This window comes from Streptomyces sp. NPDC046759, assembly GCF_040645475.1.
Classification (GTDB): Bacteria; Actinomycetota; Actinomycetes; order Streptomycetales; family Streptomycetaceae; genus Streptomyces.
Genome location: NZ_JBEYYJ010000009.1, coordinates 1 through 111,833 on the forward strand (window position 1 = coordinate 1; position 111,833 = coordinate 111,833).

A 111,833-nucleotide genomic window follows, 5' to 3' on the forward strand; every position below is an offset into this window, starting at 1 on the left:
TCGTCCGCCCGCTCCAGCAGGGCGCGGGCGTCAGGGAGCAGGGCGGCGCCGGCCGGGGTGAGGGAGACCGAGCGGCGGTCCCGGTCGAAGAGCCGCACGCCCAGGTCTCGCTCGAGCGCCTTGATCTGCTGGCTGAGCGAGGGCCCCGCGATGAGCAGCCGCTCGGCGGCCCGGCCGAAGTTCAGTTCCTCGGCGACGGCGACGAAGTACCGCAGCTGACGCAGTTCCACGCGCGCCATGCTACGCGCGCCGGGAGGCCGCGCCTGTCGGCGGCGAGGCAGCCGCTCGTGGCACGGAGGCCGCGTCTGCCGGCGGCGGGGCAGCCGGTCCTGGCACGGCACCGGCGGGCGCGCCTGTCGGCGGCGACGCGGTCCTGGCACGGCGGCCGCGGCTGTCGGCGGCGGGGCAGCCGGTCCTGGTACGACGCAGCCGCTCGTGTCACGGCGCCGGCGGGCGCGACACGAGCTCACCGGCGGCGGAGGGAGCACATCGTGCGAGGGCGTCCCGGCCGAGATCACCGCCCTGGTCTCCGAGGGCACCGCCCGGGACGAGGGCGACGGACGACCGGCGACGGACAGCGGACGGCGGGCGACGGACAGCGGACGGCGGGCGATGGGCGACGGGCCCCCGACGCCGCCTCGGCGCCCAGGTGACCACGGTGAGGGTGGTGCCGCCGCCCCCTTCCCGCCGAGCGGTCAGAGCGCCGTTTTCCGAGGCGGCCCTTTGGGGGATGAGGATCCCGCTCACTGGTTCAGAGTGCGCGTCGATCTGTGCGGCGGCGTGCTCCCCGCCCGCGAACGGTTGGATTTCGCGGGTGCCCGCACTCGGCCTGGTCGTGGCAGCGGGAGGTCGGGAGGTTCCGGTGACTCCATGAGCCCGACCGGCCCCGGCGCTGTGAAGGACAACGCCGGCCGTCCCGGCCGGCCACGAGCCCCCGGCGACGCAGCCGCCGGAGGGGCGCTTCCCGTGCAGGTCTCGACCATGGGTCGCTCGCCGTTTGCGACCGGGCCGCTCTGGACGGCCGGGTAAGGCGCCTTGACGATCTCGGGGGCCACCAAGCCAGGGCACTGAGGTCTTCTCGGAGCTACTGAAATTGAATTCGTGATGTCGGCCTTGCCCGGCCAAGCGGCGTCACTCACCTCTGGGGGTGGGATGCCCTTCGCGGGTCATGTGCCCTCATCCCGGCCGGCCGTGGGACCCTCCTCGAGGCTTGCGCGAAGGATGCCCAGGGTTGAGGCGATGCGGGCCAGGTCCTCGGGGGGAATCGCCGCGGTCAGTGAGATGAGCTCGCTTTCGACAATGGGGCGGGAAGCGGACAACTGCTCCTCACCCGCGGATGTGAGGCGGAGGACGGACGAGCGGCGGTCCTGGGGGTGCGCGACCCGCACGCACCAGCCCGCAGCCACCAAACGGTCGACCGCCTTGCTGACGGCCCCCACGGTGATCGCCAGTTCGCCGACGATGTCGAGCACGCGGCACCCCGGCACGCGGTCGATGATCTCCAACAACTCGAACTGCCCTAGCCCCAGCCCTCGTTCGACGCGCAAACGGGCACTCACCGCGTTGTAGAGCCGGGTCTCTACGCGGACCAGATCGGTGAAGATCGGGGTGATGTGGCTCACACTAGCTCCTATAGATTCCGGGGAATCATCTTCCTTGGAATCCGGTTGGGGTTCAGGCAGGTGGATTCCCAGGAATCCATCCTCTCACCCCGCCCCATGGAGGCCCCGCATGTCCCGACAGCAGCGCGACACCCTGGACGCCATACTCCGTTCCGCCCCTCGCAGCGAGACGCGGCCCACTCCCGAGCAGCAGCGCAGCGGTTTCGCCGCGGCTGTCACCCGCCCCGCGCCGGAGGGCGTGGTCACCCGCAGGACCGTCCTGGGCGGGCGGCCGATCCTGGAGCTGGAGCCGGCCGAAGCCTCCGGCCGCGGCCGGCTGCTCTACCTGCACGGCGGCGGCTACGTCATCGGCTCACCGGACACCCACGCAGGGCTGGTCGGTGAACTGGCCCGCCGCGCCGGGCTGCGCGCGACCTCGGTGGATTACCGGCTGGCGCCCGAGCACCCTTTCCCCTCGGCCGTCGACGACGGGCTCGCGGCCTACCGCGAGCTGCTGGCGTCGGGCACCGACCCACGGGACCTCGTCATGGCCGGTGACTCCGCCGGTGGCGGATTGAGCATCGCCACGCTGCTCGCCGCCCGGGAGGCCGGGCTTCCGCAACCAGCCGCCGTGGTCGTCTTCTCCCCCTGGGTCGACCTCACCCTCGCTGGAGGAAGCATCCGATCCAAGGAGAGCGCCGACCCCATTTTCACAGAGGCCGACGTGCGTGCCTACGCCGATCTCTACGTCGGCGCAGGCGACAGGGCGCATCCCCTGGCCAGTCCGGTGTTCGCCGACCTCACCGGACTGCCCCCACTCCTCGTGCAGGTCGGGGCGAACGAGGTGCTCCTCGACGACGCGGTCCGGCTGGCCGGCCGCGCGGGCGCCGACGGCGTCGAGGTCACGCTCGAAGTCGGCCCCGGGCTCCCGCACGTCTTCCAACACCACTACGGCCGCCTCGACGAGGCGGACGCCGCACTCGACCGCGCCGCCCGCTTCCTCACCGCCCACCTGAGCGCCGGGCGCCCGGGCACCGACCATCTCGAACCGGTCCACTGACACCGGTCCCGGCGGCCTCCACGTGATGTCGGCGACGGCCGCAGGAGCACCATCGCCGACATCACGGGTGCAATTTCAGCAAGTTCAACCCTCTGCGGGATGAGGCGTGGACCACTTCGCGTATGCGCGTCCTTCGCCGGTAGGGAGTCACACCGGGGCCGGCAGGTCCATGAGCGCGAGTTCGGCCGGGTCGGCAGATCGGCGCGACCTCCATGGAGATCGCGCTGACCAGCTTCTTCAACCGGATCAGCCGCACCATCAAGGAACCGGCCGGCAAGACCTGGGCCTGAGCGCAGCGTGGCTCTCACCCACTGAGGCATCGCCAGCGAATCGATCTCCGGGTGAGCCACGAGACCGGGCAGGTGCGAATCCCCGGGTAGGACTGGTCTGCCAAGACCATGTCCGCTCGAATCAGCGGCTTCACGTCGGTCACCTGTGCTGCCGCGCTCGACGTCCCACGCCACATCGTTGAGTTCCTCGCCCGGTCGCTGGCCGCCCACCAGCGCGGCATCGGCACGTCGAAGGGCGGTGAGGCGGCCGGGCAGTAGCCGATGGCCCCACCAGCCGCAGCTTCGGCCGCATTGCCAGGAGAATCGCGACCGGCGTCGCGCAGAACCGCCTGGTCGGAGCGGCGGAAAAGCCATTGAAGTAGCGGCCGGCCGTCCGCAAGGCTGCCGCCATGGGTTCCCCGAACTTCACCGCGCCGCCGCCCGATCCTGAACCTGCCGCCGTCGACACCTTCCTCTCCGCCGTCGACCACACGATGAACAGCAACACCTTGCTGCTCACGGCGGATTGCGACGTGCCCCTCGCAGCCGGGAACCGCCAGGATGTCCTGCACGCTTTCCTGCGCAGCTCCCTGTTCGAGCGGCTGATGCGTGCCGCGGACGTGCGTCGCAACTGGTACAACCTGTCGGACGAGTACGACAGTGGGCCCTTCATGCGTCCGCTCCTTCGCGAGGGCTTCCGCGCCAGGGTCAGCCCACTCGACCATGCAGGCTTCCTGGCACGGCTGCGCTGGATGCTCTGCGGGGCGTTCAGCCCCTACGGGCACCACTACCCGGCGGCGGACGCCGAGCGGCTGGTGCGCAGCTTCGCCAGGGAACTGCTCGGCACAGACGGCCTGGCATGGTCTTTCGCCACTGTCAGCCCCGATTTCCTGCCGTCCACCGGCTACTACAGCGGCGAGGAGCCGCAGCCGCCGGCGTACTTCGACGGCAGCGGTTCCGACACCGCCACGTTCGTCCACCGGGACCACACCTTCCACCTGCTGCTGACGAACGGCTCGCCTTGAGGGGGCGCTGTTTGTGCCTTACAACGGCTGACACAATGAGGTGGATCGCCTCTGGTTGCCGTGTCCGGGGCGGTAGTTGAGCGTTCGGCTTGGTGTGGGGACATCGCCGTGGATCGTGTCGGATGAGCTGTGGGATCGCCTGGAGCCGCTGCTGCCGCAGCGCGAACGGCGCTTCCGATACCCGGGCCGCAAGGCGTTACCGGACCGGGAGGTACGGTGCGGGATCCTGCACTGGCCTTGGCTGGCATGGCATGGCATGGCCTGCCATGGCACTGAGAGCGTGTGGCTCGGAGGCCGATGGCACCTCCTCCACTTCGGCTTCTGCGGCCACAGCCGGCGGCTCCGACACCTCCTCGGGCGCCCCCTCGACGGCGGACCGTACCGGCGCCGGCGGTACGTCCTCCTCCTCGGCGAGCCGCTCCGCCGGCCAGAACCCGGGATCCGGCACGAGCGGTGGCCTACAGTCATGCCCCGCCACGCACCTGAAGGTCTCGGTTGAGAACTTCCAGAACACCGGCAGCAACCCGTGCACGCTCTCCGGCTTCCCCGGCGGCCACGCCGCCTCGGATGTCACGGCGCCTGATGGGCAGTCCGACTTCTCCGCCAGCTAGTGCCGCCTCAAGGACGTCTCCTTCGTCGGTGTCTTTCGAAGGCCCGTTCCCCGTGGATCTCCCCTTCATCCAAGGTCACGAGGTCACAGGTCGAGTAGCGGGTCTGGGCAGCGCCGTACCGAAATCGGTGGGCTACTCGGAAGGCGACATGGTTGTCGTGAACCCCAGTTGGGGAGACGGCACCTGTCGCCAGTGTCGCGAAGGCAACGAGCAGTTGTGCAGCGGCAACGGCAGGTGGGTGGGTTTCGGCCCTCCCGGAGGCTTTGCCGAGTACATGGCCGTGGAGTCCCGCCACGCCATTCCGGTCTCGGAAGACGCCGCAAAGGCGCCTGAGCTGCTCGCCCCGATGACCGACGCGGGCATGACCCCCTGCCGGGGGATGAAGAAGATCCGGGACACAGGGAAGCTCGGCCCCGGCCGCACCGTCGCCGTCACGGGCATCGGCGGCCTGGGCAGCTACGCGGTCCAGTACGCGAAGCTGCTCGGAAGCGGAGCGACCGTGGTGGCGCTCGCGCGCAAGAACAGCAAACTGGACGTCGCGAAGGAGAACGGCGCGGACCACGGGATCATTGTCCGCGACAAGTCCACCGAGGTCATCCAGGACGAACTGGAAAGTCTCACCGGCCGCAGGACGCTCGATGCCATGCTGGACTGCGTCGGCAGTAACGCGTCCATCTCGATGGGCTTCGACTTGCTTGGGCCGGAGGGGGTACTGGCGGCCGTTGGCCTCATGAGCCACCACGTCGAGCACAAACAGTTCCCCTTCGTGGGGATGGAACTGTCCTACCTCGGTGCCTTCTGGGGCAACCACCAGGATCTCGTCGAGGTGCTCTCCCTTGCCGAAGCCGGCCTCGTCAAGCACAACGTCACCAAGGTGAAGCTCGAAGACATCAACGAGAACCTAAATGCCCTCGGCCGTGGCGACGTCGTCGGACGCCGGGTCATCGTCTTTGAATGATGCTGGCCGAGCATGATCACGCCCCGGGCCGAGACAGCGCCACCCGCAGTTAGGAAAGAGCCCTGACAATCTCTTTGGCGAGCGGGCCCGAGGAAGCGGGATTCTGTCCTGTGAAGAGGTTGCGGTCGACGACCGTGTAGAACTCCCAGGCCGGACCCCGTGAAATGGATGTCGGCTCGGCGTTCCCATCGGATCCGTAGACGCCGGAAGCCGTGCAGCCACGCGAAGCTTCTTTCGATCACCCAGCGGTAGGTGCCCAGTCCGGTGCCGTCTCGTGTTCCGCGGCGGGCGATGGCCGGCACGATGCCGCGGGCGCGGACCTGGTCGCGGTAGAGGTCGTGGTCGTAGCCGCGGTCGGCGAAAGGCGCATCGGGCTTGCGGCGCGGTCGTCCGACGCGGCCGCGGACCGGCGGGATCGCATCGAGCAGGGGCAGGGGCAGGGGCAGGAACTGGGTGACATCGTTAAGGTTGCCGCCGGTCAGCAGGACGGCGAGCGGGGTGCCGTGTCCGTCGGTGATGAGGTGGTGTTTCGAGCCGGCCCGGCCCCGGTCGACCGGCGAGGGGCCCGTGTGGTTCCCCCTTTAGCGCTCTGACGTGGGAAGAGTCGACCACACAGCGGGACCGGTCCAGCCGCGAGGCTGCGTTCAGTTCGGCCAGCAGGACCTCATGGAGCCGTTGCCACACGCCGGCCTCGTTCCAGTCCCGCAAGCGTCGCCAGCAGGTCATGCCCGAGCCGAAGCCCAGTTCCTTCGGGAGGTACTCCCACTGGATGCCGGTGTGCAGCACGTACAGGATCCCGCACCTTACCTCCCGGTCCGGTAACGCCTTGCGGCCCGGGTAACGGAAGCGCCGTTCGCGCTGCGGCAGCAGCGGCTCCAGGCGATCCCACAGCTCATCCGACACGATCCACGGCGATGTCCCCACACCAAGCCGAACGCTCAACTACCGCCCCGGACACCGCAACCAGAGGCGATCCACCTCATTGTGTCAGCCGTTGTAAGGCGGCACTTTCATCGGCCTTCGAGTCGTCTGTGGTCACCTGATGGTGTGGGCAGTGGGCGGAATGCGCGGGGCCGTGGTGCGGAGTCTGCTGGGGTTGGGGGGTGAGCGAAAGCGAGCTGTATCCCAGCGACTTATCGGACCAGCAGTCGTCGTTGACGAGCCGGCGATCGCCACGTGGAAGGACGGCACCGCTCGGTCTACTACTTCGCCGTCTGGCGGACGACGGAACCGACAAGGTCATGGTCGGGCTGTGGCCGTTCGTCGGCGTGGCGGTGATCGTGAGCATGTATCGCGGGAAAGTCCGGTACGTCGACGAACTGCCCGCTCCTAGAATGCGTGGGTGAACCTTTCGCATCTCGGCGCGCCGATCGGGCCGATGATCCGCGTCCACGGCGGGTTCGCCAACCGGATGTACCGGCTCGACACCGACCAAGGGTCCTTCGCGGTGAAGGAGTTGAACCTCGTCGACCGCCGCTGGACCTATCGCGTCGAGGACGTGTTCAGGTTTGAGCGGGCGGCCTTCGCTGCCGGCATTCCGATGCCAGAGCCGATCTCGGCCGGCCACGACACGCTCGTTCACCGATGGGTCGAGGGCGAGAAGGTGCCGGAAGCCCCGGTGTCGGCGGCGTACGCGTTTGAGATCGGTGAGATCCTCGCGCGCATCCACGCGCTCGACGTCGCATGGGCCCGTGTGCCGACCGGGGACCCGACGTCACGGGACTGGCCCGAGCTCGCCGCGCGGGCGGCGGCGACCGGACAGCCGTGGGCCGACGAGCTCGCCTCTCACGTCGAGACGTTCCTCGCGATTGCCCACTTCGTCGACACCTGCGAACGGCCAGGCCCCGTCGTGCTGACGCACAGGGACATCCAACCGTGGAACCTGCTCGCTCGAGAGGGTCGGCCGGTGGTGCTCGACTGGGAGCTCTCGGGGATGCTCGACCTCTCCAGTGAGCTCGGCTCGACCGCGCTGAGCCTCGCGAAGGGACCTGGCTTCGACGACATCAAGCCCGGCGTCTTCCACTCGGTTCTCGACGGCTATGTCGCGGGGGGCGGAGCGCTGCCCCCGTCAGGTCCGAGCTGGTTTGTATTCATGATCGACGGCTGGCTGGGGCACACGAGGTGGAACATCCTCCGGTGCCTCGCCGGGGTCGAGGCGAGCACCGGCCCTGACCTCGCGTTGTCGCACGAGTCCGTGCGCAACGGGGTGCGCGGCCTCCCTGACCTGTTCGGCCGACTTCCGGAGCTCGAGGCGCTGCTCGTGTGACAGTGACCTGCGTCGCAGACGCCGACCGTGGCAAGCCTGCTCTCGATTGTCGCCCACCCCTCAGGTACAGGCGAGCGCGATCGCGCCGAGCGGGAGAGGGGGTGATGGCGGAGGCAGGCCCCGGCTCCCGCCCTTTCCCCGCGCTCTGATCCGGTCAGCGACCGGGTCGCTCCGGCACAGCCGACGGCGCCTGGGTGCCGGAGCGAAGCGGCCGCAGGGGCCCGGGGGCTGGTTCCCCCGGGCCACCCGTCCGTGCCGCTCACGGCCCCCGACGGCCTTCACTACCTCTGATCTTGAAGTCGCGGGAGCGTTGCGTCACCTGATGCCGTGAATGGCCTGGGGGTCTGTGGCCGGGAGGGCGGGGTCGGCTTTCACGGCGGCCGGAGGCGGCGTCACGTAGACCGGGGCGGGGTCGGGTTCGGGTGCGCACGTCTTGGCGATGACGCCCTTGCCGGTGGGGAGGCGGCCGTCCCGCAGGTAGGTGGCGAAGGTGTCGTCCAGGCAGGCGTTGCCGTGGAAGAGGATCTCGTGGAAGCTGCCGCCGTTCTGGACGACGAGTTCGGATCCGGGCAGTGCCTTGTGCATGGCGAGGGCACCCGGGTAGGGAGTGGCGGCGTCCTCGGTGGCCTGGAACAGCAGAACGGGCGGCAGGCCCTTGCCGGTGATCTTCAGTCGGCCGGCCGGGTTGCCCTGGTAGGGCCAGAACATGCAGGCGGCGTTGTACCACATGTTGTTGTAAGTGTAGAAGGGCGCGACCGCGTTGACCTTGGCCTGGTCCCTCTTCCAGAACTCCCAGTCGCGCGGCCAGTCGTTCTCGGTGCACTGGACCGCGTTGTACGCCGGGAAGGTGCCGTCGTCGGCCCCCGGCGCCGCATAGCGGTTGTAGGCCGATCGCAGCGGGCGGGTGTCGTCCTTGGTGAGGTAGGCCGACAGCACGGTTGCCATCTGCGGCCAGCGCAGGAAGTTGTAGCCGCCGCCGTAGAAGGTGTCTTCGAACTCTGCCGGGCCGATCTTGCCCGGGGCCGGGGCGGCGGCTACCGGGCTGGTCCGCAAGGCGGCCTCGACCTGGTAGTACTTCCGCTCCACGGTGGCCGCGTCAGTGCCCAGGTGGTAGACGGAGTCGGCCTTGGCGGTCCAGGCCGCGAAGGCGTCGAATCGGCGCTGGTGCTCCTTGTCCTGCAGGATGTTGTGGTCGTACCAGCTGATGGTGGGGCCGACGATGCTGTCCAGCACCATCCGGCGCACGTGCGAAGGGAAGAGCTGGCCGTACGTCGAGCCCAGTGAGGTGCCCCACGAGCCGCCGTAGAAGTTGATCTTCTGGACGCCGAGCGCCCGCCGGATGCTGTCCATGTCGCGCGCATTGTCGACGGTGGTCATGTGCGGCAGGAACCAGCTCCAGTTCGCGGCGCAGTCGGCCGCGTACCTGGCCGACTTCTCCAGCCACGCCTGTGACGTGCCCTGGCTGAGCTGGTAGTCCGGCCGCTCGGCGTCGAAGAAGTGCGCGTCGCATGTGACGTGGGGTTCGCTGGCGTTGGTTCCGCGTGGATCGAAGCCGATCCAGTCGTAGGTCGAGGCGACGTCCTGGGGGATCTTTCCGGAGACGTAGGCGGGCATCCACAGGCCCGAGTCGCCCGGCCCGCCGGGATTCAGAAGGATGGGACCCTGGCGTTCGCTCTTGGGCGCGGTGGCCGGGAGCCGGTTCAGCTTGATCTTGATCTTGGTGCCGTTCGGCTTCGCGTAGTCCAGCGGCACTTCGAGCATGGCGCACTGCAGCGCGGGAGTGGTCGCGTCGTGGCAGGAACTCCAGGCGAGCTTCGGCTGAGCGGTATCCGCTGGTGCGGGCCCGGATGCGGAAGCAGGCGCGATACCCGCCCAGACTCCACCGAGGGCGGCCACGGCCGATAACAGGGCTCTCACTCTTGTCATGGAGGCATCATGTGGCATGTGCAATATCACATACCACCTTCAGGCTCCGCTTTACTCAACTGTGACTGACCAGGCATGTGCGTGGGGGCGTGCCAGACATGCCGTCACGGAGCGGCCTGGACCGCTGCCCTGGGCCCCTTCGGCCGATCCGGCCGTGCAGCCCCTCTCCGGCCAGAGCGCGCGGCCTCGCCGAGTCGTGGCCGGCGTCGACGGGCAGGTGAACTCGTCGGGTGGGGACCCGTATCGCGTCGCGGTCCTACCGCCGCCTTCATCGCCGGCCCTGCTCGTGCGAGTGAGGTCGACCGGCATCTCGGTCGACCCGACCATCGTCCGCGCTCACCGGCATGCGGCCGGCGCCCGCACCGACCCGCCGCCGGCTTTCACCTTCCTCGGTCATCTGACTCCGGATCTGATCAGGGCACGTCCTCGGTGACGGGGTACATGCCGGCGTACGGATCGGGCTCGCTGGTGGAAGGGTCCAGTCCGGCCACGAGCCGTCGACGTTGCTCCCGCCAGCTGACGAAGGTGTCTGTCCGCTTCCAGAGCGACTCATCGCCGAGTGGGCAGGTGTCGAATTGGCCCAGCATCATGCGGGTGATGAATCGGACCATGCCGCAGTCGAGCAGGACCCAGGGCGACTCGCCCCACGCGTGGTGCCGACGCCAGGCTAGGACGGGCCACTTGTTGGGATCTGGATCGTTCATGAGCCAAGCCATCTCGTTGGCGTTCATTCCAGAGCCCCAGGGCAGGACGGCATCAGCACCCAGCGCCACATCCGGGAGGCCCCCGTCCGCCTCCCAGAGCCCGCGCAGGCCAGCCGTCATGCCACCGATGTGACACCCTTCCCACCCGCGCACGTCACTCGGAAGTGGAGGCAGAATGACGAGCTCTCCGAGATCGCCCACGCCGTACGTGTCCAGCAGAGCCTTGTAATCGCTCGGCAGCTTGGTACCGAGAGCAACTTCGGCCGCAGTCCAGTCGATCCGCTCGCCACCTGCGAAGTCCGCCGGCACAAGGTCGAGCAGTACGGCCACGTCAGGATGAATGCCCATGGTGAAGCCCCTTGAGGTCAGTGGTCAGCAACCTTAGTTGTGCGGGCTGACATCGTGACTCTGGGTAGCCCCGTGGCTCTGGGTAGCCCCGTGGCTCTGGGTAGCCGGGTCGCCGGAGAGCATCCGACCCCCACAGCGCGATCGGGCGGACAAGTCCTGGGCGACGCGCCCGGTGGACTCCTGCGGGCTTCCGGGCCGCTCCGGCGCGCGGCCCCAACACCGGGGTCGTCTCGCGCCGTTCAGCGCCGCCATGGTTCCCGGAGAGTTCGCGGACGTCCGTGCGGTGGTGAACGGCCGCTGCCGGGTGTCCGCCGTGACATCCTTTCGGGCTTGTGCCACGAGTGCTACCGCGACGGCCGCGGCGATCAGCAGGCCGGTCCGTGCAGGGACGGCGTTGATCCCACCGGCCCGTATGTCCACGCGCGGGGCGTAGGCGGCCGTTCCTGCCGCCTAGACTCGACAGCTGCAGTGCGGAGTGACTTCACCGACGGAAAGGTCTCGTGCCACATGTTCCAAGACGCCCCGATCTATCACAAGCTCGTCGCCGAGCGTGGGGACGTGCCTGCGCAAGTTCGCGACGCCGCTGAGGGCATACACCGCCGACTTGAAGGGGTGATGCGCACGGGGCAGCCCCTCGGTACCTACCGGCCCGCCCCGTTCTCCGCGGCAACGCCGATGCCGCACTCCGCGCCTCCCGCCGACTCGCAAGCGCAATGACACCGCGCAGTACCGGCACGGGGACAGGTCTGAGCAGGGCGCCGGGAGACCGACCGTCAGGATGGTGATGGTCGCAACCCTTTCCCGGACGGCATTCGTCGGGCGCCGTACCCGCTGCTCGGCGTGCAAGGGAACGCCCCCGCGTCGGAATGCTTCCGCGTACGGGACGACCACCCATCGCCGCGTCCCAGTGGACGACCGTCGGTGACCACCGGAGCGTTTCCGCGGGAAGGGCTTCGGGCTCGGCGATCGCCTGCACGGAGACTCAGGGCAAATGCAGCGATGCCTTGTCCCGTACGTGACGCTTGAACATCCCGCCGTACGCAACCCGACCCCGGTACATGGTGACCTGGGTGGCCCACGATGCCGATGTCTGTGCCGCGACGGACCAGCCGGCCACCGACATCCCGACGACCCTGGCGTCCTGGGTGACCCACTCCCTCGCGGCGGGCTGGACGTTGCCGCTGACCAGGACGGGCAGGGCCATCGCGGCGTTGCGGGCGCCGGGCAGCTCGCCCTGGAGTCCCTGCACGCAGCCCAAGGCCCACCTCGTGAACTCGACCATCGAGTCCTTGCCGACCTCCGGCACGCCGGCGGCCAGGACGAACAGTTCCACCTTGGTGCCGAACCAGCGATGGACCCGGCACCGACAACCTCGATGACCTTCCGGAGAGCGACTTCGCCGCCTTCGCCGAGGACGGCGTCGAGAACGACGCGGAGGACCCCAAGTGACCGCCACCATCGCTTATGACCGTACCGTCTCGAACCTCATCGACGAGCTGAGTGCGACGGGCCACGTCACCCACAGGTCCTACGAGAAGACGCCGGTCACGCTGCACCACAACGGCGGCCGGTATTCGCACCAGGGTGTGCTCAACCTCTGGAAGAAAGGATCTACGACAACGTCCTCGCGGCGGCACAGGAGGCGTACGACCACTTCAGGGATTCACACCCCGTCCCCGGGCCGGATATCGAGCCGTTCCCTGGTGCGTGGTTCTTCCCCATTGGACGGAGATCGCCGATCATCGCCGCGATGCACCAGCGGCTCGTCGCCGAAGGCTGCAACCGGTACCAGTCGAGCGCCAACGCCGGCGTATGGGGCCAGGGCGATGTGAAGTCCTACGCCGCCTGGCAGCGGAAGCTCGGCTTCGAAGGCGACGATGCCAACGGCATGCCCGGCAAGGCCAGTTGGGACGACCTGCAGGTCCCCAACGTCTGACCGTCCTCGCTGATGGCTTTGTCGAGCAGGAGTTTCGAGTTCAGCGATCACATCGGCCGACAGGCCCGTGATCCGCCGATCGCTGATGACTGCCGCACGGTTCGCGTTCCCCACTACGCCAAAGCTGTGCCTTCCGACCGGCGGCGCGCACCCGCAGGGCCCGCAGGAAGGCACTTGCAGGGCCGCACCGACGCTTGACCTCAACCAAACTTGAGCTTCTAGGTTCCTTCCAGAGCCGCAGGAACCGACCAGCGGTGCTTCAAGGAGTTCGACATGACCGAGCGCACAGCCCCCATCGAGATCCCCGATCGCTACCGCTATGCCGTGATCCCGCACATCATGGTCGACGACGCCGCGGCGGCGATCGATTTCTACCAGCGGGCGTTCGGCGCCCGTGAGGACTTCAGGATCGACGCTCCGGGTGGCGGGATTCTGCACGCCGAGATCACCATCGGACGGTCGGCACTGATGCTGGGCGACGCCATCGTGGCCGAGGCCGAGGCCGCCTCCTTCACCGCGCCGACCTCGCTCGGCGGAGGCACATCCGTCGCGCTGCATGTCTTCGTGCCGGACGTCGACAGCCTGGCGGAGCGCGCAGAAGCCGCCGGCGCCGAGGTCCTCCAGCCGCCGAAGGACATGTTCCACGGTGACCGCACCGTCATCCTCAAGGACCCTGCGGGTCACATGTGGGTATTTCTGACGCACGTGGAAGACGTCTCGCAGGAGGAGCTTCGGCGCCGCCTGGTCGCCGCGGGGTGACTGGACACCGTGTGCGCGGTGACCCGGACCGAATGCCGAGCGCCGTACCTGACGAAACTCGCCAGAAGGACCGGAGTTCGCCAGCCCACGTGGTGCCCTGCGTCCAGGAATCGTTCGATCATCGTGCGGGCCGGTCCCGGCTGGTCGCGAAGGCGGTGTCCTCGGCGAGTCCGGCTGCCGAGCTCACGATGGTCAACGGTGGCCGCACCCGTCTGCCCGCCGGCTCGACAGCAAGATCGCGCTCTGCAGGAGTACTGGGCGCCCACCATGCGCGAGCGCGGTACGTCGGTGTGCGTTCCGGCAGCCGGGCGGAAGCCGGCACGGTGAGTTTCGTAACGCGCCGGATTCACCGGTCATCCGATCGATCCCGCGGGCCGCCACGCGCGCCATTCTCACCGCATGACTGACACCTCCCACCCCCGTCCCGCGGAACGAGAGCGCGGCCCCCAGCCGGCCGACGGCTCGGTCGGCGCAACCCGGAGAACCGTCATAGCCGCTCTGGGCGGTGCGACCCTCGGAGCGGCCGCTCTGGGGCTCGCAGCCACGCAGGCGACCGCGGTCCCGGACCGGAACGAAACCGGTCGGCCCCGGAGCCGGTCGGCCGCCGACTGCGTCCTCACACCCGAGCAGACCGAGGGGCCTTACTACCTGGACCTGGAGACGGTCCGCAAGGACATCACCGAGGGCAAGCCCGGCGTACCACTCACCCTCCGCGTCAAGGTGATCGACACTGCGACGTGCTCTGCACTGCCTGGCACGGCGGTCGACATCTGGCACTGCGACGCGCTCGGTGTCTATTCGGGCTACGTGGCCGGCGGCTCCACGCCGGACACGACCTTCCTGCGCGGCGTGCAACTGACCGACTCCGCCGGCGTCGCGGAGTTCACCACCGTCTACCCCGGCTGGTACGTCGGCCGTGCCCTCCACATCCACGTCAAGACGCATGTCGGCGGCACGGTCACCGGCGGCAGATACCAGGGCGGTCACGTCTCCCACACCGGCCAGCTCTACTTCCCGGAAACGTACAACAGCAGGGTCGCCGCGCTGGCCCCCTACCGGAACAACACGGCCACTCGCACGCTCAACGCCAGGGACGGCATCTACCGCAACGGCGGGTCCGCCACCCTGCTGTCCCTCACGCAGGTCGGCAGTGACCTCGGCAAGGGGGTGACCGCCACCGTTGTGCTCGGCATCGATCCCAACGCCGTGCCCTGACGCTGCCGGCCGAGCGACAGCCGGTCCGCTGCAGCCATGCCGGCCACCGCCGCTGCGCGGCCGGCCGCCCACACCCGCCGCCCACACCCGCCACCCGGAGTCACGTGTCGGAGTGCGTGGGCGCAAGAACAGGGACAGCAGGAGACGTACGACCCTCCACCGGTGCCCGAGTGCAGCCAGGCCACACCGGGCGCGAACGGCCACGGTGACGGGCGCGAGGATCTCCTCCCGGGAATGGGCACGCGGGAATCGGGGATGACCGAAGCATGACATGCGAGTCGTGCGGTGCCCCTCTGACCGGTCGACCGCGCGGCGGTCGACCGGCTCGCTACTGCTCCGGCGCATGCAGACAACGGGCGTTCCGACAACGCTCGGCAAGCAAGGATGTCCGCGGGGCGCAGGCGGGCGCGTCACCGCCCCCACAGAACGCCGCCTCCCCGCCCGCCCAGGGCCACGGCCTGCCACGGGCCCTCGACTCCTTCGTGGGCCGACGGGCGGAGCTGTCGCGGCTGCGCACCCTGCTGAGGACGTCGCGGCTCCTGACCCTGACCGGTGCCGGCGGCGTCGGCAAGACGCGGTTGGCGCTGGAGTTCGCCATGGGCCTGGCCGGCCGCCACGGGCGGGTCGACCTGGTGGAACTCGACGCCCTGCATGACGGCGCCGCGCTCGCACAGTCCGTCGCCGCCGCGCTGGCGGTGGGGGAACGGGCGGGACAATCCGGTGCCGGCGTCCTGGTCCACGCGATCGGCGACGCCCGTCGGCTGTTGATCCTGGACAACTGCGAGCATCTGGCCGAGCCGTGCGCGGGGCTGATCGCGACCTTGCTGAGAGGCTGCCCTCGGCTACGGATCCTGGCCACCAGTCGGGAGGCCCTGCGGGTCCCCGGGGAGACCGTGCTGCGGGTCGGTGAGCTGTCGCTGCCGCCGGCCGACGCCGGAGACGACCCGCTGGTCCTCATGCGGGCGGACGCCGTCCGGCTGTTCGTGGAAAGAGCCTCGAGTTGCTCACCCGGATTCACGCTCCATCGTGGAAACGGCCGGACGGTTGCCGAGATCTGCCGCAGACTGGACGGTCTGACGCTCGCCGTCGAGCTGGCGGCGCGCCGGGCCGGCACTCTTTCGCCGAGTGACATCCTGGCAGGACTGGACGACCAGATGTCCCAGCTGTCCCTGCTGACAGGCGGACACAGGACCGGACCCGGGCGCCACAGCGAGCTGGCCGCCGCGATCGACTGGAGCCACCGACTGCTCGATCCGGCCGAACAGGCGGTCTTCCGGCGTCTTGCGGTCCTCGTCGGCGGTTTCGACATGGCTGCGGCGCGGGCGGTCTGCGCCGGTGGCGGTATCGCCCCGTCGCGGATGCTCGGCATCCTGTGTGCCCTCCAGGCCAAGTCCCTGATCGCACGTCTCTCAGGAGACGGGGAGACCACACGATTCAGACAGCTGAGCACCATCCGCGCCTACGCCCTGGAGCGCCTGCTCGCATCCGGCGAGCTGCACATCACCGTGCGCCGGGTCCTCGAGTGGCTGACCGGGCTGGCAGACCGGGCCGTCGACGAAGTGTTCCCCGACCAGGCCGGCAGCCCGCTGGCCGTGGAACGGGACAACCTCGCCGCGGCTCTGGCCGGCACCACCGTCCGCGCCGGTGCCTCGCACCCACGGCTGCTGCTGGAACTGGCTCGCGTGCACTACGAGCAGGAGCAGCCGTCAGCCGCCCACGCGCTGCTGACGGGTTTGCTGCGGGAAACGGGTAGCCGTAGCCGGGCACTCGGCGGGGCGTTACCGGCGCTCGCCGCGCGCGTGGCCTGCCAGCGGGCCGATCTGGCGCAGGCACTGCGCCTCGGCGAGCAGGCGGTGGCCATGGAGCGCACGCGTGATCACCCCGCCGGACTTGCCAACGCTCTGGACGCGCGGGCCGCGGCGCGGCTGTGCCGGGGGGAATTCGGCGCGGCCGTCGAAGATCTGCGCCGGTGTCTGGGGGTCGTCGCCACACTGGGCAAACCCCAGGACACCGCGTGGTGCACCCAACACCTGGCGTGGGCGCTGCTTCAAGCGGGCGGGGAACTGGAGGCCGACATACTCATGTCCCGTTGCCTGCCCGTTCTCAGGGAGCACGCCCCCTGGAGCCGGGTCGCGGCAGCTCTGCACACAGCGGGCGCCGTGCGGCTGGCCCTGGGGCATCTGGAAAGTGCCGAGGCGCTGTTCACCGAGGTACTGCGCATCGTCCCCGGGGCAGGTTTTCACGCGCTCTACCCGGTGGAGGGCCTGGCCCTGGTGGCGGCCGAAAACGGTGACATGCGGCGGGCCCTCCTGCTGTACGAGGCGAGCGCGCAGGCACGCCGCGGACTCGACACCGTGTCCGAGGCTCCGTGGCGACGCCAGGTGGAACGAACGGTGGCGCGTGCCAGAACAGGACTGCCGGCAGCCGCTCGGGAAGCGGCCGTGAGCGGCGGCCGCCGACTGCGCGGGGATCGGCTTGTCGCGTACGCATTGCGGACGAGGGGCGAGGGCCACCGGACGACGACCGACGCCGTGGAGGTGGTCGACGACCGGTGCAGGCTCACTGGAAGGGAGTTCATGGTGGCCGAGCTCGTCGCCGATGGGCTGACCAACCGGCAGATCGCTGAGCGGCTCGGTCTTTCGCCCCACACGGTCGCCACGCACCTGGACAAGGTACGCGACAAGCTGGGCCTGCGGTCACGCACGCAGATCGCCCTGTGGGTGGCCGCACGGACCAAGGCCGGGTAGGGCATGCGCCGCAGGTGGCGGGCGTCGCAGACGTCTCCGTCAGGTGGATGTGCATGGGCAGGATGCCGATGTGACCCCCCGCTGTCCGACACGAACGAGAGTTCGTCGACGGCACGCCGACCCCTGCATCGACCCACCTCGACATCAATCTCGGTGCCCACGACGCTCGAGCGGGCCTGCGTTCACCGCCCGCCTCGCCAGCACGGTGTGCGGCTGGACCACTGCCCTGGATCTGACTGAGGCGTGGGTTACATACCAGCCGGAGGATTAAGACAAAGCGGCGCGGCCTACGTATCGCCTCCCTGAGGAGAGGAAGGGAAGCCCGCCCGGGGCGCCCTGCCGGAGAGGCCGCCCTCGCAGTGATCGCCACCCGCCACCGCCACCCGACACCTGGCACCCGACACCTGGCACCCGACACCTGGCACCTGGCACCTGGCTTCTGGCACCTGGTCGCCGCAGACGAAAGAAATGGTCCGTCAGAATCAAGACTCAGGAGGACTCGGTGGGTCACAACGACGCCAACCCTGAGCGGTCTCCCGGCTCAGGCCCTGACATCGTGCAAGAGACCAGGGACTCTTTCCAAGCCCTGCTGGACGCGTTGGATGCCGCACGCGCCGATCTCCTGCGCGACGACAGCCAGGAACACGCCGAGGGGCCGCGTCGGTCCCGGAGCCGGTGCGGTCACCCGACCGGGGACGCCCGCTCGTCCCAGCCGGCCTCGTCCTCGTCCTCAACCCCGGCTTCCTCCGCATCCGGCCGGGCACTGCCGGTCAGACGTGTGTCATCAGGCACGCAACCAGAGCGTCCCGGGTCCCACCGCCCAGCTGCCCATGGACCGCTGCCGGCCGGCAGCCAGCGCCAGGACACTCCGCAGGCTGTCGTGGCGGAACCATCGGGGCTGCCCGACGAGCTGGAAGCCGTCCCGCCCTCGTCGGTGGGGAAGCGGCCGACGGCCGGTGGACCGGGTCCGGAGGTTGTCGCACCGGCCGTGGCACACCCAACTCCGGATCCCCGGCAGGAAAGCGCACCCCGCGGGAACCCCCCGCCGGGCATCGCCTGGCCGGACGTTCCCCACTGTCCTGCCGTCTCGTCCGACCAGCTCGGCACCGGCCCCGCACAGGGATCTGGGCCTTCCGCCCGCGCACACGGGCGGAAGACCGGTGACAGAGGGCGGCGATTCACCAGCCGCAGGCGCCTACGCATCGCCGGAACCTTAGGGATAGGCGCGGCGAGCGGACTGATCCTGGCTACTTGGCTGCTGACCTGCGACAACGCCGGCCCGGAGACCTCCTCTTCACCTTCGCGGCACATGGAACCCGCACTGCCGGCGACTCCCGCGCCGAAGGACCCCTCTCCCCCGACTGCAGGGCAGACGAACGGCCCTCAGCCCGGCACACCAGACGCGCCGCTTCCCGAAATCCCGGGCACGGGCGTCCTGCGCCAGGGCGACAGCGGCCATGGCGTCTACGAGTTGCAGGTACGTCTCCAGCAGATCCCCGGCATCTACGACGGTGGCCCGATCGACGGCCGATACGACGCGGAGGTCCGAGCGGCAGTGACCCTGTTTCAGAAGCGGTACGCGATCCACGACGACGAGACCGGGGTCTACGGCGACAACACACGTTTTGCCCTCATGCTCCGGACCAAGTAGCCGGCGGCCGAAGGCCGGGTCCCGGACCGAGGCCGGGGTGTGGCCCCGGCTGCACGAGACCCTTCTTGCCAAGCTTCGCGACGCGAACCCCCTGGACCTCTCCCGGGCGGCCGTCGACGGCTCGCACATCCGGGCGCCGAAGGGGGCCCCAAGACGGGACGAAACCCTGTCGACCGGGGCAGGGCGGGCAGTAGACATCACCTGATCACCGACGCCACCGGCATCCCGCTCGCCGTCACCCTAACCGGCGGCAACCGCAACGACGTCACCCAAGTGATCCCGTTCCTCCAAGCCGTACCGCCTGTGCGGGGCAAGCGCGGCCGGCCCTGGCGCCGCCCGGACGTGGTGCTGGGCGACCGCGGCTACGACCACGACAAGTACCGTCGTCTGGTCTGGGATCTCGGCGTGGAGCCGCTGATCGCCTGCCGCGGCACCGAGCAGGGATCCGGCCCGGGCACCCAACGCTGAGTCGTGGAGCGCGCGTTCGCCCGCCTGCACTGGTTCCGCCGCCTGCGGATCCGCTGGGAGATACGCGACGACATCCACGAAGCCTTCCTCAGCCTCGGATGCGCACTGATCCGCTGGAGAAGACTCCGCATTGCGATGGGCCTTTGAGACGGCGCTGCAGAAGTTCAAGGCCCAGTGGCCCCCTCCGCCAGATCCTTGATCGCGTCGAGGCGGTGTTCCCACTGGGTGGCGAGGGTGTCCATCCACCGCGTTGCCCGCCTCAGTGGTTGCAGGTCGGCTTCGTAGCGGACCTCGCGTCCGGCCCGGTGGGCGCGTACCAGTCCGGCGCGGTCGAGGACGGCCAGATGTTTGGCCACCGCCTGGCGGGTGATAGGGAGGCTTGCTGCCAGGGATGTCGAGGTCGCAGCGCCTTCGCTGGCCAGGACGGCCAGGACCTCTCGGCGGATCGGGTCGGCCAGGGCCACCAGCACATCATCGGGGGCCTGTACGCCCTCGGCAGTGCGGGTCATGGCGTGGTCTGTTCGCTGTCTGCGCGCAGTTGGTCGAGCTTGCCGGGCCAGTTCTGGCTGTTGGCGCGGTGCCGGTCGGTGGCCTCGTCGGTGGGCAGCCCGAGGTGCGCGAAGCCGCTTTCGATCATGGTGAGCCGGGTGCCTCCTGTGGAGTCGTCTTCGGTCAGGCTGAATTCGACCAGGGTGGCGTTGGAGTCGTCCGGTTCCTCGCCTGCGGCGCCTTGCGACCACCGCCAGGACAGGAGGCGCGGAGGCTCGACCGCGTGGATGCGGGCGGGAATCACGCCGTGGATGCCGTGGTCGAAGACCAGGAGGCCGCCTGGGCGCAGATCGATCTTGACCGGCTCTCCATTGCCGAACCAACGGCCGAGGAAAGCGGGCTCGCTCAGCACGGACCAGACCCGTTCCCTGGAAGCATTGATCAGGACGGCGCGTTCGATCGTGTCGGGGATCACCGCAACCTCATCTCATCCGGAATGCGCTACCCAAAGGTTGCACATCCGGAAGCCCATGCGCAACCGATCGGTTGCGCACGAGTGGAGTGGTCGCTCGGGTCCCTCCAGGCTTCGAGCGTCCTACGTACTCATTCCGTTAGGAGTTCTCACCAGACCCCGCACGAGGGAAGGCCCGACCCGACACCGATGAGACGACTCCGCCTCCTGGCGACATCGGCGGGCTTCACACGCGCTGCCGGCGCTGTGGCACCCGGACCGCCGGCGCGAGTGGCCCGCCTGAGGCAGACGTGGGGAGCGCGCCGACCGGTGGTGCGGCGACAGTGCAGTGGATCACGGGTGACAGCCGGCAACTCCCCGACGGCCGCGCCGCCGGCACTCTGCCTTTCCCCATGGCGGAGGGACATTTTCGCGACCCCGCCACTTGAAGCCGTCCGCAGGGTCAACGCTGAGAACAGAGCATCCACCAGTAGCCGATGTGGTTCCCTGCTACCCCCAGCGCAGGCCGAAGGAGCAGCCCAGCGCTGCCGCGGTGGCCGCGTTCAGCGCCACCGTACCGGCCGGCCTTGCGGACCGGGCACCCGAGGACCCGCGTCCCGACGGCGAGGACCTGGTCGCGGCCGTCTCCACACGGCGGCACCGGCGGCCGTCACGCCGGTCCTCTCCATCGCCGTCGCGATCTCCGTCTTCGCAGCGACCGGGAGCTCAGTTGCGACCCGCGCAACCCTGGCCGCGCCGTCACCCGCCCGTCCCTCCTCGGGTCCCGGCGCTGCGTCGGCAGTTTCTCCGCGGGGCCGAGAACCCCGCACCGCGCCGTTCTCTCGCAGACATTCGTGGTCACCGAGTAGGCGGCGCGCCAGGATTGCGACTCGACCGGTACGCCTTGCGGTGGCGCTCACGGCCTACCACTTCGGCTCCCTGCCGTGAAGGCCGCCGACACGGTTCCTGCATATTTCTACCGCACGTCGTCCCACCTCGCTAGGCTGACCAACAGGCCGGGCAGCGAGGGGAACAGCGTGCCGGAGCAGGAGCGCAACGAGAGGCCAGTGGGTTCGGCGGGCCCCAGCAGGGCGGGAACGCCCCTGTACGAGCGTGACGATGAGGTCGCCGCCGCGCGGAAGGCGGTGGAGGCACTCTGCACCGGGGCGGACAGCGGTGGTCGACGTGGCGGGCTGCTGTTCTTGAGCGGCGCCGCAGGACTGGGCAAGACGACTTTGCTGGCCGAGATCCGAGGCATGGCCGCTGCCCGCGGGTGCACCGTCCTGTCCGCACGCGGCAGCGAGCAGGAGCATACGGTTCCCTTCCATGTCGTCCGCCAGTTGTTGCAACCTGTCCTGGCATCCTGCACCGAGCCCGAGCGTCGCGACATCTTCGGGGGCTGGTACGAGATCGCGGGGCCGGCCGTCGGCCTCTTCGCTCAGCAGGCCGGTACCGCCGTACCGGATCCGCAGGGCGTCCGGGACGGTCTGGATTGGGTCCTCACCCAGCTCGCCGTGCGCAAGGCGCCGATCATCACGGTCGTCGACGATGCTCACTGGGGTGATGCGGAGTCCCTCACCTGGCTGGCCACGTTCGCCGTGCGAGTGCAGGAACTTCCCGTCCTGATCGTCCTGGGGTACCGTCCGGACGAACTGCCGGCCGAGGCAGCGGCGTTCCGCGAACTGGTCGGCGGCCGCGGGTCACACCCGATCACCCTGCGCGCTCTCAGCCCTGAGTCGGTCGCGAAACTCGTCCGCGGCGCACTCGGGCCGGACGCGGACGATCCCTTCTGCCGCGAGTGCTGGGCCGTCACCGGCGGTAATCCCTATGAGACCGTCGAACTCGTCGCCAAGGTCCAGGACCGAGGACTCACCCCCTCCGAGGAGTCGGCTCATCTGCTGCGAGACCTGGGTGCGTCGTCCCGCGGCAGCGGACTGGTCAAGCGACTGGAGAGGCTCGGCAACCGGGCCGTGCGGCTTGCCTGGTCGGCGGCCGTACTCGGTACCGAGATCTCCCCCGAACTGGCGGCTTCGGTGGCCGGGCTGCCACCGGCCGAGGCTCAGGACGCCACGGACACATTGCGAGTCGCTCGTATCCTGACCGGCACCAGGACCCTCGAGTTCGTCCACCCGCTCATCGCCACTGCCGTGTATCGGGCCATCCCCTCGGCGATGCGCACCGCCATACACGGGCAGGCCGCCAGTGCGGTGACCGACGCGGGCTTGAACATCACTGTCGCCGCCCGGCACCTGCTGGAGACCCATCCGGGCAACGACCCACACACCGTGGAGCAGCTGCGCGCGGCCGCGCGGGAGAACCTTCGCCAAGGTGCTCCGGACGCCGCCCACCGTTGCCTGGAGCGTGCGCTGCGCGAACCGCCTCCGGCCGAGGAGCGTGCGGCCGTGCTCTACGAGCTCGGCTGCTCTGCCCTGCTCACCTCCCCGGCCACCACGGTCAACCACCTCTCCGCGGCCCTGGAGCTTCCCGACCTCGACCCCACGCTGAGAGAGGACGCCACCTTCCGCTTGGCCCAGGCTCTCGCCCACAACGACCAGCTCGGTGAAGCAGCCGCTGTGGTCGGGGCCGAGGCCGCCACCGCACGGACGCACGGGGCGCGGCTGCGCCTGCAGGCCGCACACCACCTGTGGCAGGTCTTTGACACACAGGAGGAACAGGCGCCTGTCCGTTCGCGTCGGCTCGCGCGGCTCGCCGAGCATCTGCCCGGGCAGAACATGGGAGAGAAGGCCTTGTTGTGCCTGCGCACCTGGGATGCCACGCTGCGAGGTGAGCCGGCTGAACACGCCCTGGCCGTCGCCGCACGCGCCGTGGGGCTCAGCTATACCGACCCTGACTGGGGCTTCGAGCTGCCCAGCATTACCGCGCTCGGGTACATGTACGCCGACGAATGCGACCGCGCAGAGGAGCTGTTCAGCTCCGCCATCGCCGAGTGCCAGCAGGTCGGATGGAGCGGAGCCCACCTCTCCTTCGCCTTCAGCCTCCTCGGGCTGGTCCACTTCCGGCGCGGACTGCTCGTCGAGGCCGAGCGCTGCGCGCGTGAGGCAGTCCGGCTGGCCGACCGCGTCGGACCCAGGTTGCCCGCGAAGTGGTACGCCGTCGGTCTGCTGCTCGACGTCCTGCTGTCCCGCGGCCACTTCGAGGAGGCGCTGAACGTCGCCGAAATGCACGACTTCGCGCCCCCTTACCCCAACGCGGTGGTCTTCCCGGATCCCCAGACGCTGTACGGACGCCTGCTGCTCGTCCGCGGCCGGCGGAAGGAAGCCATCACCCAACTCACGGCCGCCGGGGAACGACTGGAGGCCAAAGGCATACTCAATCCGACCTGGTGCCCCTGGGCGGGACACCTCGCCGTCGCCCTCGCCCCGGAGGACCCCGCAAGCGCCCGCGCTCTCGCAGCGCAGACACTGCGCCGAGCGGAGCGTTACGACACGCCCACCGCCAAAGGTGAGGCGTTGCGCTTCAGCGCGGCGGTGTCCGAGGACGAGGACGCCTTGGCGCTGCTGGAGCGTGCGGTGGAGACGCTCACCAAGTCCCCGAATCAGTACCTGTACGCCGAGGCACTGGTCGACTTCGCCATCGGCCTCAGACGCTGCGGCCGTGCCGACCGGGCGGCGGAACTGGCACTCGAGGGTGCCGACTTGGCGAAGAGGTGCGGCGCGGAACATCTCGCTGCGCGGGCGCACGCGGAGATCGCCGCAGCGGGCTTCCGCCCGAGTGAACTGCGCACCTCGGTGCAGAGGGAAGAACGGACAGCGGAGCCGGGCCGTGCGGACGCTGAGGAACTACGGCGCTGACGCCGAACAGAGTTCTTCGACTGGGCAGCGACGGGCGTACAGGATCCGCCCCCATTGCCTCGTAGTGCGGTGATCAGCTTGCCGAACTGACGCAGGCTCAGCCCGCTGAACGGGGCTGTCCAGGACGACTCCGACGCCGTGATCACACCAGCCACAGCGAGATCTCTCAGAGATCGACGGCATGGCACGATGACGGCCATGTCAGGTCAGGTCAGGTCAGGGGTCACTAATATCGCTGGGCGGCGTTGTCCTCGCAGGACTCAAAGAGCGTTTTGTCCCAGCAGTGGTGTTTGATAAGGGAGCTGTCCCACCTGCGGGAATATTGTGAGACAGGCGGTGCTGCCGAGCGATTCAATGTGAGGATGAACGATTCTCTGTGGGGTCGGTTCTCGGCCGAGGACCAGCGGGATGTGGACCAACTGGTGGCTGCGAGACGCCACGTTCGGGCCATCGCACTGATGCGTGAGCGCGCTGGTCTGCCGCGGCCAGATCTCCGCGACTGCGTTGACCTCCTGGAAGAACGCGTCCAGGCCCTGCGGGGGGTAGGCGGGGACCGGGACGGTCCCGAGGCCGATTAGGTGTCGCACCAGTTCGGGGTGGTCTCGCGGGTGAGGCGTCCGCTTATGAGGTCGATCATTGCGACGTGGATCATGGCTTCGGAGCGGTGGGAGTGGGTTTCGTAGTCGCGGGCGAGACGTCGGTGGAGCACGAGCCATCCGTAGGTCCGCTCGGCTGCCCAGCGTTTCCTTTCTTGCGTTGACTGTTTTCCATGTCAATGCCGAGAGCGGCCGCGTGCTCGACGAGGTGCTGGCGGTAGCCGCCGTCGACCCACACCTTGCGGATGCCGTCCCCGCCTAAATCAACCCTTGATGGTGGGGAGTGCTGCGGCGGCACGGGCTCGTTGAGACGATTGTGCCGCCGCGTGCCTCCTGCGTCGAAAACGTCAGTGCTCGCACCGGTGAAACGTCTGTCCAGCAAGCCCTGCCACGGCAGCAGCCCGCCCGCAGAGCACCGCCTCGGCGGGCGCGGGTGACGCCCGCCGAGGGCGAGCATGTCCAGCGGTGGGGCTGGCCGCGGAGCACAAAAGCATGCGCCCGAATGCGAGGGGGTGGCGTCATCACACCCTGTCCCTACGACCACAGGCCGCCGATCAGGAGCTTCTTGCTGACCTCGGAGTCGGTGGCCAATGGTGAGCCGCTGGCCCTGGAGCAGGTGAGCGGCATTTTGGGAGCGGGCGGATCGGACATCTCACCGCAACTGAGCTGGTCCGGGTCTCCCGAGGAGACGCGCAGTTTCACGGTCGCGATGTTCGACCCCGACGTGCCCGCCGCCTCAGGCTTCTGGCATTGGGCCGTCGCCAACCTTCCCGTCGTGACCGACCTACCGGCCGGTGCAGGAGGCGTAGGCGACCTGGCTGGCAGCGCGGTGACGCTGCCCAACGACGCCGGCCGCAGAAGGTATCTCGGTCCGGCGCCTCCTCCAGGCAACGGGCCGGACCGCTACTTCCCTGTGGTGCACGCCGTCGATGTGGAAGAACTGGAGGTGTCCTAGCCGATTGTGTTGTGGAGTGCCTCGAGGCCATCTCGGTAGATCTCGGTGAAAAGAGCAATCACTTCGCCGTCGGTCGCTTTCCCTTCGGGGGTGAAACGGCCCGACCACTGCACTTCGGCGCTGTCAGGGGCACCGCTCACCCCGTGCACGCGCAGGGTGGACAGGTAGCCGACGACAGGGAAAGGTGCTTCCAAGATGGTGTAACTGTAGTGACGCTCCACGTCGTTGAACTCCACCAGGCGCTCGATGATGACGTCGTCGTCGGGGTTTTTCAGCCGTCGGACACGGCCGCCCTCCACGAGGTCACTGTCGGAGATGTAGGGCAGCCAGTCGGGCAGAGAGCCGAAGCCACCGATTAGTTGCCACACTCGTGCGGGTGAGGCGGAGACGGTCCGGCTGACGGATGTCGATGCCATGACGTTCTCCAGAGCTCGTTGGTTTCCGTTGCCGGACGAGAGGTATGCGCACGGGCTCAGACGCCGCCAGGCAGCGGCGCCTGCGGGCTGACCAGGTCGGCTTCCCGCAGTTCACGCCAGAAGTCAGCCGGGATCTGCTCATGCAGGGCGGCAAGGTCCTCGGCGATGCGACTGGGCTTGGTCGCACCGGGAATGACGGCAGCAGTCACGGGGTGAGCGAGGCTGAACTGCAGGGCCGCGGCTTTCATGCTCACCCCGTGTCGGTCCGCGAGATCCTTCAGACGCTGGACCTTTTCCACGATCTCGGTGGAAGCGTCAGCGTATTCGAAGTGGGAACCGCCGGCGAGTACACCGGAACTGTACGGACCACCGACGACCATGCTGACCTGCTGCTCGACGGCCATGGGCAGCAGTCTCTGCAGAGCATGAGCGTGATCCAGCAGCGTGTAGCGCCCGGCCAGCAGGAAGCCGTCCGGCCGGGGCTCTTCCAGGGCCAGGGCCAACTCGACGGGTTCTGTGCGATTGACCCCGAGACCCCACGCCTTGATGACGCCTTCGTCGCGCAGCCGGGAGAGGACCCGGAAGGCGCCGGTCCGGGCCTCCTCGAACTTCTGCAGCCACAGGTCGCCGTGGAAATCCTGGGAGATGTCGTGGACCCACACGATGTCGAGCCGGTCCACGCCCAGTCGTTTCAGGCTGCCTTCGAGCGAACGCTCGGTTGCCTCTGCCGTCCACTCGTGCACGATCTTGTTGGGACGGCCGAACTCGAACAGACTGCCCTTCTCCCCCAGATCATGGGAACCCTCTTCGATCTCGTCCAGGATGACCCGGCCCACCTTCGTCGACAGGACGAACTCGTTCCGGGGCTTGCTCGAAAGGAGCCCACCAAGGCGGATTTCGGCCAGACCTGCCCCATACAGCGGTGCGGTGTCGTAGAAGCGGATGCCCTGGTCCCAGGCGGCGTCGAGCGTCGCGTTCGCTTCGTCGTCCGGGACGGCGCGGAACATGTTGCCCAGTGGAGCCGTCCCGAACCCGATCCGATCGGGGAGGATCTTTTGCAGGTTCACGCTACTTCCCCTTCACGGTGCCTGTGCCTACGCCACCGAGGGTCCCGCCGTGGCGATCACCCGGCTGACGCTCTCGATCTCCTTCACCAGACGTTCGGCCACATGCTGCAGCCACCCCCGCCCGCTCCTCGACATTCGCCAACCGGTGCGGGGCGGTCGCGGCCACCGCCCGGGCAAGCTCGCACTCCGGTTCCTCAGGAAACAGTTCGTCGGAGTCGAGGACCTCACCTGCCCCGGGACGCGTCATCGCGACAGTCAATGTCCACCGTATGACCACGCGATATGGCTCGCAATTTCACCCGTTTGAACCATCACGCGGCCCACAGCGCGGCGCCCCCAGCGCTATGCGGCGCGGTGCATCCGGCTCGGCGAGAACGCGCGGTCCAACAGTGACGGCCTGTCGAGCGGCGACCACACCCACCACCGGTCCCCCTCCACGGCAACGAATGCGCGGCAAGCAGAGACGCGCGAACATGGTGATCCGGGACATGCGGCGGAGTCGGAGCATTACGACTTCCGCGAAGGAGGTCCGCGACTCAGCGCAGCCGACCGGACAGGGCGATCGGGGTGGCTGCGGCCGACGTCTTCCGCACGACCGTCACTGTTCTCAGTCGCCGAAAGGGCCAAGTCCAGCTGGCACGCCGAGGAAGTGGAAGCACATGACCGTCTCCGGAATCCTGACATCGGGCCAGTGCAGACTGGCCCTTGGAGTGGCGGTGCTCTCCGCCCTGACAGTGGTGCCGATGCCGACTCACGCCGCGGACGATATCGGTCGGGCCCCGACGGCCCAGAAGCCGACCGTGGTGCTCGTACACGGAGCATTCGCCGACGGGTCCAGCTGGAACGCAGTGGTACAGCGCCTGCAGCAGGACGGCTACCCGGTCATCGCCCCGCCGAACACACTGCGCGGCATACCCCAGGACTCGACGTACCTGAACAGCCTCCTCAAAACCATCAAGGGACCGATCGTCCTCGTCGGACACTCCTACGCCGGTGAGGTGATCTCACAGGCGGCCGCCGGCGTCGACAACGTCAAGGCACTGGTGTACATCAACGCCATCATGCCGGACAAGGGAGAGTCCTTCGCCAGCCTCTCCGGCAAATTCGCGGCAGCCCCGCTCACCAAGGCGCTGAAGCAAGTCCCCTTCCGCAACGGCGACGCCACCACGGGCACCGACGTGTACATCCAGCCCGCCAAACTCCACGCCGCCTTCGCCCAGGACCTCTCCCAGCAGCAGGCCTCCGTCATGGCATCGACACAGCGCCCGATCGCACAGTCGGCCTTCACCGACAAACTCACCGAAGCAGCCTGGCGGGACAAGCCCGTCTACGTGCTCGTCGGCACCCAGGACCGGGCCATCAACCCGAACCTCGAACGGTACGAGGCCAAACGCGCACACGCACGCAAGACAGTGGAGATCAACTCCTCGCACGTGTCCCTGATCTCCCACCCCCAAGCCGTCACGGATCTCATCCTCAGCGCGGCCCACGACTCCGGCTACCAGTAATGGCGGTGACGGCAAGTTCACCAAAAGCGGGGACCGGAAAGCTGCTGAGGTACTCGATCGAGGTCGGCCTGGCCAGTCTGCTGAGCTACTGGGCGGCCACCAGGTTCTGGTCGAACACTCATCGGCCGTACGAGGAGGGGCAACTCGGCGGCATGTGGGCTGCGATCTCCACGATTTTCGTGGTCCGGGAATGCAAAAGGGAGAGTGCAACAGCGGCGATCGCGCGCATGTCGGCGACGCTCGTCAGCTTCGTACTCTGCCTGATGTACCTCGCCTTCCTGCCCTTCCAAGCCTGGGGCCTCGCCCTGCTCGTGGGCTTGAGCGTCCTGGTACCCGGGCTGATCGGACGGCCCGGCGACGAAGCGACCGCAGCCATCACCACCACTGTCGTCATGGTCGTCGCAGGACTGAACCCGCACGGGGCCTGGAAACAGCCGCTGCTGCGTTTGGCGGACACGGCCATCGGTGTAGCCGCAGGCTTGGTCACGCTGGTCATCGTGAATCAGATCGGCAAGTGGACGGGCAAAGGCAGCAACTCTCCATCGGATCGATCACCTACGAATACGAAGGCCGGCTGACTCCTCACACTTTCGCGAAGTGAGCTGTCCGAGCGCTGATCGATGGCCGAGGCCGCGGGCTCCCACAGCACCCCCTGCTCATCGGGGCAGCTCCGATGAGCAGGGGCGTTTGTTCATCGCTCGATCCGCAGCCTCGTCGCACCCGGATTCACCCGTGTGGTCCCGCCGAGGACCAGGACACCTCGAGCCTCCACCGTGCCCGCTCGCGGTGCTCGGGCTCCGAGCCCGCGGCTCCGAAGTGCGCGACAGCAATGGCCCGCTTAGCGTGCGAAGGGCGTTGGGACTGCCCAACCGTGGTCGCGCGTGCGCGCGAAGGTCGGGACGAAGGAGCGTGGGGTATGGCGAAGGTACTGTTCATCGTCAGCGGTGCCAGCTACTGGGTGCTCAAGGACGGCACGAGGCATGCCACAGGTTACTGGGCGGAGGAGTTCGCGAGCCCGTACAAGATCCTCACGGATGCCGGTCACCAGGTGGTCATCGCCACTCCGGACGGCGTGATTCCCACCGTCGACATGATGAGCCTGCGCCCGTCCTTCAACGGTGGTGAGGACGGGGCCCTGGAGCAGGAGAACATCATTCGCGACGCCGAGGGCATGCGGCGGCCGCTCAAGCTCTCGGACGTGCGGCTCGAGGACTATGACGCCGTCTACCTGCCGGGCGGCCACGGGCCGATGCAGGACCTGGCGTTCGACCCCGACACTGGGCGCCTGCTGACCGAGCAACTGCAGTCGGGCAAGCCGCTGGCGATCGTGTGCCACGCCCCGGCCGCGATGCTGGCCACCCGGATCCACGGCGTCTCGCCGTTCAAGGGCTACAAGATCACGGCCTTCACCAACGACGAGGAGGAGGGCGTCGGGCTGGCCCCCCGAGCCCCGTGGCTGCTGGAGACCGACGTCAAGGAGAAGCTCGGGGTCGACTTCAGCCGGGGTCCGAAGTGGGAGCCGTACATGGTCGAGGACCGTAACCTCATCACCGGCCAGAACCCGCGCTCGGCCGGGGTCCTCGGCAAACGACTCCTCGAAGTCCTCGCCTGACGGGCCTGACGGCGTCGCAGCGGCTCAGCCCGCGGCCCGTGGTGCAACCACGGTTTCGGCACCACGGGGCGCGGCCAGGGTCGCGCCCCGCGTTCCATCTGAGCGACTGCGGCGTTTCGAGCGGTTGGTGCCATGGGCCGTTGCCGGGGGCGCCACGTCGCTGCGATGCCGGTTCAAGCCGAGACCGGCGTCTCCGGCTTCATCTTGTAGGCGTTCTCGATCGCCGGATGCCGGGTACCGAGGCCATCGGTGACTTTGCGCTCCCACGGAACCTGCTGCAGCTGCTTGGTCTCCTCGATCATCGACTTCGGCTCCAGGTTCCGGAAGTTGTCGACCTCGCCGGCCGCCACGGCCGTCAACGTGGCGAAGACCGGCTCAGGGTCGAACTGCGCGCGTGGGAAGGCGAGTTCGGAGTAGTCGAACAGCCGCTCCGAGGGGTCGTCCTCCCAGCTCTCCCACGTCTGGAACATCCGGTCGTTGAAGCCGGTCAGGAACGGCCCCGGATTCACCGTGGCGACCTCTATGTTGTACTCCTGCAGCTCGTACGCCATGGTCTCGGCGATCGCCTCGATCGCGTGCTTGGACGCCGAGTAGATACCCGTGAACGGATTGACGTTCAGGCCCTCCCGTGACGAGACCCAGACGATACGGCCTTCGCCGCGCTTGACCATCTGTTTGGCGATCCCCTGGGTGAGCAGAAGCGGCCCCGTGACGTTGACCTCGAACTGGTGCCGGATGTTCGCGCCGGGGATGTCGACCGTCGAACCTCCTTCTCCGACGCCCGCGTTGTTCACGAGGATCTCCACGCCCCAGTCGAGAGCCTTGCGCCGCTCGCCGTCGTTGGTGACGTCGAGCTTCTCCACGTGCAGGTCGACCTTCCGCTCGGCCGCCTGCCACTTCAAGGTCTGAACCTGGGCGTAGATCTCGACGCTGGCGATGACGTCGAATCCCTTCTGGGCCAGCCGCATGGCCGCCTCGAAACCGAAGCCGGAACCCGCTCCCGTAACGAGAACTTTCTTCAGCGACGAATTCGACATGGTGACACACTTCCTTTTCGCCTATCCGGTTCGCGTGATCATGAGATTACCAATGGTCTTATCGGATCTATTGTGCATTTCCATGGCGGGAACGGTGCTGCCGCTTACAACCACCTCTTCGAAGAACGGGATCGCGTGTCAGATGATGTCGAGTCGGTCCAGGAACGGCTCGGCGACAGCGGCGTCCCCGGTGATCTCGCAGTGGTCGCGCCACGGAGTGCGGGTGGTACCCCAGCAGATGAAGTCGGCCGCGCTGCTGTGGACCTGGGTCGAGCCGAGGGCGCCAGGCGCAACAGTCAGCCCGGCGTGCCCGCCCTCGGCGGGCAGTATCGTGACCGTCGTGGCGCCGGGGCCGGTCAGGTCCAGCACGAGCGGCTCGGTGACCGCGGCGTCCAGGTCGTGACCTTGCATCTGCGGCACCCCGGCGAGCATGAACTCCACGGCCGGAGCCACCAGTTCGTCTGTCGGCGCCGGAACCGTGAACGGCAGCGGCCCCCGGGGGGCGAGCAGGTCGTAACGCAGATGGCAGAGCACATTGAACGCCATGGTGTTGGCCAGCAGATGCCGCGGGTAGGTTCCCAAGCCCGGCACCGGTATCGGGTCGTCCGCTTGCGGTGTCGTCTGGCCCGCTTCCAGGAGCTCCAACTGCCGGGGGGTGTAGCGCCTCCACTCGTCGATCACCTCACGGTGGTTCCAGCCACGGCGCTCGTCGACCCGCATGTCGTGGTAGCGCTCGCGAACCTGCGGCCAGGACGGGTCCGGTGTGGGGGGTTCGACCGCTTCATGGGCGAGGGCCGCCAGGTGGGCGATCACATCGATGACCCGCCAGCCCTTGCAGGCGGAGGGCGACTCCCACTGCTCGTCATCCACCCGTGGAACGATGTCCGCGAGCTGCGCGCTGCTCGTTCGCGCCGACGCGACGCCTGCTCGTGTCATCAATGCCTCCCTTTGGCGGGCCCAAGCGCGGGCTGGTGTCCGAGGGACAGCTCGATCAGGCCGCCCGTCGCGACAGCCGGTACGTGGCCGCTACGTCCGCCCGCCCCTGACCGTGCGTGGCAGCCGACTGCAACCGGTCACGCACGACTTCCGCGATGCCCAGCCGCAGCCCGGCACCGTGAGCAGACTCGGTGATCAAAGCGGCGTCCTTCGCCGCCGCCTCCAGCGGGAAGGACGGTGTGTCGAGGTCGTCGCTGATCATCTTGGGGCCCTTGGACTGCACGTACTTGCTGTCCAGCGCACTGCCGCTGATGACGTTGATCAGCTGGTGGGGGTCGACACCCAGCGCGTCGGCCAGGGTGAGGGACTCGGCGATGCCCTCGACGGTCGTCAGCACCCACGCGTTGTAAGCGAGCTTGAGGCTGCTGGGCTGCCCGATGTGGTCCAGCCAGACGGTGCGCGTGCCCACCGCGTCCAGGACCGGCTGAACACGCTCGCCGGCACACATGTGGGACGCGGCGGCCAGAATGGTCAGGGTGCCGGCGACGGCCGGTTCCCGCGTGCCCAGCACCGGCGCCTCGACGAAGCCGACGCCGAGTCCATCGGCCTGCTCCCCCAGGCGCAGGCTGCCCTCGGGCGAGACGGTGCAGCACTGCAGCCACACAGCGTCCCGGTCCAGACCGTCACGGGCCTGGTCCATCACCTCGGACACCACCCGCTCGTTGGCGAGAATGGTCAGCACGACCTTGGCCCCGCGGCAGGCCTCAGCCGCCGTGTCGCACACCACCGCGCCGACCTCGGTCAGCGGCTCGGCCGCCGCCCGCCGGCGGTTCCACACCCGAAGCCCCAGCCCGGCCGCAGCGATGTTCCGCGCCATGGCGTCGCCCATGGTTCCGATCCCGAGGACCGCCACCTCCGGACGGCCCCGGGCGGTGTTGCTGCCGCTCATGCTCCCACCTCCGTGGTGACGGTCCCGCCCGCGCTCAGGCGGCGTCCTGCCCGATCCAGACGGTCTTGGCGTTCATGAACTCACGCATCCCGAGGTCGGACAGTTCGCGTCCGTAGCCGCTGCGCTTGACCCCGCCGAAGGGGATTTCGGGGTAGCTGGTGGTGTTGCCGTTGATGAAGGCCATACCGGACTGCACATCCCGGACGAACAGGTCCCGTTCCGCCTGGTCCTCGCTCCACAGGTTCGAACCCAGACCGTACGGGTGGCCGTTGGCGATCTCCAGTGCCTCCTCCAGGGACGCCACGGTCCACACCTGGGCGACCGGGCCGAAGACCTCCTCGTGGAACATCTTCATCTCGTCCGTGATGCCCGTCAGCACGGTCGGCGGGAAGAACCAGCCGGGCCGGTCCGGACGCTTCCCACCCGTCAACACCGTCGCGCCCTTGCCGACCGCGTCGTCCACGTACGCCTCGACGTCCGCCCGGCCGGACTCGGTCGCCAGCGGACCGACATCCGTGGCGTCCTCCATCGGGTCTCCCACCACCAGGGCCGCCATCTTCGCGGTGAACTCCTCCAGGAACGCCTCGGCGATGTCCTCATGGACGAAGAACCGCTTGCCGTTGATGCACGACTGCCCGTTGTTGAGCGTCCGCGCCCTGACCGCCACGTCGGTCGCCCGGTCCAGATCCGTGGACGGCATGACGATGAACGGGTCGGAGCCGCCGAGTTCGAGCACGACCTTCTTGATCACGTCACCGGCGATCCCGCCCACCGAACGTCCCGCCGGCTCACTGCCGGTGAGCGTCGCGGCCGCCACCCGGTCGTCGCGCAGGACCTCCTCGACCCGGCGCGCGGAGATCAGCAGCGTCTGGAACACGTCGTCCGGGAATCCTGCTTCACGGAAGAGCTGCTCCATGTACAGCGCGCACTGCGGCACGTTGGAGGCGTGCTTGAGCACCCCGACGTTCCCCGCCAGCAACGCGGGCGCGGCGAAGCGCATCGCCTGCCACAGCGGCAGGTTCCACGGCATCACCGCCAGCACCACGCCGATCGGCTGGTACGTCACGAAGGACTCCTTGGCGCCGACGTTCCCGGCGTCGGTCCGCAGATCCCGCAGGAATGCCGGGCCGTGGGCGGCGTAGAAGCGCAGTCCGTGGACGCACTTGGCCACCTCCTCGCGGGCGGCCCGGAGCGTCTTGCCCATCTCCGTGGTGATCATGCGGCTGACGTCGTCAGCGTCCTTCTCCAGCACCTCGGCTGCCCGGTTCAGCCATTGAGCGCGCTGCTCAACGCTCGTGAGGCGATAGGACCTTGCCGTGGCGGCGGCCCGCGCCAGCTTGTCGTCCAGCTGTTCGGCGGTGAGTTCGTCGAAGGTCCTGATGACCTCGCCCGTCACCGGATTCGTGGTAGCGATAGCCATAAAATGAGGCTAGATCCGTCGTTCATCTCTAGCAAAAGGTGTCATGTCGCTCTGCGTGAGACACCACGGCCCCTCTGTAGGCAAATATCGTTGGCGTCACGCCGCAGAGGGCGGGCCCGGATCGATCTCCCGCTCGTGGTGCTATTTGAAATCAGCCTTGCGGTTCTATTTGAAATTAGCGGCGCGGAAATGACAAGAGAGCCGCCGAACGCGGCGTGCTGAATGGGAGCTATTCGCGTTCTATTCGCGTTCGTGGTGTCGCTTATGCAGTGCAGTGGTGCGGTGCTCCGAGACGGCAGCCGTCCGTCGTGCGACCGGGACAGTCGGCTGGTGTACTTGGAGTGTGCTCCGGGGGGACACGGCGGCATTCTCGCCCGCTCGTCCGGAAGGTGAAGACTCGATGTCCACGCAGTCCACGCACGCCATCCAGCCGCTCCAGGGCCGCGTCGCGGTCGTCACCGGTGCCTCCAGCGGTATCGGGGAGGCGTCCGCAGAGAAGCTGGCCGCCCTCGGCGCCCACGTCGTCGTGCTGGCCCGGCGGGCCGACCGGCTGACCGACCTGGTCGGCCGCATCGAGAAGAACGGCGGCAGCGCCACGGCAGCCCCGGGGGACGTGACCGACCCCGCTGCCCTGCAGGCGGCCGCCGACCGGGTCGCGGCCGAGCACGGCGGCGCCGATCTGCTGGTGAACAACGCCGGCGTCATGCTGCCCGCGCCCATCGAGCAGCTAGCCGTCGACCAGTGGCGGCACCAGATCGACCTGAACGTCACCGGTCTGATGAACGCCATCGCGGCGTTCGTGCCGCAACTGGTGAAGACCGCCGGCGAGCGCGGCGTGGCCGACCTGATCAACATGTCGTCCATCGCCGCCCAGAACATCTTCCCGAACTTCGCCGTCTACTCCGGTACCAAGGCGTACGTCACCCACCTCTCCCGGCATCTGCGCGTGGAGCTGGGGCCGAAGAACGTCCGCGTCTCGGCGCTCGAGCCGGGCATCGTCGGCACCGAGCTGCAGGACCACGTCACCGACCAGGGCGCCCTGGACTGGCTGGCGGGTTCGAAGGACACCATCGAGTGGCTCACGCCCCAGGACATCGCCGAGACGGTCGGCTTCCTCGCCTCGCTCCCGCCGCGGGTGAACCTGCAGCAGGTCACCATCATGCCGACGGCCCAGCCGTCCTGAGGCGGACACGGAACGTCGAGCCCCTGCTGGGTATCACGCCCCCGTCCACCGCATCAGGGCTGCCGAACGATCGGCGGGCGGGCTGCCCCGGTGCGGTGTCACCCGCTTCCGCATGTGCGCATGACCTGCACCTTCCTACGGTGTGCCGCCACGCAAACGTCCCCACCGCACACGAGGAAGTGGCGCACATGGCCTCCGAAGCAGCATCCGCTCCCCCAGAACCCCGACATCGGCAGTTGCCGGGACGGCGGTGGACGTCACAGCCTCAGCCCCTCGTCACGCCGTGCTGCCGGACGGATGTGGCGGAGTCAGGGCCGCAGGCTACGCCTCGCCACTGCATTGCTCGCCATCCCGAGCACCCCAGCGGCCCGCCACTGTGCCCCATGCATCGTTCGCACACCATGACGTGGCCGTGACTGTTGCGATGCTCCGAGCGGGGCCGGAAGGACTTCCCACGACACCCGCTCATGGCCTACGTCACGAGCGAGCCGGGCGGAGAGCCTGTGCACCAGAGCGTGGTCGCCGGGCGCGCACGGTCCTGGGTGTGTGCAGGCCCGGAAGAGGCCGCCACGGAGTTCGGGCTTCTGATCGACTACCCGACGGGCACTCATACCCGACGGGCACTCATACCCGCCGGGTATGGCGCCGCTGAAGCACGGCACGGTTTCGGCGGCCGCCAACCGCCCGCGATGGCGCGCCGGTTGGGCGACCCTGGCGTCGCGTATCGACGCCGACGACCTCGCCCGCAGTGGGGAGCCCCGCAGGGTGCATGCGGCTCGCTCGGTCCCGCGATCACCTGGCTCACGCCGCCTTGCAGTGCTCATTGGCGCTCAGGACGGCCCGCAGTCGCTGGAAGCGGTCGAGATCTTCCCAGGTGTCGTGGTCGGGCGGGCTGGGGTTGCGGTGTCCGGTGCTCCAGGCCCAGACGCCGGCGGCGATGCCGACGGCGAGCGGGATGAGCAGCCACAGCAGGGCGCCCACGGATTCAGCCTCCTTCCGATGCGATGCGATGCGATGGGATGGGATGGGCGGGCCAGGGAGCTCTCAGGCGGTCAGCTGCTTGGGTGCGCCGCCGGAGACGGCGATCTTGCGGGGCTTGGCGTGTGCGGCCAGCGGGATGCGCAGGGTGAGGACGCCGTTGTCGTACGCGGCCTCGGCGGCAGCCGTGTCCAGGGCGTCGGACAGGGCGAGTCGACGGGTGAACCGGCCGGTGGGCCGCTCGGTCAGTACGGCACGGGCGTCGGCCGGGATCGGGGAAGGCCGCTCGGCGGTCAGGGTCAGCGCGTGCTGTTCCGTGGTCAGCTCGATGGTGGAGCGGTCCATGCCGGGCAGGTCGAACTGCAGGTAGAGCGCTTCGTCGTCGCGCCAGGCATCCGCCGGGATGACGGTGCCGGCCGGGGCGGCGGGATGCGCGAGCTGATGGGTGAGGCGTTCGAGATCGCCCAGACCGCCCGTACGCGCAAGCATGTCCAATTTCTCCCTCCCTGAAGGCAGGCCGCAGGGGCTACGGCCCGACGATCGAGTACCGGCTATCCGTATAACCGACAAGAGATTCACTGACAAGTGCCGACTGCACGAAGTTGACACAGGGAGACTCAATTCACTATCACATGCAGTGACTGTCCGGGTGCACCGACGGCTTTGGCTGCCGGGGGCGGCCTGGGCGGTCGGCGCACGGGAAGGCCGGAAGGGAGGAGCTGGTGACGGAAGAGATGAAAAGTGTCTGGCTGCTGGGGGCCCGCGGCGTTTCGGCGGTCGTTTTCGGCGTGCTGGCGCTGCTCTGGCCGCAGTTGACGGTGCTGGCCCTGGCCTGGGTATTCGGCGCGTACGCCCTGGTGGACGGCGCGATGCTCATCGCTACGGCGTGGCGCCACCGGCATGAACGCCGACCCACCGCGGCCTGTGCGGCGGCCGGCACCCTGGGGGTGGTGGCCGGACTGGTCGCGGCCCTGTGGCCGGGCCTGACGGCCTTGGCGCTGGTAGTCACAGCGGGCGCCCGGGCCATCGTGACGGGATGCCTGGAGTTGTGGGTCGCCACGCGGATGCGGCACGAGCTGCGGCATGCGTGGTGGTGGCGGGCCTCCGCCGTCGTGTCAGTGGCGGCGGGTGTGCTGCTCTGGCTGCGCCCGGATGCCGGCGCCGTGGCCATCGCCCTGGTGCTGGGCGTGTACGCGCTGATCGCGGGCGGCCTGTGGCTGATCGCGGGCTGGCGGGAGTACCGCACTCTTGCCGAGCACGGTTCGCGGTCGTGGACCAGGCCGACGTCCGGTGCCCGCGTGGCCCACTGACCACCGTGCTCCCCGCACCCCCAGGGCGCCGCACCGCAGGCCCGCAGGGGCCTGCGGTGCGGCACGTTTACCGAAAGGCAGGTGAGCATCGTGACGCGGCTGCACACCGACGGCGGCGATCTGGTGGTGCGTCTGCCGTGGCGGTGGGCGCTGGCGCCGCGGCGCCGCAGCGTGCGCCTGCCGCTTGAGTTCGTGGACGAGGTCCGCGTGGAGCCGCACTGGTGGCGCGCGGTCCGCCCGCATCCCGGGCCCTGCTACCGCTTCCGCCCGGGGCGCTGGTGCGTGGGCGAGCTGGAGCACAGTCGGGGCCGGACTTCGCCGCCCTGAGCGCCCAGGGCCCAGTGCGCGTCATGACGACCTTCGGCCACGACGCCCCCTACGCCCGTCTGGCTGTGTCCACCCCCGAGCCGGAGGCCGACGCAGCCTGGCTGCGGCAGACCACTACCAACAGTGCCGATAAAAGTTGAGCCCCCACTTGTCAACTTTCCGGCGCAGTGGACCTCAGAAGAGAGCGAAGGGCGCGAGATGGAGGACAAGGAGGGATGAAGATGCTGATGCGTACAGATCCCTTCCGCGAGCTCGACCGGCTCGTCGAGCGGGTCTGGGGCACGGCCGCGCACCCGGCGGGCATGCCGTTGGACGCCTGGCGTGAGGGCGAGACGTTCTTCGTGGAGCTGGACCTGCCGGGCGTGGACCCCGAGTCGATCGACCTCGATGTCGAGCGCAACGTCCTGACCGTGAAGGCCGAACGCAAGTCGGCGTACGGCGAGGACAGTGACACGGTGATCGCCGAGCGGCCCGCGGGGACGTTCAGCCGGCAGCTGTTCCTCGGCGAGACCCTCGACGCCGACAAGCTCGAAGCCTCCTACGAGGCCGGTGTGCTGAGGCTGCAGATCCCGGTCGCCGAGCAGGCCAAGCCCCGCAAGATCGCCATCAGCGGCGGCAGCGATCGCAAGGAACTGGGCAGCTGACGCCATAGCAACACCACTGCTTCAGGGCTTCGGGCACCAGTCCGGGGCCCTGACGCCGTCCCTGGCCTCTCGGGGCACACCGGCCGTCAGACAGGAGGGCGCAGGCGATCTGCTGGCCGACATCGGCCATCAGCCCGAGTTCGGCGCCCGCCCCTGCGCGCCGCACCATCCAACGCGAGCTCGACGACCGCCTCGCAGCCCTGCTGCCGTCCGGCACACTCAACCCGGGCAACCGCGTCCAGGATGCGGGCAGGGTGCCCTGTCCGGACGGGGAACGGGCCGTCCGCCTTGGGTGCGCCGCCCCTGTTCGGCTGCGTTCCTCGACGAGAGGCGGCCGCCGTGCCGCTGTTCGCACCGGAAACGCGGGAAGGAAGACGCGTGTGCAGCAGCCGCCCGCGATCGCCGATGACGCCGTGCGGCTGCGGGGGCCGTAGGGGGCATGACGCGCACCCCGCACGGCCGGGCGCGGACGGCGAGAGGGAGCACCTTGCTGACGCTCCTCTTCCTCCACCGCTGATCGCACCACACGTCACCCACCCCGACACCAATCCGAAGAGATCCTGCGCGCCCGCCGGGAGCATCGGCGCGGTGTGCCGCTCGGGGCCGCGAAGTCAGACGCCCTTCATCTCTGCTTCCACTCCTTCGCCGACAGCGCCACTCTGCGTCGCGCGCAGTCACGGGAGTACCGCGGGCACCCCCCTGCACCTCCCCCGGACTTGACAAGGCAAGACTCAAGTTTTATTTCAAGAAGGTAGGCAAGTGGACATGAAGCCGCAGCTCAGGATGGGCGAGGAGGTGGCCGGACGTGCGGGAGCAGGAATCGGACCTGTACGCGGTGCTGGGGGTGCAGCCGTCGGTGACGGCCGAGGCGATCACCTCGGCCTTCCGAGCCCGCGTGCGGGAACTGCGCCCCGATACCCGAGTGGACGCGGACACCGCCGCACGGTTCGGTGAAGTGCGGTCGGCGTACGAGACGCTGCGCGATCCCATCCTGCGGGCGGCCTACGACCAGCGCCTCGAGCGCACGCTGCCGGCGTCTGACCGAAGAGCTGTCCCCACCGTGCCGGCGCGGTCCGTGTGGCGGTACGCGGTGGTGCTCGCGGATGTGCGTCCCGAGCCGCCGCTGCGTGCGGGTCCGGTCCGGTGGATTCCCGGCGGGTGAGACGAAGAACGAGGTGAGGACGAGGAGGAGAGCACAGATGGCACGTGCGGTTGGTATCGACCTGGGAACGACGAACTCGGTGGTCTCGGTACTGGAGGGCGGCGAGCCCACCGTCATCACCAACACCGAAGGCGCACGGACGACCCCGTCGGTGGTGGCGTTCTCCAAGAACGGTGAGGTGCTGGTCGGCGAGGTGGCCAAACGGCAGGCCGTGACGAACGTCGAGCGCACCGCGCGCTCGGTCAAGCGGCACATGGGCGACCACGCCTGGCGCTTTCCCGAGCAGGGGGACGTCGACGGCAAGCGCTACACCGCGCAGGAGATCTCCGCGCGCGTGCTGCAGAAGCTGAAGAGGGACGCGGAGTCCTACCTGGGCGAGGACGTCACCGACGCGGTGATCACCGTGCCCGCGTACTTCGACGACGCCCAGCGGCAGGCGACCAAGGAGGCCGGTGAGATCGCGGGTCTGAACGTGCTGCGGATCATCAACGAGCCGACGGCCGCCGCGCTGGCGTACGGACTGGACAAGGAGAACGACCAGACGGTCCTCGTCTTCGATCTGGGCGGTGGCACCTTCGACGTGTCGCTGCTGGAGATGGGCGAGGGCGTCATCGAGGTGAAGGCCACCAACGGCGACACCCACCTGGGCGGTGACGACTGGGACCAGCGGATCGTCGACCACTTGGTGAAGCAGTTCAAGAACCACTACGGCGTAGACCTGTCCAAGGACAAGATGGCCGTGCAGCGCCTCAGGGAGGCGGCGGAGAAGGCGAAGGTCGAGCTGTCGTCGTCCACCGAGACGACCATCAACCTGCCCTACATCACCGCCTCGGCCGAGGGCCCGCTGCACCTGGACGAGAAGCTCACCCGCGCCCAGTTCCAGCAGCTCACTGCCGACCTGCTGGAGCGGTGCAAGGCGCCGTTCCACAACGCGATCAAGGACGCCGGGATCAAGGTGTCCGACATCGACCACGTCGTCCTGGTGGGCGGCTCGACCCGGATGCCGGCCGTGACCGAGCTGGTGAGGGAGCTGACCGGCAAGGATCCGCACAAGGGCGTGAACCCGGACGAGGTGGTGGCCGTCGGTGCCTCGCTGCAGGCCGGTGTCCTCAAGGGTGAGGTCAAGGACGTCCTGCTGCTCGACGTCACCCCGCTGTCCCTCGGCATCGAGACCAAGGGCGGCATCATGACCAAGCTGATCGAGCGCAACACCACCATCCCGACCAAGCGCTCGGAGATCTTCACCACCGCCGAGGACAACCAGCCCTCCGTGACGATCCAGGTCTTCCAGGGCGAGCGGGAGATCGCCGCGTACAACAAGAAGCTCGGCATGTTCGAGCTGACCGGTATCGCCCCGGCTCCGCGCGGAGTGCCGCAGGTCGAGGTGACCTTCGACATCGACGCCAACGGCATCATGCACGTCTCGGCCAAGGACCTGGGCACCGGCAAGGAGCAGAAGATGACGGTGACCGGCGGCTCGGCGCTGCCCAAGGACGACATCGACCGCATGGTCCGCGAAGCCGAGCAGCACGCCGAGGAGGACCGTCGGCGCCGGGAGGCGGCCGAGACCCGCAACCAGGGCGAGCAGCTCGTCTACTCGACCGAGAAGCTCCTGAAGGACAACGCCGAGCGGATCCCGGTGGACGCGAAGTCCGAGACGGAGACGGCGCTGGCCGAGCTGAAGGAGAAGCTGAAGGACGAGAACGCGGACACGGCCGCGATCCGGCAGGCCGTCGACCGCACCGCGCAGGCCGCACAGAAGATCGGCACCGCCCTGTATCAGCAGTCCCGGGCCGAGCAGCCGGCGGATACAGCCGGCGCGTCCGCGGGCGGTGGTACGAGCGGTGGTTCGTCCGATGAGGACGTGGTGGACGCCGAGATCGTGGACGATGACAAGCCGGAGGCTGGTTGACGATGACCAGGAGCGGTCCGCAGAGCACCGAGCTGGACAGGCTGCGGCGCCTGGTGGAGGAGCGGACCGCCGACCTGCAGCGGGTCAAGGCCGAGTACGACAACTACCGCAAGCGGGTGCGGCGGGACCGCCTGGCCGTGCGCGAGATCGCGGTGGCCAACGTGGTGCGGGGGCTGCTGCCCGTGCTGGACGCCGTCGACCGGGCGTTGGCGCACGAGCCGCTGACGCCCGGTCTGAAGGACATCGGCGACAGCCTGCAGGAACAGCTCGGCTCGCTGGGCGTCATGTCGTTCGGTGAGGTGGGCGATCTGTTCGACCCCGCGTGCCACGACGCTCTCACCCACCATGTCTGCGGCGCTGCGGACCGCCTGGTGTGCTCGGCGGTTCTGCGTCCCGGCTACCGTCTGGGCGAGAACCTGCTGCGCCCGGCGACTGTGGAGGTCACCGGGCCGGCCCCGCCGGCGAGGAGTGCACCGGGGCAGGAGTGTGGTGTCCGGGGGTCATCCGCCCCGGCAGACAAACCGCCCTGGCCTGTCGCGCGTAGCTGACAGGCTTGCCCCTGCTTGGGTACCGAGTGAAGGGGGCATCGCCGTCGATGCCCTGAGATCGCTGGTAAGCGGAGGTGACGAAACGATGCAGCACCATGAGTTCCTCGCGCGCGTGCGTGAGCTCGGCGAATACGACAGCCAGGAAGAAGCCGCGAAGGTCACCGACGAGGTGCTGAGCGTGCTGGCCCAGCGCATCAGCCCTGGTGAGGTCGATGACCTCGCCTCCCAGCTGCCCGGACCGCTCGGACAGGCGCTGGTCGCGGCCAAGCAGGCGCAGGCCGAGAGCTTCGGAATCGAGGAGTTCTACCGCAGGGTCGCCGAGCGCACCGGCGCCCGGCCGCGCACCGCGGAGTGGGACGCCGGCGCGGTCCTGACCACCCTGGCCGACGCCGTCTCCGGCGGTGAGCTGAACCAGATCATCAGCCAGCTCCCCTCCGGCTACGCCGTCCTGTTCGGCAAAGCCGATCTCGCCAGCTGAAACCAGGCCCCGGCGCGCCCCGAGTACGGCAACAGCGCTGGCGTGCCGACCACCACCGGTCCGCTCGGCCAGGGCATGACCCACACAGCCTGCGCTCCGAGCGCCAAACCCCGCAAGATCGCCATAAGCGGTCCCGCGGGGAGATCTCCGGCTGGTCGACGGCGGCCGGGGCCGACAAACCGGCGGAGGACGGGCATCTGATCTCCCCCTCACCCGTCCTCCGCCCCCACCGGAGCAAAGAAGCCGAAGAAGGGTGGCGGCCGACATGACCCTGCGACGCGAAGCCTTCCTCGACCAGGTGAAGGAACGCGGCGAGTACGCAACAGACCACGAAGCAGAACGCGCGGCCCGCGTGGTCCTCGCCCTGCTGGGTGCGCACCTGGTCGGCGAGGTGCGCGCCCAGCTGGCGGCGCGCCTGCCCGAAGAGTTCGCCCTGATCCTGCTCAACCCCATGCAGAGCGCCGAGCCGCTGCCGCCGGAGAGGTTCGTGCGGGCAACGGCAGCCTGGATCGAGGGGGCCACCGAGCAGACCGCGGCCTGGGACGTCAGCGCCGTCCTCAGCACCGTCGCCGACGCTGCGGGCCACGACCTCCTGGGCCAGGTCCTGCTCCAGCTCCCCGCAGGCTACGACCTGCTCTTCGGCCGCCCCCAGCCCACCTGACCGAACCCCGAACCCGGTGCCGCAACCCGCCGCTCACGGGATGCCGGCGACAGAAGGGCACACGTTCGAGTCCCGCAACGACCAAGCGGACGCGACGAGATCGCCGCCTCGGCGGTGAGAATGGCCGAAGGCTGCGAAGCCGGCAGGCACCCTGGCCGTGCGCAAGGGCCGTGTGGGGACGCCGGCCGCGTGCGGGGACATGGTGGAGGAGTGCGACCGCCTTTAGGGCGAGCTGGGTGAGGGCCCGCGCTTCGATGTCGCCCGCCAAGGCGGCGGCGAACGTCAGTACCGGATCGCGGACATGACCCAGCCCCAGCCGGCCGGGCTGCGTTTCGCCGCCGGCACCCGCGAGCGGGGAGTGGGCAGCATGACCGGAGTCCTGCTCTGCACCGACAGAGAAGACGTCGGCGCGCTGAATCTCTCCTCTCACCGACCTGGCACCTTCAGCAAGGAGTGCGAAACGCCGGCTGGCTGCTGGCCTCCCACGCCGCCCTGGCCGGCGCCCGCACCGTCTTCCCTGGCCATGAGCTGGCCGATGCAGCTGAAGCCCTCCACGTCGGCTTTCGTGCATGGCTGACGAGGCTGGTCCGCAGGGGCTGTTCACGGACGTGTGCAGACGCTCGCCCGTGCAAGGTTCGATGTCGCGTCCGCGAGTGCCGCAGGGGGGACGGGCCTGAAGGTCCGCCAGGGGCAGGATGCAGTGGTCGTCGGCTGGCTGCCGCCACCAGAGCTGGATCCGGTGGGGCGGCAGGTCGCGGAGTACGAGGGGATCCGTGCCGCACTGCGACAGGCGTTGCTGGAGATCCTCACGCAGGCCGGCTACGCGGTGCAGGCCGACCGGAACAGCGGAGAGGTGCGGATCAAGCCGGTGGAACGCTGAATCGGCCGGTGTGCAGATCTGGTGGGACATCCGGCCACCGGCACTGCGGGGGCGTGCTCGGGGCAGGAGTTGTGGCAGCACTTCCCCGCGGCCTCCGCGTCGCGGCGTGCATTGCGGGAGCGGCATCGCGTGCTCGCTGCTCCAGCCGCGTCGCGGAGGCGATGCCCTGCCGCCATTGAGGGAGAGCGCGCAGGGCGCCCCCTTGCGCCCGGGTGAGCGTGACGTTGGCGGCCAGGCTCGCGTGAAGCTGTTGGGCCTCTCGCACCGTGCGCAGAGCAACGTCGTCCGGCGGTGCGGCGGCACGTGGCGCGGTCGTGTGGGATGCGGTGTCACACTGTGGCGGTCGCACCGTGCAGGCGGCGCGCTCTCGACCCGTGTGATGCAGGACTGCTGCCCGGGCGATCAGGATCATGGCGATGACTGCTGCGGCTGTCAGCGTGGTCGCCGCGCACTGATCAGACATCTGTGACGGGCCTTCATGGGATTTCACGGGCGGGCGCGGGGCCGGTATCTCGTCACACCGGCCCCGCACTCCTACAGCGGATCAGCCGGGCCAGGTGCCGGTCAGGGTGCGGGTGGCGGCCGCGCCGGCACGGTCCACGATCGCCTTGGTCCGGGCGAAGATCGCGCCCAGCAGGACCGCGGCCGTCACCACTTCCCCCCAGCCGTCCTCTTCTGCCCACTTCGACCGGCCCGGCACGGCCGACGGACCGACCAGGGCCGTCAACGGCCGACTGGAGCACCTGCGCGGCTTCGCCCTCGTGTTCCGCGGCCTCGCCCATTGCGTCGCTGGAAGCCTGCTCGAAGCCGGTGGGTTCAGACCGCGACCACACCCTCAGCCGTGAAGAGCCACTTTCGTGGGCTGGAGGGAGGAACCGCCTGACCGCCGAGTCCTCGAGACCGTGTCTGCCGGTCGGGGCTGAGTGAGATGTTCGCGTCAGGCGATGGCGTAGTCGGCCAGCGCGGGCTCCAGCAGGCCGAATGCCTGGGCGGCTTCGGCAGCGATGATGCGGGCGATCTCGTCGTTGGCGTGGCCGGCGAGGGTGAGGGTCTGGATGCGGTGGAACAACACGCGGTGGACGGTACCCAGCAGGCCGGCGGCGGTCTGGACGGTGATGTCGTCGGGCTCGGCGCCGGTGACTTTGGCGAGCATCTGAGCGAGGTGGCGTTCGCGCTGCTCGTGCAGAGCCTGCAGGCAGGTGGTCAGGGTCGGGCTGTCAGCGATCATGCGGGCGAATTCCTGGCCGCAGAACCCCGCGACCGGGTCCTGGTCGGCCGCGGCGTCGGCGAACGCGCGGCGCAAGGCGGCCAGCGCCGACTCGCCCGGATGCCGGGCGGCGACGGCTCGGGCCAGGGAGGTAGCGAACTCCTCCTGGTGGTCCAGGGCGAGGTCTTCCTTGCGGGCGAAGTAGTTGGTGACCGTCTTTTTGGCGACGCGGGCGGCGGCGGCGATCTCGGCGATGGTCGTCCGCTCGAAGCCCTGGGAGATGAACAGCCTGGTGGCGTGGTCGGAGATGAGCTGCCGGGTCTCCTGCTTCTTCGCCTCGCGCAGTCCGGCGGCGGGGACGGACGTCTGGGTAGCCATGGCTCGATCTTACCCCCGTGGCAAATTTATGTTGATACTCCTTGGCGCCTCAGCCTAAAGTTACCCTCGGCGTAAATTTCAACCGGTAGAACGTCAGCCGAAGGGGACCACTTCATGCAGTTCACCGCCTCCACCGTCTCGCTGACCGTTGAAGACGTCGCCGCCTCCCAGGCGTTTTTCACCGATCACCTCGGCTACACCGTCCAGCAGGCTGCTGACGGTTTCGCGTCCCTGAAGCGGCCCGACGCGGTCGATGTCGTCCTGCTCGCCCGCGGCATCCAGGTACTGCCGCCCCAGCAGCGCGACCGGCATGCCGACGGCCTGATCCTGGCCTTCACTCTCGACGAGGGCCTGGAAGAGCAGGAAAGGCGACTGCGGGACGCCGGAATAGAGATCACCATGCCCTTGCGTCAGGAGCCATGGGGCGAACGGCTGTTCCAGGTTGCCGATCCCAACGGCGTGATCATCCAGTTCGTCCAATGGTCCACTCCCGAACACGGCTGACGCGTCGTGGCCGCTGCCCCCTCAGCGGCAGGGAGTTCGATCCCGGAGGCGATCATCACCGCACCTTCCTGCGAGGCCCTGTCGTATGCCCGTCTTGGTGAGCCCCCACCGGCGGAGGGCGGCAGCGGCCGTGCGGGACGTGGTGAAGCCCCGTTCCGGGGCTCGGCAAACTCATCCGATCAGAGCTACGAGCTGCGGTTTTTCCGACATTGACCCTCCGAAGTCAGCACCGAACCAGCACCGGAAATCTCGTGCTGGGTGGGGAGCGAGGACGTGACCAGTCCGGCGAGCTGCGAACCTGTCGACAGGCACCGCAGATCGTCACTCACGTAGTACGACCTGTGGGACCAACGCCGACCTCATGGCGGGTCCGGACCGAACGCACGGTCCCTCAGCCGTACGCCTGGCTGAGGCACCACGCGGTCGCAATCTTGCTTCAGTCCGCCTCAACCACCGCCTCGAACTTACGGGGCGGGTCAAGCTCGATCTGCATCGTGAAAACGGCATCCATCAGAGACCTCAAGCGCCCCGGAGCATCGGGCATCACGTGCGCGTAGGTCTGATGGGTGATCCCCGGGTCGCGATGCCCCAGCCACTCAGCCATGTTCGTCAACGGTTGAGCCGGCACCCCGACGCCTGCTGGCCGTCGCGCACGTGCGGCGGCCGGACGGGGAACGGTCTGGGGCTTCTCGGCGCTCGCAGCACCTGCGGTACTCGCTGTGGTCGTGGTGCTTGGAGGGCGTGGTCCGGGCACGTCGAAGCTGAGGGACATAGGCGGACCCCACGCTGTCTCGGCAGCGGACCGCGTCGAACGCCGTCACCGTGCAGGGAGGGCGGCGCCCGGCCGGTGTTGGGCAGTGAAGTTCCCCCGCCCTCGGCTGAGTTCGTCCGCCCCCTGAAACAGTCGGACCGAGGTGTGCCCTGGTTCCCGGATGCTTCCGGATTTCCGCTGCTCGCCCTGCACCGGGTGTCCGCAGCCTGCCTCCGACCGCGAGCACTCGCCGTGTTGTCCGGCGTCGTCCACCCGGTCACGACGTCACCGTCTCCCAGAGCCGTACCGCCTCGCCGCCTCCTGCGTACGACGAGCACTCCGACCGCCGCTGCCAGCAGTGCAGTTGTGGCCGAGGCCCCGACGACGACGGGAGTCAGTTCAGCGGCTGGGCCACGATCACCGGAGCCTGAGTATCAGCATCGGTGTCAGTGACGGATGGCAGCATCGGGCACATGACGGACACCACGGCATTCGACTGGCGGTCTTTCCTGGTCAGGTGGAGCGGGGAATGGGCGGATTCCCTGCGGGATGGCGAGACGCGGAGCGAGGACGACGAGGCCGCGTGGCGGGCGCGGTGGCTTGGGTTCCCGCCCGCGTCCGAGGAGCGGATCGCAGCCATGGAGGAGCGCCTCGGCCGACGGATGCCCCCGTCGTACAGGGAGTTCCTGAAGGTCAGCGACGGGTGGCGGCACGCGGGCGGGTTCGTGTGGCTGCTGGCAGGGACCGAGGACGCGCGCTGGCACAACGACGAGTCGGGACTCGCGGACATGTTCGAGGAGTATCTGGACGAGGACGCTGGGCCAGAAGAGCGGCGGGAAGCGGACGTCTGGCGGCGCGGGCTGCAGCTCGACGTCGAGTCCGACATCACTTACGTCCTCCTGGATCCCGAGGACGAGGATCAGGACGGTGAGTGGGCCGTGTACACATGGGCGAGCTGGCGAGCCGCGCCACCCGAGCGGCACGCGAACTTCCTGACTTTTATGCGGGAGATGTATCGGGAGTTCCACAGTCTGCAGGCGCATCGGAGCGACGGGGAGCCGGTGTTCGTCAACGAGCCCGCGCGACTCGTCACCGCCACCGACCCGACACCCGTCGAACTGGCCATCGTTGACGACATCGCCGACGAACACGGCCCGAGATGTTCCTGTGGATCGTCTTCCACCGGCCGGGCGGCGGCGCCTGCATCCGGTTCGCATGGACCGACCGGGGCCCCGCGCTCGGCGCGCATCGACCAGCTCGCCCTCGCCTCGGCTCCCTCGCCCCCGGCTCGCTTCCCGCAGCTTCACTCTGGCCGACACAGATGCTGCGTGGCTGCTCCATTCCTGAAAAACCTCAAGGCATGCGAGAGATCAGCGGGGTTGGTGCCGTCAGTATCGAGTACAGCCACTTCTCAGTAGGCGAGCATTGGGAGCGAGGCTTCGAGCGCAGGAAGAGCGAGCCGAATTTCCAGACCGACGAAGAGGTAATCGTCGTGCCCGGCCAGCTCGTCGTGACGTCGCGGGTTCAGGAGCATACTGCGCCGGTCGTTTTGGCTGTCAACGACCAACTGGACGAGGCACCGGGGCCGGCCTGGACGCTGGTTGCTTCTGTGGACTACCAGCCGGTCTACAAGGGCCGCATGGCAGCCTTTGACACGATGAACGGCCCGGCTCAGCCTGCCCGTGCATCGGTTGAGGTGTTCGGTCAGCGAGTCGAGCCGGGTGAGCCGTTCGTGGACTTGGACCCGACTCGTACCTATCGCACGCAGGTGTGGTCACGAGGTCGGAGCGACTCCCGCGAACGATTCAACGCTGCCATCGAGCGTACAGAATGGGGTGTTCATGAAGGTTTCGAGGCGTATGTGATTGTCTTCGTTCCCTCCGGAACGCAAGAACCGCCGGCTCCCTCCGAAGCCGGGAGCCGACGAGAGCGCATGGCGCGTACGAGCGGGAGGCCTCCCCTGAACATGCGCTGATCCATTTGGCAGGTCGGGGACGGCCCGAGGGCCGCCCCCGTTCCGGCGTGGGCCGGTTACTTCACGAAGATGCCGTATGCGTTGTTGTGCAGGATCCGGTCACTGCCGTACCAGTCGGACAGCTCCGTTCCCGCCTTGCTGTTCTCGGCGCCCGGCACGTAACGCACGGAGAAGTTCCCGTCACCCAGGCCGGCGCCTTCCATGGTCGAGGCGAAGGGGAATTCGTCGCACTGGTAGCTGTCATTGGGACGACTCAGGCCCCGGCACGCGGCGTCCTTTGCGTTCCGGTTCTTGCGGGCCGTTTCGGCTGCGGCAGCGTCGTAGTTAGCCCAGTTGCGGTGCAGGGGCGGTCGGCCGTTCCAGACGTCGCTCGGGGCGATTCCAGGAGGCACACCGCATCATCGCGGAACTCCGTCCCGGAGACCCCGTTATCAGTACGATCGTGGACTTCCTCGGCTCCCTCGCTCGCCGGGTGCAGGGCGAAATCAACGAAGATGTGGCGAATCCGAGACCCGGGCGTCCCGAATCTCGCTGTCGCCCTTGCTGAAGGCGTCACCGGCCAACCAGCCAACGACTACCAGGAGTTGGAATTCCTGATCACGGTCCCCCTGCAATGGGACATCTCCCCCGAACGCGCGGCACAACTCCTTGCCGCAGCCGGTGGTTGAAGCACCAGTGTCGAGCGGTGCGAACACACACTCTGCTCTGCTGCAGGGTCTGATCTTCATTGAGGCGAGGCGGTGAACAGTCCGGTACGGACGAACCAATACGCGGGCCGCTGTGCCCGGTGTGGAGCAGACGTCGCGACAGAGGCCAGCGTGCTGCTCCGCAGCGTGTGGGGTGGCTGGGTGACCTACCACCCGTCCCACGCCCCGACGCCCAACCCGGACGGCACCACGTCGGACACGTCCGCGATGCGCTCCAATCAGAGGGACGGGGAGTGCGGGACCTGTGGCTCGGTCGATCCGGCTGGCACTCACGCGCGCGCCTCGGCACCGTGGCCCTCACATGAAGAGCGCTCGGCCAGCACCGGAGCCCCGCGCCTGCTGGTTCTTGGGGCCGGGGAGTTGATCCGCTGTTGGCTCGGGCCGCAGCATGCTGACCGGCTTGTTGGGTCGCCCATGCTGCAAAGCGCCCGACGGAGGAAGGCGGGTGTGCCAAGATCCGGACCAGGTGCGGACCAACTCGGTTGCGCAGCAGAGGATTCCACCATCTGCCGCAGATCAGGGACGGATGGGGCTGTGTACCACCAGCAGACGAAGAATCTCCTGGGCCGAACGCGTATCACGCGCAGGCGCAACGCCTTGTCCTTGCCCGCAGAGCCGAGCGGCATAGCCGGATCGGCCTCTCTGTCAGGTCGCCCACCGCGCAACGGCCCTGAGCCGATCAGCCCCAAGATGTCTGAGTTCAACGGAGCGTAGTCAGCACGGGAGGGGTGAACACGGGTGATGACGTGCGCTTTTAGTCAGCACCAAACCAGCACGGGAGTCAGCACCGCACCATCAAATCACCCCGAACCGTGCGTCCCGGACAGCACTCGTTTCGACCATCTTCGAGCCCCTGAACCGCCCTTCCGTGAGCCGGCATGGTGGCCGCACGCATAGCCAACGCTCGAACTATGTTGCCCCACCACATGTGCGCCTGACCTGCAGGTTTCTACCGTGTGCCGACACGTACCCGTCCCCACCGCACACGAGGAAGTGGCGCACATGGCCTCCGGAACCACCGCTCCCCCACCACCCGTGAACCTCAAGCGCATCGTCGCCGCGTCCCTCATCGGCACCACCATCGAGTGGTACGACTTCTTCCTCTACGGCTCCGCAGCCGCGCTGGTGTTCAACAAGCTGTTCTTCCCCGACTCCGACCCGCTCGTCGGGACCCTGCTGTCGTTCCTCACGTATGCCGTCGGGTTCGCGGCGCGTCCGCTCGGGGCCCTGGTGTTCGGGCACTACGGGGACCGGCTGGGGCGGAAGAAGCTGCTGGTGCTGAGCCTCGTGATGATGGGCGGAGCGACCTTCGCCATCGGTCTGTTGCCCACGCATGCCACGGTCGGGGCCGCCGCGCCCGTGCTGCTCACGGCTCTGCGGCTCGTGCAGGGCTTCGCGCTCGGCGGCGAGTGGGGCGGGGCCGTCCTGCTGGTCTCGGAGCACGGGGACGCGCGGCGGCGCGGTTTCTGGGCCTCGTGGCCGCAGACCGGCGCGCCGGCCGGGCAGTTGCTCGCCACCGGTGTGCTCTCGCTGCTGACCGCCCTGCTCTCCGACGATGCCTTCGGGACGTGGGGCTGGCGCATTCCGTTCCTGCTGTCCGGCCTGCTCGTGCTCATCGGTCTGTGGATCCGGCTGTCCGTCGATGAATCGCCCGTGTTCAAGCAGGCGTTGGAACAGGCCGAGTCCCGGCGGTCCGAGGAGGCGGAGCCCTTGCCGCTCGTCTCCGTGCTGCGTCACCACTGGCGGGACGTACTCGTGGCGATGGGTGCCCGCATGGCGGAGAACATCGGCTACTACGTCATCACCGCCTTCATCCTCGTCTACGCCACCACCTCGGCGGGCGTCTCCAAGCAGACCGCGCTCAACGCCGTACTCATCGGCTCCGCCGTGCACTTCGCCGTCATCCCGGCCTGGGGCGCGCTGTCCGACCGGGTCGGGCGGCGGCCCGTCTACCTGTTCGGCGCGGCCGGTGTGGGCCTGTGGATGTTCCCGTTCTTCTCGCTCACGGACAAGGGGTCGTTCGGCTACCTGGTCCTCGCCGTGACCGTCGGGCTCGTGCTGCACGGGGCGATGTACGCGCCCCAAGCCGCCTTCTTCGCCGAGATGTTCGCCACCCGGATGCGCTACTCGGGCGCGTCCATCGGAGCCCAGTTCGCCTCCGTGGCGGCCGGCGCGCCGGCCCCGCTCATCGCCACCGCGCTGCTCGACGACTACGGCAGCTCCACCCCGATCGCCCTGTACGTGATCGCCGCAGCGGTGCTGACCCTGGTCGCGGTGGGGGTCGCCCGGGAGACACGGGACCGGGATCTCGCCCTCATCGAGGCCGAGGACGACGCATCCACCGGTGCCGGCACCGTCTCGGAGGCGCGGACGGTCTGACCGGCGCGGCGCCCCGCGCTCGCCGGCCCGCCCCCGTACGGCACGTCCGTACGGGGGTCAGCGTCTGTCCGGGGCCGCCAACCTGTGCAGCCGCAGAGCCAGTTGGATCTCCAGCGCACGGGCCGGGGTCTGCCAGTCGTCGCCCAGCAGCCGGCCCACCCGCTCCAGCCGCTGGGCGACCGTGTTCACATGGACGTGGAGCGCGTCCTTGGTGCGGGCGGGGCTCATCCCGGACGCGAAGTACGCGTCCAGGGTGTGCAGCAGTTCCGTGCCCCGTCGCTCGTCGTAGGACACGACCTGGCCGATGGTGCGGTCCACGAAGCCGGCGATGTCCCGTTCGCCCGCGAGGAGCAGACCGAGGAAGCCGAAGTCCTCGGCCGCCGCTCCGTCCCCGGCACGGCCCAGCAGGTGCAGCGCGTCCAGGCAGCGGCGGCCCTCCGCGTAGGCCGCCGCGACGCTTTCGGGGTGGGTGGTGAGGTCGGTGACCGGGGCCGAGGCGCCGACCGTGACGGGTTGGTGGACGGCCGTACCCAGCTGGCGGGCGGTGCGGCGGGCCAGGTCCGTGGTGGTGTCGCCGGCGCCGAGCGGCAGCAGCAGGACGGTGCCGCCGTCGCGTGCCGCGGCCAGGCCGTGCCGGGTGGCGGCGAGGTGGGAGGCGGCCGACCACAGGCGACGGCGGGCCGCCGCCTCCTCGTCGGCGTCGGCCGTGGGGCCGTCGAGGCGTGCGGCGAGTACGACGTGGGTGGCGTCCAGGTCGGCGTGCAGTCGGGCGGCGCGGTCGCGCAGCAGGCGCGGATCCCGGTCGCGCACGTCCAGCAGATCGTCGAGCAGCTCGCCCCGCACGCGCTGTTCGGCCTCGGCCGCCGAGCGGCGGGCGAGCAGCAGCAGTGAGGTGACCATCGCCGCCCGCTCCAGAGTGCGCTGGTCGACGGGGTCGAGGCCGGGGTGCCCGCGTAGGACCAGCGCGCCGAGGAGTTCGCCGCCCGCGGCGACCGCCGCGATCCAGTCGCTGCCGTGCCGGACGGCGTGTCCCTCGGCGCGGGACGCCTCCAGCGCCGCGGCCGGTGCCGCCTCGGCCTCGGTGAACTCGACGGCTCCGGCGAGGACTTCGGAGACGGCGGCGGCCACGTCGTGCACGCCCCCGCCGCGCAGCACGAGTTCGGCGAGGCGGTCGTGGACGTCGGAGGCGCGCTCGATGACGGCGCTGCGGTCCCGGATGATCTCGTTGGCGCGCTCCAGGCCGCACAGGGCCGCGCGGGTCTCGGTGAGCAGATTGGCCGTGTCGATCGCGGCCGCGGCAAGCGCGGCGAAGGAGCCGACGAGGGCGATCTGCTCGCGCTCGAAGACGCGTGCCCTGCGGTCGGCGGCGAAGAGCACGCCGATGACGTTCGGTCCGAGCATGAGGGGGACGCCGAGGATCGCGACCAGGCCCTCGTCACGGACGCCCGCGTCGATGGTGCGGGTGTGCTGGAAGCGGGCGTCCTTGAAATAGTCGTCCGTGACGTACGGCCGTGTCGTCTGGGCGACCAGTCCGCCGAGGCCCTCGCCCATGCCGAGACGCAGTTGCTGGAAGCGGGCGGAGACGGAGCCCTCCGTGACCCGCATGTAGGTGTCGCCGCGCGCCGGGTCGTTCAGGGTGAGGTAGGCGACGTCCGTGCCGAGCAGGGAGCGGGCGCGCTGCACGATGGCCTGCAGGACGGCGTCCAGGTCACGCAGGCCCGCGAGGTCGTGGGCGGTCTCGAAGAGCGCGGACAGCTCCGCCTCGCGGCGCCGGCGCTTCTCCAGCTCCGCCCGGACCCGCAGGGCGAGCAGCTTGGCCCTTTCCAGCGCGGTGATCCGGCCGGCCGGTCCGCCCTCGGCGCGGGCGAGCAGCACGGGCTGTTCGTACGCCTCCGCGGAGGCGTCACGGGCCAGCAGGTCGAGGTACGGGGCCTCGGCGCTGAGGCTGGGTGCCGGCTGAACGTGATCGCGAGACATGGTCACAGGATTCCGTATCGGCCGCCCGGCCCGTCGAGCCTGTGGAAAACTCCCGGGCCGGACGCCACCGGGCGGTTCAGTGGGCCGTCCACCCGCCGTCGAGCACCAGTGAGGTGCCGGTGACGAAGGACGCCTGGGAACTGCACAGGTAGGCCACGGCTTCGGCGACCTCCTCCGGCTCTATGAGCCGCTGGACGGCGCTGTCCTTGAGCAGAACCTCGGACAGCACGCGTTCCTCGGGGATGCCGTGCGCCTGCGCCTGGTCGGCTATCTGCTTCTCGACCAGGGGTGTGCGCACATAGGCCGGGTTCACACAGTTCGAGGTCACCCCATGGGCCGCGCCCTCGAGAGCGGCCGTCTTGGACAGGCCCTCGAGACCGTGTTTGGCGGCCACATACGCGGACTTGAAGGCCGAGGCGCGCAGACCATGGACAGAGGACACGTTGACGATCCGGCCCCATCCCTGCGCGTACATGTGCGGCAGGGCACCACGGATGAGCCGGAACGGCGCCTCCAGCATCACGGTCAGTACGGTGTGGAAGACCTCGGGCGGGAACTCCTCGAGGCGGCACACCAGTTGCAGACCGGCATTGTTGACCAGGACATCGATGCCCTCGGCGGCCTGTTCGGCGGCGTCGAGATCGGTGAGGTCCACGAGGTGCGGTACGACGGTTCCGGGCAGGTCACCGACCCGTTGCGCCTGCTGGGCCAGCTCTGCCAGGCCGGCCGCGTCCCGGTCGACGGCCCGCACCCGTGCACCGGCGGCCGCCAGCCGCAGCGCGCAGGCGCGGCCGATGCCGCTGGCGGCGCCGGTGACGAGCGCGGTACGGCCGCCGAGGTCGAGGGCGAGGGGCTGGGAGCGGAGGCCGGGCGGAAGGCTGGACGAGGTCATGTGGCGACCCTAAGGGGGAACTTACTGGTCACCACATGTGGTGGCCACCCACACTTCAGCCGACTCCAGTAGGGTCGAACCATGTGGGTTCCTCGCACATGGCTTGCTTGATCCGGAAGCGGCCGAACTCGTTGAGCTCGGGCAGCGCGTCCACCGCGAACCAGCCCACGTCCAGGGACTCGTCGTCGTTCACCCGGGCCTCGCCGCCCACGGCCCGGCAGCGGATGGTGATGTCCATGTACTGGCACCGGTCGCCATTGGGATAGGTGACCGGGTCCACGGCCTGCACGAGGACGACCCGCTCGGCCACGCAGTGCACCGCCGTCTCCTCGAAGACCTCCCGCACGGCACAGGCCGCGGGCTGCTCGCCGGGCTCCGGGATGCCCCCGATCACGGACCACCTGCGGGTGTCGGCCCGCCGCCCCAGCAGCACTCTGCCCTCGTCGTCGAAGACGATCGCGGTGATCCCGGGGAGCCACAGCAGCTGCTGACCGGCGGAGGCGCGGAGCGTGCGGATGAAGTCAGGAGTGGTCATGGGCCCGACCCTAACCGCCCGGGCCCGCGCTCTCCTGGCGGTTCAGACGGCGTACGCACCATTTCAGGGGGAGTACGCCGGTCGTACGGCTAGGCGCCACCGGTGCGCCGAGCGCGCAGTCCGGACCCGATCGCCCAGCCGACGCCACCCGCGGCGACCAGCACCAGCGCCATCTCCGGGAGGATGCCCAGGTCCGTCGCCGGGGTCCTGCTCGAGCGCAGCGGCACCTTCTGCACCAGGTAGCCCGGCACGAACATGCCGGTCTTCTGGGTGACCCTGCCGTCCGGCATGATGATCGCGCTGACGCCGCTGGTCACGGGCACGGTGACGGTGCGGCTGTGCTCGACGGCACGGATCCGGGACATCGCGAGCTGCTGGTAGGTCATCTCGCTGCGGTCGAACGTCGCGTTGTTGCTCGGCACGGAGATCATCTGCGCGCCATGGGTGACCGTGTCGCGTACGGCCCAGTCGAAGGCGGCCTCGTAACAGGTGGCGAGACCCACCTTGGCGCCGTCGATGTCGAACACACCCGGCGCGCTGCCGCGGCTGAAGTCCTGGCGGACCATGCTGGTCCAGTTCTTGTTGACGGCCCCGACGAGCCCGCGCAGCGGGAGGTACTCGCCGAACGGCTGGATCTGCCGCTTGTCGTAGGTCTGTGTCGGCCCCTTGGCGGGGTCCCACAGAATCTGCTCGTTGAGCAGCTTGCCGTCCTTCTCGACCACCGCGCCGACCGAGATCGGCACGCCGACCGCCTCGGCGGCGCCCTGGATGACGGCCGCCGCGTCCGGGTTGGTGAAGGGGTCGATGTCGGAGGAGTTCTCCGGCCACAGCACGTAGTCGGGTTTCGGGGCCTTTCCCGCCTTGATGGCGGCGGCGAGCTTGAGCGTCTCGCGCACGTGGTAGTCGAGCACGGCGCGCCGCTGGGCGCTGAACTCCAGCCCGGAGCGCGGCACGTTGCCCTGGATCAGGGCGACGGTTCTGGTGCCGTCCTCGGCCGTGTCGCTCACGAGCGGCCGGGCGGCGACCGCACCGGCCACGGGGACGGCGACGCTCAGCAGTGCGGCGGCCGCCGCCCCGCGCCGCACGGCGCGCGTGTGACGCCGTTCGGCGATCAGCCGGCCGGCCTCGTACAGACCGAAACCGCACAGCACCACCGCGAAGCCGAGCACGGGTGTGCCGCCCACCGCGGCGAGCGGCAGGAAGACGCCGTCCGCCTGCCCGAAGGCGACCTTGCCCCAGGGGAAGCCCCCGAAGGGCAGGCGCGCGCGTACCGCCTCGCCGGCGATCCAGACGGCGGCCGCCCACACCGGCCACGCCGGCAGCTTGGAGACGGCTGCGACGCCCACGCCGACCAGGGCGATGAAGATCGCCTCGATGGCGACGAGGGCCAGCCACGGACCCGGCCCGACCTCGACGCCGGTCCACACCAGCAGCGGCAGCAGGAAGCCGAGGCCGAAGAGATAGCCCAGGCCGAGCGCCGCCTTCCAGCCGCGGCCGCGCAGCAGCCAGCCGAAACCGGCGAAGGCGGGCAGCGCGAGCCACCACAGGGGGCGTGGCGGGAAGCTGACGTAGAGCAGCACTCCGCAGAGCGCGGAGGCGACGGCCGGGACCAGGCCCAGCAGCCGGCCGCCGCGCCCGCCGGAGGCGGGGGTCGGCCGGAGCTGGTCCGACTGGTCCACGGAAGTTGCGGTGACGGTCACCCGGGTGAGTGTACGGCCGCCGACCTGGCGGCCGACAGCGCGGTTCGAGGGCCGGCACCGGCTCCCGACGGCGCGGTTCACCGACCGGCACCGGCTCCCGGCAGCCGAGCGGAGGGCTCCGTTCCGCACCGCCCTCCCTGGCGCACGCGCCGCCGCACCCGCCCCGCCACCCGCCCTCGTCGCGGCGTTCCGCCGGCCACCACCGCCACTTTCATCGCATCTCGTGTCCAAACCGGTCATCAGCGGCTACGGTGTGCCCAGCCTCGGCAGTGCGGCCGAATCCGGTGTCGTGCCCGGCCGTGGCCTGGGGCAGGGGTCGGGGACGGGGACGAGGGGCAGCAGTGGGGTCGACGGGAACGAGGTCCGCGGCCGGGGTGGAGGCGGGCGCGGCCGACGTCAGGCGAAACGTTTCGGACGGGGCGGGCCTGATCCTTCTGGGCGCCTGTGCCGGCTGGTCGCTGATCACCGCGGCGGCGCACGACGGACGGCCCGAGGGCGTGCTGCTCGCGGTGCTCGCGGTGGCCGCCGGTCATGCCGTCGGCCGGGTCTCCGGCGCCCTGCTGCCGGTGGCCGCGCCGTGCGTCGGCGCGGCGGCCGGAGTCACGCTGGCCGTGGCCCTGCCCGCCCTCTCCGCCGGTCCCCGGTACGCCGCGCCGCTCGGCCATGCCGGTGGCACGGCCGCGGTGCTGACGCTCGCCACGGGAGCGGCGTGCTGTGCCGCCTGGGCGACGTCCGTGCCCGAGCTGCGCCTGGTGCTGCGGGCGCTGGCCGCCGGGATCGTGCTGACCGGGGCCGCGCTGGGGTCGTCGGCCGGTTGCGTGGCGAGTGCCGCCGTACTGCTGTGTTCGCTCGCCGCGGGCTCCGCCTCCCGCCGGGGGCCGTACCTGCTGGGCCTGCTCCTCCCCGCCGCCTTGGCGGCCGGAACGGCCTGGGCTCTCGCCGCGCGAGTGCTGCCGGGCGGCCTCGCCGGGGTGCTCGAAGGCCGGCTCACGGCGCACCGGGTCACGTTGTGGCAGGACGCCCTTCGCCTGGCGCGCCGCAACCGGGGGCTCGGGGTCGGTCCAGGACGGTTCGGCGAACTGGCTGGCTCGCAGCAGACGCTGTCCGCCGACGCCAGGCCGCACTCTGCCCTGCTCCAGGTCGGGGCGGAGCAGGGGCTCGTCGGGGTGTTCCTGTGTGCCGCCGCGTTCTGCTGGGTACTGCACGCGCTCTGGCGCTCTCCCCGTTCCACCCCGGTCGCCCTGACCGCCGGCGCCGCCCTGACGGCGCTGGCCGTGTTCGCCACGGTGAGCGACGCGCTCAGCTTCACCACGGTGACGGTGGGGGCGGCGCTGCTGGCCGGTTGGGCGACGGCGCGGCCGTGGGCGCGCGACGGCGCGGAGCCCCGGCTCTGAGCGGTGGTAGCGGCGTGCGCCGGGGCGCAGCGCCGACGGCGTGGCGTGCGCCGGCGCGCGGCGCGGGATTTCAGCGGGCCGGACCCGGCTTGATAGTCCGCAGGCGGGCCCGGATGACCCGTACCGCGGACTCCGCGTTGTCCACCGTGATCGTGAAGGTGTGTCCGTCCCACAGGCGCAGCACGATGCCCTCGCCCCGGCGTACGACGACGGCCGTGCCCTTCTCGGGACGCCAGCGGTAGCCCCAGCCGCCCCACTGCCGGGGCGTGACGAGGGCGGCGAACTCGGCGCCCGCCACGTGGGACAGCGGGATACGACGGCGTGGCAGCCCGATGTGGCCGCAGCGCACCTCGAGGCACTCCTCGTCGAGTTTGAGGTCGACGTGCACGAACGCGAGCGTGCCGAACAGGACCAGCAGACCGGCGGCGATGCAGCCCACGACGGACATCGCCAGCGGGGCGATGCCGGAGGTCCACGCCGAGTCCACGGCCAGCTCGATGCCGAGGGCCATGCAGGCGGCGCCGACCAGTGCAAGCAGCCACTGCATCCGGTTCCTCGCCCGCCCGGTCCAGACGTCGGGGTGCGCGCTGTCGTCGGCGTGGGGCTGGTCCCTCATATTTATGAGGTTACTCAGGTTTCGCTGCGCGGGCAGGGCGTCGCCCAGGGTGACTGCCCCGGGTGGGTCAGGCGGTCCGGTGTGCGGTCCGCGGTCGCCGAGCGGTCAGCGGACGGTGCTGACCGCCTGCAGGAAGCGGCCTTCCTGGTAGGACAGCGCCGTGTCCGGGAGGGTGGCCTCGCGACCGCTGAGCAACACCCTGAGCGTCGTGTCGGCGACGGCTGCCGGATCCGGCTCCGCGCCGATCCTGCGCAGGGCCTGGGCGGCCACCGCACCCGCGGAGCCGTGCAGGGCGAGCGGCGGACGGCCCGGCCGCTGGACGGCTGCCCGGATGGACTCGGCGACCAGCTCGTAGTTGGTGCAGCCCAGGACGACCGTGGTCACGTCCTCGGGGGTGCGCGCCGCGGCCGAGGCGATCGCGGCGTCGATCGCGCTCCGGTCGGCATGGTGCACCGCGTCCGCGAGGCCCGGGCAGGGCACCTCGGTGACGGCCACACCGGCGGCGAACTGCTCGATCAGGTTGCGCTGATAGGCGCTTCCGGTGGTGGCGGGGGTCGCCCAGATCGCGACGTGCCCGCCGCCCGCCGCGGCCGGCTTGATCGCCGGGACGGTACCGATGATCGGCAGATCGGGCTCGAAACGGGCCCGCATCACCGGCAGGGAGTGCACCGAGGCGGTGTTGCAGGCGACGATCAGGACGTCGGGCTCATGGGCGGCGGCCGCCTCGGCCACGGCGAGGGCCCGCTGGGTGATGTCCTCGGGCGTGCGCGGCCCCCAGGGCATCCCGTCGGGGTCCCAGGAGAGCACGAGATCCGCGTCGGGCCGCAGCCGCCGTACCGCGGCGGCGGCGGGGAGCAGGCCGATTCCGGAGTCCATGAGCGCGATCTTCACCCGGCCACGATAGACGATGGGGCCTTGGCGCCCGGCCGGGTGGGGCAGACTGCGGGCGTGGACGCCCTGATGTGGATCACCGTCGTATCGCTGGCCGCCTGGTGCTGGCTGCTGCTGTGCCAGGGCTTCTTCTGGCGCACGGACGTCCGGCTGCCGCCGAGCCGGGAACCGGACCCATGGCCGTCCGTCTGTGTGGTCGTACCGGCCCGCGACGAGGCCGCGGTGCTGCCCGCGAGTCTGCCGTCGCTGCTGGCCCAGGACTATCCGGGGCGGGCCGAGGTCTTCCTGGTGGACGACGGAAGCACCGACGGCACCGGCGAACTGGCCCGCGAGCTGTCCCGGCGGCACGGCGGGCTGCCGCTGACCGTGGCCTCACCGGGTGAGCCTGCCGCGGGCTGGACGGGCAAGCTGTGGGCGGTGCGGCACGGCATCGGCCTGGCACGCGCGCGTGCGCCCGAGTTCCTGCTGCTGACGGACGCGGACATCGCGCACGCACCGGACAGCCTGCGCACGCTGGTGGCGGCGGCCGGGGCCGGGGGCTTCGACGTCGTGTCGCAGATGGCGCGGCTGCGGGTCGAGAGCGTGTGGGAGCGCCTGGTGGTCCCGGCGTTCGTGTACTTCTTCGCTCAGTTGTATCCCTTCCGGTGGATCGGCCGCAGGGGTTCACGCACGGCCGCGGCGGCGGGCGGCTGCGTCCTGCTGCGCGCGGCGACGGCGGACACGGCGCGGATCCCGGACTGCATCCGCCACGCCGTCATCGACGACGTGGCGCTCGCGCGCGCGGTGAAGGGCTCCGGCGGACACGTCTGGCTGGGGCTGGCCGACCGGGTGGACAGCGTGCGGCCGTATCCGCGGCTGCACGACCTGTGGCGGATGGTCTCGCGCAGCGCCTATGCCCAGTTGCGGCACAACCCGCTGCTGCTCCTCGGTACCGTCGCGGGACTGGCGCTCGTGTACCTGGTGCCGCCCGCCGCGGTGGTCGCGGGAGCGGCGGGCGGTGGTACGGCGACGGCGACTGTCGGCGCGCTGGCGTGGGCGGTGATGGCGGGGACGTACGTGCCGATGCTGCGCTACTACCGGCAGCCGCTGTGGCTCGCTCCGCTGCTGCCGTTCACCGCGTCGCTGTACCTGCTGATGACGGTCGACTCGGCCGTGCAGCACTACCGGGGTCGCGGGGCGGCCTGGAAGGGCCGCACGTACGCGCGTCCCGGAGCCGTGACCGACGAGGGCTGAGCGCGGTCACTTGCGGCCAGGCGTCCAGTTCATCCCCCATCCGTAGGCGCGGTCTACGGTCCGCTGCGGACTGACTCCGCGCTCCGGCACCAGATACCGTGCCTCGCGCTGCACGACGAGGTCGCCGCCCGTGTTGGTGATCAGGGCCAGCGCGCACACCGTGGACGGCACGGTGCACTCGTCGAGCGAGAAGTCGACCGGGGCGCCGTGCTCCGGCTGGAGGGTGACGGTGGCGTGCAGGTCGGCGAAGGAGCTCGCGCCTTCGTAGATGGTGACGAAGACGAGGATGCGCCGGAAGTCCAGCCTGTGGTCGAGGTTGATGGTGAGGTTCTCACCGCTCGCCGTGGCACCGGTGCGGTCGTCGCCGTCGAGGTGGATGTACGGCGGCCGGTGCAGCGATCCGAAGGCGTTGCCGAGGGCCTGGACGACCCCTTTGCGGCCGTCGGCCAGTTCGTACAGGGCGCACAGGTCGAGGTCGAGCTCTCCCCGTCCGCCGCCCCATCGGCCGCCCCAGCCGGAAAGGTGTTTCATCGTCTGCCAGTTGAGGTTGACCCGCATGGCCCCGGAGGTGCCGCCCTGCTTGGCGAGCGAGACGGAGGGCGCCGCCTTCGTGAGGGTGACCTTGGACAGGCGCACCGGCTGGGGTGCCGGGGCGGGAGGGGCCGCGGCAGTGGACCCGGGCGCGGGCGGCATGGCCGGGGGCGGTGGTGCGGGTGCGGCCGCGGGCACGGACGGCACGGCCCGGGACGGTGGAGCGGGAGGGGGCGCGGGCACGGACGGCACGGCCCGGGACGGTGGAGCGGGAGGCGCCGCGGGAGGCGTCGGCGGTGTCAGCCGGGCCTGCGCGGCGGGCGGTGCGGAGTGCTGGGGTTCGTCGACGGTGATGCCGAAGTCCGTTGCCAGGCCCTCCAGTCCGCTGCTGTAGCCCTGGCCGACGGCACGGAACTTCCAGCCGCCCTGGCGGCGGTAGAACTCGCCGAGCACGAAGGCCGTCTCCACGGTGGCGCCGGTGCTGTCGAACCGGGCGACCACCTGGCCGCTCACGGCGTCGGTCACCTCGACGTACAGGCCGGGTACCTGTCCGAAGGCCCCGCCGTCGGCGGAGGCGGCGAGGACGATCCGCTCGATCGCGCCCTCCACGCGCGCGAGGTCGACGGCGAGGGTGTCGGTGATCTCAGCGCCGGTCGCCCGCTTGCCCTCGTGGCGCACCGCGCCGGAGGGATGGGCGGGCTGGTTGTAGAAGACGAAGTCGTCGTCGGAGCGGATCTTGCCCTCGGCGAGCAGGAGCGCCGAGGCGTCCGCGTCGGGGACGCCGGGTCCGCGGCGCCAGCCCAGTTCGACCCGCAGGGCCGTGGCCGGCACCGGTGTGTTCGACCCCTTCGGCATTGACATGTCCGCCCCCATCCGTGTCGGTTTCCGGGCACCCCCGGTCGTCCAGATCATCCCTGCCCGCACTCCGTGTTCGCGGGCACGGCGGACCCCTTTGCGTGGCGCCGGAAGATCGCCGGTCAACCGCCGGTAACCCCGCAGGAACTCGCCCTTTACACGATTAAAACGCGGACCGGCGTCCTTTTTTGCCATGTTCGCTCGGATTGGGGATCCAGGGTCACCGCCGACACAGAAAACAACCCTCTTATCGGTCTCCCCAACGAGCACATCGTGGGCTTAACTTATGTGCCATGACCTCCCCCCGCTCCACTTATGGTGGCGGCTACTACTCCGCCTCCTTCCCGGACACCCCGATCTACGACTCGCTCGTCGCCGAGCGGGGCACCCCGCAGATCGCCCCGATCCGGGTCCCCGCCGCCTACGACATGGGCAGCAGCCTTCCCGCCCTGCCGTCGGCACTGCCCGCCCTCCCGGCGGCCCCCGCCCCGCAGGCCCCCGCCTACGGCTACCCGCAGATGCAGCAGCCCGCGCCGCTGCAACAGGCGCCCGCGGCGTACATCCCGCAGCAGGCGACCGCCCCGCGGGGGTACCCCGGCCCGCAGGCACCGCAGCAGCAGCGCCCGATGGGCACGGGTTACGAGGCCATGCGCCCCGCCGCACCACGGCCCGCGCCGGCTCCGTACCAGGACCCGTACAACAACCAGCAGTACCGGGGCTACTGACCGGCGTCCCCTTGCTGTCACTGCCTGCTGGCACGATGACGGCATGGGAATCGCCGAGGTGGAGTCGATCCACGTTCATCCGGTCAAGGCGTTCCGGGGCCATGCGCCCCGGGAGGCCGAGGTGGAGCCCTGGGGCCTGGCCGGAGACCGCCGCTGGGCGCTGATCGACACCGGGGGAAAGGTCGTCACACAGCGCGAACAGCCGCGCCTCGCGCTGGCCGCCGCCGAGCCCTTGGCCGGCGGCGGCCTTCGTCTGTCCGCGCCCGGCCAGGGGCCGCTGGCGGTGTCCGTGCCCGAGCCGGCCGCGACCGTGCCGGTGAACATCTTCGGCACGAAGGTCGAGGCGGTCCCGGCAGCCCCGGCCGCGCACGCCTGGTGCAGCGCCTATCTGCGGGCGGACGTCCGCCTGGTCCACATGGACGATCCGGCCACCCGCCGCCCGGTCGATCCCGCCTACGCCCTGCCCGGCGAGACGGTGAGCTTCGCCGACGGCTATCCGCTGCTCGTCACCACGGCGGCCTCCCTCGACGCCCTGAACTCCCTGATCGCCGAGGGCACTCACGCCGACGAGGGCCCGCTGCCCATGAACCGCTTCCGGCCCAACGTGGTCGTCGCCGGCACCGAGGCCTGGGCGGAGGACCACTGGTCGCGGATCTCCATGGGAGAAGTGGTCTTCCGCGTGGCGAAGGCCAGCGGACGCTGCGTCGTCACCACCGTCGACCAGCACACCGCCCTGCCCGGCCGCGAGCCCCTGCTCACCCTGGCGCGCCACCGCAAGGCCGGCTCGAAGCTGCTCTTCGGCCAGAACCTCGTTCCCCTCTCCACCGGCACGATCAGAGTCGGGGACCCGGTCCGTGTAATGGAGTGACGCGCGCCGGCGGCTCGGCAGTCGGGGGGAACCGGTGGGGGGTCCCGGTCGTTGGGAGGACATGAGGGATCCGTGAGACGCCTCGCTCGTGGCCGACCGCGGTGGAAGTGATGTCGCTCTCTCTTGCGCGGGGTCGCGGATGTGCGCCCGCGCAGGTGGCTATGACGGAGCCGAAGGGGGGTGAGGGCATGCAGGCAGTCAGTGGCCTGTGGCGCTGGCGGCACAATCCGCTGCGCCGCGCGACCGATCTGGCCGAGGCTTGGGTGGCCCTCGTGGCGCTGGCGCTGATCGCCCTGGCCGCGCCCGTGGCCGGCTGCCTGGTCGGCGCCGCCGCCCAGGACTCACTGCAGCGGTCCGTGCGTGCACAGCACCACACGCGCCACCTCGTGACCGCGACGGTGGTGCGTGGCCTCGGCGAGGCCCCGCTGGAGACCGACCCCGACACCACGACGACGCGCGAGACCCGCAGCCGCGTCCTCGCGAACTGGGCGGCGCCGGACGGCACCCAGGAGCACGGCCCCGCCCTGACCGCCCTCAAGTCCCCGCACGCGGGCGACCACTTCAGGCTCTGGACGGACCCGCGCGGCCGAATAACGACCCGCCCGCTGGACTCCCCCACCGCCACGACACACGCGGTGCTCGCCGGGATCGGCGCCGCGCTGCTGGTGGCGGGCCTGGTCGAAGGCGGCAGACGGCTGACCGTGTGGCGCATGATCCGCAGACGGTACGCATGCTGGGACCGGGCCTGGGACCGTGCGGGCCCGGACTGGGGCAAGGCGGGCACCGGCAGCTGACGGCCTTCCGGCTCTGGTCAACCCACCGTGCACGCACACGCTACGGTGGACCGGCCGAAGCGATTTCGGCGACAACCCGCGGGTGATCGAACCGCAGGGGCGCGCGCAGGTTTCCGGAAGCGCGAACGCGCACCAGCCCCAGGGCTGAGCACGGTCGCGGTCGTGGCACCGGCGTGAAGTCCCCTGCGGGAGCGAACCATCAGTACGACGAGGTGGGGGCACGGCAACGCCATGGCACAGGGCACGGTCCAGGTGACGCACACCGGTACGTCGCGGTGGCGGCGCCGCACGGGCGAGTACGCATCGCTCGCCGCCGCCCTGGAGGCCGCCACCGACGGTGACGTCCTCACCATCGCCCCGGGCACCTACCGGGAAAACCTCGTGGTCCAGCGGGCGGTGACGCTCCGTGGCCCCGACGGGTCCCCCGGCTCCGTGCGGATCGCGCCCGTCGACGGTGTGCCCCTCACCGTGCGCGCCTCGGCCGTGGTGCAGGACCTGCATGTGGAGGGCCAGGACGTGGCGGCGCCCGCGCTGCTGATCGAGGAGGGCACTCCGGAGCTGATGGACGTGCGGATCGTGACCCGGTCCGCCGCGGGGATCGAGGTGCGCGGCGGTGCCCGGCCGACCGTGCGCCGCTGCACCGTCGACAACCCGGCCGGCATCGGCATCGCCGTACTCGACGGCGGGAGCGGCGTGTTCGAGGAGTGCGAGGTCGTCGCGGCCGGTCAGGCGGGTGTGGCCGTCCGCGGCGGTGCGCATCCGCGTCTGGAGCGCTGCCGGGTGCACCATGCCTCGGGCACCGGGATGACCGCGACCGGCGAGAACTCCGCGCTGGAGGCGGTGGGTTGCGAGATCTACGAGGTCCGCGGCTCCGGGGTGCAGGTCACCCAGCGGGCGACGGCACACCTGACCGACTGCGACGTGCACCGCACCACCGCCGACGGGGTCACCCTGGACACGGACGCCGTGCTCACGCTCGCCGACTGCCGCATCCACGACATCCCGGAGAACGCCGTCGACCTGCGCTCCCGTTCGGTACTGACGCTCACCCGGACGACGGTCCGTCAGTTCGGGCGCAACGGCCTGTCGGTGTGGGACCCGGGGACCCGGGTGGACGCCAACCAGTGCGAGATCTTCGACAGCACCGGTGACTATCCGGCGGTGTGGGTCAGCGACGGCGCCACCGCCGTCCTCGACTCCTGCCGGGTGCACGACGTGCCGGACGCCCTGTTCGTGCTGGACCGCGGTTCGCGCGCGGACGTCGTGGACAGCGATCTGTCCCAGGTGCGCAACACGGCGGTGTCGGTGAGCGACGGGGCGACCGCGCAGCTCGACGACTGCCGCATCCGGGAGGCGGCGACCGGCGCGTGGTTCCGCGACCACGGCAGCGGCGGCACATTGAACAACTGCACCCTGGACGGCACGCAGACCGGCGTCATCGTCACCAAAGGCGCCGATCCGACCATCGAACGCTGCACGGTCGACTCCCCCGCAGAGGCCGGTTTCTACGTCTCGGCCGGCGGCCGCGGCAGCTTTCTGGACTGCCGGGTCACCGGCAGCGGCGGCTACGGCTTCCATGTGATAGACGGCTGTCGTGCGACGCTGCGCAGGTGCCGTACGGAGCGCTGCGCGCGAGGCGGTTACGAGTTCGCCGACGCGGGCCCGGACGCCGCGTCCGGGACGGGTCCGGTCGTCGAGAACTGCACCAGCGACGAGAGCGGGGGCATGCGGCCGCCCGCGCTCCGCGAGACCGCCGTACAGACGACGACGCACTCCCCCGGCCTGCTCGGCTCGATCCCCGGGCAGCGCAGCACCGAGCAGGAGCCGCTGATCGCCGCCGCCGAGCCGGAGAAGCCGGTGCGGACGTCGAAGGACGTGCTCGGGGAACTCGACGCGCTGGTGGGCCTGGAGAGCGTCAAGCGGGAGGTGCGGGCGCTGACCGACATGATCGAGGTCGGGCGGCGCCGGCAGCGGGCCGGTCTGAAGGCGGCCTCGGTCAAGCGGCATCTGGTCTTCACCGGCTCCCCCGGCACCGGCAAGACGACGGTCGCCCGGCTCTACGGCGAGATCCTCGCCTCGCTCGGTGTGCTGGAGAAGGGACACCTGGTGGAGGTGTCCCGGGTCGACCTGGTGGGCGAACACATCGGTTCCACCGCGATCCGCACCCAGGAGGCCTTCGAGAAGGCGCGCGGCGGTGTGCTGTTCATCGACGAGGCCTACGCGCTGTCGCCGGAGGACGCCGGGCGTGACTTCGGCAAGGAGGCCATCGACACGCTGGTGAAGCTGATGGAGGACCACCGGGACGCGGTGGTGGTGATCGTCGCCGGTTACACGGCGGAGATGGAGCGCTTCCTCTCGGTCAACCCCGGAGTCGCCTCCCGTTTCTCCCGCACCATCACCTTCGGCGACTACGGCCCCGAGGAGCTGCTGAGGATCGTGGAGCAGCAGGCCGACGAGCACGAGTACCGGCTGGCGCCGGGCGCGTCCGAGGCGCTGCTGAAGTACTTCACGGCCATCCCGAAGGGCCCGGCGTTCGGCAACGGCCGCACCGCCCGGCAGACGTTCGAGGCGATGGTGGAACGGCACGCGAGCCGTGTCGCGCACCTGGCGGACCCCAGCACCGACGATCTGACCCTGCTGTTCGCTCAGGACCTGCCCGAGATGCCCTGAGCACCGGGCCGGACACGGGCCCGGCCCGCACTCGTCTCCGGCATACGACCTGGACGCGGCGCTGGCCTGGTGCTGCGCCGCCCCCCGCCCGGACGGTCGGGCTCCCGGTCGGGGTCCGGGCAGGGCCGGGCGCAGACGGCTGAGCAAGGCGGGCCCGTGCACGGGCGAAGGCTGGCTCCGCCTGGTAGTCGGAGTGGCCGAGGAGGGGCGCCCGAAGGGGATGCCCGGGCGTGCGGCCGTAAGCCGACGGGTCCGGCAAGGGCGTGGTCGACTTCCGGCGTGCCGTCGTCGGGGACGCGGACGGGGCCGCCGATGGGGTCCGTGCGGCGGTAGAGGTTGCTCCAGCAGACGACCTCGCGGTGCAGGTGCGGCGAGGGCGGGCGGTCCGAAGTGGGCCGGGAACCAGCGGCCGTACAGGCGTTCCAGCGGGGAGCCGTAGGTCAGCAGCGCGATCCTGCCCCGGACGGACGGGGGGAGCTGCCAGGCGACCGCCGCGGCCAGGACACTGCCCTGGGAATGGCCGGAGAGGACCAGCCGGCCTCCGGTGCGATGGGTCCAGGTGGCCATGCGCCAGGTCAGATCGGACACCGCGCGCTCGGCGTAGCACGGCGGTGCGAAGGGGTGGGCGGCGCGCGGCCACAAGGTGCCGACGTCCCCAGAGGATGCCGATCGTGCGCCGTGCCGAGGCGTCCTTGCAGGCGCGTCTGCCCCAGGTGACGAAGAGCACCGAGCCGAGGTCCACCAGCCAGGAGACCAGCGCCTGCGAGGTCGCGGCGACGGCCTGTACGGCGTCGTGGGTCCGGTGGGCGGCTCCGTCGGGCCTCCTGCCGGTGGCCAGCGCGCCGGCCGGCGCCACGGCACCGAGCACCAGGGTGGTGACAGTGAGGACGGCGACGACGAGGGGTGCCCGGTCGGTGAGGGTGGCCATCGCGCGGGCGTGGGCGATGGCGCTGGTACGGCCGGGGTGCTCGGGTTCGCCGGGATGCTCGTGGCGGATCCGGTCGCGTTCCGCGCGGGCCAGCTGGGCGGTGCCGGCTCCGAGCCGGGCGCCGAGGAGCAGCAGGACCGCGAGGACCGCCGGGATCGTGGACGCCTGCCAGGTCAGCAGGACCGGCGGCCCGGGCAGCATGGCCCGGGTGCCGTCCAGCCAGTCGGCGACGCGCTGCGCGACTCCGCCGCACATCAGCCCACTGCCGCCGTCCGACGGCCCGACAACCCCACCCCTCCCACCGCCCGACGGTTCGGTATCCCCGCCCCTGCGGCCCTCCGGTCGTCCGGCGGTCCCGGCCCTCTGAGCGTTCCGTGGTCCGGTGTGCCCGACCCCCGTAGGACTGGTCCGAGGTCCGGCGCCCCCGCTCTCGCGCCCGGTCTCCGGCCGAGCCGGTGGTCCCGGCGGCGGGAGGTCGGGGCCAGGGGCTGCGTCCGCCTGACCGGGCACCGGTGCGAGGTCGGCCGTCCGATCGCTCTCGGACCGGGTCGCCTCGCCCGCCGTGGCCTTCTCTGGGTCGGCCGGCCCCTTCGGCCCACCGGTCCGCGGTCCCACCACGACGTCTCGCTGTCGCCCGTCAGGGCGTTCCTGCGCGCGGTCCACTGTTCTCGCACCCCCGTGACGCGCCCGAGGACTGTGCCGATGCGGGCTTCAGGATCTCCGCTCGCGCAGGCGGCGCACACCTCCCGGTACGGAATCTCCCCGATCCGTGTGCCGGCGGCGGGCAGGACCGGGCCGGTGTGGCATGAGCGCGTCGTGACAGGTGGTGGCGCAACCGACGCCCACCCGTGAAAAGATGGGACGCCCGCGCATCTCCGGCCGGACGGAACCTCCTGGTCGGAGGCGCTGCGCCGGGCGTGTCGGACGGATGGCGGCGAAAGGACCGGAGCGTACGTGAGCGAGAATCAGAACCTCCTCGCGGAGCAGCGCCGCGCCCTGATCGTGGACGAGGTCCGGCGCCGGGGCGGTGTGCGGGTCAACGAACTGACCCGCAAGCTCGGCGTGTCGGACATGACCGTACGCCGCGACCTGGACGCCCTCGCCCGCCAGGGCGTGCTGGAGAAGGTGCACGGCGGTGCGGTGCCCGTGGTGGAGGCCAGCACCCACGAACCCGGTTTCGAGGCCAAGTCGGGGCTGGAGCTGACCGCCAAGGAGGACATCGCGCGTGCCGCCGCCAAGCTGGTGACCCCGGGCACGGCGATCGCGCTGTCCGGCGGTACGACGACCTACGCGCTCGCGCAACAGCTCCTGGAAGTGCCGGACCTGACCGTCGTGACGAACTCGGTGCGGGTGGCCGACGTCTTCCACGCGGCGCAGCGCACCTCGGGCCAGCGGCAGGGCGCGGCCACCGTGGTGCTGACCGGTGGTGTGCGCACCCCGTCGGACTCGCTGGTGGGACCGGTGGCCGACCAGGCGATCGCGGCCCTCCACTTCGACCTGCTCTTCCTCGGTGTGCACGGCATATCGGCGGAGGCCGGTCTGTCCACGCCGAACCTGGCGGAGGCGGAGACGAACCGGCGGCTGGTGCACTCCGCGCGCCGGGTCGTGGTGGTCGCCGACCACACCAAGTGGGGCACGGTGGGCCTGAGTTCCTTCGCCGCGCTGGAGCAGGTGGACACGCTGGTGACCGATGCGGGCCTGCCCGCCGAGGCGCGTGCGGAGATCTCCGAGCACCTGCGGGTCGTGGTGGCGGGCGAGCCCGGCGACGAAGACGGCGCAGACATCTGACGGTCCGTCAGCTATGGTGACCCCGCCCGCTCGACCGCACCGCGGGAGTGCCACAAGGGGGTAGAGGTCCATGGCTCGTCGTCTGCGTCCGGTGGACATCGGCTTCGTCGCGACCGCGCCCGTGCGCCTGGTCTTCGCGCGGGAGGTCTCAGCCTCCCCCGATCTGGTCTTCGGGGCGCTCGCCGAGGACGTGCCCAGCTGGACCCAGTGGTTCTCCGCGGTGACGCTCGCCCGGGCCACCGACGGTGGCGCCGGGCGTGAGATCCGGCTCAGGGGCGGGACGCGGTTCGAGGAGACGGTGCTCGTGGCGAAGGAGCCGGAGGTGTACGCCTACCGCGTCGACACCACCAACGCACCGGGCGCCCGTGCCCTGGTCGAGGAGTGGCGTCTCGCTCCTCGTGGCACGGGCACGCAGGTGCAGTGGACCTTCGCCGCGGACGGGACGGCGGCGTTCCGGTTCGTTCTCGGGCTGGCCCGGGCGGGAGTGGGGCGGGCCTTCCGCGACGCGGTGACGTCCTTGGACCGGCACCTGGGCGACGAAGGAGGGAAGTGAGGGCTCCCGGCGGTGGCGACACCGCGTATGCCCTTTCCCCTCCCTCGTCACGAGCCCGGTGGCGCCGCTCCCGTCATCTGCAGCGCATCACATGCATCGCGGGCATCACATGCATCACACCCGGAACAGGTCGAGGAAGGTGCTCCAGAAGCCCTTCTTCCTGGCCGGTTCCTGGCGGGTGGCGGTCGGCGCCGTCGGAAGCGGATGCTCCGCCGCCGCGGGAACGGTGCGGCTGGGCAGCGCGGAGGCCATGCGGGTGGCCGGTGTCGGACTGAAGGCCACGGGCAGGGCCACCAGGGCCCGGTGGAACGGGCCCGGCCGCCACTGAAGGTCCTTCTCGGGGGCGGCCAGAGTCAGATCGGGCAAGGCGTTGAGGATCTTCTCGATGGCCGTGACGGCGATGACCTGCGCCGGGTCCTTGGCCGGACACGCGTGCGGGCCGGCTCCCCAGGCCAGGTGGGCGCCCTTGCCGTGGTTCCGGCCGGCCTCGGCCAGCGCGGGATCGCTGTTGGCCGCGGCGAAGCTGATGACGACCGGCGTGTTGGCCTCCGCCACGACTCCCCCGAGGTCCACGTCCTGGACCGGGTAGTGGGTGGCGTAGTTGGCGATCGGGGTCTGGTTCCACAGCACGTGATCGATCGCCTCCTCGATCAGCAGCCCGGAGTCGCGTCCGCTGGTGCCGGGCGACAGCAGCAGGAGCAGGGCGTTGCAGATGAGGTTGCGCTCGGGTTCCACGCCGGCGCCCATCAGAATGATCAGCTGGTCCCTGAGCTCCTCGTCGGTCAGTCCCGCCGGGTGCTGGATCAGCCAGGAGGTGACGTCGTCGTCGGGCCGGCGCCGCTTGAGGGCGACCAGTTCCATGAGACAGGAGTTGATGTCCTCGCTGGCGCGCTGGGCGTCGTTGCCGTCGAACATCGCCGACATGGCGCTGGTGAGGCTGTCCCCGATGTCCGCGGGGCAGCCGAAGAGCTTGTTGAACAGCAGCAGCGGGAGCAGCTTGGCGTAGTCGTTGAGGAGGTCGGCGCGGCCCCGCTCGCTGAACTGGTCGATGAGGTAGTCGGCGATGGGCTCGACGTCGCGGCGGACCCGGGTGATGTTGAGCCGGGCGAGGCTGTCCGTGACGGCCTTGCGCAGCCTCAGGTGCACGGCGCCGTCGGTGAACAGGCAGTTGGGCCGGTACGCCATCATCGGCAGCACCGGGTTGTCCAGCGCGATCCGCCCTTCGTTCAGCGCCTTCCAGCGGCGCGAGTCGCGGGCGAAGAGCGTGGTGTTCTGCAGGACGCGCAGCGCCATCTCGTGGCCGACGACCAGGGTGGCGTCGACGCCGGGGGCGAGTTCGACCGGTCCGGCCGGACCGTGGGCGCGCAGCCGGTCGTAGAGATGGTGGGGGTCCGCGGCGAACGCCGCGTCGTGCATGGGGCATCTGGCCCCGGCGGGGGCGGGGGCTGACTGACGGTCCATGGGGTTCCTTCTGCTGGCTCCGGGCCGGAGGTCCGGGGGAATGGGGGTGTCAGGCGGCTCGGGCGAGCAGGTGACGCACGAGCGCGATCAGCGCGTGGGCGGAGGACTGCCGGTCGCGGGCGTCGCAGTAGACGACGGGGGTGTCCGGGAGCAGGTCCAGCGCCTCGCGCACCTCCGCCTCCTCGTACGCCCGGCCCGCGTCGAAGCCGTTGACCGCGATGGCGTACTCGAGGCCGTACCCCTCGACGAGGTCGATGACGGGGAAGGTCTCCTCCAGCCGGGCGGGGTCGACCAGGAGGAGGGCCCCCAGCGCACCGCGGGCCATGTCCTCCCACAGCTGCATGAAGCGCTGCTGTCCGGGGGTGCCGAACAGGTACAGCACGAGCTCGTCGCTGAGGGTCAGCCGGCCGAAGTCCAGGGCCACGGTGGTGGTGCGCTTGTCCGCCACGCCCCTGAGGTCGTCCACGTGGAGCGACGCCTGCGTCATCTTCTCCTCGGTCCGCAGCGGGGTGATCTCGGACAGCGAGCCGATGAAGGTCGTCTTGCCCACCGCGAAGTGCCCGACGACGAGGATCTTGGCAGCGTTGGTCACCGCGCTGGAGACGTAGATGGATCCAGGGGCGGTCTCAGCCGATGAGGGATTGGAGTCCATGCAGAACCTTCTCGAGGGTCGCTCTGTCAACGTTCTGAGCCCGGGGCGGCTCTGCGCGGCGCAGCAGGTGGCCCTGCTCGAATAAATCGCTCAGCAGCAGCCGCGCCACCCCCACCGGCAGTCCCACGTGACCGGCCACTTCGGCGACCGACAGGTAGCCGCCCGCGCACAGCGTCCAGATCGCCATCACCTCGGGGCCGGCCCCCAGCGGAGGGGTCCGCTCGGGGGCCAGGGTGACCAGGGTGTGCAGCGCGAGGTCGCCCGAGGCGGGCAGGCTGCGGCCGCCGGTGATGACGTAGGAGCGGACGAAGTCGCTGGTGACGGACGCTTCCTCACCGGGCGTCGTCATACGCCGGCACCGTTGTCCGACCGGGGCGCCACGCTCATCGCCTTGCTCAGGCCCGCCACCGTCTTCTGCATGCGGAACGACATGGCCTCCATGTCGACGTCCAGCGCGGCCGAGACGGCGAGATACGAACCCTGGCCGGCGGCGATCAGGAAGATCCAGCCGTCGTCGTACTCGAGCAGCGTCTGCTTCCAGATTCCGTGTCCCGCTCCCACGAACCCTGCGACGGCGCGGCTCAGCGACTGCATCGAGCTCATCGCGGCGGCGTTCGTCTCGGCATCGTCGCGTCCGATGTCGTCCGAGCGCTGCAGCAGCAGGCCGTCTCCCGAGACGAGGATCGCATGCCGGGCTCCGCGTACCTCGAGCACGTCGTTCAGCACCCAGGACAGGTCGATCTTCACTGCTTGTCAGGTCCTTCCGTGGTGTTCGTGGTCCGCCCGAGGTGGGTTCCGCGCGCGAAAGCCCCGAGCCGCGACGCCGTCACCTCGCTGACCGGCTCGGGCTTTCCCTCCCGGTCTGCGGTGTCGGGGGCCGGGACCACTGTGACGGGGCCGCTGCGCCGGCGGCGTTTGGGCAGACCTCCCGAGGTCGTCCCCACCACGTGCGAGGGGCCCACGACCGGGACCGGCGCCAGTCGCTGGGGGGCCGCCTCCGCCACCGCGTCGTCCGGCGCACCGGCCGCGGGGGGAGGGGCGTCGGCCGCGAGAAGACTTTCGGGCACACGAATCACTGCACGCACTCCGCCGTAGGGGGACACGGAGCCGACGGACACGGCGAAGCCGTAGCGGGCGGCGAGCATGCCGCACACGGCGAAGCCGAACCGCGGCGGATCGCCGAGACCGGTGATGTCGACGGGACCGTCGACGGACAGCAGCGCCGCCGCCCGGTCCTTGGTCTCCTGGTCCATGCCCAGGCCGGCATCGTCCACGATGAAGCACACACCGGTCGGTACGGTCTGGATGTTGACCTCGACCGGCGTCCCGGGCGCGCTGTAGTTCGTCGCGTTGTCCAGCAGTTCGGCCAGCACCACGGCCACCGGCTCGACGGCCTTGCCGACCAGCGAGACGTTGACCTGGGAGTGGACGCCGACCCGCTTGAAGTCCTTGATCCTGCCCTGGGCGCTGCGGGCGACGTCGTAGACGGTGGCGGCGCCCTCGCGCCTGCCCAGCCATCCGCCGCACAGTACGGAGATGCCCTTGGCGCGGCGTCCGAACTGGCTGCCGGTGTGGTCGACCGTCATCAGGTCGGCCAGCACGTCCGTGGTGTCGCCGTACTTCTTCAGCAGGTCGTCCAGGAGGACCTGCTGTTCCTCGGCGAGCGACTGGAGCGTGCCCATCGCGGACTTCAGCACCGCCTTGGTCGCCGCCTCCGCGTCCCCCCGTACGTCGGCGAGGTCGCGCTGATGCTGTGCGCTCAGCCCGGCGACGTGCGTGTGAAGCCGGCCGATCTCGCCGCGCGCCTCACCGAGTGCTGTCTCCAGATCCTTTCTCGTTCTTCGGAGCGCCATGTTGGTTCTCCGGGCCCGCATCACCGCGGCGACCGCAGCGATGAGCACCACCAGCAAGATCCACAGCAGTGGATCCTGGGTCAATGACGTCATGAGACTCTCTTCAAGTCGCATCGCGCCAAGAGCGTGCGAGCGCGATGGTGCCTGTGAGACTGTCCCCCCGGACGCGTTCTTGACACGCCATCAGCCCACTGAAAAGTAGGATGATCTTACCAGTCACACAGACCCAACCAGCTTGTGCACAGCTGCAATTGAGACGTCACCAAACCCTCACAAGCCCGTCACCCACGCGTCGGGCACCGGCTGCCGCGCAGCCCGCAACGGCTCAGTCCGGCCACACGCCCGTCGCCAGGAGCGAGTCGATCGCCGTCGCGTACGGCGCGATGTCCAGACCCTGCTCGGCGAGCCAGGCGTCGGAGTAGTACTTGTCGAGGTAACGGTCTCCCGGGTCGCACAGCAGTGTGACGACGCTGCCCCGGCGGCCCTGGGCCACCATCTCGGAGACGATCTTCAGCGCGCTCCACAGCCCGGTGCCCGTGGAGCCGCCCGCCTTGCGGCCGATGGCCCGCTCCAGGGCGCGCACGGCGGCGACGCTGGCCGCGTCCGGGACCTTCATCATCCGGTCGATCGCGCCGGGCACGAAGCTCGGCTCCATGCGCGGCCGGCCGATGCCCTCGATCCGGGAGCCGCACTCGCACGTGACGTCCGGATCGCCGGTGGTCCAGCCCTCGAAGAAGCAGGAGTTCTCCGGGTCGGCCACGCAGATGCGGGTGTCGTACTGCATGTAGTGGACGTAGCGCGCGAGCGTCGCGGACGTGCCGCCGGTGCCGGCGGTCGCGACGATCCAGGCCGGCTCCGGGAACCGCTCCAACTCCAGCTGGCGGAAGATCGATTCGGCGATGTTGTTGTTGCCGCGCCAGTCGGTGGCGCGCTCGGCGTAGGTGAACTGGTCCATGTAGTGTCCACCGGTCTCCACCGCCAGACGGGCGGACTCCTGGTACATCTTCCGGGAGTCGTCCACGAAGTGACACCGGCCGCCGTGGAACTCGATGAGACGGCACTTCTCGGCGCTGGTCGTGCGCGGCATGACCGCGATGAAGGGCACGCCGATCAGCTTGGCGAAATAGGCCTCGGAGACGGCGGTCGAGCCGCTGGACGCCTCGATGACCGGACGGCCGGGACGGATCCAGCCATTGCAGAGGCCGTAGAGGAAGAGGGAGCGGGCGAGGCGGTGCTTGAGGCTGCCGGTGGGGTGCGTCGACTCGTCCTTCAGGTAGAGGTCGATGCCCCACTGCTCGGGAAGGGGGAAGCGCAGCAGATGCGTGTCCGCCGAGCGGTTGGCGTCGGCCTGGACCTTGCGGACGGCCTCTTTCAGCCAGTCGCGGTAGGCGGCGTCACTGCGGTCGACATCGAGGGTCGCGCCGGTCCGGGTCGGATGGGTGGTGCTCACGGCGGTGCTCCTTACGCTGGGCTCCGGCGACGCCTCGCGCGTCCGGCACTTCGAGCATAGGCATCTTTCGCACCGCTTCCCACCTGCATAAACGCATCTTTCAGCCACCCAAAGCCCCCCTGGGGCACAGGCGTGCGAGGCGGCCGGGGGCGCATTGGCGGGAGTGCTCCGGGCGGCTTCCGCACACGCCTCGCGCGTACTGGTGCTCCCGGCCGCATGGGGGCAGACTGCACGCGACGGGACGATCGTCCCCAGGTCCTGTCCGACGATTCCCGTCGTCCGCCCGGAGGGCGGGCCCCACAGCGTCCCGTGCGTGCGGTCGCAAGGCGCCGGAGCGTCCTCGATGGGGGTGCCCCCGCTCGAGCGAGGTCGAGCGGGGGAGGAGCCACGCGGGCGGTTCGGCAACGCGGCGAGCGTGCGTACCAGGTGCCGCGGGGCGGACGGGAATCGTCGGACGGGCCCTGAGGGGGCGCACACTGGATCGCGGAAACACACGCGCAAGGGGGCGGCGAAGGATGGCGGAGCCGGAGTTCACGGCCACGGGCGTGCGGATCGGCAAGCGGCTGCGTTCGCTCACCCGCGCCGGGCAGGTGCGGATCAACGACGGCAGGCTCGAGTTGCTCACCAGCTACGGCAGCGAGATCGACAGCGCCCCGGTCCAGGCGGTGCGCGCGTCCAGGCCGCTGTTCGGGCCGCACGACAAGGCGTTGGCCGACCTGAACGGCAAGCGGTACCTGCTGACGCTGGGCGAGCAGGACCCCGCTCCGGGCGAGCCCGGGCCGCCCGCGGCACGCCGGTTCATCGAGGCGGTGCGCCGGGCCGCCGGCCGCGGCGACTGACCGGACCGGGGCCACCGGCCGCGGCGACCGACCGGCGCGGGGCCGCCGGCATCGGAACGCACCGGTCGATACTCCGAGCAGCGGTACGTCGCGGCGAGTTGCGGTACCGCCTCCGCTGCGTCACGCTGGTCTCACGTCACTCTGGGTTTACCGGCGATAACGCTGCGAACCAGCCCGCCGGCCATGACAGCAGGCGGACGTTTGGACGCAAGCACCCTGCTGGATCCGTTGTTCTCCGTGTTCTTCCGGTCCCTTCGGACCTCTACATCGGGGAGTCGCAGCCGTGATCAGTCACCCAAGCAGGCACTGCACGGTGGAGCTCCAAGCCCTGCCGTCGCGGATCGGCCAGGTCCGCAGAATCGTATCTGCACAGTTGCGCTACTGGCACATGGACGCGTTGATAGACCGGGCCGCGCTCGGTGTGACGGAGCTGCTCAGCAACGTCCACCGGCATGCCAGGCCCGACAAGTCGTGCAAGGTCGAGCTGGAGCTGGAGCCGGACCGGCTCACGGTCTCGGTGCGCGACAACGATCCACGCCTTCCGGTGCTGCACGACGCCGCGCACTCGCCCGACGCCACGCCGCTCGCCACCTGCGGGCGGGGGCTGGCGATGGTGGCGGCGGTCAGCGAGAGCTGGGGCGCCCGGCCGGACGGCGAGAACGGCAAGGTCGTCTGGTTCACTCTGACGGCCCCTGCGGTGGTACGGCCCCATCCGGCCACTGCGCCGCGCCGCGTGGCGGAGGTACGGCCGGCACCGGAGCCCGTCCGCGTCGGCACGCCGGCCCAGGTGCCCGTGGTGCCCGTGGTGCCCGTGGTGCCCGTCGGCAGCGGGGTCGCGCGCGGTGCCGAAGTCCCCGTCGGGGTGGCCCCGGTGGCAAGCGCGGCACCCATGACCACCGGCCCCGGTCTCCAGGCTCCCGCCCGGTCGGCCGTTCCCGGCTGACCGGGCGGTGACATCGCCTCCGGCGCGGGCGGGAATTCCTCCCGGTCGCGCCGGGTCGGCATGCGGGTGTGTGGGCTGGTCGCGCAATTCCCCGCGCCCGTCGGGGAGCTGCGGTGCCGCCGGATGCGCAGTGGCGCCCTGCCGGCACCGGCGAGCCGCATCCCGCCCACACCGGGAACCCCCTCGATGGTCCTCACCAACGAGGGGTCGACCGGCTGTCGTACGCCCTGGGCCTGGCCCGGTGTGGTGAGGGCGTCGGCGCCGCGTGCGACGGCATCGGTGCCGCTGGTGGCCTCGTTGAACAGGGTGTCGAAGCTCGCGCGCAGCGTGTCGCCCATGACGAGGGTGCCGGTCAGGAAGGCGACACCGAGGAACACAGCGAAGAAGGTGCCCGCGAACCGGCGCCGGTGCGCGCGCGGGGAGGTGAGGCCGAGCCGGAGCGACGCGTTCACGACCGCACCTCGAAGGCCTTCATGCGGTCCAGGACCCGGTGATGTTCTCCGCGACGGTCAGCGTCGGTACCAGGTTGAACGCCTGGAAGACGAAGCCGATCCGGTCGCGGCGCAGCAGCGTCAGGACCCGGTCGTCCAGCGCGCCCAGTTCGGTGTCGCCGATGTGGGCGGCGCCGGAGGTGAGCGTGTCGAGGCCGGCCGCGCAGTGCATGAGGGTGGACTTGCCGGAGCCCGAGGGGCCCATGATCGCGGTGAAGCGTCCGGCGGGGAAGGAGACGTCGACGCCGTCCAGGGCTCGTACGGCGGTGTCGCCACCGCCGTAGACCTTCACCGCGCCCACTACGCGGGCCGCGGCTCGCGGTGCGGTCGCCGAGGTCATGCCACGCCCCTCTTGCCGGTGCGGCCGAAGTGCTCCTCCAGAACGCTGAGCCGCCGCCAGTACTCCTCTTCGTCGATCTCGCCGGAGGCGAAGCGGCGGCCGAGCACCGCGAGCGGCGAGTCAGCCGCCGTGCGCCCGGCGTCCACGGGCCGCCACGGTCCGCCAGGGCCGCGCCACGCGGTGCGGCGCAGGAGGGTGACGGCGCCGATCACCGCGGCGGCCCAGATCAGCGGGAAGAGCAGGATCCAGGGGCCGGGTCCGCCGCCGCCCCAGTCGGCCGGTGTCTGCATGTCGGGTCATCTCCCTCGTCGTGCGATTCGGTGTCGTGGTCGTCGGTCTTCGGGGACGTCACGAGACTCCCGTCGGCAGGGGGTCCGGGTCGTCGTGCGGCCGGCGGCGGTGCGGGTACCTCCCGGGGAGTACGGCACGGGCGGCGGACTGCTCCGCGCGGAGCTCCCGAGGTGCCCGCGGAGCCCTACGGGGACTGGCGCTCTGTACCTACTGGTAGGTACAGTGCTGGGGTGAGCACACCGGAGCGACTGATCGAGTCCACCCGTGAGCTGCTGTGGGAGCGCGGGTACGTGGGCACCAGCCCCAAGGCGATCCTGGAGCGCGCGGGCGCGGGCCAGGGCAGCATGTACCACCACTTCAAGGGCAAGCCGGACCTCGCGCTGGCGGCGATCCGGCGGACCGCCGAGGAGCTGCGCGCCGACGCCGAACGGGTCCTCGGCGGGCCCGGCACGCCGTACCGGCGCATCGAGGCGTATCTGCTGCGTGAGCGTGATGTGCTGCGCGGATGCCCGCTGGGCCGGCTGACCATGGACCCGGACGTGATCGCCGATGACGAGTTGCGCGCGCCGGTGGACGAGACGATCGCGTGGATCCGGGAGCGCATCGCCGGAATCGTCGAAGAGGGAAAGCAGCAGGGGCAGTTCGCGCCCTCACTGGACGGTGAGGAGATCGCCGCGGCCGTCCTCGCGACCGTGCAGGGCGGGTATGTCCTCGCCCGGGCCGCCGGCTCCCCCGCCGCCTTCGACACCGGGGTCCGCGGCCTGCTCTCCCTGCTCGCTCCGCGAACTGCCGTACAGGACGACTGAGTCACCGGCGCCGCACCCGGGGGTGCGGGAAAGGATCCGGCCATGCACGCCATGCAGTACGAGTTCTCCCTGCCCGCGGATTACGACATGGGTGTCATCCGCTCCCGCGTGGCCCGTGTCGGCCATCTGCTGGACGACTGGGAGGGTCTCGGCATCAAGACGTACCTGCTGCGCGAGCGCGGGGTGCACGGCTCGCCGGTGAACCAGTACGGGCCGTTCTACCTCTGGAACACCATGGAGGGCATGAACGGCTTCCTGTGGGGCGGAGCCTTCCAGGGACCCGTCGACGACTTCGGGCGGCCGGTGGTCCGGCAGTGGACCGGCCTGGCGTTCGAGGAGGGCACCGCCACCGGTGCCGCGCCCGCGTTCGCCGTGCGCCGGCGTCAACCCGTTCCGGAGGGCGTGGAGTTGGCCGCGTTCATGGCGGACGCGGCGGCCGGGACCGGGCGGCTGGCGGCGCAGGACGGTGCGGTGCTCGCGGCGGCGGCTGTGGACACGCGCGCATGGGAGCTGGTCCACTTCTCGCTCTGGGAACACGACACGCCCAAGGCCGACGGGGACCTGTTCCAGGTGCTGCACCTGTCCGCACCCGGCCTGGACCGGCTCCCGCGGGGGCCACAGTGGTAGCCCCCTGGGAGCCGGTGCGCGCCAGGCGCACTCCGGCCGGGTCCGCCACCCGCGACTCCGTCACCATGGACTCCTGGGCCCGCGGGCGGGCAGCGTGGACCCGGTTCCGTTACCCTCGGTTGTGACGCCGCTACGACGTTCCTTCGCGCGGTTCCTGCCGTGGCCAGTGTTGCGGACCCTGTTCGATGGGTACCTGCCACCGAACGGGCGTTCTCAATCGTGGCGATGATCATGCTGTGAACGGCGGACCATCTGCAATACGGTGCCGATGTGATCGCCTTTCAACTTCCCGAGACGCGTGGACCGTTGGTCGACCTCCGGCGTGACCTCCAGCTTGCCCTCTTCGGCGCCGATGCTGCCGAGATCCATGGGCCGTGGGGGCGCCTGTTCAGTTCGGAGACGTTCTCGTTCCGGGAAGGGCTGACCCACCGGGAGCGCACGGAACTGTCCTACGAGCGGCTTCGCCTGGTCAACGCGGCGGTGCCCGATCCCTGTGCCCTGGCCGTCGATCCCGTGGCTCTGACCGCCCTGCACGAGCACGCCGGCGTCGCGGACGCCGGAACGGCCACCATTCTCTCCATCCACTTCAACCTCTTCCTGGGCAGCCTCCTCGATCACGACCACGCGGGCCGAGACCTGGCCCCGTACACCCGCATGGACCGCATCGGTACATTCCTGTGCACCGAGCGGGGGCACGGCAACGACGCCGCGCAACTGGAGACGACCGCCGTCCTCGACCGGACATCGGGCGGGTTCGTGCTGCACACCCCGACCCCGGACGCCTGCAAGTTCATGCCCAACACCTCCTCGATCGGCGGCGCGAAGGATGCCCTGGTGGCCGCCCGCCTGGTCGTCGACGGCGAGGACCACGGAATCTTCCTGTTCCTGACCCCGCTCAGCGACGAGGGCGGACGGCATCTGCCGGGTGTGCACGTGAGCCGACTGCCTCAGACGGCCAGCAGCCCACTGGATCACTGTGAAACGCGATTCGACCATGTCCGTCTGCCGTTCACTGCGCTTCTCCAGGGGGAGCACGGACGCCTGACCCCGCAGGGGGAGTTCAGCAGCACTCTGCGCAGCCTGAGGGCCCGGTTCCTGCGGTCGATCGGCCGGGTCACCATGGGCAAGCTGTGCATGAGTGCCTACAGCGTCGGGACGATGCGGCACGCGGTGACGGTCGCGACGCGGCACGCCCACAGCCGGGTCACCTCCGCCGGTACGAGCCGGCAGCGCGTGCCCCTGTTCCACCACCGCAGCCATCACGCCCCGCTCCTGGACGCCCTCTCGACCACCTACGCCGCCACCCTTCTGCAGCGGTTGGCCGTGCGGAGATGGGCCGAGGCCTCGGGCGCCGAGCGCGCGGACGCCGAACGGCTGACGGCCATCGCGAAGGGCTGGATCACGTGGGCGGCGCGGGAGGTGATGACCGAGTGCCGGGAGCGTTGCGGCGCGCACGGACTGCTGCTGTCCACCGGGATCGCCTATCAACTCGCCGCCAACGAAGGCACGATCACCGCCGAGGGCGACAACGTGGTGATCTGGGTCAAGGCGGCGGCGGAGATGCTGTCGAGCGGGTTCACTCCCCACACGGTCGACGAGCTGCCCCCCGAGAGCCGTACGCTGCACCATCCGCTGCACCTGCAGAATCTCCTGGCGGACCTGGAGCGCATACCACGCGAACGAGCTCGGGCACGGCTGCGGTCCCCGAACGCCGGCCGGGGACTGGACCGCTGGAACGGGGCCGTGGAGTCCGCTCTCGAGTTCGTCGGCGCGCACGCCCACCGCCTCGCGGGTCAGGAACTGCTGTCGGTGGCCCGGCAGGCCCGTTCTCCCCAGGCCCGACAGCTGCTCACCGACCTGCACCGGCTGTTCGCCCTGCGCCAGGTGGCCGCACACAGCGGGGAGCTCATGGCTGATGGACGGCTCACCGCCGAGCAGGTTCGGCGGCTGCCCGACGCACGTGAGGCGGTCGTCGTCGCCCTCCGGCCCCATGCCCTCGTGCTGGCCGACGCGTTCGCCGCATTCGGGGAAGGGGAACCGGCGCAGGGTCAGCCCCGGCTCCGGGAGGTGGCAGGCGAAGCGGTGCCGACCTGACCGCTGGGTCAGGCGTGGAGCAGGAGCGCGCTGTGAGTGGCGTAGGTGAACCGGTCACCCGCGCTGAGTCGGTAGACGACCTCGCGGCACAGGGCGTGGTGCTCCGCGGTCCGGTCTGCGTCGAGGGTGATGGTGCTGGCGGGGCCGGCCGGTGCCTCGCGGCGGAGGGACTCCAGCAGCTTGGGCGCCGCGGGGATCCGCAGCACCGCCAGTGCGCGGCGGAAGTTCTCCACCGTGTGGTCGTCCGAGAGGTCGTCGAGGATGTCGGCCAGCGGGTCGTTCGGGCTCTTCTCCGCCTGGGACAGCATGCGCTGACAGGCATCCAGCCGGTCCAGGTGCTTCGGGTCCAGGTCGACGACGTACAGGGGGGTGAGCTCCCGCCCGTACGGATCACGGAGCCGGTGTCCCTGCGGGGCCCGGTGCGGGGCGCCGTCGTCGAGGACGAGCTCCTGCCACTGGAGCGGCGGAGGAAGCCGCTGGTAGATCGCGGCCCAACTGTCGTAGGCGGCGCGCACCAGATGGGCCTGCTGCGGCTCTAACTCCCGCAGGTGGTAGTACAGGGAGTGCAACAGGGGGTCATCGATGACGTGGAACATCCCCCTGAACACCCCGTCGTCCGGTAGCAGGACGTGCATGGGCATTCCCCTCGTCGTGTCGGATGCGGTCTGTCGCTGTGTGCACCGGACGGTGTGCACCGCCTTCGAGTGCTGCGGATCCGCCGGTCTGCCCGAACCACAGGGCCAGATCAAACCATGCGCCTGGTCTGGTTTGGAAGTAGAGACATGGGCAGCGCTTCACAAACTGTGACGGCTTTGCCTGCCTGGGGTTTCGGCGCCCACCGCTGGGGCCCGTGACCGGGCCCTGCGCTACGGCCGCTCGCGCTCCTTCGCGCTGCTGAGGTAACCCGCCGCCCACCGGGACTCCTGCATCAGCCTGTACCCCCGCTCCACCGAGACGTCCAGACGCATCAGCGTCTCCGGCGTGGCGATGCCCCGCACCATCTGCGCGTTCATCGGGGCGATCTCCTGAGGGAGCAGGTGGTAGTCGCGACGCTGCATCATGTCTATGCCGGTGTAGGCGGCCACCCACGTCCTGGCGGTCAGCGCCGGATCCACCCCGGGCAGCAGTTCGCCCAGGTCGTGCGACTCGGTCAGCAACGCGGTGACCTGCGGGATGTATCCGCGCCACAGGTGGCCGTAGAACGGGTGGTCCTGCTCGGTGGCCAGGCGGGCGGCCGCCTTGACCACCGGCACCTGCGGGGTGAGCACGGCCAGGGCGATGGAGGCGTCCACGACGCTCTGCAGGCGGGGCAGCCCCCGCTGGGCCGCGTCCATGCTGAAACCCTCCGTCACCACCGCTTGCGCCAGTTCCTGTTTGCTGCGGAAGTAGTGGTACATGGCGCCCTTGCTCATGCAGGCGCGCTTCAGGATGTCCTCGACCGTGGTATGCGCGTAGCCCCGTTCCGCGAACAGCCGTGCGGCCGCGTCGAGAAGGTCCTCCCGCTTGGCCTTGCTCCGGTCCTGGACTGGTCGCCGCACTGTCTCTTACCTCCTGTGGATCCGACGCGTTGCCGCCCCCCGTCGAGCCGCATCCGCGCTCGCCCCGGGCCCGGGCCGGCGGCGCCCACCACGGTGAGTCGCCGAAGCGGCCGGCCGCGGGGCCGGCGTGTGCAGACGTCGTCCACCGCATCGGTGTGCTCCACAGCCCGCCGTCATTGTTCCGCATCCTGGCGTGCTCCAGTTCCCATGCCGTACCAGGCGTGCAGTCTGTTTTGGGATCGACCCCGGCGGCGGCAGCATCTCCTAGGGGCGGGTCCGCAGCGTTTGCCGACCACAGGTCTGCAGGCAGACGAGGCGTGGCAAGGGGTGCGCTGCCGTGACCGCGCCGGACCGTATGGTCAGCTCGTGCCGGCCGCACAACTCCCGTGCGGGGCGCGGCGGGACGGTGACCACGATGCCCTCAGTGGCCCACCCACCTCGGGTGGCCGACCACGGGTCAGGGCGTCGGCGGGGATGTCGGAGCCGTTCGCGGGCCACCTGGGCGCGCAGGGCGCACAGGTCCGGCCGCACCGGTCAGCGCAGCGCTCCCAGCGGGTCGTCCAGTACCGGCTGCCAGGCCAGCTCGGCCGCCCCGACGAGGCTGTTGTGGTCCAGCGTGCAGGGCAGGATCGGCACTCCGCCGCTCTGACCCCACAGGCTGCGGTCGGCGACGACCGCGCGCAGCCGGCCGGGGTCCGCGTCCAGGAGGGTGCGGTGGAGGCCGCCGAGGATGATGCGGTCGGGATTGAGGATGTTGACCAGTCCGGCCAGGCCCAGGCCCAGGCGGTCGATCAGGGCCTCGGCGGCGGTCCGGACGGCCGGGTCCGCGTACTGGGTGCGCACCAGGTCGTTGGCCTGCTGGAGAAGGGACACCTCGGGGCCCGGCTCGCGGCCGGCCTCGACGAGCAGGGCCAGCGGGTCGGCCTCGACGTCCAGGCAGCCGCGGCTGCCGCAGTGGCAGGGCCGGCCCTCCGGGTTGACGGTGAGGTGGCCAACCTCCAGGGCGAGCCCCGAACTGCCGGTGTGCAGGCGGCCGTCCAGCACCAGGGCGCCGCCGACGCCACGGTGCCCGGTGGCCACACACAGCAGGTCCCGGGCGCCCCGGCCGGCGCCGTGCCGGTGCTCGGCGAGCGCGGCGAGGTTGACGTCGTTGCCCGCGAACGCCGGGCCGGTGATGCCGGCGGCGCGCACGCACTCCGCGAAGATCCGCCGGACCGGGGCGCCGACGGGCCAGGCCAGGTGCAGCGGGTTGAGGGCGAGTCCGTCCGGTTCGGCGACGGCGGACGGCACGGCGAGCCCGGCGCCGACGCAGCGGCGGCCGGTCGTGCCGAGCAGTTCCGCACCCGCCTCGACGACCGAGCCGAGTACCTTCGCCGGGTCCGCGTCGACGGTCTCGCAGCCGGGCGCGGTGGCCACGATCCGCCCGCCGAGGCCGACCAGAGCGGCCCGGAAGCCGTCGGCGTGGACCTGCGCGGCCAGCGCCACCGGTCCGTCCTCGGCGACTTCCAGCCGGTGCGAGGGGCGGCCCTGGGAGCCGGCCGCAGCGGCCGGCCGGGCATCCACCCGGATCAGTCCGAGCGCCTCGAGCTCGGCGGCCACCGCGCCGGCCGTCGCCCGGGTGACCCCGAGTTCCGCCGTGAGCACGGCCCGGGTCGGCGCCCGCCCGGTGTGCACCAGCTCCAGCGCGGGGCCGAGGGCGCCGCGCCCCCGGTCCAGCCGCGCTCTCGAGGTGGTCCTCTCCCCCGCCGTCCGGGGATCCGCCTTGCCGCTCATGAGGGCGAGTCTCCCATGATCCGCAGCCCGGGTGGCCTGCGCCGCCGGTCAAAGACCGCTCACCCGCAGGGTGACGTTGAGCCGTCCGGACAGGCCGAGCCCCGGCGGCGCCGTGCCCGGGTGCACGCGCGGCACCCCGTGGTGGGCGAACCGGGAGGGCCCGCCGAAGACGAACAGGTCACCGCTGCGCAGCTCCACGTCGGTGTACGGCCTCGCACGCGTCTCGGTGTTGCCGAAGCGGAAGACACAGGTGTCGCCCAGGCTGAGGGAGACCACCGGCGCGTCCGTCTGCTCGTCGCCGTCGCGGTGCATGCCCATGCGGGCGTCGCCGTCGTAGAAGTTGATCAGCGCGATGTCGTACGGGTACGGCTCCCCTCCGTGCTCGCCGAGCGCGGTGTCGACGGCACGGCGGCCCAGCTCGCCGAGCCAGGCCGGGAACGGTTTGACGGGCGCGCCGTCGCCGTCGACGGCCGTGCGTGCGTAGGCGTACGGGTACCAGTGCCAGCCCAGGCAGACCTGCCGCGCGGTCATGGTGCCGCCGCCGGGGGTGCGGACCGTGCGCAGTCCGGCCGGCGGCCGCGCCCACCGGCGGCAGGCCGCGAGCAGCTCGCGCTGCCCGTCCGCGTCCAGCCAGTCCGGGACGTGCACGGCGCCCGGCGCGACCTCCGTGCGCTCCCGGGGGAAAAGCTCCGCGTCCATGCGCTCCATCGTGCCGCAAGCCCGCCCCACCAGCGCTGAGCTGCGGCTCCGCTAGCCTGGGAGGCACGATGAGCGACCGTATGACGACACCGTGGGGCCAGGTCGAGCTGTCCCGCCACCCCGAGGATTCCCGCGACCGGCTGCGTGCCTGGGACGCCTCCGACGCGTACCTGCTGCGCCATCTGGCCGAGGAGAGAGTGCCGCTCACCGGGTCGGTCGTGGTGGTCGGGGACCGCTGGGGTGCGCTGGCCACGGCGCTCGCGGAGCACCGGCCGACGCAGATCACCGACTCGTTCCTGAGCCAGGAGGCGACCCGCGCGAATCTGGCGCGCGCCGGTGTGGAGCCCGGTGCCGTCCGGCTGCTGACCACCCAGGACCCGCCGCCGCACCGGGTGGACGTGCTGCTGGTGCGGGTGCCGAAGAGTCTGGCGCTGCTGGAGGACCAGCTGCTGCGTCTTGCGCCCGCCGTGCACGCGGAGACGGTGGTCGTCGGCACCGGGATGGTGAAGGAGATCCACACCTCCACCCTTCAGCTGTTCGAGCGGATCCTCGGGCCGACCCGGACCTCCCTGGCGCAGCAGAAGGCCCGGCTGATCTTCTGCACCCCGGACCCGGCCCTGGTCCGGCCGGCGAACCCGTGGCCGCACAGCTACGCGCTGCCGGACGGCATCGGCGTGGCCTCCGGGCGCACGGTCGTCAACCACGCGGGCGTCTTCTGCGCCGACCGCCTCGACATCGGCACCCGGTTCTTCCTCCAGCACCTGCCCGCCCCGGGCGCGGGCCGCGTCGTGGACCTCGGGTGCGGCAACGGCGTGGTCGGTACGGCGGTGGCGCTCGCCGATCCGGCGGCCGAGGTGCTGTTCGTGGACGAGTCGTTCCAGGCGGTGGCCTCGGCGGAGGCGACGTACAAGGCCAACGGGGTACCCGGGCACGCGGAATTCCGGGTCGGTGACGGTCTGGCCGGGGTCGCGCCCGGCAGCGTGGACCTGGTCCTGAACAACCCGCCGTTCCACTCCCATCAGGCGACGAGCGACGCGACGGCGTGGCGGATGTTCACGGGGGCGCTGCGCTCGCTTCGGCCGGGGGGTGAGCTGTGGGTGATCGGGAACCGGCATCTCGGGTACCACGTGAAGCTGAAGCGGTTGTTCGGCAACTGTGAACTGGTCGCATCCGACCCGAAGTTCGTGGTGCTGAAGGCCGTCAGGAGGGGCTAGGAAGTCCGGGAGAGGACCGCGATGATCCGGCGCACCTCGTCGGCCATCGCCTCCCGGCCCACACTCAGGTACGTGCGCGAGTCGACGGCCTCCGGGTGGGCCGCGAGGAAGTCCCGGATGGCGCCGGTCATGGCGACGTTGAGCGCCGTACCCACGTTGACCTTGGCGATGCCCCCCGCGACCGCCGCGACCAGCCCGCCGTCCGGGACACCGGAGGAGCCGTGCAGGACGAGCGGGACCGCCAGCGCGGCGGACAGCCGTTTGAGCAGGCCCTGGTCGAGAGCGGCGGTGCGCTCGGTCATCGCGTGCACGCTGCCGATGGCGACGGCGAGCGCGTCGACGCCGGTGCCGGCCACGAAGTCGCGGGCCTGGTCCGGATCGGTGCGGGCTCCGGGCGCGTGGGCGTCCAGCGGGGCTCTGCCGTCCTTGCCGCCGATCTGGCCCAGCTCGGCCTCGAGCCACAGCCCCTGGGCGTGGGCCCAGTCGGCGGCGGCCCGGGTGGCGGAGAGGTTGTCGGCGTACGGCAGCCGGGCGGCGTCGTACATCACCGAGCTGAACCCGGCGTCGGGCGCCTGGCGCAGCAGGTCGTCGCTCTGCACATGGTCGAGGTGCAGCGCGACGGGCACCGCGGCGCGTTCGGCGGCGGCGACGGCGGACCGGGCCAGCGGCAGCAGCCGCCCGTAGCGGAACTTGACCGCGTTCTCGCTGACCTGGAGCACGACTGGTGTGCCGGCCGACTCGGCGCCTGCGATGACGGCCTCGATGTGTTCGAGGGTGATGACGTTGAACGCGGCGACGGCGGATCGGGATGCGGCGGCTGCGGTGACCAGCTCGCCGGTGGACGCGAGGGGCACGTGAGGTGTCCTTTCCGGGGCGCGGGCCGGGCTCAGGGGGCCAGGATCACCGAGCGGGTGAGATGGCGGGGCTGGTCGGGGTCGAGGCCGCGGGCCGCGGCGACGGCGACGGCGAGCCGCTGGACGCGCACGAGTTCGGCGAGCGGGTCGAGTCCGCCGCCGATCCACAACCCGCCGGTGGCGTGGACGTCTCGGGCCAGGCCCTCGGGGGCCTCGCCGAGCATCCAGGTGGCCGTGCCCTCGGTGGTGACGCTGATCGGGCCGTGCCGGTACTCCATGGCGGGGTACGCCTCGGTCCAGGACAGCGAGGCCTCGCGCATCTTCAGCCCGGCCTCGTTGGCGAGCCCGACGGTCCAGCCACGCCCGAGGAACGTGAACTGGGTGCAGTCGACCAGCCCTTGGGGCAGAGGAGTGGAGAGGGCCGTGCGGGCGTCGGCGACGACGGAGTCGGCGTGCCGGCCGAGATGGGCGCGCAGGAGGGTGAGGGCGGTGGTGGCGAACCGGGTCTGGACGACGGAGCGTTCGTCGGCGAAGTCCAGCACGACGAGGTCGTCGGCCGCGCTCATGACCGGAGTGTCCGGGTCGCCGGTGACCGCCGTGGTGCGCGTCCTGCCCCGCAACGCGCCCAGGAGTCCGAGCACTTCGGTGGTGGTGCCGGAGCGGGTGAGGGCCACGACCCGGTCGTACGACCGCCCGAGCGGGAACTCGGAGGCCGCGAACGCGTCGGTCTCGCCCTGGCCGGTGCCCTCCCGCAGTCCGGCCGCCGCCTGCGCCATGAAGTACGAGGTGCCGCACCCCACGATCGCGACCCGCTCCCCCGGTGCCGGCAGCGCGTCCCGGTACCGCCCCGCCTCCGCGGCCGCCCGTATCCAGCACTCCGGCTGGCTGTTCAGCTCGTCCTCGACATGCGACATGCCCACACCCTCCCCTGGCTGATTGTTCCTGCAAGATACTGCCTGGTTTCGAGCACTATCAAGCATTCGAGCCTCATGGGGGTGCGCTAGGGTCGGCCTGAAATCGCAGGAGGTCGGGGAACGGTCGGAAAACGATCGGAGAACGGAGGTGCGGATGTCCCGGGACGCCCGCTGGAAGGCGCTGCTGGAACTGCTCGTCGAGCGCGGCCGGCTGGAGGTCGAGGAGGCGGCGGCCGAGCTGGAGGTGTCGGCGGCCACCATCCGCCGGGACTTCGACCAGCTCGCCGAGCAGCAGATGCTGGTGCGCACCCGGGGCGGAGCGGTGGTGCACGGGGTGTCGTACGAGCTCCCGTTGCGTTACAAGACGGCCCGCCGCGCCTCGGAGAAGCAGCGCATCGCCAAGGCCGTGGCCGACCTGCCCGCGCCGGGCGAGGCGGTGGGGCTGACCGGCGGTACGACCACCACGGAGGTGGCCCGTGCCCTGGCCGTACGCGGCGACCTGTCCACCGGCTCGCCCGCACTGACCGTCGTGACCAACGCGCTCAACATCGCCAACGAGCTCGCCGTGCGGCCCCAGTTCAAGATCGTGGTGACGGGCGGGGTGGCGCGCCCGCAGTCGTACGAGCTCATCGGCCCGCTCGCGGACGGGGTGCTCGGGCAGATCACCCTCGACGTGGCGGTCCTCGGTGTCGTCGCCTTCGACGTCACGCACGGCGCGGCGGCCCACGACGAGGCGGAGGCCGCCATCAACCGGCTGCTGTGCGAGCGCGCCGAACGGGTGGTGGTCGCCGCGGACTCCAGCAAGCTGGGCCGGCGGGCGTTCGCCCGGATCTGCGGGGCGGAGCTGGTCGACACGCTCGTGACGGACACGGCCGCGGAACAGGAGACGGTACGCCGCTTCGAGGAGGCGGGGATCCGCGTCCTGACGGTCTGACGGGTGCCGGGCCGGCCGAGGACGGCTCAGACACCGCCGAAGTCGGTCTTGACGAACCCCGCGCCGCGCTGGTCGTTGCAGCCCGCCGGCGGCCGGTCGAGCGGGTCGGGCCAGGTCTGCTGGGCCTGCAGTGCCACGCTCACCAGGGTCAGCAGCAGGTCGACGTCGCTCGCCGCGTCGAGGCGCAGGGTGACCCACTGCGAGCCGGGCACGATCCTGATCGCACCCGAGTCCCTGAGGTCCTTGGCGAACCGCCTGATCGCCCGGTCGGTCAGCCGCAGATCGACATCCCGGTCCGAGTGGAAGTGGGCGATCTCGCCCTGGGCCGAACTCACCGCCTGTCCCAGGCCGCAGCTCGGCACCGCCCGACTCAGGTCGGGCCAGGTCGCCAGTTGCGCGAGCGCGCGCGAGGCCAACGTCATGGGCCCATCATGGACCGCTCACCCGTCGGCAACCAGCTCGTGAGCAAGCATTAACCGACCTGTATCCGGCCACGGTCCGGACACGGAGACCTTGAAGCACCCCCAACAAGGCGGACAATTGCCCCGATCCGCGCCGCCGTCGTTCCCGCGAGTACTCAAGTCACCGCAGGTCAATGCCATATCGGCGGCCGGGTGGACATCCGGGCCCCGGGTGTAGAGCGTTCGGGGCGGTCAAGCCGTCACAGGAGGACGATGTCGCCGAACCGGGTGATGGCGGAGATCCGTTCGTCTCGCAGGGTGAGAACGACCAGCCTCCTCAAGGGCGTGCGGCCGGGCTGCGGACTCAGGCGGACAGCTGCCGGACGCGGGCCGGCCGTGCACACGGGCGGGGACCTGACGGCGAACCGGCCGCCACAGGGGAAAGACCCGGCCTTTCTCGGTGGGTCGGTCGCCCAGCGCCGCACGCGCCCGCTGCAGGGACCTGTTCACCGGCACGCCGCTGCTGTCGAGGAGTTCGGCCGCCGCGGCCTCCCCTCCGTGGTCGCTGCGCGTCCTGCCGGCAGGACAGGGCGGGGGCGACGCCGTACCGGCCGGCCCCCTCGCCACCCGCATGGCCCGCTCCCCGACGTCCCGGGGCCCTCCGCGCCGTCTGTGGCGCGGGCCGTCCTCGACGGGCACGGCCAGGGACGAGGAGGCCGTCCTCGCCGACCCTCGGTCGGCGTCCCCGGCCGAGAGGCGGCGCGACGGTGTGGTGAAGGCCCTGGAGGGACAGCCGGCAGAGCTGCCGGAGGCGCTTGAGTCGCCCCCTGATCCATGGCGCCGTGGGAGAGCGCGCCGCCGAGCGCGCCGTCCCGGCGCCCGCGCCATGAACGTTCGCAAGGCCCTTGTCGTCGACGCCGCCGGCGGCGCGGAGCCGGCCGATTCGCGTGGGCGTGACGGTCGCATCGCCGATCCGGGTGCGGAAGCGGAGTCACATCGGCCGAGCCGAGTCCCATCAGCCGAGTCACGCGGCTGGGTCCCGCACCCGGCGCGAGGGCTCCGGCCTGCTCCGGGCTCCGGCCGCGGCGGGGCGGGGCAGGCGGGAGAGCCCCGGTCCGACCGCCACGGCCCGCACCGGAGGGTGCGGGCCGTGGCGGTCCTGGGGCCCTGGTCCGGGACGGGGCGCCGTCGCCGCCCGCCTCAGCGTGAGCCGGCGGGCGGGGCGCAGTACTCGGCGTTCAGGATGGGAAAGACGGTCTCCGCTCCCCAGTTGCTGTTGTAGTCGAAGGTGAGTTGGTGACGGCCGTCCTCGGTGAAGGTGGCCAGGGAGAGCCACCCGATCGCGCCGCCGTCGTGGTACCACAGGGTGGTGCCGCAGCCCATCGTGAGCCGTTCGATGCCGAGTCCGTAGGACGAGCCCGGGAACTCGGGATCGTCGACGGTCGTCTTCATCTCCTCCAGCTGTCGCGGGGGCAGCAGCTTCCCGCGCATCAGGGCGCCGAAGAACCGGTTCAGATCGTCCGCGCTGGAGATGATGTCGCTGTCGCCCCAGCCCTGGGACCCGTTCATCTCGGTGACGTCGTCGATGCGGTCCGGCTGCGCCGGGAAGAGCTTGGAGTAGCCGCGGGTGCTCGGGTGGGGCAGGCGGCTGCCGTTGCCGGGGTTGGACGTCGCCTTGAGTCCCAGGGGTCGGATGATGCGGTCGCGCACCTCGTCCTCGTACGGCCTGCCGCCGATCTTCTCGACGACCAGCGCGGCCAGGACGTCGTTGGTGTGGGAGAACGCGTGCCTGGAACCGGGCTCGAACAGCGGCTCGTGGGCGAGGGCCACCTTCACGCGCTGCTCGGGCGTCAGCGTGTCGTACCGGTGCTGGAGGAAGCCGTCGCCGAACACGTACGTCTCGTCGTACTCGGTGTCGGTGAGGTAGTCGAACAGACCGCTGGTGTGGTTGAGAAGCTGCCGTACGGTGATCTTGCGGCCGTCGTTGCCGTTGCCCGACACCAAGTCCGGCAGGTAACGGTCCACGGTGTCGTCGAGGCTGAGTCTCTTCTCCGCCTCCATCTGGAGGAGGACGGTTGCCACGAACGTGTCGGTGATGCTGCCGACGCGGAAGCGGTCGTTCTTGCCGCGCGGCGCACCCGTCTTCAGGTTGCCGACGCCCGATGCCGACTTCCAGACTCCGGCGGCATCGCGTGCTTCGGCGGTGATGCCGGGGACACCGGCTTTCACGGCCGCGTCCATCGCGCGCTGTGTGCCTTGATGGCCGACCGACGCGGAGGCCGTGTCCCGCGACGCCTGGGCGGGACCCGTGAAGGCGGTGGCCGCCATCGCGACCGCTGCCAGACCGACCACGCCGGCCCTTGATCTCTTCCGTATCGCCATTCCGCGCTCCTGGGAGTCGTCTGTGTGCCGTGCTCGTGCGGTGCCGCCGGCGGCAGCGTAGGTCACAGGTGTCGCGTGCAGGGCGTTCGAGCACCAAAAGTCAGGCGGTGGCCGGGTGTTGAGCGAAACGCACGGGTTCCGGCGGGGGCCTCCCGGCCCCCGGGACGCGGCCGGGGTCGCCTCGTCCCTCGGCACTCCGGCTTGCCCCGCTCCCACGGCCCCGCCTAGCCTGACTTTGTGCCGCAACTAAACAAACCCCGATCGCACAGCGTCGTGCCGGGTGGCAGCCTCGACCTGGTCCGCCTCCGTGTCGCTCTCACCGCCTTCTTCGCCCTCGACGGCTTCGTCTTCGCGGGCTGGGTCGTCCGTATCCCCGCCATCAAGCAGCAGACCGACGCCTCGACCAGCGCCCTGGGCCTCGCCCTCCTCGGCGTCTCCGCGGGCGCCGTCGTCACCATGACCCTGACCGGGCGGCTGTGCCGTCGCCACGGCAGCCATCCGGTCACCGTGGTCTGCGCCGTCCTGCTGTCCCTCAGCGTCAGCCTGCCGCCGCTGACCCACTCCGCGGCCGCCCTCGGCGCCGTACTCCTGCTCTTCGGCGCCGCCTACGGCGGCATCAACGTCGCGTTCAACAGCGCCGCCGTCGACCTGGTGGCCGCGTTGCGGCGACCCATCATGCCCACGTTCCACGCCGCGTTCAGTCTCGGCGGCATGACCGGCGCCGGTCTCGGCGGTCTGGTCGCCGGCACCCTCTCCCCCGCGCGCCATCTGCTCGGCCTCACGCTGATCGGGCTGCTCGTCACGGCCGTCGCCGGACGCGTCCTGCTGCGGCTGGAGCCGCCCGCGCCCGCGGACCGCACCCGCGCCGCGCAGCCGGAGACGGACCGGGCCGCACCGCGCTGGGCCGGCGGCAGGGGGCTGGTCGTGGTCCTCGGGCTGGTCGCGCTGTGCACCGCCTACGGCGAGGGCGCCATGGCCGACTGGGGCGCGCTCCACCTCCAGCAGGACCTCGCGGCGTCCTCCGGCGTGGCAGCGGCCGGGTACTCGTGCTTCGCGCTGGCCATGACCGTGGGCCGGGCCACCGGCACGACTCTTCTGGAGCGCCTCGGCCGCGCCCGCACGGTGATCGCCGGCGGCACGGTCGCGGCGGCGGGCATGCTGCTCGGCTCTCTGGCGCCCTATGTGTGGCTCGCGCTGATCGGCTTCGCCGTCACCGGGCTCGGCCTGGCCAACCTCTTCCCGGTCGCCGTGGAGCGGGCGGGCGCACTGACCGGTCCGTCCGGCGTGGCCGTCGCTTCGACACTGGGGTACGGAGGCATGCTGCTCGGGCCGCCCGCGATCGGGTTCATGGCCGCCTGGTTCTCCCTGCCGGTCGCCCTCACCAGCGTGGCGGCGCTGGCCGCCGTCGCCGCCGCCATCGGGGTGTCCACGCGAGGGGCCATGGGCGGCTGAGGGAGCGCCGAACGGGGCGGGAGCTCCTCGACGCACCTAAGACACACGCGCACCCCTGCCCCCGGGAGAGCGCCCGCCGTCCACCACTCGGAAGTACCGGCCGGCGGGCGCGCTCCATCCGGCACACTCACACCCATGGACACTGCCGACTTCCTTCAGACCCTGGACCGGGAGGGCCGGTTGCTCGCGGCGGCCGCTGCCGCGGCGGGGACCGATGCCAAGGTGCCGAGCTGCCCGGAGTGGCAGGTGCGTGACCTGCTGCGGCACACCGGCGCGGTGCACCGGTGGGCCGCGGCCTTCGTCGCCGACGCACTCACCGAACCTCGCCCCTTCGGCGACCTCCCCGAACTGGACGGCGCCGAACTGGTCGGCTGGTACCGGGACAGTCACCGCCTGCTGGTCGACACCTTGGCCGCCGCGCCCGCCGACGTGGAGTGCTGGACCTTCCTCCCGGCACCCAGCCCGTCACCGCTGGCATTCTGGACACGCCGGCAGGCGCACGAGACGGCCGTGCACCGGTACGACGCCGAGGCCGCGCGTGGCGGTACCGTGTCGCCGATCGCGCCGGACTTCGCGGTGGACGGCATCGACGAGCTGCTGCGCGGGTTCCACGCCCGCTCCAGGAGCCGCCTGCGCACGCCGGAGCCGCGCGTGCTGCGGGTGCGCGCGCTGGACGCGGGGGCGGACGCGGTGTGGACCGTACGGCTCACGGCCAAGCCGCCGGTGACCGTGCGCGAGGAGAGCGGCACGGCGGCGGCCGAACTGTCCGGGCCCGCCGACGAGTTGTATCTGGCTCTGTGGAACCGCCGGCCGCTGCCGAACGTGTCCGGCGACCACTCCCTCGCCGCCCTGTGGCTGGAGAAGAGCGCGATCTGACGCCTTTTCAGTCGGCGTCGGCCAGCATCCGGGTCAGTACCGCGCGCTGTACCGGCCGCACCTCGCCGTGCAGCGCGCACCCCTTCGCGGTGAGCGCCACGCGCACCCCGCGCCGGTCCTCGGCACACATGGCGCGCTCGACCAGACCGTCCTTCTCCAGGCGGCCGATGAGCCGGGACAGCGCGCTCTGGCTGAGATGGACGCGCTCGGAGATCTCCTGCACACGGCGGGCACAGCCACCGTCCGCCGCCTCCTCGGCCAGCAGATCGAGGACCTCGAAGTCGCTGGCGCACAGCCCGTGTCCGTGCAGCGCCCGGTCCAGTTCGCACTGGGTGCGGGCGTGCAGGGCGAGGATCTCCCGCCACTGCTCCGCGAGCGCCTGATCGGCCCTGTTCGACGCCATGAGCGCAAGGTAGCAGAGAAAGAAGATTGTTGCATCGGAATTAAATGCGTTTGCATCTCATGCATACGCATGTAGTGTCGTCGGCATGACCTCTCCGCTCACCTCCTCCGCGCCGTCCGCGGCCGTTCGCTGGACTCCCCGGCTGTGGGGCACCCTGCTGGTGCTCTGCGCGGCGATGTTCCTGGACGCGCTGGACGTGTCGATGGTCGGCGTCGCACTGCCGTCCATCGGCTCCGACCTCCACCTGTCCACGTCGACGCTGCAATGGATCGTCAGCGGTTACATCCTCGGCTACGGCGGCCTGCTCCTCCTCGGCGGCCGCACCGCCGACCTGCTCGGCCGGCGCCAGGTGTTCCTCGCCGCCCTCGGGGTCTTCGCGCTCGCCTCGCTGCTCGGCGGGCTGGTGGACTCCGGTCCGCTGCTGATCGCCAGCCGTTTCGTCAAGGGCCTGAGCGCGGCCTTCACGGCACCGGCCGGCCTGTCGATCATCACCACGACTTTCCCCGAGGGCCCGCTGCGCAACCGCGCCCTGTCCATCTACACCACCTGCGCCGCCACCGGCTTCTCCATGGGCCTGGTCCTCTCAGGCCTGCTCACCGAGGCCAGCTGGCGCTTCACCATGCTGCTCCCCGCGCCGATCGCGCTCGTCGCCCTGCTCGCCGGTCTGCGGCTGCTGCCGCGCAGCGCCCGCGAGCAGAACCACGACGGCTACGACATCCCGGGCGCCGTCCTCGGCACCGCGTCGATGCTGCTGCTGGTGTTCACCGTCGTCCAGGCCCCTCAGGCCGGCTGGGCCTCGGCCCGCACCCTGCTGTCCTTCCTCACCGTCGCGGTGCTGCTGACCGCCTTCGTCCTGGTGGAGCGGCGCTCGCCAGGCCCGCTGATCCGGCTGGGCGTGCTGCGCTCGGGCAGCCAGGTCCGCGCCCAGCTCGGCGCGATCGCCTTCTTCGGCAGTTACGTGGGCTTCCAGTTCCTGACGACGCTGTACATGCAGTCCCTGCTCGGCTGGTCGGCACTGCACACGGCCCTCGCCTTCCTCCCGGCGGGCGTGCTGGTGGCGGTGTCCTCGACCAAGGTCGGCGCGATCGTCGACCGGTTCGGCACCCCGCGCCTGATCGCCACGGGCTTCACCTTCATGGTCCTCGGCTACGCGCTGTTCCTGCGCGTCGACCTCGACCCGGTGTACGCGGCCGTGATCCTGCCGTCCATGCTGCTGATCGGCGCGGCCTGCGCGCTGGTCTTCCCGTCGCTCAACATCCAGGCCACCAACGGGGTCGAGGACCACGAGCAGGGCATGGTCTCCGGTCTGCTCAACACCTCGGTACAGGTGGGCGGGGCGATCTTCCTGGCGGTGGTCACGGCCGTGGTGACCGCGGGCGCCCCCGTGCACGCCACCCCGCAGGCCGTCCTCGACAGCTACCGGCCCGGCTTCCTGGTCGTCACGGCCGTCGCGGCGGCCGGCCTGCTGATCACGCTCACCGGTCTGCGCGGCCGTCGCACCCCGCAGTCCCTCGTGGTCGCCAGGTCCACCGTGGAGGAGGCGAGCGCGGATCGCGTGGCGGTCCGTGACTAGGGGGGAGCCTCCCGGCGTGCGCCCGGCGGGGCCGATTGCCCCGCCGGGCGCGTGTCTGTGAAGCTGACGGGATGCACGCACACGGGGGACGCCGCACCAAGGCACAACGGGACGCGGCGACGGTCGAGACCGGTTACGCGCTGGTGAGCGCCGCCTTCGCGGCGGCGGTGCTGTTCGGGGCCCTCGCCGGGCCCGCGCTCCTGTTCGATCTGCCGCACCTGCTGTCCACGGCGCTGCTGCGGCTCGGGGCGGCGGTCGCGCCGGTCGTGTTCATGGCCCGGGTGATCAGCGTGCTGGTGCGCTTCCGGCAGGCGGCTCAGCCCAGCCAGCCGGGCCGCACCAACCCGGACTCATAGGCGAGCACGACGAGTTGGGCTCGGTCGCGCGCGCCCAGCTTCACCATCGTGCGGCTCACATGGGTCTTGGCGGTGAGCGGGCTGACCACCAGCCGACGGGCGATCTCCTCGTTGGACAGACCGATGCCGACCAGCGCCATCACCTCCCGTTCCCGTTCGGTGAGCCGAGCCAGGGCGTCCGCCGCCGCGGGTTCCTTGGAGCGGGCCGCGAACTCGGCGATCAGCCGGCGGGTGACACCCGGCGACAGCAGCGCGTCACCCTGGACCACCGCCCGTACCGCGCGCAGCAGTTCGTCGGGTTCGGTGTCCTTCACCAGGAAGCCCGAGGCACCGGAGCGGATCGCCTCGAAGACGTACTCGTCCAGTTGGAAGGTGGTGAGCATGACCACCTTCACGTCCTTCAGCTCCGCGTCCGCGGTGATGCGCCGGGTCGCGGCGAGGCCGTCCAGCAGGGGCATGCGGATGTCCATCAGGACGACGGCCGGGCGCAGTTCGCGCACCCGGCGCAGCGCCTCCTGACCGTCGGACGCCTCCCCGGCCACCTCGATGTCCGGCTGGGCGTCGAGCAACGCCCTGAAACCGGCCCGCACGAGCGACTGGTCGTCGGCGAGCAGTACCCGGATCACTGGACCTCCCTGATCTGCGACGGCAGTACCGCGAGCACCCGGAAGCCGCCGTCGGGGCGCGGGCCCGCCTCGATGGTGCCCCCGAGGGCGGCCGCCCGTTCCCGCATGCCGGCCAGGCCGTTCCCGCTGCCTCCGGCGTCGGCGCCGGTGGCGGGCCCGTCGTCGTCGATGCGCAGCCGCAGCGCGTCGCCGTCATGGGCGAACCGCACGCGCGCGTGCCGCGATCCGGAGTGCCGTACGACGTTGGTCAGGGCCTCCTGCACGATACGGAAGGCGGCGAGGTCGGCGCCGGGCGGGAGCTTCGGTGGCTCGCCCTCGATCTCCACGGTCAGCCCGGCGGCAGCCGCCTGCTGCACCAGCTCCGGCAGCCGGTCCAGGCCGGGGGCGGGGGCGCGCGGCGCGACGCCGGACGCGCGCAGGGTGTCGAGGACCTGGCGCACCTCGCCGAGGGCCTCCTTACTGGCGGCCTTGATGGTGGTGAGGGCGGTCCGCGCCTGCTCCGGGTCGCTGTCGAGCAGCGCGAGCCCCATGCCGGCCTGGACGTTGATGACGGAGATGCTGTGCGCGAGGACGTCGTGCAACTCGCGGGCGATGCGCAGCCGTTCGTCGTCCGCGCGGCGTCGCGCCGCCTCCAGCCGGTCGGCGCGCTCCCGCGCCCACTGCTCGCGCCGCACCCGCACCAGCTCGGACAGGGCGAGGATCGCCAGCCCCCAGGCGGCGATGCCGATCTCCTGATAGACGCCCGCGCCCTGGTCGCCCGAGGGCGGGAGCCAGCGGTAGAGCCAGAGGGCGACCAGGGCATGCCCGCCCCACAGCAGGCCGAGGGAGCCCCAGGCCGCCCACCGGTGCCCGGCGACGACCGCGCCGAAGCAGGCGACGGCCACGGTCAGGAAGACCGGCCCGTAGGGGTGGCCGCCGGCGAGGTGGACGAGGGTCGCCGCGGCGGTGCCGAAGGCCACGAACACCGGGTGCCGGTGGCGCCACAGGAGCAGGAGCGAGGCGACGAGCAGCAGCACGCGCGCGTAGCCGTCCAGGGGCACACGGTCGGGCTGGCTGTGCCCGGCGTAGTTGCTGCCGATCAGGACGACCGCGGTGAGCAGCGCGGTGGAGCGCCAGGGCCAGTGGGGCCGGTGCGGCTCCGCCCCGTCCGCGGCGCTCCGCCACGGCGGGCCGTGCCGCCACCACTGCCCGGGGGCGCGCTGGTCTTCCATGCAGGCCACCGTAGACGCCGCCGGGTGGCCCGGGCGTCAGCCGGACGAGGTGATCACACGTACTCCCGCGGAAGTACGACGGGCCTCCCGGTGACCTGCGACGCCACGCGACCCCGGGGCACGCTGGTGGTGCGCGCCGTGCCCGGCGCCAGCCGGCAGACGCCGGGCCGGATGCCCGGGACGCTCAGCGCAGCCCCACCGTGCGGGCCAGCCCCGTGACCGCATGCCGGAAGAAGGTCTCCCGGTCCTCCACCACCTTGTTGAACTGGCCGAACAACTCGAAGCTGACCAGCCCGAACAGCTGGGCCCAGGCCGCCACGAGGGCCGTGATCGCCTCGGCGGGCAGCTCGGGCGCGAGGTCGGCGGCCATGCGCTCGGCCTCGGCATGGAGCCCGGCGGCGAGGGAGAGGCCGGCGAGGCCGGAGCCCTCGTGGGCGTCCCGGACGATACCGATGAAGACCAGGCCGACGCGGGCGGCGGCCGGGACGGTGGTCTGCGGGGCGGCATAGCCCGGCACGGGCGAGCCGTAGATCAGCGCGTACTCGTGCGGGTGAGTGAGCGCCCAGCCGCGCACCGCCTCGCACACCGCCGTCCAGCGGGCGACGGGGGCCGCGTCGGCGGTGGCGTCCCGCGCCCGCTCCGCCGCCTCGCCGAGGGAGTCGTAGGCGTCGATGATCAGGGCGGTGAGCAGCTCGTCACGGCTGGGGAAGTAGCGGTACAGCGCCGAGGAGACCATGCCGAGCTCGCGGGCGACGGCCCGCAGCGAGAGCTTGGCCGCGCCCTCCTTCGCCAGCTGTCTGCGCGCCTCTTCCTTGATGGCTGCCGTGACTTCCTTCCTGGCCCGTGCGCGGGCGCCCTGTGCGGTGCTCATACCGGCAGTCTGCCACGAACCGAGAGCGGCGCACATGAATGAGAGCAGTGCTCTTGCACTGGAGCATCGCTTCCGCCACACTCGAGTCGAGCGAGAGCACCGCTCTCCCAAACCGTGGGGGTCACCATGTCGACACACGTCAAGAAGCCCGGCTGGCTCACCGTCAACGTCTTCAACCGGGCGGTCGCCTGGCTCACCCGGCGCGGCATCAGCGTGTGGGGCTCGCGGGTCCTCGCGGTGCGCGGGCGCAAGAGCGGACAGTGGCGCACGACTCCGGTGAACCTGCTGACGGTGGACGGCCGGCAGTACCTGCTCGCCCCGCGCGGCCACGTCCAGTGGACCCACAACATGCGGGCGGCCGGCGGCGGCGAGCTGCGGCTCGGCGAGCACGTGGACGTCTTCACCGCCACCGAGGTCGCCGACGACGACAAGGTCCCGCTGCTGCGGGCCTACCTCAAGCGCTGGAAGGCGGAGGTCGGAATCTTCTTCGACGGCGTCGGCCCCGACTCCCCGGACGAGGACCTGCGCCGCATCGCCCCCGACCACCCGGTCTTCCACATCACGGTCACGGGCTGAACCACCGTCACCGCCGACCGGAATCCGTTCCCGCCACGACCGGACCGGCGCCGCCCCCCATCGGCCCGGTCCTCGCAGGGCCCGCCCGGGGCCGTCAGGAACCGGCAGGCTCCTCGACCGGAGCCGGCTGCCCACGGTCCAGCGCGGTCAGGGCGCGCTGGGCGAACGGGTGCGTGCGGACGAGCTCGCCCAGCGAGGTCGATCCCTGGGTGATGTCCCGGAACGCCCTCCATGCCGGGCGGAAGCCGGTGAGGGCCGCGTGGAAGAGGCCGGGGCGCTTCTCGAACGCGGCCAGCATCCGCTTGCCGACGCTCATCTCGACGCCGAGCCCGGCCTTGATCGCGAACGCGTAGTTCAGGGCCTGGCGCCGGGTGTCGACCGCGTCGTGCGCCTCGGCGATGCGGACCGCCCACTCCCCCGCGAGCCGGCCGGAGCGCAGGGCGAAGGAGATGCCCTCGCGGGTCCAGGGCTCCAGCAGTCCGGCCGCGTCACCGCAGACCAGCACCCGCCCCCGGGACAGCGGCGAGTCGTCGGCGCGGCAGCGGGTCAGATGCCCGGAGGAGACGGCGGGCTCGAAACCGGACAGGCCCAGCCGGGCGACGAAGTCCTCCAAGTACCGCTTGGTGGCGGCACCTTCACCGCGCGCCGAGATCACGCCGACCGTCAGCGTGTCTCCCTTGGGGAACACCCAGCCGTAACTGCCCGGCATCGGGCCCCAGTCGATGAGCACCCTGCCCTTCCAGTCCTCGGCGACCGGCTCCGGGACCGGGATCTCCGCCTCCAGGCCGAGGTCCACCTGGTCCAGCTTCACTCCGACGTGGGCTCCTATGCGGCTGGCGCTGCCGTCGGCACCGACGACCGCGCGGGCCAGCACCGTCTCACCGCCCTGGAGGACGACGGCCACCGTGCGCCGGTCGGGGACCGCCGAGCCGTGCTGCTCCACGCGCTGCACCGTGACGCCCGTGCGCAGCTCAGCGCCCGCCTTCTGGGCGTGCTCGACCAGCTGCTGGTCGAAGTCGGGCCGGTTGATCAGGCCGAACAGCATCTGCTTGGAGCGGCGGGTGCGGGTGAAGCGGCCGTTGTTCGAGAAGGTGACGGCATGCACCCGGTCGCGCAGGGGCAGCTCGAAGCCGGGCGGCAGCGCGTCGCGCGAGGGGCCGATGATGCCGCCGCCGCAGGTCTTGTAACGGGGCAGCTCGGCCTTCTCCAGCAACAGCACGCGCCGTCCCGCTACAGCCGCCGCGTAGGCGGCCGAGGCCCCCGCGGGTCCCGCGCCCACCACGACGACGTCCCACACCCGCTGCACGTCGTCCGCCGAAGAGTTCTCGCCGCTCACGATGGTCTACTGCTCCGATCAAGCCGCTGCCGTAGTGTCCCTGGCATCCTACGGCGGCCGTCGTCGCAGACCCCTGTGGGAGTATCGGGGGCACACCCTGTTCCAGCTGTTCAACGTCGCACCCACGAGGAGCGTGCCCATGTCGTCGAATCCGGTCGCCGAGACCGTCGCCTCGCTGATGCCCCGCGCCAAGGCGGAGCTGGCCGAGCTGGTCGCCTTCAAGTCGGTGGCGGACTTCACGCAGTTCCCGAAGAGCGAGAGCGAGGCCGCCGCGAGCTGGATCGCCGACGCGCTGCGCGCCGAGGGCTTCGTCGACGTGGCCCTGCTCGACACCCCGGACGGCACGCAGTCGGTGTACGGCTACCTGCCGGGCCCAGAGGGCGCTAAAACGGTTCTTCTCTACGCCCACTACGACGTGCAGCCCCCGCTGGACGAGGCCGGCTGGACCAGCCCGCCGTTCGAGCTGACCGAGCGCGACGGCCGCTGGTACGGCCGCGGCGCCGCCGACTGCAAGGGCGGCGTGATCATGCACCTGCTCGCGCTGCGCGCCCTGAAGGCCAACGGCGGCGTCCCGGTGAACATCAAGATCATCGCCGAGGGCTCGGAGGAGCAGGGCACGGGCGGCCTGGAGCGGTACGCCGAGGAGCACCCCGAGCTGCTCGAGGCCGACACCATCGTGATCGGCGACGCCGGCAACTTCCGCGTCGGCCTGCCCACGGTCACCACCACCCTGCGCGGCATGACCCTGGTCCGGGTCAGGATCGACACCCTCGCGGGCAACCTGCACTCCGGCCAGTTCGGCGGCGCCGCCCCGGACGCGCTCGCCGCGCTCGTCCGCGTGCTGGACTCGCTGCGCGCCGAGGACGGCTCGACCACGGTCGACGGGCTCGACGCCACGGGAACGTGGGACGGCCTGGAGTACGCCGAGGAGCAGTTCCGCGCGGACGCCAAGGTGCTCGACGGCGTCGGGCTGATCGGCGACGGCTCGGTCGCCGACCGTCTCTGGGCCCGTCCGGCCGTCACCGTCCTCGGCATCGACTGCCCGCCGGTCGTCGGCGCCACCCCGTCCGTGCACGCCGGCGCCCGCGCCCTGATCAGCCTGCGGGTGCCGCCGGGCGTGGACGCCGCGGAGGCCACCAAGCTGCTGCAGGCACACATCCAGACCCACACCCCCTGGGGCGCCCGGGTCACCACGGAGCAGGTCGGCCAGGGCCAGGCCTTCCGCGCCGACGCCACCAGCCCGGCCTACCAGGCGATGGCCGACGCGATGGCGGTCGCCTACCCGGGTGAGACCATGCAGTACGCCGGTGAGGGCGGCTCCATCCCGCTGTGCAACACCCTGGCCGGCCTGTACCCGCAGGCGGAGATCCTGCTCATCGGCCTGAGCGAGCCCGAGGCGCAGATCCACGCGGTCAACGAGAGCGTCCACCCGCAGGAGCTGGAGCGGCTGTCCGTCGCCGAGGCGCTGTTCCTGCGCAACTACGCGGGCTGAACCCTTCTGCCTCCGGCAGAGCGCCCTCGCCCACGGGCGGGGGCGCCGCCTACGGTCGGCGCATGGACGTCATCGAGCTGCTGCCCCGGCTGCACCTGTTGCGTTTTCCCGTCGGCCAGGCCTATCTCTGGCGCGACGACGGCGGGCTGACGCTGATCGACGCGGGCACCATCGGTGCGGGACGCGCGATCGCCGAGGCCGTCGAGGAACTCGGCCACGCACCCGGGGACGTACGGCGGATCGTGCTGACCCACTTCCACGAGGACCATGCGGGCGGGGCGGGCGAATTCGCCGCGCTGAGCGGTGGCGAGGTGCTGGCGCACCACCTGGACGCGCCGTTCGTCCGGGGTCGGCTCCCCGGCCCTTCCCCGCGGTTCGAGGAGTGGGAACTGCCGATCCACGCGGCCGCGGCCGAGCTCCTTCCCGACGGTACGCCGGTGCCGCCCGCCGCGGTCACCGGTGTCTCGGACGGTGATGTGCTGGACTTCGGCGGGGGCGCCCGGGTGATCCACGTGCCGGGGCACACGGACGGAAGCATCGCGCTGTTCCTGCCGACGGAGGGTGTGCTGTTCACCGGGGACACGGTGGCGGCCTCGCCGGCCGACGGATCGGTGATGCCGGGCGTCTTCAACGTCGACCGGCCGCAGCTCCTCGCCTCTCTCGGCCGGCTGGCCGAACTGGACGCCGAGGTGGCGTGCTTCGGGCACGGCGACCCGCTCGTGGCGGGCGCCGCCGCCGCGCTGCGCGAGGTGGCCGGCTCCCGCTGATCACACGGCTGCCGGCGACCGGCTCAGCCGACCGGCACCCCGGCCTCCAGATACAGCGCGGACCCGCGCTCCCGGGCCCGCAGTGCCCAGCGCAACCGCTCGTAGCGGACCGGTGGCAGCATCCCGGCGGCCTCCTGCTCGGTGGCGAAGCGCCAGCCGCGCAGCTCCGGGCCCGGCAGCAGCACCCGGGACGCCTCGCCGGACTCCAGCCGGCCGCCGTCGAACAGCAGCCGCAACCCGCCGAAGCCGGGCGGTACCGGCCGTTCCCAGTCGACCACGAGCAGCCGGGGCACTTCCCGCAGCCGTATCCCGGTCTCCTCGGCGACCTCGCGCATCCCGGCCCGCGCCGGTGCCTCCCCGCGCTCCACCACCCCGCCGGGGAACTCCCAGCCCGGCTTGTAGGTGGGGTCCACGAGCAGCACCCGGTCCTGCTCGTCGAAGAGCAGCACGCCGGCGGCCAGGGTCTCGGCGGTCGGCTCGGGGGTCTGCACGATGTCACAGGGCGGTACGGCACCGCTGCCGACGGCGTCGGCGATGCGGACGGCGGTGGCGTACGGAGTGAGGGCGCTGGTGTCCACGAGGTACGCGTCGGCGGTCAGCCAGGAGCTGAGGGCGAGGCGGTAGGGCTCGATGTGGTCGTAGGCCCACTGCCGTATTCGCAGCTCGCCGTCGGGCAGGTCGGGCGGGACCTGCCGGCCGGCTATCCGCTCACGCAGGATCGTTTCAGCCGGGGCGAGCAGCAGATGGTGCACGGAGATCCTGCGGGCGGCGAGGCTGCCGAAGATCTCGTCGCGGTACTCCTGGCGGAGCAAGCTCATCGGCACCACGAGGGTCCCGCCGAGCTCGGCGAGCATCGCGGCAACCGTGTCGACGACGAGCCGGCGCCAGATCGGCAGGTCCTGGAAGTCCCCGACCTCGGCCAGTCGCTTGGCCGGCAGAAGGTGTGTGAGCCCCGCGCCGATGACCTCGGGGTCGAAGAGCGTGCTGTTCGGGATCAGCTCGATCAGCTCCCGTGCGGTGGTGGTCTTCCCCGCACCGAACGCGCCGTTGATCCAGACGACGGTCACGGACTCCCCCTCCTGTGTCGGCCCCCTGAGGCTTGCCCGCTCCACCCTGCCACGGAAACCCCGCCCCGGTGAGGGTGCCCGGCGTGCGTGCCGGTGCCCCCGGCCGCGGGGCCACCGGCACGCAACCACCGGGGGTCGGGGCTACTTGTGCCCGCCGAGGGCGTTGTCGCCGAAGGCCTTGTCGCTCACGCCGAAGCTGTCCAGGGTGACCGGTTGGCCTGCGGACTGCAGGGGATCGGAGACGTGGAGGCCGCCCAGGACGCCCTGGTCCGCCGCGTGGGAAGGGGTGACTGCGGCCACGACGAATCCGGTGGCCAGGCTGGCGATGGCGAGCATGCTGCGCTTTTTCATGCGCTGACCAACTGCGGATCGGGCCGGGGGTCACGCGCATACCCGCTGACCGGGTCACCGCGGGGCGCGCGGGCCTGCGCGTAGCCGGTGCGCGCGTCTCGCGCCCCCCCCCAGCGCGCCACCTGCCCGCCGTACCGCGAGCACGCCGGCGAGCACGCCCACCACCGGCGCCGCCGACGCGCCGCCCCGGCGCCGGCGCGCTGGACGACACCCTCACCACCCTGCGCGCCCAGGGTTTCCGGCTCGCTTCGGTGGAGGCCGTGGATCGCATCCGGCGCTGGTCCGCGGGAGCAAAGGACCCTCGGTCGCGGGGACCGGGCACCAGATGCCCGGCCGGCTCAGCGGCCGGACTCCGCAGGGCGCACCGAACGGCCGGCGGGCCGCTTCCCCGCCCGCCGCGCCCGCATGCCCGGCCGGCCGGAGCCGCCGCTGCCCGGCGTGGACCGCGCCGACGACGAGGTGTGAGCCCCTGAAGCCAACACATCCGAACACGCCGCTCCAGCCGAGGGACGGAAAGCCCCGGGCACAAAGGCGTTTGACGGGGTGTCAGGCCGCCGGAGACGCACCTCTTCCAACACGCTCCGACACGTCCTACCGTAAACGCGCACAGCCGGCACCTACATGTCGCCCAGGCAGCGCCATGTCGTCATCCGCGTCATCCACGTCATCCACGTTCGCGAGTCGGAGGAGCGTCAACGATGCGTCACCCTCACACCCGCACAACCCGCCGAAGAGTGGTCGGAGCGCTCACCGCGGGACTGCTGTGCGCGGCGGGCCCCGCCGCGCCGGCCGCCCTGGCAGCGCCCGCCCGCAGCGCCGCCGCCCCGCTGGCCGACGGCCTGGCCCTCACCCCACCCATGGGCTTCAACAACTGGAACTCCACCCACTGCCGTGCCGAATTCAACGAGAGCATGGTCAAGGGCATCGCCGACCTCTTCGTGGCCAAGGGCCTGAAGGACGCCGGCTACCAGTACGTCAACCTGGACGACTGCTGGGCGCTCCCGCAGCGCGACGCCGACGGCAAGCTGGTGCCCGACCCGGCACGCTTCCCGAACGGCATCAAGGCCGTGGCCGACTACGTGCACTCCAAAGGGCTCAAGCTCGGCATCTACACCAGCGCGGGCACCAAGACCTGCAACAGCGCCGGCTTCCCCGGCGCGCTGGGCCACGAGTACAGCGACGCCCGGCAGTTCGCCGACTGGGGGGTGGACTACCTGAAGTACGACAACTGCAACAACCAGGGCGTCGACGCCAAGCAGCGCTACACCACCATGCGCGACGCGCTCCGAGCGACCGGGCGGCCCATCGTCTACAGCATCTGCGAATGGGGCCAGAACAAACCCTGGGAGTGGGCCTCCGGCGTCGGCCACCTGTGGCGGACCACCGGTGACATCAGTGACAGCTGGTCCTCGATGCTGTCGATCCTGAAGCAGAACCTCCCGCTCGCGCCGTACGCCGGACCCGGCCACTGGAACGACCCGGACATGCTGGAGGTCGGCAACGGCGGCATGACCGACACGGAGTACCGCTCGCACTTCTCCCTCTGGTCGGTGATGGCCGCACCGCTGCTCATCGGCACCGACCTGCGCAAGGCCTCCCCGGCCACCGTCGACGTCCTGGACAACAGGGAGGTCATCGCCGTCGACCAGGACCCGCTGGGCAAGCAGGGCACGGTCGTCTCCTCCGCGGGCGGACGCTGGGTGATCGCCAAGGAGATGACGGACGGCAGCCGCGCGGTGGCCCTGTTCAACGAGTCCGGCACCGCCCAGCGGATCGCGACCGACGCCGCTGCCGTCGGCCTGCCCGACGCCGCCGCGTACACCCTGCGGGACCTGTGGCAGCACCGCAGCTACAACACCGCCGGTACCATCGCGGCCACCGTCCCCGCCCACGGCACGGTCCTGCTGCGCGTCTCTGCCGACCCGCACTGGGCCGCGCACCCGCCGGCCGCCGAACTGGGCCTGGACGGCAGCCCGTTGCTGGAGGCCGGTACCCCGGCCACGCTGACCAGCACCGTCACCGACCTCGGCCGCACCCCCGCGCGCCGGGTGTCCGTGTCCCTGACCGGCCCCGCCGGGTGGACCGTACGGCCGACGTCGGCGACCACGGCCGCCGCCCTCGCCACCGGCGGCAGCCTGCGCACCGGCTGGAACGTCACCGCGCCCGCCGGCACACCGACCGGCTCCTACGGCCTGACGCTCGAGGCGCGGTACGTCTCACCCGCCGGACAGCGCGTGACCGGCACGGTCCCGCTGACCGCCGCCGTCGTGGTCCGGCCACCGTCGGGGACGTCGTACCTGAGCGACCTGACCTGGCTGTCGGCGACCAGCGGCTGGGGACCGGTGGAACGGGACACCAGCAACGGGGAGAGCGCCGCGGGCGACGGCCACCCGATCACCGTCGGCGGCACGGTGTACGCCAAGGGCCTCGGCGTCCACGCGCCGAGCGACGTCTCCTTCTACACCGGCAAGGCCTGCGGAAGGCTCTCCGCGGATGTCGGCGTCGACGACGAGAAGGGCACGAAGGGCACCGTCACCTTCGAGGTCTGGGCGGACGGCACGAAGGTCGCCTCCACCGGTGTCCTGACCAACGCGATGCCCGCCCAGCCGCTCACGGCCGACGTCACCGGCGTGCAGGTGGTCCGCCTGGTGGTCACGGACGCCGGAGACGGCAACGACTCCGACCATGCGGACTGGGCGGATGCGCGCGTGAGTTGCTGACGCCGGGGCGGCACCGTCGTCCCCCGCGCCTCTGCCGGGTGCGCGTGTGGGGGGGCTGGTCGCGCCGTTCCCCGCGCCGCCTGGGGGGCTGCGGTGCCGGTGCCTGTCGAGGCGACTGCGGCCGGCACCGCCACCGCTCAGACCCCCGCCGTCGCGTCCGGCCGTCGCGCCAGCGCGGCGGCCGCCGCGCCGACCAGGCCCGCGTCCGTGCCCATCTGGGCCGGTGCGACGGTCAGGCGCTGGACGAAGGACAGGGTGGCGTAGTCGGTGAGTGCCTTGCGGAGAGGGGTGAGGAGGATGTCGCCGGCATTGCCCACTCCGCCGCCGATCACGGCGATGTCGATCTCGACCAGGGTCGCGGTGGCCGCGATACCGGCGGCCAGCGCCTGTGCCGCGCGCTCGAAGGAGGCCACGGCGACGGGGTCGCCCTCGCGGGCGGCGGCGGCCACCGCGGCCGCCGAGGCGTCACCGTCGGGGCCGGGCCGCCACCCCTGCTCCAGGGCGCGGCGGGCGATGTTGGGGCCGCTCGCGATCCGCTCCACGCAGCCGCGCGAGCCGCAGGGGCACGGGTCGCCGTCGAGGTCGACGCTGATGTGACCGATGTGCCCTGCGTTGCCGGTGGGACCAGGGTGCAACTGGCCGTTGAGGACCAGACCGCCGCCCACACCGGTCGACACGACCATGCACAGCGCGTTGTCGTGGCCGCGGGCGGCGCCCTGCCAGTGCTCGGCGGCGGTGATGGCCACACCGTCGCCGATCAGCTCGACCGGCAGCCCGCCGGTGGCCGCGCGGACCCGGTCGACCAGGGGGAAGTCCCGCCAGCCCGGCACGTTCACCGGACTGACGGTGCCCATCGAGGCGTCCACCGGGCCGGCGCTGCCGATGCCCACGGCGTCGGCGCGTCCCCACAGCGGCGACCCGGCGAGTTCGCCGAGCACCTCCTCGACGGCCCGCATGACCGTGTTGCCGTCCTGCTGGGCGGGCGTGCCGCGCTGAGCCCGCGCCAGTATCCGTCCGTCGCCGTCCACCAGGGCGCCGGCGATCTTGGTGCCGCCGATGTCCAGGGCCGCCACGAGGTCGGTGTGCATAAGAGTCAGATCTCCCCGTTGAAGCGTGTAAACCAAAGAGGGGCAGCCGGTCAACCGGTGGGGGCGCAGGCCGACATACAGCGGTGGACAGTCTCTCGCGCATCTGACAACGTTGTCCAGGCTCTATGCTCGACGCCACATCCTCATACAAACCACGGAACGGCGCACTACCCGGGGTGCACCACCCCGTACGCACTGGCACACCGCCCCGGAGGCACCGGCTCCGTGACCGAGACGGACGACAGGACAGGACGCCTCATCGTGCCCGAGACCACCCGCCGCGCAGACAGCCTTTCCGGCACCCGTTACGGCAACCGCCCGACGATGAAGGACGTGGCGGCACGGGCCGGGGTCGGTCTGAAGACGGTCTCGCGGGTGGTCAACGGCGAGCCCGGCGTCACCCCGGACACCGAGCGCCGCGTGCAGGAGGCGATCGACGCGCTGGGCTTCCGCCGCAACGACAGCGCCCGGGTCCTGCGCAAGGGCCGTACGGCGAGCATCGGGCTGGTGCTGGAGGACCTCGCCGACCCCTTCTACGGCCCGCTCAGCCGCGCCGTCGAGGAGGTGGCCCGGGCCCACGGGGCCCTGCTGATCAACGGCTCCAGCGCCGAGGATCCCGAGCGCGAGCAGGAGTTGGCGCTGGCGCTGTGCGCGCGGCGGGTGGACGGTCTCGTGGTGATCCCGGCCGGGGACGACCACCGCTATCTGGAACCGGAGATCAGGGCGGGTGTGGCGACCGTGTTCGTGGACCGTCCGGCCGGGCGCATCGACGCCGACGTGGTCCTC

104 protein-coding genes and 12 pseudogenes (1 of these 116 running past the window's edge) are annotated in these 111,833 nt (G+C 70.8%); 61 read left to right on the forward strand and 55 right to left on the reverse strand.

What is annotated here, in order from left to right:
* Both ABZ919_RS14305 and ABZ919_RS14310 read right to left on the reverse strand, forming a co-directional pair.
* A partial coding sequence (locus ABZ919_RS14305) for a LysR family transcriptional regulator (RefSeq protein WP_361247130.1) occupies positions 1-239 on the reverse strand: 239 nt, incomplete at its 3' end.
* A 927-nt stretch (positions 240-1,166) separates the two neighbouring features.
* Entirely contained in the window at positions 1,167-1,622 is a 456-nt protein-coding gene (locus ABZ919_RS14310) for a MarR family winged helix-turn-helix transcriptional regulator (protein ID WP_361247132.1), read from the reverse strand.
* Positions 1,623-1,731: 109 nt separating this feature from the next.
* On the opposite strand from ABZ919_RS14310, the gene ABZ919_RS14315 reads away from it, so the two are divergent.
* The 5 genes and pseudogenes from ABZ919_RS14315 to ABZ919_RS14335 all read left to right on the forward strand — a co-directional run bounded on the left by ABZ919_RS14315 (position 1,732) and on the right by ABZ919_RS14335 (position 5,524).
* Positions 1,732-2,661, forward strand: coding sequence for an alpha/beta hydrolase (locus tag ABZ919_RS14315; protein ID WP_361247135.1), 930 nt, complete (start codon positions 1,732-1,734; stop codon positions 2,659-2,661).
* Between the two features lie 398 nt (positions 2,662-3,059).
* A complete protein-coding gene (locus tag ABZ919_RS14320) occupies positions 3,060-3,209 on the forward strand; it encodes a hypothetical protein (protein WP_361247138.1) in 150 nt (49 codons plus the stop codon).
* A gap of 131 nt (positions 3,210-3,340) precedes the next feature.
* On the forward strand, positions 3,341-3,955 hold the full coding sequence (locus ABZ919_RS14325) for a hypothetical protein (protein WP_361247141.1): 615 nt from the start codon (positions 3,341-3,343) through the stop codon (positions 3,953-3,955).
* Between the two features lie 94 nt (positions 3,956-4,049).
* Positions 4,050-4,184 (forward strand): annotated as a pseudogene (locus tag ABZ919_RS14330) (IS5/IS1182 family transposase); the annotation flags it as partial.
* 434 nt (positions 4,185-4,618) lie between these two features.
* A complete protein-coding gene (locus ABZ919_RS14335; RefSeq protein ID WP_361247143.1) occupies positions 4,619-5,524 on the forward strand; it encodes a zinc-binding dehydrogenase in 906 nt (301 codons plus the stop codon).
* Between the two features lie 164 nt (positions 5,525-5,688).
* On the opposite strand, the pseudogene ABZ919_RS14340 reads toward ABZ919_RS14335, so the two are convergent.
* Positions 5,689-6,448 (reverse strand): annotated as a pseudogene (locus ABZ919_RS14340) (IS5 family transposase); the annotation flags it as partial.
* A gap of 418 nt (positions 6,449-6,866) precedes the next feature.
* Here ABZ919_RS14340 and ABZ919_RS14345 point away from each other — a divergent pair.
* The gene (locus ABZ919_RS14345) at positions 6,867-7,790 is read left to right on the forward strand and encodes an aminoglycoside phosphotransferase family protein (RefSeq protein WP_361247145.1); all 924 of its coding nucleotides are present in this window, start codon (positions 6,867-6,869) and stop codon (positions 7,788-7,790) included.
* 315 nt (positions 7,791-8,105) lie between these two features.
* On the opposite strand, the gene ABZ919_RS14350 is transcribed toward ABZ919_RS14345, so the two are convergent.
* On the reverse strand, positions 8,106-9,551 hold the full coding sequence (locus ABZ919_RS14350) for an alpha/beta hydrolase (protein ID WP_361247148.1): 1,446 nt from the start codon (positions 9,549-9,551) through the stop codon (positions 8,106-8,108).
* Between the two features lie 578 nt (positions 9,552-10,129).
* Positions 10,130-10,768 carry a hypothetical protein gene (locus tag ABZ919_RS14355; protein ID WP_361247151.1) on the reverse strand — a complete coding sequence of 213 codons (639 nt, stop codon included), beginning with the start codon at positions 10,766-10,768 and terminating at the stop codon, positions 10,130-10,132.
* A 507-nt stretch (positions 10,769-11,275) separates the two neighbouring features.
* Here ABZ919_RS14355 and ABZ919_RS14360 point away from each other — a divergent pair.
* A complete protein-coding gene (locus tag ABZ919_RS14360; RefSeq protein ID WP_361247153.1) occupies positions 11,276-11,485 on the forward strand; it encodes a hypothetical protein in 210 nt (69 codons plus the stop codon).
* 265 nt (positions 11,486-11,750) lie between these two features.
* Here the strand turns inward: ABZ919_RS14360 and ABZ919_RS14365 are convergent, their stop codons facing one another.
* Entirely contained in the window at positions 11,751-12,101 is a 351-nt protein-coding gene (locus ABZ919_RS14365) for a hypothetical protein (protein WP_361247155.1), read from the reverse strand.
* Between the two features lie 417 nt (positions 12,102-12,518).
* Here ABZ919_RS14365 and ABZ919_RS14370 point away from each other — a divergent pair, with 417 nt between their 5' ends.
* From ABZ919_RS14370 to ABZ919_RS14395, 6 genes and pseudogenes are all read left to right on the forward strand, one after another.
* Positions 12,519-12,704: a peptidoglycan-binding protein gene (locus tag ABZ919_RS14370; RefSeq protein WP_361247158.1), complete on the forward strand. Its 186-nt coding sequence runs from the start codon at positions 12,519-12,521 to the stop codon at positions 12,702-12,704.
* Positions 12,705-12,977: 273 nt separating this feature from the next.
* On the forward strand, positions 12,978-13,463 hold the full coding sequence (locus tag ABZ919_RS14375) for a VOC family protein (RefSeq protein ID WP_361247161.1): 486 nt from the start codon (positions 12,978-12,980) through the stop codon (positions 13,461-13,463).
* Positions 13,464-13,862: 399 nt separating this feature from the next.
* The gene (locus ABZ919_RS14380; RefSeq protein ID WP_361247164.1) at positions 13,863-14,678 is read left to right on the forward strand and encodes an intradiol ring-cleavage dioxygenase; all 816 of its coding nucleotides are present in this window, start codon (positions 13,863-13,865) and stop codon (positions 14,676-14,678) included.
* A gap of 482 nt (positions 14,679-15,160) precedes the next feature.
* Entirely contained in the window at positions 15,161-17,425 is a 2,265-nt protein-coding gene (locus ABZ919_RS14385; protein ID WP_361247167.1) for a LuxR C-terminal-related transcriptional regulator, read from the forward strand.
* Positions 17,426-18,734: 1,309 nt separating this feature from the next.
* Positions 18,735-19,076: a peptidoglycan-binding domain-containing protein gene (locus tag ABZ919_RS14390; RefSeq protein WP_361247170.1), complete on the forward strand. Its 342-nt coding sequence runs from the start codon at positions 18,735-18,737 to the stop codon at positions 19,074-19,076.
* A gap of 31 nt (positions 19,077-19,107) precedes the next feature.
* Positions 19,108-19,691, forward strand: a pseudogene (locus tag ABZ919_RS14395) (IS5 family transposase); the annotation flags it as partial.
* 17 nt (positions 19,692-19,708) lie between these two features.
* Here the strand turns inward: ABZ919_RS14395 and ABZ919_RS14400 are convergent.
* Both ABZ919_RS14400 and ABZ919_RS14405 read right to left on the reverse strand, forming a co-directional pair.
* The gene (locus ABZ919_RS14400; protein ID WP_361247173.1) at positions 19,709-20,053 is read right to left on the reverse strand and encodes a metalloregulator ArsR/SmtB family transcription factor; all 345 of its coding nucleotides are present in this window, start codon (positions 20,051-20,053) and stop codon (positions 19,709-19,711) included.
* A complete protein-coding gene (locus tag ABZ919_RS14405) occupies positions 20,050-20,508 on the reverse strand; it encodes an SRPBCC domain-containing protein (RefSeq protein ID WP_361247176.1) in 459 nt (152 codons plus the stop codon). The genes ABZ919_RS14400 and ABZ919_RS14405 overlap by 4 nt, the downstream gene beginning before the upstream one ends.
* Positions 20,509-21,521: 1,013 nt before the next feature.
* Between ABZ919_RS14405 and ABZ919_RS14410 the strand changes: the two genes are divergently transcribed.
* Entirely contained in the window at positions 21,522-24,296 is a 2,775-nt protein-coding gene (locus tag ABZ919_RS14410; RefSeq protein ID WP_361247179.1) for an AAA family ATPase, read from the forward strand.
* A 59-nt stretch (positions 24,297-24,355) separates the two neighbouring features.
* Here ABZ919_RS14410 and ABZ919_RS14415 read toward each other — a convergent pair.
* Both ABZ919_RS14415 and ABZ919_RS14420 read right to left on the reverse strand, forming a co-directional pair.
* Positions 24,356-24,451 (reverse strand): annotated as a pseudogene (locus tag ABZ919_RS14415) (IS5/IS1182 family transposase); the annotation flags it as partial.
* Between the two features lie 419 nt (positions 24,452-24,870).
* Positions 24,871-25,142, reverse strand: a pseudogene (locus ABZ919_RS14420) (IS5/IS1182 family transposase); the annotation flags it as partial.
* Between the two features lie 315 nt (positions 25,143-25,457).
* On the opposite strand from ABZ919_RS14420, the gene ABZ919_RS14425 reads away from it, so the two are divergent.
* The gene (locus tag ABZ919_RS14425; RefSeq protein WP_361247182.1) at positions 25,458-25,847 is read left to right on the forward strand and encodes a YbhB/YbcL family Raf kinase inhibitor-like protein; all 390 of its coding nucleotides are present in this window, start codon (positions 25,458-25,460) and stop codon (positions 25,845-25,847) included.
* Here the strand turns inward: ABZ919_RS14425 and ABZ919_RS14430 are convergent.
* Together ABZ919_RS14430 and ABZ919_RS14435 are read right to left on the reverse strand one after the other, a co-directional pair.
* A complete protein-coding gene (locus tag ABZ919_RS14430; RefSeq protein WP_361247185.1) occupies positions 25,844-26,263 on the reverse strand; it encodes an SRPBCC family protein in 420 nt (139 codons plus the stop codon). The genes ABZ919_RS14425 and ABZ919_RS14430 overlap by 4 nt on opposite strands.
* A gap of 56 nt (positions 26,264-26,319) precedes the next feature.
* Entirely contained in the window at positions 26,320-27,330 is a 1,011-nt protein-coding gene (locus tag ABZ919_RS14435; protein ID WP_361247188.1) for an aldo/keto reductase, read from the reverse strand.
* A gap of 743 nt (positions 27,331-28,073) precedes the next feature.
* Between ABZ919_RS14435 and ABZ919_RS14440 the strand changes: the two genes are divergently transcribed.
* The 3 genes from ABZ919_RS14440 to ABZ919_RS14450 all read left to right on the forward strand — a co-directional run bounded on the left by ABZ919_RS14440 (position 28,074) and on the right by ABZ919_RS14450 (position 30,450).
* On the forward strand, positions 28,074-28,838 hold the full coding sequence (locus tag ABZ919_RS14440; RefSeq protein ID WP_361247191.1) for an alpha/beta hydrolase: 765 nt from the start codon (positions 28,074-28,076) through the stop codon (positions 28,836-28,838).
* The gene (locus ABZ919_RS14445; protein WP_361247194.1) at positions 28,838-29,416 is read left to right on the forward strand and encodes an FUSC family protein; all 579 of its coding nucleotides are present in this window, start codon (positions 28,838-28,840) and stop codon (positions 29,414-29,416) included. The genes ABZ919_RS14440 and ABZ919_RS14445 overlap by 1 nt, the downstream gene beginning before the upstream one ends.
* Positions 29,417-29,754: 338 nt before the next feature.
* Positions 29,755-30,450, forward strand: coding sequence for a type 1 glutamine amidotransferase domain-containing protein (locus ABZ919_RS14450; protein ID WP_361247197.1), 696 nt, complete (start codon positions 29,755-29,757; stop codon positions 30,448-30,450).
* Positions 30,451-30,623: 173 nt separating this feature from the next.
* Here ABZ919_RS14450 and ABZ919_RS14455 read toward each other — a convergent pair whose 3' ends face one another.
* From ABZ919_RS14455 to ABZ919_RS14470, 4 genes are all read right to left on the reverse strand, one after another.
* Positions 30,624-31,487, reverse strand: coding sequence for an SDR family oxidoreductase (locus ABZ919_RS14455; protein ID WP_361247199.1), 864 nt, complete (start codon positions 31,485-31,487; stop codon positions 30,624-30,626).
* A 138-nt stretch (positions 31,488-31,625) separates the two neighbouring features.
* Entirely contained in the window at positions 31,626-32,423 is a 798-nt protein-coding gene (locus ABZ919_RS14460; protein ID WP_361247202.1) for a maleylpyruvate isomerase family mycothiol-dependent enzyme, read from the reverse strand.
* A 55-nt stretch (positions 32,424-32,478) separates the two neighbouring features.
* The gene (locus ABZ919_RS14465; protein ID WP_361247205.1) at positions 32,479-33,372 is read right to left on the reverse strand and encodes an NAD(P)-dependent oxidoreductase; all 894 of its coding nucleotides are present in this window, start codon (positions 33,370-33,372) and stop codon (positions 32,479-32,481) included.
* A gap of 34 nt (positions 33,373-33,406) precedes the next feature.
* Positions 33,407-34,792 (reverse strand): NADP-dependent succinic semialdehyde dehydrogenase, encoded by a 1,386-nt coding sequence (locus ABZ919_RS14470; RefSeq protein ID WP_361247208.1) that lies wholly within the window; start codon positions 34,790-34,792, stop codon positions 33,407-33,409.
* A gap of 400 nt (positions 34,793-35,192) precedes the next feature.
* Here ABZ919_RS14470 and ABZ919_RS14475 point away from each other — a divergent pair, with 400 nt between their 5' ends.
* Positions 35,193-35,975, forward strand: a complete 783-nt coding sequence (locus ABZ919_RS14475) for an SDR family oxidoreductase (RefSeq protein ID WP_361247211.1) — start codon at positions 35,193-35,195, stop codon at positions 35,973-35,975.
* Positions 35,976-36,776: 801 nt separating this feature from the next.
* Here the strand turns inward: ABZ919_RS14475 and ABZ919_RS14480 are convergent.
* On the reverse strand, positions 36,777-36,956 hold the full coding sequence (locus ABZ919_RS14480) for a hypothetical protein (RefSeq protein ID WP_361247214.1): 180 nt from the start codon (positions 36,954-36,956) through the stop codon (positions 36,777-36,779).
* Between the two features lie 63 nt (positions 36,957-37,019).
* Positions 37,020-37,442 (reverse strand): Hsp20/alpha crystallin family protein, encoded by a 423-nt coding sequence (locus ABZ919_RS14485; protein WP_361247217.1) that lies wholly within the window; start codon positions 37,440-37,442, stop codon positions 37,020-37,022.
* Between the two features lie 233 nt (positions 37,443-37,675).
* On the opposite strand from ABZ919_RS14485, the gene ABZ919_RS14490 reads away from it, so the two are divergent.
* The 12 genes and pseudogenes from ABZ919_RS14490 (at position 37,676) to ABZ919_RS14545 (ending at position 44,875) form a co-directional block, all read left to right on the forward strand.
* Complete coding sequence (locus tag ABZ919_RS14490; protein WP_361247220.1) at positions 37,676-38,263, forward strand: HdeD family acid-resistance protein; 588 nt, start codon at positions 37,676-37,678, stop codon at positions 38,261-38,263.
* An 81-nt stretch (positions 38,264-38,344) separates the two neighbouring features.
* Complete coding sequence (locus tag ABZ919_RS14495; protein WP_361247223.1) at positions 38,345-38,590, forward strand: hypothetical protein; 246 nt, start codon at positions 38,345-38,347, stop codon at positions 38,588-38,590.
* 221 nt (positions 38,591-38,811) lie between these two features.
* On the forward strand, positions 38,812-39,234 hold the full coding sequence (locus ABZ919_RS14500) for an Hsp20/alpha crystallin family protein (protein WP_361247226.1): 423 nt from the start codon (positions 38,812-38,814) through the stop codon (positions 39,232-39,234).
* 121 nt (positions 39,235-39,355) lie between these two features.
* Positions 39,356-39,668 (forward strand): annotated as a pseudogene (locus tag ABZ919_RS14505) (hypothetical protein); the annotation flags it as partial.
* A gap of 371 nt (positions 39,669-40,039) precedes the next feature.
* On the forward strand, positions 40,040-40,396 hold the full coding sequence (locus tag ABZ919_RS14510; protein ID WP_361247229.1) for a J domain-containing protein: 357 nt from the start codon (positions 40,040-40,042) through the stop codon (positions 40,394-40,396).
* A 37-nt stretch (positions 40,397-40,433) separates the two neighbouring features.
* Complete coding sequence (gene dnaK / locus ABZ919_RS14515) at positions 40,434-42,308, forward strand: molecular chaperone DnaK (protein ID WP_361247231.1); 1,875 nt, start codon at positions 40,434-40,436, stop codon at positions 42,306-42,308.
* A 2-nt stretch (positions 42,309-42,310) separates the two neighbouring features.
* The gene (gene grpE / locus ABZ919_RS14520; RefSeq protein WP_361247234.1) at positions 42,311-42,856 is read left to right on the forward strand and encodes a nucleotide exchange factor GrpE; all 546 of its coding nucleotides are present in this window, start codon (positions 42,311-42,313) and stop codon (positions 42,854-42,856) included.
* 85 nt (positions 42,857-42,941) lie between these two features.
* Positions 42,942-43,334: a DUF2267 domain-containing protein gene (locus ABZ919_RS14525; protein ID WP_361247236.1), complete on the forward strand. Its 393-nt coding sequence runs from the start codon at positions 42,942-42,944 to the stop codon at positions 43,332-43,334.
* 15 nt (positions 43,335-43,349) lie between these two features.
* Positions 43,350-43,535, forward strand: a pseudogene (locus ABZ919_RS14530) (hypothetical protein); the annotation flags it as partial.
* 64 nt (positions 43,536-43,599) lie between these two features.
* Positions 43,600-43,995: a DUF2267 domain-containing protein gene (locus ABZ919_RS14535; RefSeq protein ID WP_361247239.1), complete on the forward strand. Its 396-nt coding sequence runs from the start codon at positions 43,600-43,602 to the stop codon at positions 43,993-43,995.
* A gap of 301 nt (positions 43,996-44,296) precedes the next feature.
* Positions 44,297-44,572 carry a hypothetical protein gene (locus ABZ919_RS14540; protein WP_361247241.1) on the forward strand — a complete coding sequence of 92 codons (276 nt, stop codon included), beginning with the start codon at positions 44,297-44,299 and terminating at the stop codon, positions 44,570-44,572.
* 123 nt (positions 44,573-44,695) lie between these two features.
* A complete protein-coding gene (locus ABZ919_RS14545) occupies positions 44,696-44,875 on the forward strand; it encodes a hypothetical protein (protein WP_361247244.1) in 180 nt (59 codons plus the stop codon).
* Positions 44,876-45,419: 544 nt separating this feature from the next.
* Here ABZ919_RS14545 and ABZ919_RS14550 read toward each other — a convergent pair.
* On the reverse strand, positions 45,420-45,593 hold the full coding sequence (locus ABZ919_RS14550; RefSeq protein ID WP_361247600.1) for a DUF4235 domain-containing protein: 174 nt from the start codon (positions 45,591-45,593) through the stop codon (positions 45,420-45,422).
* Between ABZ919_RS14550 and ABZ919_RS14555 the strand changes: the two are divergent.
* A pseudogene (locus tag ABZ919_RS14555) lies at positions 45,553-45,720 on the forward strand (ISL3 family transposase); the annotation flags it as partial. The gene ABZ919_RS14550 and the pseudogene ABZ919_RS14555 overlap by 41 nt on opposite strands.
* Before the next feature lie 92 nt (positions 45,721-45,812).
* Here the strand turns inward: ABZ919_RS14555 and ABZ919_RS14560 are convergent.
* Positions 45,813-46,460: a TetR/AcrR family transcriptional regulator gene (locus tag ABZ919_RS14560; RefSeq protein WP_361247247.1), complete on the reverse strand. Its 648-nt coding sequence runs from the start codon at positions 46,458-46,460 to the stop codon at positions 45,813-45,815.
* Between the two features lie 114 nt (positions 46,461-46,574).
* Between ABZ919_RS14560 and ABZ919_RS14565 the strand changes: the two genes are divergently transcribed.
* On the forward strand, positions 46,575-46,964 hold the full coding sequence (locus tag ABZ919_RS14565; protein ID WP_361247250.1) for a VOC family protein: 390 nt from the start codon (positions 46,575-46,577) through the stop codon (positions 46,962-46,964).
* Positions 46,965-47,400: 436 nt separating this feature from the next.
* Here the strand turns inward: ABZ919_RS14565 and ABZ919_RS14570 are convergent, their stop codons facing one another.
* Positions 47,401-47,568, reverse strand: coding sequence for a hypothetical protein (locus tag ABZ919_RS14570; RefSeq protein WP_361247253.1), 168 nt, complete (start codon positions 47,566-47,568; stop codon positions 47,401-47,403).
* A 620-nt stretch (positions 47,569-48,188) separates the two neighbouring features.
* Between ABZ919_RS14570 and ABZ919_RS14575 the strand changes: the two are divergent.
* Both ABZ919_RS14575 and ABZ919_RS14580 read left to right on the forward strand, forming a co-directional pair.
* Positions 48,189-48,791, forward strand: a pseudogene (locus ABZ919_RS14575) (SMI1/KNR4 family protein); the annotation flags it as partial.
* Positions 48,792-49,075: 284 nt separating this feature from the next.
* Positions 49,076-49,690: a hypothetical protein gene (locus ABZ919_RS14580; RefSeq protein WP_361247256.1), complete on the forward strand. Its 615-nt coding sequence runs from the start codon at positions 49,076-49,078 to the stop codon at positions 49,688-49,690.
* A 56-nt stretch (positions 49,691-49,746) separates the two neighbouring features.
* Here ABZ919_RS14580 and ABZ919_RS14585 read toward each other — a convergent pair whose 3' ends face one another.
* Complete coding sequence (locus ABZ919_RS14585; protein WP_361247259.1) at positions 49,747-50,082, reverse strand: NucA/NucB deoxyribonuclease domain-containing protein; 336 nt, start codon at positions 50,080-50,082, stop codon at positions 49,747-49,749.
* Between the two features lie 102 nt (positions 50,083-50,184).
* Between ABZ919_RS14585 and ABZ919_RS14590 the strand changes: the two genes are divergently transcribed.
* Positions 50,185-50,358 carry a hypothetical protein gene (locus tag ABZ919_RS14590; protein WP_361247262.1) on the forward strand — a complete coding sequence of 58 codons (174 nt, stop codon included), beginning with the start codon at positions 50,185-50,187 and terminating at the stop codon, positions 50,356-50,358.
* Positions 50,359-51,399: 1,041 nt separating this feature from the next.
* Entirely contained in the window at positions 51,400-52,776 is a 1,377-nt protein-coding gene (locus tag ABZ919_RS14595; RefSeq protein ID WP_361247265.1) for an MFS transporter, read from the forward strand.
* 57 nt (positions 52,777-52,833) lie between these two features.
* Here ABZ919_RS14595 and ABZ919_RS14600 read toward each other — a convergent pair whose 3' ends face one another.
* From ABZ919_RS14600 to lnt, 4 genes are all read right to left on the reverse strand, one after another.
* Entirely contained in the window at positions 52,834-54,753 is a 1,920-nt protein-coding gene (locus tag ABZ919_RS14600) for a GAF domain-containing protein (RefSeq protein ID WP_361247268.1), read from the reverse strand.
* 76 nt (positions 54,754-54,829) lie between these two features.
* A complete protein-coding gene (locus tag ABZ919_RS14605; protein WP_361247270.1) occupies positions 54,830-55,645 on the reverse strand; it encodes a 3-hydroxybutyrate dehydrogenase in 816 nt (271 codons plus the stop codon).
* 55 nt (positions 55,646-55,700) lie between these two features.
* Positions 55,701-56,180: an NUDIX domain-containing protein gene (locus ABZ919_RS14610; RefSeq protein ID WP_361247272.1), complete on the reverse strand. Its 480-nt coding sequence runs from the start codon at positions 56,178-56,180 to the stop codon at positions 55,701-55,703.
* Between the two features lie 89 nt (positions 56,181-56,269).
* The gene (gene lnt / locus ABZ919_RS14615; protein WP_361247275.1) at positions 56,270-57,880 is read right to left on the reverse strand and encodes an apolipoprotein N-acyltransferase; all 1,611 of its coding nucleotides are present in this window, start codon (positions 57,878-57,880) and stop codon (positions 56,270-56,272) included.
* Positions 57,881-58,305: 425 nt separating this feature from the next.
* On the opposite strand from lnt, the gene ABZ919_RS14620 reads away from it, so the two are divergent.
* On the forward strand, positions 58,306-59,274 hold the full coding sequence (locus ABZ919_RS14620; protein WP_361247602.1) for an O-antigen polymerase: 969 nt from the start codon (positions 58,306-58,308) through the stop codon (positions 59,272-59,274).
* A gap of 70 nt (positions 59,275-59,344) precedes the next feature.
* Here the strand turns inward: ABZ919_RS14620 and ABZ919_RS14625 are convergent, their stop codons facing one another.
* Positions 59,345-59,890 (reverse strand): hypothetical protein, encoded by a 546-nt coding sequence (locus tag ABZ919_RS14625; protein ID WP_361247277.1) that lies wholly within the window; start codon positions 59,888-59,890, stop codon positions 59,345-59,347.
* Positions 59,891-59,995: 105 nt separating this feature from the next.
* Positions 59,996-60,781: an aspartate/glutamate racemase family protein gene (locus ABZ919_RS14630; protein ID WP_361247278.1), complete on the reverse strand. Its 786-nt coding sequence runs from the start codon at positions 60,779-60,781 to the stop codon at positions 59,996-59,998.
* Positions 60,782-60,850: 69 nt separating this feature from the next.
* On the opposite strand from ABZ919_RS14630, the gene ABZ919_RS14635 reads away from it, so the two are divergent.
* Entirely contained in the window at positions 60,851-62,014 is a 1,164-nt protein-coding gene (locus ABZ919_RS14635) for a glycosyltransferase (RefSeq protein WP_361247603.1), read from the forward strand.
* Between the two features lie 6 nt (positions 62,015-62,020).
* Here the strand turns inward: ABZ919_RS14635 and ABZ919_RS14640 are convergent, their stop codons facing one another.
* Positions 62,021-63,400 (reverse strand): TerD family protein, encoded by a 1,380-nt coding sequence (locus tag ABZ919_RS14640; protein WP_361247605.1) that lies wholly within the window; start codon positions 63,398-63,400, stop codon positions 62,021-62,023.
* Between the two features lie 293 nt (positions 63,401-63,693).
* Here ABZ919_RS14640 and ABZ919_RS14645 point away from each other — a divergent pair, with 293 nt between their 5' ends.
* From ABZ919_RS14645 to ABZ919_RS14660, 4 genes are all read left to right on the forward strand, one after another.
* Positions 63,694-64,125, forward strand: a complete 432-nt coding sequence (locus ABZ919_RS14645) for a DUF6643 family protein (RefSeq protein ID WP_361247281.1) — start codon at positions 63,694-63,696, stop codon at positions 64,123-64,125.
* Positions 64,126-64,168: 43 nt separating this feature from the next.
* Positions 64,169-64,993: an MOSC N-terminal beta barrel domain-containing protein gene (locus tag ABZ919_RS14650; RefSeq protein ID WP_361247284.1), complete on the forward strand. Its 825-nt coding sequence runs from the start codon at positions 64,169-64,171 to the stop codon at positions 64,991-64,993.
* Between the two features lie 188 nt (positions 64,994-65,181).
* Complete coding sequence (locus ABZ919_RS14655) at positions 65,182-65,787, forward strand: hypothetical protein (RefSeq protein WP_361247286.1); 606 nt, start codon at positions 65,182-65,184, stop codon at positions 65,785-65,787.
* Between the two features lie 231 nt (positions 65,788-66,018).
* Positions 66,019-68,457: a right-handed parallel beta-helix repeat-containing protein gene (locus ABZ919_RS14660; RefSeq protein ID WP_361247287.1), complete on the forward strand. Its 2,439-nt coding sequence runs from the start codon at positions 66,019-66,021 to the stop codon at positions 68,455-68,457.
* A gap of 105 nt (positions 68,458-68,562) precedes the next feature.
* Here the strand turns inward: ABZ919_RS14660 and ABZ919_RS14665 are convergent.
* Positions 68,563-69,646: pseudogene (locus ABZ919_RS14665) on the reverse strand (hypothetical protein); the annotation flags it as partial.
* 693 nt (positions 69,647-70,339) lie between these two features.
* Here ABZ919_RS14665 and ABZ919_RS14670 point away from each other — a divergent pair.
* Entirely contained in the window at positions 70,340-71,173 is an 834-nt protein-coding gene (locus ABZ919_RS14670) for a DeoR/GlpR family DNA-binding transcription regulator (protein WP_361247290.1), read from the forward strand.
* Positions 71,174-71,243: 70 nt separating this feature from the next.
* Complete coding sequence (locus tag ABZ919_RS14675; protein WP_361247293.1) at positions 71,244-71,726, forward strand: SRPBCC family protein; 483 nt, start codon at positions 71,244-71,246, stop codon at positions 71,724-71,726.
* Positions 71,727-71,840: 114 nt separating this feature from the next.
* On the opposite strand, the gene ABZ919_RS14680 is transcribed toward ABZ919_RS14675, so the two are convergent.
* From ABZ919_RS14680 to ABZ919_RS14705, 6 genes are all read right to left on the reverse strand, one after another.
* A complete protein-coding gene (locus tag ABZ919_RS14680; RefSeq protein ID WP_361247606.1) occupies positions 71,841-73,142 on the reverse strand; it encodes a cytochrome P450 in 1,302 nt (433 codons plus the stop codon).
* Positions 73,143-73,236: 94 nt separating this feature from the next.
* Positions 73,237-73,839, reverse strand: a complete 603-nt coding sequence (locus ABZ919_RS14685) for an ATP/GTP-binding protein (RefSeq protein WP_361247296.1) — start codon at positions 73,837-73,839, stop codon at positions 73,237-73,239.
* Entirely contained in the window at positions 73,814-74,188 is a 375-nt protein-coding gene (locus ABZ919_RS14690; protein WP_361247298.1) for a DUF742 domain-containing protein, read from the reverse strand. Before ABZ919_RS14690 ends, ABZ919_RS14685 begins: the two co-directional genes overlap by 26 nt.
* Positions 74,185-74,586 (reverse strand): roadblock/LC7 domain-containing protein, encoded by a 402-nt coding sequence (locus tag ABZ919_RS14695; RefSeq protein ID WP_361247301.1) that lies wholly within the window; start codon positions 74,584-74,586, stop codon positions 74,185-74,187. Before ABZ919_RS14695 ends, ABZ919_RS14690 begins: the two co-directional genes overlap by 4 nt.
* Positions 74,583-75,785 (reverse strand): ATP-binding protein, encoded by a 1,203-nt coding sequence (locus ABZ919_RS14700; RefSeq protein ID WP_361247304.1) that lies wholly within the window; start codon positions 75,783-75,785, stop codon positions 74,583-74,585. The genes ABZ919_RS14695 and ABZ919_RS14700 overlap by 4 nt, the downstream gene beginning before the upstream one ends.
* A 232-nt stretch (positions 75,786-76,017) precedes the next feature.
* Entirely contained in the window at positions 76,018-77,142 is a 1,125-nt protein-coding gene (locus ABZ919_RS14705; RefSeq protein WP_361247306.1) for a PLP-dependent cysteine synthase family protein, read from the reverse strand.
* Positions 77,143-77,657: 515 nt separating this feature from the next.
* Here ABZ919_RS14705 and ABZ919_RS14710 point away from each other — a divergent pair.
* Positions 77,658-77,981, forward strand: coding sequence for a hypothetical protein (locus ABZ919_RS14710; RefSeq protein WP_361247309.1), 324 nt, complete (start codon positions 77,658-77,660; stop codon positions 77,979-77,981).
* Between the two features lie 283 nt (positions 77,982-78,264).
* Complete coding sequence (locus ABZ919_RS14715; protein WP_361247311.1) at positions 78,265-78,924, forward strand: ATP-binding protein; 660 nt, start codon at positions 78,265-78,267, stop codon at positions 78,922-78,924.
* 167 nt (positions 78,925-79,091) lie between these two features.
* Here ABZ919_RS14715 and ABZ919_RS14720 read toward each other — a convergent pair.
* The 3 genes and pseudogenes from ABZ919_RS14720 to ABZ919_RS14730 form a co-directional block, all read right to left on the reverse strand.
* Positions 79,092-79,376: pseudogene (locus ABZ919_RS14720) on the reverse strand (ABC transporter substrate-binding protein); the annotation flags it as partial.
* 37 nt (positions 79,377-79,413) lie between these two features.
* Positions 79,414-79,755, reverse strand: a pseudogene (locus ABZ919_RS14725) (ATP-binding cassette domain-containing protein); the annotation flags it as partial.
* Positions 79,752-80,045, reverse strand: a complete 294-nt coding sequence (locus tag ABZ919_RS14730; RefSeq protein WP_361247314.1) for an SHOCT domain-containing protein — start codon at positions 80,043-80,045, stop codon at positions 79,752-79,754. The gene ABZ919_RS14730 and the pseudogene ABZ919_RS14725, both read right to left, overlap by 4 nt.
* 231 nt (positions 80,046-80,276) lie before the next feature.
* Between ABZ919_RS14730 and ABZ919_RS14735 the strand changes: the two genes are divergently transcribed.
* The 3 genes from ABZ919_RS14735 (at position 80,277) to ABZ919_RS14745 (ending at position 83,573) form a co-directional block, all read left to right on the forward strand.
* Positions 80,277-80,852, forward strand: coding sequence for a TetR/AcrR family transcriptional regulator (locus ABZ919_RS14735; RefSeq protein WP_361247317.1), 576 nt, complete (start codon positions 80,277-80,279; stop codon positions 80,850-80,852).
* A gap of 42 nt (positions 80,853-80,894) precedes the next feature.
* Positions 80,895-81,479, forward strand: coding sequence for a DUF4865 family protein (locus ABZ919_RS14740; RefSeq protein ID WP_361247319.1), 585 nt, complete (start codon positions 80,895-80,897; stop codon positions 81,477-81,479).
* Positions 81,480-81,842: 363 nt separating this feature from the next.
* A complete protein-coding gene (locus ABZ919_RS14745; protein WP_361247608.1) occupies positions 81,843-83,573 on the forward strand; it encodes an acyl-CoA dehydrogenase in 1,731 nt (576 codons plus the stop codon).
* Between the two features lie 8 nt (positions 83,574-83,581).
* On the opposite strand, the gene ABZ919_RS14750 is transcribed toward ABZ919_RS14745, so the two are convergent.
* The 4 genes from ABZ919_RS14750 to ABZ919_RS14765 all read right to left on the reverse strand — a co-directional run bounded on the left by ABZ919_RS14750 (position 83,582) and on the right by ABZ919_RS14765 (position 87,583).
* Entirely contained in the window at positions 83,582-84,208 is a 627-nt protein-coding gene (locus ABZ919_RS14750) for a hypothetical protein (protein ID WP_361247322.1), read from the reverse strand.
* Positions 84,209-84,439: 231 nt separating this feature from the next.
* Entirely contained in the window at positions 84,440-85,111 is a 672-nt protein-coding gene (locus ABZ919_RS14755) for a helix-turn-helix domain-containing protein (RefSeq protein ID WP_361247325.1), read from the reverse strand.
* A 534-nt stretch (positions 85,112-85,645) separates the two neighbouring features.
* Positions 85,646-86,884 carry an ROK family protein gene (locus ABZ919_RS14760; RefSeq protein ID WP_361247329.1) on the reverse strand — a complete coding sequence of 413 codons (1,239 nt, stop codon included), beginning with the start codon at positions 86,882-86,884 and terminating at the stop codon, positions 85,646-85,648.
* 48 nt (positions 86,885-86,932) lie between these two features.
* Positions 86,933-87,583, reverse strand: coding sequence for an alpha-ketoglutarate-dependent dioxygenase AlkB (locus tag ABZ919_RS14765; protein WP_361247332.1), 651 nt, complete (start codon positions 87,581-87,583; stop codon positions 86,933-86,935).
* Positions 87,584-87,663: 80 nt separating this feature from the next.
* On the opposite strand from ABZ919_RS14765, the gene ABZ919_RS14770 reads away from it, so the two are divergent.
* Positions 87,664-88,797, forward strand: coding sequence for a methyltransferase (locus ABZ919_RS14770; RefSeq protein WP_361247610.1), 1,134 nt, complete (start codon positions 87,664-87,666; stop codon positions 88,795-88,797).
* Here the strand turns inward: ABZ919_RS14770 and ABZ919_RS14775 are convergent.
* Complete coding sequence (locus ABZ919_RS14775) at positions 88,794-89,651, reverse strand: class II fructose-bisphosphate aldolase (RefSeq protein ID WP_361247335.1); 858 nt, start codon at positions 89,649-89,651, stop codon at positions 88,794-88,796. The genes ABZ919_RS14770 and ABZ919_RS14775 overlap by 4 nt on opposite strands.
* Before the next feature lie 32 nt (positions 89,652-89,683).
* Positions 89,684-90,565 (reverse strand): sugar isomerase, encoded by an 882-nt coding sequence (locus tag ABZ919_RS14780; RefSeq protein ID WP_361247338.1) that lies wholly within the window; start codon positions 90,563-90,565, stop codon positions 89,684-89,686.
* Positions 90,566-90,719: 154 nt separating this feature from the next.
* Between ABZ919_RS14780 and ABZ919_RS14785 the strand changes: the two genes are divergently transcribed.
* Positions 90,720-91,499 carry a DeoR/GlpR family DNA-binding transcription regulator gene (locus tag ABZ919_RS14785; protein ID WP_361247341.1) on the forward strand — a complete coding sequence of 260 codons (780 nt, stop codon included), beginning with the start codon at positions 90,720-90,722 and terminating at the stop codon, positions 91,497-91,499.
* Between the two features lie 26 nt (positions 91,500-91,525).
* Here the strand turns inward: ABZ919_RS14785 and ABZ919_RS14790 are convergent, their stop codons facing one another.
* Positions 91,526-91,921 carry a luciferase family protein gene (locus tag ABZ919_RS14790; protein WP_361247344.1) on the reverse strand — a complete coding sequence of 132 codons (396 nt, stop codon included), beginning with the start codon at positions 91,919-91,921 and terminating at the stop codon, positions 91,526-91,528.
* A gap of 1,179 nt (positions 91,922-93,100) precedes the next feature.
* Positions 93,101-94,282: a serine hydrolase domain-containing protein gene (locus tag ABZ919_RS14795; protein ID WP_361247347.1), complete on the reverse strand. Its 1,182-nt coding sequence runs from the start codon at positions 94,280-94,282 to the stop codon at positions 93,101-93,103.
* A 273-nt stretch (positions 94,283-94,555) separates the two neighbouring features.
* Between ABZ919_RS14795 and ABZ919_RS14800 the strand changes: the two genes are divergently transcribed.
* Both ABZ919_RS14800 and ABZ919_RS14805 read left to right on the forward strand, forming a co-directional pair.
* The gene (locus ABZ919_RS14800) at positions 94,556-95,734 is read left to right on the forward strand and encodes an MFS transporter (RefSeq protein WP_361247350.1); all 1,179 of its coding nucleotides are present in this window, start codon (positions 94,556-94,558) and stop codon (positions 95,732-95,734) included.
* A gap of 135 nt (positions 95,735-95,869) precedes the next feature.
* A complete protein-coding gene (locus ABZ919_RS14805) occupies positions 95,870-96,610 on the forward strand; it encodes a maleylpyruvate isomerase family mycothiol-dependent enzyme (protein ID WP_361247353.1) in 741 nt (246 codons plus the stop codon).
* Between the two features lie 7 nt (positions 96,611-96,617).
* Here ABZ919_RS14805 and ABZ919_RS14810 read toward each other — a convergent pair whose 3' ends face one another.
* Complete coding sequence (locus ABZ919_RS14810) at positions 96,618-97,013, reverse strand: MarR family transcriptional regulator (RefSeq protein WP_361247356.1); 396 nt, start codon at positions 97,011-97,013, stop codon at positions 96,618-96,620.
* Positions 97,014-97,098: 85 nt separating this feature from the next.
* Between ABZ919_RS14810 and ABZ919_RS14815 the strand changes: the two genes are divergently transcribed.
* Entirely contained in the window at positions 97,099-98,586 is a 1,488-nt protein-coding gene (locus ABZ919_RS14815; RefSeq protein ID WP_361247358.1) for an MFS transporter, read from the forward strand.
* Between the two features lie 71 nt (positions 98,587-98,657).
* A complete protein-coding gene (locus ABZ919_RS14820) occupies positions 98,658-98,942 on the forward strand; it encodes a DUF6332 family protein (RefSeq protein WP_361247361.1) in 285 nt (94 codons plus the stop codon).
* Here ABZ919_RS14820 and ABZ919_RS14825 read toward each other — a convergent pair.
* The 3 genes from ABZ919_RS14825 to ABZ919_RS14835 form a co-directional block, all read right to left on the reverse strand.
* Positions 98,903-99,568, reverse strand: a complete 666-nt coding sequence (locus tag ABZ919_RS14825) for a response regulator transcription factor (RefSeq protein ID WP_361247363.1) — start codon at positions 99,566-99,568, stop codon at positions 98,903-98,905. The genes ABZ919_RS14820 and ABZ919_RS14825 overlap by 40 nt on opposite strands.
* Positions 99,565-100,779 (reverse strand): sensor histidine kinase, encoded by a 1,215-nt coding sequence (locus ABZ919_RS14830; protein ID WP_361247366.1) that lies wholly within the window; start codon positions 100,777-100,779, stop codon positions 99,565-99,567. Before ABZ919_RS14830 ends, ABZ919_RS14825 begins: the two co-directional genes overlap by 4 nt.
* A 184-nt stretch (positions 100,780-100,963) precedes the next feature.
* Entirely contained in the window at positions 100,964-101,650 is a 687-nt protein-coding gene (locus tag ABZ919_RS14835) for a TetR/AcrR family transcriptional regulator (protein WP_361247369.1), read from the reverse strand.
* 126 nt (positions 101,651-101,776) lie between these two features.
* Here ABZ919_RS14835 and ABZ919_RS14840 point away from each other — a divergent pair, with 126 nt between their 5' ends.
* A complete protein-coding gene (locus tag ABZ919_RS14840; RefSeq protein ID WP_361247372.1) occupies positions 101,777-102,226 on the forward strand; it encodes a nitroreductase family deazaflavin-dependent oxidoreductase in 450 nt (149 codons plus the stop codon).
* Between the two features lie 94 nt (positions 102,227-102,320).
* Here the strand turns inward: ABZ919_RS14840 and ABZ919_RS14845 are convergent, their stop codons facing one another.
* Positions 102,321-103,562: a geranylgeranyl reductase family protein gene (locus ABZ919_RS14845; protein ID WP_361247374.1), complete on the reverse strand. Its 1,242-nt coding sequence runs from the start codon at positions 103,560-103,562 to the stop codon at positions 102,321-102,323.
* A 139-nt stretch (positions 103,563-103,701) separates the two neighbouring features.
* Here ABZ919_RS14845 and ABZ919_RS14850 point away from each other — a divergent pair, with 139 nt between their 5' ends.
* Together ABZ919_RS14850 and ABZ919_RS14855 are read left to right on the forward strand one after the other, a co-directional pair.
* On the forward strand, positions 103,702-105,054 hold the full coding sequence (locus ABZ919_RS14850) for a dipeptidase (RefSeq protein WP_361247377.1): 1,353 nt from the start codon (positions 103,702-103,704) through the stop codon (positions 105,052-105,054).
* A gap of 62 nt (positions 105,055-105,116) precedes the next feature.
* On the forward strand, positions 105,117-105,821 hold the full coding sequence (locus ABZ919_RS14855) for an MBL fold metallo-hydrolase (protein WP_361247380.1): 705 nt from the start codon (positions 105,117-105,119) through the stop codon (positions 105,819-105,821).
* Positions 105,822-105,844: 23 nt separating this feature from the next.
* On the opposite strand, the gene ABZ919_RS14860 is transcribed toward ABZ919_RS14855, so the two are convergent.
* Together ABZ919_RS14860 and ABZ919_RS14865 are read right to left on the reverse strand one after the other, a co-directional pair.
* On the reverse strand, positions 105,845-106,888 hold the full coding sequence (locus tag ABZ919_RS14860) for an NUDIX domain-containing protein (protein ID WP_361247381.1): 1,044 nt from the start codon (positions 106,886-106,888) through the stop codon (positions 105,845-105,847).
* Positions 106,889-107,029: 141 nt separating this feature from the next.
* A complete protein-coding gene (locus tag ABZ919_RS14865) occupies positions 107,030-107,239 on the reverse strand; it encodes a hypothetical protein (protein ID WP_361247383.1) in 210 nt (69 codons plus the stop codon).
* A gap of 698 nt (positions 107,240-107,937) precedes the next feature.
* Here ABZ919_RS14865 and ABZ919_RS14870 point away from each other — a divergent pair.
* On the forward strand, positions 107,938-109,959 hold the full coding sequence (locus ABZ919_RS14870) for an NPCBM/NEW2 domain-containing protein (RefSeq protein WP_361247386.1): 2,022 nt from the start codon (positions 107,938-107,940) through the stop codon (positions 109,957-109,959).
* 137 nt (positions 109,960-110,096) lie between these two features.
* On the opposite strand, the gene ABZ919_RS14875 is transcribed toward ABZ919_RS14870, so the two are convergent.
* Positions 110,097-111,047 carry an ROK family protein gene (locus ABZ919_RS14875; RefSeq protein ID WP_361247388.1) on the reverse strand — a complete coding sequence of 317 codons (951 nt, stop codon included), beginning with the start codon at positions 111,045-111,047 and terminating at the stop codon, positions 110,097-110,099.
* 261 nt (positions 111,048-111,308) lie between these two features.
* On the opposite strand from ABZ919_RS14875, the gene ABZ919_RS14880 reads away from it, so the two are divergent.
* Positions 111,309-111,833, forward strand: the 5' end (the start) of a protein-coding gene (locus ABZ919_RS14880) for a LacI family DNA-binding transcriptional regulator (RefSeq protein ID WP_361247612.1). Its footprint extends 525 nt past the window's final position; only the first 525 of its 1,050 coding nucleotides appear in the window; it begins with the start codon at positions 111,309-111,311; its stop codon lies beyond the right edge, outside the window.

Bases quoted from the DNA above. Each gene is read 5' to 3' on its own strand.
- ABZ919_RS14730 (WP_361247314.1), bottom strand. From the start codon at position 80,045: ATGCAGACACCGGCCGACTGGGGCGGCGGCGGACCCGGCCCCTGGATC.
- ABZ919_RS14840 (WP_361247372.1), top strand. From the start codon at position 101,777: ATGTCGACACACGTCAAGAAGCCCGGCTGGCTCACCGTCAACGTCTTC.
- ABZ919_RS14465 (WP_361247205.1), bottom strand. From the start codon at position 33,372: ATGAGCGGCAGCAACACCGCCCGGGGCCGTCCGGAGGTGGCGGTCCTC.
- ABZ919_RS14645 (WP_361247281.1), top strand. From the start codon at position 63,694: ATGACCTCCCCCCGCTCCACTTATGGTGGCGGCTACTACTCCGCCTCC.
- ABZ919_RS14635 (WP_361247603.1), top strand. From the start codon at position 60,851: ATGTGGATCACCGTCGTATCGCTGGCCGCCTGGTGCTGGCTGCTGCTG.
- ABZ919_RS14710 (WP_361247309.1), top strand. From the start codon at position 77,658: ATGGCGGAGCCGGAGTTCACGGCCACGGGCGTGCGGATCGGCAAGCGG.
- ABZ919_RS14475 (WP_361247211.1), top strand. From the start codon at position 35,193: ATGTCCACGCAGTCCACGCACGCCATCCAGCCGCTCCAGGGCCGCGTC.
- ABZ919_RS14685 (WP_361247296.1), bottom strand. From the start codon at position 73,839: ATGGACTCCAATCCCTCATCGGCTGAGACCGCCCCTGGATCCATCTAC.
- ABZ919_RS14765 (WP_361247332.1), bottom strand. From the start codon at position 87,583: ATGGACGCGGAGCTTTTCCCCCGGGAGCGCACGGAGGTCGCGCCGGGC.
- ABZ919_RS14320 (WP_361247138.1), top strand. From the start codon at position 3,060: ATGTCCGCTCGAATCAGCGGCTTCACGTCGGTCACCTGTGCTGCCGCG.
- ABZ919_RS14640 (WP_361247605.1), bottom strand. From the start codon at position 63,400: ATGCCGAAGGGGTCGAACACACCGGTGCCGGCCACGGCCCTGCGGGTC.
- ABZ919_RS14360 (WP_361247153.1), top strand. From the start codon at position 11,276: ATGTTCCAAGACGCCCCGATCTATCACAAGCTCGTCGCCGAGCGTGGG.
- ABZ919_RS14605 (WP_361247270.1), bottom strand. From the start codon at position 55,645: ATGACCTCGTCCAGCCTTCCGCCCGGCCTCCGCTCCCAGCCCCTCGCC.
- ABZ919_RS14350 (WP_361247148.1), bottom strand. From the start codon at position 9,551: ATGCTCGAAGTGCCGCTGGACTACGCGAAGCCGAACGGCACCAAGATC.
- ABZ919_RS14625 (WP_361247277.1), bottom strand. From the start codon at position 59,890: ATGAGGGACCAGCCCCACGCCGACGACAGCGCGCACCCCGACGTCTGG.
- ABZ919_RS14485 (WP_361247217.1), bottom strand. From the start codon at position 37,442: ATGCTTGCGCGTACGGGCGGTCTGGGCGATCTCGAACGCCTCACCCAT.
- ABZ919_RS14375 (WP_361247161.1), top strand. From the start codon at position 12,978: ATGACCGAGCGCACAGCCCCCATCGAGATCCCCGATCGCTACCGCTAT.
- ABZ919_RS14315 (WP_361247135.1), top strand. From the start codon at position 1,732: ATGTCCCGACAGCAGCGCGACACCCTGGACGCCATACTCCGTTCCGCC.
- ABZ919_RS14600 (WP_361247268.1), bottom strand. From the start codon at position 54,753: ATGTCTCGCGATCACGTTCAGCCGGCACCCAGCCTCAGCGCCGAGGCC.
- ABZ919_RS14700 (WP_361247304.1), bottom strand. From the start codon at position 75,785: ATGACGTCATTGACCCAGGATCCACTGCTGTGGATCTTGCTGGTGGTG.
- ABZ919_RS14805 (WP_361247353.1), top strand. From the start codon at position 95,870: ATGGACACTGCCGACTTCCTTCAGACCCTGGACCGGGAGGGCCGGTTG.
- ABZ919_RS14560 (WP_361247247.1), bottom strand. From the start codon at position 46,460: ATGGCTACCCAGACGTCCGTCCCCGCCGCCGGACTGCGCGAGGCGAAG.
- ABZ919_RS14865 (WP_361247383.1), bottom strand. From the start codon at position 107,239: ATGAAAAAGCGCAGCATGCTCGCCATCGCCAGCCTGGCCACCGGATTC.
- ABZ919_RS14820 (WP_361247361.1), top strand. From the start codon at position 98,658: ATGCACGCACACGGGGGACGCCGCACCAAGGCACAACGGGACGCGGCG.
- ABZ919_RS14355 (WP_361247151.1), bottom strand. From the start codon at position 10,768: ATGGGCATTCATCCTGACGTGGCCGTACTGCTCGACCTTGTGCCGGCG.
- ABZ919_RS14540 (WP_361247241.1), top strand. From the start codon at position 44,297: ATGACCCAGCCCCAGCCGGCCGGGCTGCGTTTCGCCGCCGGCACCCGC.
- ABZ919_RS14870 (WP_361247386.1), top strand. From the start codon at position 107,938: ATGCGTCACCCTCACACCCGCACAACCCGCCGAAGAGTGGTCGGAGCG.
- ABZ919_RS14580 (WP_361247256.1), top strand. From the start codon at position 49,076: ATGCGAGAGATCAGCGGGGTTGGTGCCGTCAGTATCGAGTACAGCCAC.
- ABZ919_RS14445 (WP_361247194.1), top strand. From the start codon at position 28,838: ATGGCGGTGACGGCAAGTTCACCAAAAGCGGGGACCGGAAAGCTGCTG.
- ABZ919_RS14660 (WP_361247287.1), top strand. From the start codon at position 66,019: ATGGCACAGGGCACGGTCCAGGTGACGCACACCGGTACGTCGCGGTGG.
- ABZ919_RS14675 (WP_361247293.1), top strand. From the start codon at position 71,244: ATGGCTCGTCGTCTGCGTCCGGTGGACATCGGCTTCGTCGCGACCGCG.
- ABZ919_RS14570 (WP_361247253.1), bottom strand. From the start codon at position 47,568: ATGGCTGAGTGGCTGGGGCATCGCGACCCGGGGATCACCCATCAGACC.
- ABZ919_RS14590 (WP_361247262.1), top strand. From the start codon at position 50,185: ATGTGGCGAATCCGAGACCCGGGCGTCCCGAATCTCGCTGTCGCCCTT.
- ABZ919_RS14875 (WP_361247388.1), bottom strand. From the start codon at position 111,047: ATGCACACCGACCTCGTGGCGGCCCTGGACATCGGCGGCACCAAGATC.
- ABZ919_RS14835 (WP_361247369.1), bottom strand. From the start codon at position 101,650: ATGAGCACCGCACAGGGCGCCCGCGCACGGGCCAGGAAGGAAGTCACG.
- ABZ919_RS14760 (WP_361247329.1), bottom strand. From the start codon at position 86,884: ATGAGCGGCAAGGCGGATCCCCGGACGGCGGGGGAGAGGACCACCTCG.
- ABZ919_RS14455 (WP_361247199.1), bottom strand. From the start codon at position 31,487: ATGTCGAATTCGTCGCTGAAGAAAGTTCTCGTTACGGGAGCGGGTTCC.
- ABZ919_RS14400 (WP_361247173.1), bottom strand. From the start codon at position 20,053: ATGACCCGCACTGCCGAGGGCGTACAGGCCCCCGATGATGTGCTGGTG.
- ABZ919_RS14830 (WP_361247366.1), bottom strand. From the start codon at position 100,779: ATGGAAGACCAGCGCGCCCCCGGGCAGTGGTGGCGGCACGGCCCGCCG.
- ABZ919_RS14650 (WP_361247284.1), top strand. From the start codon at position 64,169: ATGGGAATCGCCGAGGTGGAGTCGATCCACGTTCATCCGGTCAAGGCG.
- ABZ919_RS14380 (WP_361247164.1), top strand. From the start codon at position 13,863: ATGACTGACACCTCCCACCCCCGTCCCGCGGAACGAGAGCGCGGCCCC.
- ABZ919_RS14390 (WP_361247170.1), top strand. From the start codon at position 18,735: ATGGAACCCGCACTGCCGGCGACTCCCGCGCCGAAGGACCCCTCTCCC.
- ABZ919_RS14815 (WP_361247358.1), top strand. From the start codon at position 97,099: ATGACCTCTCCGCTCACCTCCTCCGCGCCGTCCGCGGCCGTTCGCTGG.
- ABZ919_RS14500 (WP_361247226.1), top strand. From the start codon at position 38,812: ATGCTGATGCGTACAGATCCCTTCCGCGAGCTCGACCGGCTCGTCGAG.
- ABZ919_RS14450 (WP_361247197.1), top strand. From the start codon at position 29,755: ATGGCGAAGGTACTGTTCATCGTCAGCGGTGCCAGCTACTGGGTGCTC.
- ABZ919_RS14855 (WP_361247380.1), top strand. From the start codon at position 105,117: ATGGACGTCATCGAGCTGCTGCCCCGGCTGCACCTGTTGCGTTTTCCC.
- dnaK (WP_361247231.1), top strand. From the start codon at position 40,434: ATGGCACGTGCGGTTGGTATCGACCTGGGAACGACGAACTCGGTGGTC.
- ABZ919_RS14595 (WP_361247265.1), top strand. From the start codon at position 51,400: ATGGCCTCCGGAACCACCGCTCCCCCACCACCCGTGAACCTCAAGCGC.
- ABZ919_RS14690 (WP_361247298.1), bottom strand. From the start codon at position 74,188: ATGACGACGCCCGGTGAGGAAGCGTCCGTCACCAGCGACTTCGTCCGC.
- ABZ919_RS14780 (WP_361247338.1), bottom strand. From the start codon at position 90,565: ATGTCGCATGTCGAGGACGAGCTGAACAGCCAGCCGGAGTGCTGGATA.
- ABZ919_RS14850 (WP_361247377.1), top strand. From the start codon at position 103,702: ATGTCGTCGAATCCGGTCGCCGAGACCGTCGCCTCGCTGATGCCCCGC.
- ABZ919_RS14440 (WP_361247191.1), top strand. From the start codon at position 28,074: ATGCCGACTCACGCCGCGGACGATATCGGTCGGGCCCCGACGGCCCAG.
- ABZ919_RS14770 (WP_361247610.1), top strand. From the start codon at position 87,664: ATGACGACACCGTGGGGCCAGGTCGAGCTGTCCCGCCACCCCGAGGAT.
- ABZ919_RS14795 (WP_361247347.1), bottom strand. From the start codon at position 94,282: ATGGCGATACGGAAGAGATCAAGGGCCGGCGTGGTCGGTCTGGCAGCG.
- ABZ919_RS14460 (WP_361247202.1), bottom strand. From the start codon at position 32,423: ATGACACGAGCAGGCGTCGCGTCGGCGCGAACGAGCAGCGCGCAGCTC.
- ABZ919_RS14535 (WP_361247239.1), top strand. From the start codon at position 43,600: ATGACCCTGCGACGCGAAGCCTTCCTCGACCAGGTGAAGGAACGCGGC.
- ABZ919_RS14785 (WP_361247341.1), top strand. From the start codon at position 90,720: ATGTCCCGGGACGCCCGCTGGAAGGCGCTGCTGGAACTGCTCGTCGAG.
- ABZ919_RS14810 (WP_361247356.1), bottom strand. From the start codon at position 97,013: ATGGCGTCGAACAGGGCCGATCAGGCGCTCGCGGAGCAGTGGCGGGAG.
- ABZ919_RS14325 (WP_361247141.1), top strand. From the start codon at position 3,341: ATGGGTTCCCCGAACTTCACCGCGCCGCCGCCCGATCCTGAACCTGCC.
- ABZ919_RS14740 (WP_361247319.1), top strand. From the start codon at position 80,895: ATGCACGCCATGCAGTACGAGTTCTCCCTGCCCGCGGATTACGACATG.
- ABZ919_RS14565 (WP_361247250.1), top strand. From the start codon at position 46,575: ATGCAGTTCACCGCCTCCACCGTCTCGCTGACCGTTGAAGACGTCGCC.
- ABZ919_RS14430 (WP_361247185.1), bottom strand. From the start codon at position 26,263: ATGGCATCGACATCCGTCAGCCGGACCGTCTCCGCCTCACCCGCACGA.
- ABZ919_RS14370 (WP_361247158.1), top strand. From the start codon at position 12,519: ATGCACCAGCGGCTCGTCGCCGAAGGCTGCAACCGGTACCAGTCGAGC.
- ABZ919_RS14470 (WP_361247208.1), bottom strand. From the start codon at position 34,792: ATGGCTATCGCTACCACGAATCCGGTGACGGGCGAGGTCATCAGGACC.
- ABZ919_RS14655 (WP_361247286.1), top strand. From the start codon at position 65,182: ATGCAGGCAGTCAGTGGCCTGTGGCGCTGGCGGCACAATCCGCTGCGC.
- ABZ919_RS14525 (WP_361247236.1), top strand. From the start codon at position 42,942: ATGCAGCACCATGAGTTCCTCGCGCGCGTGCGTGAGCTCGGCGAATAC.
- ABZ919_RS14750 (WP_361247322.1), bottom strand. From the start codon at position 84,208: ATGCACGTCCTGCTACCGGACGACGGGGTGTTCAGGGGGATGTTCCAC.
- ABZ919_RS14680 (WP_361247606.1), bottom strand. From the start codon at position 73,142: ATGCACGACGCGGCGTTCGCCGCGGACCCCCACCATCTCTACGACCGG.
- grpE (WP_361247234.1), top strand. From the start codon at position 42,311: ATGACCAGGAGCGGTCCGCAGAGCACCGAGCTGGACAGGCTGCGGCGC.
- ABZ919_RS14610 (WP_361247272.1), bottom strand. From the start codon at position 56,180: ATGACCACTCCTGACTTCATCCGCACGCTCCGCGCCTCCGCCGGTCAG.
- ABZ919_RS14790 (WP_361247344.1), bottom strand. From the start codon at position 91,921: ATGACGTTGGCCTCGCGCGCGCTCGCGCAACTGGCGACCTGGCCCGAC.